Source organism: Pandoraea sp. ISTKB (assembly GCF_001721285.1).
GTDB classification, from domain to species: Bacteria; Pseudomonadota; Gammaproteobacteria; order Burkholderiales; family Burkholderiaceae; genus Pandoraea; species Pandoraea capi.
In genome coordinates this window covers 1-114951 of sequence record NZ_MAOS01000020.1, presented here as the reverse complement: position 1 = coordinate 114951, position 114951 = coordinate 1, and the positions used below count along the sequence as shown (strand labels likewise).

General features: G+C 57.1%; 117 protein-coding genes. 53 read left to right on the top strand and 64 right to left on the bottom strand.

Going from position 1 to position 114951, the window contains the following annotated elements:
• Window positions 1-275: 275 nt before the first annotated feature.
• The 35 genes from A9762_RS04545 to A9762_RS04370 form a co-directional block, all read right to left on the bottom strand.
• Window positions 276-794 carry a hypothetical protein gene (locus A9762_RS04545; RefSeq protein WP_139133079.1) on the bottom strand — a complete coding sequence of 173 codons (519 nt, stop codon included), beginning with the start codon at window positions 792-794 and terminating at the stop codon, window positions 276-278.
• A 234-nt stretch (window positions 795-1028) separates the two neighbouring features.
• The gene (locus A9762_RS04540) at window positions 1029-3023 is read right to left on the bottom strand and encodes a zincin-like metallopeptidase domain-containing protein (protein ID WP_069340860.1); all 1995 of its coding nucleotides are present in this window, start codon (window positions 3021-3023) and stop codon (window positions 1029-1031) included.
• Between the two features lie 3 nt (window positions 3024-3026).
• Window positions 3027-3206 carry a hypothetical protein gene (locus A9762_RS04535; RefSeq protein WP_069340859.1) on the bottom strand — a complete coding sequence of 60 codons (180 nt, stop codon included), beginning with the start codon at window positions 3204-3206 and terminating at the stop codon, window positions 3027-3029.
• Between the two features lie 1262 nt (window positions 3207-4468).
• The gene (locus tag A9762_RS04530) at window positions 4469-5878 is read right to left on the bottom strand and encodes a hypothetical protein (RefSeq protein WP_139133078.1); all 1410 of its coding nucleotides are present in this window, start codon (window positions 5876-5878) and stop codon (window positions 4469-4471) included.
• 416 nt (window positions 5879-6294) lie between these two features.
• Entirely contained in the window at window positions 6295-7620 is a 1326-nt protein-coding gene (locus A9762_RS04525; RefSeq protein WP_240493446.1) for a hypothetical protein, read from the bottom strand.
• A gap of 20 nt (window positions 7621-7640) precedes the next feature.
• Window positions 7641-8744, bottom strand: coding sequence for a M23 family metallopeptidase (locus A9762_RS04520; RefSeq protein ID WP_069340856.1), 1104 nt, complete (start codon window positions 8742-8744; stop codon window positions 7641-7643).
• Entirely contained in the window at window positions 8741-9880 is a 1140-nt protein-coding gene (locus tag A9762_RS04515) for a hypothetical protein (protein ID WP_069340855.1), read from the bottom strand. Before A9762_RS04515 ends, A9762_RS04520 begins: the two co-directional genes overlap by 4 nt.
• Window positions 9877-10992 (bottom strand): hypothetical protein, encoded by a 1116-nt coding sequence (locus A9762_RS04510; RefSeq protein ID WP_240493445.1) that lies wholly within the window; start codon window positions 10990-10992, stop codon window positions 9877-9879. The genes A9762_RS04515 and A9762_RS04510 overlap by 4 nt, the downstream gene beginning before the upstream one ends.
• Window positions 10989-11789, bottom strand: a complete 801-nt coding sequence (locus A9762_RS04505) for a hypothetical protein (RefSeq protein WP_069340853.1) — start codon at window positions 11787-11789, stop codon at window positions 10989-10991. Before A9762_RS04505 ends, A9762_RS04510 begins: the two co-directional genes overlap by 4 nt.
• A gap of 1 nt (window position 11790) precedes the next feature.
• Window positions 11791-12543 (bottom strand): hypothetical protein, encoded by a 753-nt coding sequence (locus A9762_RS04500; RefSeq protein WP_069340852.1) that lies wholly within the window; start codon window positions 12541-12543, stop codon window positions 11791-11793.
• Window positions 12540-12974, bottom strand: coding sequence for a hypothetical protein (locus A9762_RS04495; RefSeq protein ID WP_069340851.1), 435 nt, complete (start codon window positions 12972-12974; stop codon window positions 12540-12542). The genes A9762_RS04500 and A9762_RS04495 overlap by 4 nt, the downstream gene beginning before the upstream one ends.
• 455 nt (window positions 12975-13429) lie before the next feature.
• Window positions 13430-14770, bottom strand: coding sequence for a hypothetical protein (locus A9762_RS04490; protein ID WP_069340850.1), 1341 nt, complete (start codon window positions 14768-14770; stop codon window positions 13430-13432).
• A 200-nt stretch (window positions 14771-14970) separates the two neighbouring features.
• Window positions 14971-15423, bottom strand: a complete 453-nt coding sequence (locus A9762_RS04485) for a hypothetical protein (protein WP_069340849.1) — start codon at window positions 15421-15423, stop codon at window positions 14971-14973.
• Between the two features lie 118 nt (window positions 15424-15541).
• The gene (locus A9762_RS04480; RefSeq protein WP_069340848.1) at window positions 15542-15943 is read right to left on the bottom strand and encodes a hypothetical protein; all 402 of its coding nucleotides are present in this window, start codon (window positions 15941-15943) and stop codon (window positions 15542-15544) included.
• Window positions 15944-15956: 13 nt separating this feature from the next.
• Entirely contained in the window at window positions 15957-17513 is a 1557-nt protein-coding gene (locus A9762_RS04475) for a toprim domain-containing protein (RefSeq protein WP_069340847.1), read from the bottom strand.
• Between the two features lie 13 nt (window positions 17514-17526).
• Window positions 17527-18399: a hypothetical protein gene (locus A9762_RS04470; protein WP_069340846.1), complete on the bottom strand. Its 873-nt coding sequence runs from the start codon at window positions 18397-18399 to the stop codon at window positions 17527-17529.
• 344 nt (window positions 18400-18743) lie between these two features.
• Window positions 18744-19385 (bottom strand): hypothetical protein, encoded by a 642-nt coding sequence (locus A9762_RS04460; protein WP_069340844.1) that lies wholly within the window; start codon window positions 19383-19385, stop codon window positions 18744-18746.
• Window positions 19382-20068, bottom strand: a complete 687-nt coding sequence (locus A9762_RS04455; protein WP_139133077.1) for a DsbC family protein — start codon at window positions 20066-20068, stop codon at window positions 19382-19384. The genes A9762_RS04460 and A9762_RS04455 overlap by 4 nt, the downstream gene beginning before the upstream one ends.
• A 224-nt stretch (window positions 20069-20292) precedes the next feature.
• Window positions 20293-20748, bottom strand: a complete 456-nt coding sequence (locus tag A9762_RS04450) for a transglycosylase SLT domain-containing protein (RefSeq protein ID WP_069340842.1) — start codon at window positions 20746-20748, stop codon at window positions 20293-20295.
• Complete coding sequence (locus A9762_RS29375) at window positions 20745-20936, bottom strand: DUF3717 domain-containing protein (RefSeq protein ID WP_371442437.1); 192 nt, start codon at window positions 20934-20936, stop codon at window positions 20745-20747. Before A9762_RS29375 ends, A9762_RS04450 begins: the two co-directional genes overlap by 4 nt.
• 267 nt (window positions 20937-21203) lie before the next feature.
• Window positions 21204-21701 carry a hypothetical protein gene (locus tag A9762_RS04435; protein WP_139133076.1) on the bottom strand — a complete coding sequence of 166 codons (498 nt, stop codon included), beginning with the start codon at window positions 21699-21701 and terminating at the stop codon, window positions 21204-21206.
• A 62-nt stretch (window positions 21702-21763) separates the two neighbouring features.
• Window positions 21764-22123: a hypothetical protein gene (locus A9762_RS28425; RefSeq protein WP_139133075.1), complete on the bottom strand. Its 360-nt coding sequence runs from the start codon at window positions 22121-22123 to the stop codon at window positions 21764-21766.
• 82 nt (window positions 22124-22205) lie between these two features.
• On the bottom strand, window positions 22206-25559 hold the full coding sequence (locus A9762_RS29070; RefSeq protein ID WP_069340838.1) for a hypothetical protein: 3354 nt from the start codon (window positions 25557-25559) through the stop codon (window positions 22206-22208).
• A gap of 12 nt (window positions 25560-25571) precedes the next feature.
• Window positions 25572-28661 carry an IcmB protein gene (locus A9762_RS04425; protein WP_083253623.1) on the bottom strand — a complete coding sequence of 1030 codons (3090 nt, stop codon included), beginning with the start codon at window positions 28659-28661 and terminating at the stop codon, window positions 25572-25574.
• Between the two features lie 9 nt (window positions 28662-28670).
• Entirely contained in the window at window positions 28671-28874 is a 204-nt protein-coding gene (locus A9762_RS04420; protein WP_069340837.1) for a hypothetical protein, read from the bottom strand.
• Window positions 28861-30063 (bottom strand): hypothetical protein, encoded by a 1203-nt coding sequence (locus A9762_RS04415; RefSeq protein ID WP_240493444.1) that lies wholly within the window; start codon window positions 30061-30063, stop codon window positions 28861-28863. Before A9762_RS04415 ends, A9762_RS04420 begins: the two co-directional genes overlap by 14 nt.
• 27 nt (window positions 30064-30090) lie before the next feature.
• The gene (locus tag A9762_RS04410) at window positions 30091-30888 is read right to left on the bottom strand and encodes an HNH endonuclease (protein WP_240493443.1); all 798 of its coding nucleotides are present in this window, start codon (window positions 30886-30888) and stop codon (window positions 30091-30093) included.
• 39 nt (window positions 30889-30927) lie between these two features.
• Window positions 30928-31314 (bottom strand): hypothetical protein, encoded by a 387-nt coding sequence (locus tag A9762_RS04405; protein WP_069340834.1) that lies wholly within the window; start codon window positions 31312-31314, stop codon window positions 30928-30930.
• A gap of 24 nt (window positions 31315-31338) precedes the next feature.
• A complete protein-coding gene (locus A9762_RS04400) occupies window positions 31339-31905 on the bottom strand; it encodes a hypothetical protein (RefSeq protein ID WP_069340833.1) in 567 nt (188 codons plus the stop codon).
• Window positions 31906-31922: 17 nt separating this feature from the next.
• Complete coding sequence (locus A9762_RS28420) at window positions 31923-33053, bottom strand: hypothetical protein (RefSeq protein ID WP_139133074.1); 1131 nt, start codon at window positions 33051-33053, stop codon at window positions 31923-31925.
• A 48-nt stretch (window positions 33054-33101) separates the two neighbouring features.
• Window positions 33102-34505: a DotG/IcmE/VirB10 family protein gene (locus A9762_RS04390; RefSeq protein ID WP_069340831.1), complete on the bottom strand. Its 1404-nt coding sequence runs from the start codon at window positions 34503-34505 to the stop codon at window positions 33102-33104.
• A 2-nt stretch (window positions 34506-34507) separates the two neighbouring features.
• Window positions 34508-35500, bottom strand: coding sequence for a DotH/IcmK family type IV secretion protein (locus A9762_RS27965; protein ID WP_083253621.1), 993 nt, complete (start codon window positions 35498-35500; stop codon window positions 34508-34510).
• A 10-nt stretch (window positions 35501-35510) separates the two neighbouring features.
• The gene (locus tag A9762_RS04380) at window positions 35511-36239 is read right to left on the bottom strand and encodes a DotI/IcmL family type IV secretion protein (protein ID WP_069340829.1); all 729 of its coding nucleotides are present in this window, start codon (window positions 36237-36239) and stop codon (window positions 35511-35513) included.
• On the bottom strand, window positions 36236-36529 hold the full coding sequence (locus tag A9762_RS28415) for a hypothetical protein (RefSeq protein WP_139133073.1): 294 nt from the start codon (window positions 36527-36529) through the stop codon (window positions 36236-36238). The genes A9762_RS04380 and A9762_RS28415 overlap by 4 nt, the downstream gene beginning before the upstream one ends.
• Window positions 36526-37137 carry a hypothetical protein gene (locus A9762_RS04370; RefSeq protein WP_069340827.1) on the bottom strand — a complete coding sequence of 204 codons (612 nt, stop codon included), beginning with the start codon at window positions 37135-37137 and terminating at the stop codon, window positions 36526-36528. Before A9762_RS04370 ends, A9762_RS28415 begins: the two co-directional genes overlap by 4 nt.
• Window positions 37138-38218: 1081 nt before the next feature.
• Between A9762_RS04370 and A9762_RS04365 the strand changes: the two genes are divergently transcribed.
• From A9762_RS04365 to A9762_RS04355, 3 genes are all read left to right on the top strand, one after another.
• A complete protein-coding gene (locus tag A9762_RS04365; protein WP_170836181.1) occupies window positions 38219-39445 on the top strand; it encodes a ParA family protein in 1227 nt (408 codons plus the stop codon).
• The gene (locus A9762_RS04360) at window positions 39442-40464 is read left to right on the top strand and encodes a ParB N-terminal domain-containing protein (protein ID WP_069340826.1); all 1023 of its coding nucleotides are present in this window, start codon (window positions 39442-39444) and stop codon (window positions 40462-40464) included. Before A9762_RS04365 ends, A9762_RS04360 begins: the two co-directional genes overlap by 4 nt.
• A 313-nt stretch (window positions 40465-40777) precedes the next feature.
• Window positions 40778-42100 (top strand): hypothetical protein, encoded by a 1323-nt coding sequence (locus tag A9762_RS04355; RefSeq protein WP_069340825.1) that lies wholly within the window; start codon window positions 40778-40780, stop codon window positions 42098-42100.
• Between the two features lie 129 nt (window positions 42101-42229).
• Here the strand turns inward: A9762_RS04355 and A9762_RS04350 are convergent, their stop codons facing one another.
• The gene (locus tag A9762_RS04350) at window positions 42230-42802 is read right to left on the bottom strand and encodes a DUF882 domain-containing protein (protein ID WP_240493442.1); all 573 of its coding nucleotides are present in this window, start codon (window positions 42800-42802) and stop codon (window positions 42230-42232) included.
• Window positions 42799-44199, bottom strand: coding sequence for a hypothetical protein (locus A9762_RS04345; protein WP_069340824.1), 1401 nt, complete (start codon window positions 44197-44199; stop codon window positions 42799-42801). The genes A9762_RS04350 and A9762_RS04345 overlap by 4 nt, the downstream gene beginning before the upstream one ends.
• Window positions 44200-44310: 111 nt before the next feature.
• Between A9762_RS04345 and A9762_RS04340 the strand changes: the two genes are divergently transcribed.
• Together A9762_RS04340 and A9762_RS04335 are read left to right on the top strand one after the other, a co-directional pair.
• The gene (locus A9762_RS04340; protein WP_083253620.1) at window positions 44311-45129 is read left to right on the top strand and encodes a hypothetical protein; all 819 of its coding nucleotides are present in this window, start codon (window positions 44311-44313) and stop codon (window positions 45127-45129) included.
• 121 nt (window positions 45130-45250) lie between these two features.
• The gene (locus A9762_RS04335) at window positions 45251-45895 is read left to right on the top strand and encodes a hypothetical protein (protein ID WP_069340822.1); all 645 of its coding nucleotides are present in this window, start codon (window positions 45251-45253) and stop codon (window positions 45893-45895) included.
• A gap of 137 nt (window positions 45896-46032) precedes the next feature.
• On the opposite strand, the gene A9762_RS04330 is transcribed toward A9762_RS04335, so the two are convergent.
• Both A9762_RS04330 and A9762_RS04325 read right to left on the bottom strand, forming a co-directional pair.
• Window positions 46033-46299, bottom strand: a complete 267-nt coding sequence (locus tag A9762_RS04330) for a hypothetical protein (RefSeq protein WP_069340821.1) — start codon at window positions 46297-46299, stop codon at window positions 46033-46035.
• Between the two features lie 2 nt (window positions 46300-46301).
• A complete protein-coding gene (locus A9762_RS04325) occupies window positions 46302-47294 on the bottom strand; it encodes a hypothetical protein (protein WP_083253619.1) in 993 nt (330 codons plus the stop codon).
• Window positions 47295-48171: 877 nt separating this feature from the next.
• Here A9762_RS04325 and A9762_RS04320 point away from each other — a divergent pair.
• The 15 genes from A9762_RS04320 (at window position 48172) to pilV (ending at window position 62688) form a co-directional block, all read left to right on the top strand.
• The gene (locus A9762_RS04320; protein ID WP_240493441.1) at window positions 48172-48540 is read left to right on the top strand and encodes a DotD/TraH family lipoprotein; all 369 of its coding nucleotides are present in this window, start codon (window positions 48172-48174) and stop codon (window positions 48538-48540) included.
• Between the two features lie 9 nt (window positions 48541-48549).
• Window positions 48550-49392, top strand: a complete 843-nt coding sequence (locus A9762_RS04315; RefSeq protein ID WP_083253618.1) for a type IV secretory system conjugative DNA transfer family protein — start codon at window positions 48550-48552, stop codon at window positions 49390-49392.
• A 59-nt stretch (window positions 49393-49451) separates the two neighbouring features.
• Window positions 49452-50579 (top strand): ATPase, T2SS/T4P/T4SS family, encoded by a 1128-nt coding sequence (locus A9762_RS04310; RefSeq protein WP_240493440.1) that lies wholly within the window; start codon window positions 49452-49454, stop codon window positions 50577-50579.
• Window positions 50470-50814, top strand: coding sequence for an IcmT/TraK family protein (icmT, locus tag A9762_RS29370; protein ID WP_371442417.1), 345 nt, complete (start codon window positions 50470-50472; stop codon window positions 50812-50814). Before A9762_RS04310 ends, icmT begins: the two co-directional genes overlap by 110 nt.
• Before the next feature lie 28 nt (window positions 50815-50842).
• Window positions 50843-51892 carry a ParM/StbA family protein gene (gene parM, locus A9762_RS04305; RefSeq protein WP_240493439.1) on the top strand — a complete coding sequence of 350 codons (1050 nt, stop codon included), beginning with the start codon at window positions 50843-50845 and terminating at the stop codon, window positions 51890-51892.
• Window positions 51893-51905: 13 nt separating this feature from the next.
• Window positions 51906-52415 (top strand): hypothetical protein, encoded by a 510-nt coding sequence (locus A9762_RS04300; protein WP_069340816.1) that lies wholly within the window; start codon window positions 51906-51908, stop codon window positions 52413-52415.
• Window positions 52416-52456: 41 nt separating this feature from the next.
• Window positions 52457-53344, top strand: a complete 888-nt coding sequence (locus A9762_RS04295; protein ID WP_069340815.1) for a TcpQ domain-containing protein — start codon at window positions 52457-52459, stop codon at window positions 53342-53344.
• Window positions 53341-55050: a PilN family type IVB pilus formation outer membrane protein gene (locus tag A9762_RS27960; protein ID WP_240493438.1), complete on the top strand. Its 1710-nt coding sequence runs from the start codon at window positions 53341-53343 to the stop codon at window positions 55048-55050. The genes A9762_RS04295 and A9762_RS27960 overlap by 4 nt, the downstream gene beginning before the upstream one ends.
• 4 nt (window positions 55051-55054) lie before the next feature.
• A complete protein-coding gene (gene pilO2, locus A9762_RS04285; RefSeq protein ID WP_069340813.1) occupies window positions 55055-56527 on the top strand; it encodes a type 4b pilus protein PilO2 in 1473 nt (490 codons plus the stop codon).
• Window positions 56514-57035 (top strand): type IV pilus biogenesis protein PilP, encoded by a 522-nt coding sequence (gene pilP, locus A9762_RS04280; RefSeq protein WP_069340812.1) that lies wholly within the window; start codon window positions 56514-56516, stop codon window positions 57033-57035. The genes pilO2 and pilP overlap by 14 nt, the downstream gene beginning before the upstream one ends.
• A 9-nt stretch (window positions 57036-57044) precedes the next feature.
• Window positions 57045-58589 carry a GspE/PulE family protein gene (locus A9762_RS04275; RefSeq protein WP_069340811.1) on the top strand — a complete coding sequence of 515 codons (1545 nt, stop codon included), beginning with the start codon at window positions 57045-57047 and terminating at the stop codon, window positions 58587-58589.
• 2 nt (window positions 58590-58591) lie between these two features.
• Window positions 58592-59686: a type II secretion system F family protein gene (locus A9762_RS04270; protein ID WP_069340810.1), complete on the top strand. Its 1095-nt coding sequence runs from the start codon at window positions 58592-58594 to the stop codon at window positions 59684-59686.
• A gap of 33 nt (window positions 59687-59719) precedes the next feature.
• Window positions 59720-60310 (top strand): type 4 pilus major pilin, encoded by a 591-nt coding sequence (locus A9762_RS04265; RefSeq protein WP_069340809.1) that lies wholly within the window; start codon window positions 59720-59722, stop codon window positions 60308-60310.
• Window positions 60311-60427: 117 nt separating this feature from the next.
• Window positions 60428-61282, top strand: coding sequence for an ATPase, T2SS/T4P/T4SS family (locus A9762_RS04260; RefSeq protein WP_139133072.1), 855 nt, complete (start codon window positions 60428-60430; stop codon window positions 61280-61282).
• A 2-nt stretch (window positions 61283-61284) separates the two neighbouring features.
• The gene (gene pilV, locus A9762_RS04255; protein WP_069340807.1) at window positions 61285-62688 is read left to right on the top strand and encodes a shufflon system plasmid conjugative transfer pilus tip adhesin PilV; all 1404 of its coding nucleotides are present in this window, start codon (window positions 61285-61287) and stop codon (window positions 62686-62688) included.
• Between the two features lie 12 nt (window positions 62689-62700).
• Here the strand turns inward: pilV and pilM are convergent, their stop codons facing one another.
• The 3 genes from pilM to A9762_RS04240 are packed head-to-tail and all read right to left on the bottom strand — an operon-like array spanning window position 62701 to window position 64365.
• A complete protein-coding gene (gene pilM / locus A9762_RS04250; protein ID WP_069340806.1) occupies window positions 62701-63153 on the bottom strand; it encodes a type IV pilus biogenesis protein PilM in 453 nt (150 codons plus the stop codon).
• Window positions 63154-63846: a lytic transglycosylase domain-containing protein gene (locus tag A9762_RS04245; protein ID WP_069340805.1), complete on the bottom strand. Its 693-nt coding sequence runs from the start codon at window positions 63844-63846 to the stop codon at window positions 63154-63156.
• Between the two features lie 6 nt (window positions 63847-63852).
• Window positions 63853-64365 carry a hypothetical protein gene (locus A9762_RS04240; RefSeq protein WP_069340804.1) on the bottom strand — a complete coding sequence of 171 codons (513 nt, stop codon included), beginning with the start codon at window positions 64363-64365 and terminating at the stop codon, window positions 63853-63855.
• Window positions 64366-64456: 91 nt separating this feature from the next.
• Between A9762_RS04240 and A9762_RS04235 the strand changes: the two genes are divergently transcribed.
• From A9762_RS04235 to A9762_RS04220, 4 genes are all read left to right on the top strand, one after another.
• A complete protein-coding gene (locus tag A9762_RS04235) occupies window positions 64457-65473 on the top strand; it encodes a hypothetical protein (RefSeq protein ID WP_069340803.1) in 1017 nt (338 codons plus the stop codon).
• A complete protein-coding gene (locus A9762_RS04230) occupies window positions 65470-65817 on the top strand; it encodes a hypothetical protein (RefSeq protein WP_069340802.1) in 348 nt (115 codons plus the stop codon). The genes A9762_RS04235 and A9762_RS04230 overlap by 4 nt, the downstream gene beginning before the upstream one ends.
• Window positions 65818-65827: 10 nt before the next feature.
• Complete coding sequence (locus A9762_RS04225) at window positions 65828-67438, top strand: helicase HerA domain-containing protein (RefSeq protein WP_069340801.1); 1611 nt, start codon at window positions 65828-65830, stop codon at window positions 67436-67438.
• 89 nt (window positions 67439-67527) lie between these two features.
• The gene (locus A9762_RS04220) at window positions 67528-67971 is read left to right on the top strand and encodes a hypothetical protein (RefSeq protein WP_139133071.1); all 444 of its coding nucleotides are present in this window, start codon (window positions 67528-67530) and stop codon (window positions 67969-67971) included.
• Window positions 67972-68013: 42 nt separating this feature from the next.
• Here A9762_RS04220 and A9762_RS04215 read toward each other — a convergent pair whose 3' ends face one another.
• Both A9762_RS04215 and A9762_RS04210 read right to left on the bottom strand, forming a co-directional pair.
• Window positions 68014-69081, bottom strand: a complete 1068-nt coding sequence (locus A9762_RS04215; RefSeq protein WP_069340799.1) for a hypothetical protein — start codon at window positions 69079-69081, stop codon at window positions 68014-68016.
• 560 nt (window positions 69082-69641) lie between these two features.
• Complete coding sequence (locus A9762_RS04210) at window positions 69642-71963, bottom strand: DotA/TraY family protein (RefSeq protein WP_069340798.1); 2322 nt, start codon at window positions 71961-71963, stop codon at window positions 69642-69644.
• Window positions 71964-72143: 180 nt separating this feature from the next.
• Between A9762_RS04210 and A9762_RS04205 the strand changes: the two genes are divergently transcribed.
• The 4 genes from A9762_RS04205 (at window position 72144) to A9762_RS04190 (ending at window position 76082) form a co-directional block, all read left to right on the top strand.
• Window positions 72144-72674, top strand: a complete 531-nt coding sequence (locus tag A9762_RS04205; RefSeq protein WP_069340797.1) for a hypothetical protein — start codon at window positions 72144-72146, stop codon at window positions 72672-72674.
• 2 nt (window positions 72675-72676) lie between these two features.
• A complete protein-coding gene (locus A9762_RS04200) occupies window positions 72677-73585 on the top strand; it encodes a hypothetical protein (RefSeq protein ID WP_069340796.1) in 909 nt (302 codons plus the stop codon).
• 33 nt (window positions 73586-73618) lie between these two features.
• Window positions 73619-74317, top strand: coding sequence for a hypothetical protein (locus tag A9762_RS04195; protein ID WP_069340795.1), 699 nt, complete (start codon window positions 73619-73621; stop codon window positions 74315-74317).
• A gap of 235 nt (window positions 74318-74552) precedes the next feature.
• A complete protein-coding gene (locus tag A9762_RS04190; RefSeq protein WP_069340794.1) occupies window positions 74553-76082 on the top strand; it encodes a hypothetical protein in 1530 nt (509 codons plus the stop codon).
• Window positions 76083-76109: 27 nt separating this feature from the next.
• Here the strand turns inward: A9762_RS04190 and A9762_RS04185 are convergent, their stop codons facing one another.
• The 10 genes from A9762_RS04185 to A9762_RS04140 form a co-directional block, all read right to left on the bottom strand.
• Window positions 76110-76913 carry a hypothetical protein gene (locus tag A9762_RS04185; RefSeq protein WP_069340793.1) on the bottom strand — a complete coding sequence of 268 codons (804 nt, stop codon included), beginning with the start codon at window positions 76911-76913 and terminating at the stop codon, window positions 76110-76112.
• Window positions 76914-76958: 45 nt separating this feature from the next.
• Complete coding sequence (locus A9762_RS04180) at window positions 76959-78224, bottom strand: site-specific integrase (RefSeq protein ID WP_069340792.1); 1266 nt, start codon at window positions 78222-78224, stop codon at window positions 76959-76961.
• A 119-nt stretch (window positions 78225-78343) separates the two neighbouring features.
• Window positions 78344-80350 (bottom strand): acyltransferase family protein, encoded by a 2007-nt coding sequence (locus A9762_RS04175; protein WP_069340791.1) that lies wholly within the window; start codon window positions 80348-80350, stop codon window positions 78344-78346.
• A gap of 117 nt (window positions 80351-80467) precedes the next feature.
• The gene (locus tag A9762_RS04170; protein WP_069340790.1) at window positions 80468-80749 is read right to left on the bottom strand and encodes an H-NS family nucleoid-associated regulatory protein; all 282 of its coding nucleotides are present in this window, start codon (window positions 80747-80749) and stop codon (window positions 80468-80470) included.
• A 436-nt stretch (window positions 80750-81185) separates the two neighbouring features.
• A complete protein-coding gene (locus A9762_RS28410) occupies window positions 81186-81887 on the bottom strand; it encodes a hypothetical protein (RefSeq protein ID WP_139133070.1) in 702 nt (233 codons plus the stop codon).
• A 199-nt stretch (window positions 81888-82086) separates the two neighbouring features.
• Window positions 82087-82845, bottom strand: coding sequence for a class I SAM-dependent methyltransferase (locus A9762_RS04160; protein WP_069340788.1), 759 nt, complete (start codon window positions 82843-82845; stop codon window positions 82087-82089).
• Window positions 82846-82889: 44 nt separating this feature from the next.
• Entirely contained in the window at window positions 82890-84194 is a 1305-nt protein-coding gene (locus tag A9762_RS04155) for an O-antigen ligase (RefSeq protein ID WP_083253613.1), read from the bottom strand.
• Window positions 84195-84473: 279 nt separating this feature from the next.
• Entirely contained in the window at window positions 84474-84989 is a 516-nt protein-coding gene (locus A9762_RS04150) for a DUF5615 family PIN-like protein (RefSeq protein WP_069340787.1), read from the bottom strand.
• A gap of 63 nt (window positions 84990-85052) precedes the next feature.
• Window positions 85053-91385, bottom strand: coding sequence for an Eco57I restriction-modification methylase domain-containing protein (locus tag A9762_RS04145; protein WP_069340786.1), 6333 nt, complete (start codon window positions 91383-91385; stop codon window positions 85053-85055).
• 95 nt (window positions 91386-91480) lie between these two features.
• The gene (locus A9762_RS04140) at window positions 91481-91798 is read right to left on the bottom strand and encodes a hypothetical protein (protein ID WP_139133069.1); all 318 of its coding nucleotides are present in this window, start codon (window positions 91796-91798) and stop codon (window positions 91481-91483) included.
• A 321-nt stretch (window positions 91799-92119) separates the two neighbouring features.
• On the opposite strand from A9762_RS04140, the gene A9762_RS04135 reads away from it, so the two are divergent.
• The 6 genes from A9762_RS04135 (at window position 92120) to A9762_RS04105 (ending at window position 96590) form a co-directional block, all read left to right on the top strand.
• Window positions 92120-92470: a hypothetical protein gene (locus A9762_RS04135; protein WP_069340784.1), complete on the top strand. Its 351-nt coding sequence runs from the start codon at window positions 92120-92122 to the stop codon at window positions 92468-92470.
• Between the two features lie 16 nt (window positions 92471-92486).
• A complete protein-coding gene (locus tag A9762_RS04130; protein WP_170836180.1) occupies window positions 92487-92954 on the top strand; it encodes a hypothetical protein in 468 nt (155 codons plus the stop codon).
• An 821-nt stretch (window positions 92955-93775) separates the two neighbouring features.
• Window positions 93776-94015 carry a hypothetical protein gene (locus A9762_RS04120; RefSeq protein WP_069340781.1) on the top strand — a complete coding sequence of 80 codons (240 nt, stop codon included), beginning with the start codon at window positions 93776-93778 and terminating at the stop codon, window positions 94013-94015.
• Window positions 94016-94027: 12 nt separating this feature from the next.
• Window positions 94028-94897, top strand: coding sequence for a hypothetical protein (locus A9762_RS04115; RefSeq protein ID WP_139133068.1), 870 nt, complete (start codon window positions 94028-94030; stop codon window positions 94895-94897).
• 30 nt (window positions 94898-94927) lie between these two features.
• Window positions 94928-95482 (top strand): hypothetical protein, encoded by a 555-nt coding sequence (locus A9762_RS04110; RefSeq protein WP_139133067.1) that lies wholly within the window; start codon window positions 94928-94930, stop codon window positions 95480-95482.
• 781 nt (window positions 95483-96263) lie between these two features.
• Window positions 96264-96590: a hypothetical protein gene (locus A9762_RS04105; protein ID WP_069340778.1), complete on the top strand. Its 327-nt coding sequence runs from the start codon at window positions 96264-96266 to the stop codon at window positions 96588-96590.
• 366 nt (window positions 96591-96956) lie between these two features.
• Here the strand turns inward: A9762_RS04105 and A9762_RS04100 are convergent, their stop codons facing one another.
• The gene (locus A9762_RS04100; RefSeq protein ID WP_069340777.1) at window positions 96957-98180 is read right to left on the bottom strand and encodes a hypothetical protein; all 1224 of its coding nucleotides are present in this window, start codon (window positions 98178-98180) and stop codon (window positions 96957-96959) included.
• Between the two features lie 257 nt (window positions 98181-98437).
• Between A9762_RS04100 and A9762_RS04095 the strand changes: the two genes are divergently transcribed.
• From A9762_RS04095 to A9762_RS04085, 3 genes are all read left to right on the top strand, one after another.
• A complete protein-coding gene (locus A9762_RS04095) occupies window positions 98438-99613 on the top strand; it encodes a DNA cytosine methyltransferase (protein ID WP_206093551.1) in 1176 nt (391 codons plus the stop codon).
• A gap of 118 nt (window positions 99614-99731) precedes the next feature.
• Complete coding sequence (locus A9762_RS04090) at window positions 99732-99959, top strand: hypothetical protein (protein WP_069340776.1); 228 nt, start codon at window positions 99732-99734, stop codon at window positions 99957-99959.
• Between the two features lie 95 nt (window positions 99960-100054).
• Window positions 100055-100288: a hypothetical protein gene (locus A9762_RS04085; RefSeq protein ID WP_139133066.1), complete on the top strand. Its 234-nt coding sequence runs from the start codon at window positions 100055-100057 to the stop codon at window positions 100286-100288.
• A 70-nt stretch (window positions 100289-100358) separates the two neighbouring features.
• On the opposite strand, the gene A9762_RS04080 is transcribed toward A9762_RS04085, so the two are convergent.
• Both A9762_RS04080 and A9762_RS29060 read right to left on the bottom strand, forming a co-directional pair.
• Window positions 100359-101069, bottom strand: a complete 711-nt coding sequence (locus A9762_RS04080) for a hypothetical protein (RefSeq protein WP_069340774.1) — start codon at window positions 101067-101069, stop codon at window positions 100359-100361.
• A 25-nt stretch (window positions 101070-101094) separates the two neighbouring features.
• Window positions 101095-101376: a hypothetical protein gene (locus A9762_RS29060; RefSeq protein WP_206093550.1), complete on the bottom strand. Its 282-nt coding sequence runs from the start codon at window positions 101374-101376 to the stop codon at window positions 101095-101097.
• Between the two features lie 274 nt (window positions 101377-101650).
• Between A9762_RS29060 and A9762_RS04070 the strand changes: the two genes are divergently transcribed.
• The 3 genes from A9762_RS04070 to A9762_RS04060 are packed head-to-tail and all read left to right on the top strand — an operon-like array spanning window position 101651 to window position 104038.
• On the top strand, window positions 101651-102049 hold the full coding sequence (locus A9762_RS04070) for a transposase (protein ID WP_083253612.1): 399 nt from the start codon (window positions 101651-101653) through the stop codon (window positions 102047-102049).
• Window positions 102046-102393 carry an IS66 family insertion sequence element accessory protein TnpB gene (gene tnpB / locus A9762_RS04065; RefSeq protein WP_069340772.1) on the top strand — a complete coding sequence of 116 codons (348 nt, stop codon included), beginning with the start codon at window positions 102046-102048 and terminating at the stop codon, window positions 102391-102393. Before A9762_RS04070 ends, tnpB begins: the two co-directional genes overlap by 4 nt.
• Window positions 102394-102451: 58 nt before the next feature.
• Window positions 102452-104038 carry an IS66 family transposase gene (locus tag A9762_RS04060; RefSeq protein ID WP_069340771.1) on the top strand — a complete coding sequence of 529 codons (1587 nt, stop codon included), beginning with the start codon at window positions 102452-102454 and terminating at the stop codon, window positions 104036-104038.
• Here A9762_RS04060 and A9762_RS04055 read toward each other — a convergent pair.
• The 7 genes from A9762_RS04055 to A9762_RS04030 all read right to left on the bottom strand — a co-directional run bounded on the left by A9762_RS04055 (window position 104035) and on the right by A9762_RS04030 (window position 109170).
• Window positions 104035-104412: a hypothetical protein gene (locus tag A9762_RS04055; RefSeq protein WP_206093549.1), complete on the bottom strand. Its 378-nt coding sequence runs from the start codon at window positions 104410-104412 to the stop codon at window positions 104035-104037. The genes A9762_RS04060 and A9762_RS04055 overlap by 4 nt on opposite strands.
• 13 nt (window positions 104413-104425) lie before the next feature.
• Complete coding sequence (locus A9762_RS04050; protein ID WP_069340770.1) at window positions 104426-104869, bottom strand: hypothetical protein; 444 nt, start codon at window positions 104867-104869, stop codon at window positions 104426-104428.
• A 21-nt stretch (window positions 104870-104890) separates the two neighbouring features.
• Entirely contained in the window at window positions 104891-105250 is a 360-nt protein-coding gene (locus tag A9762_RS04045) for a hypothetical protein (RefSeq protein ID WP_139133065.1), read from the bottom strand.
• Window positions 105247-105627, bottom strand: coding sequence for a DUF746 domain-containing protein (locus tag A9762_RS29365; RefSeq protein ID WP_069340768.1), 381 nt, complete (start codon window positions 105625-105627; stop codon window positions 105247-105249). The genes A9762_RS04045 and A9762_RS29365 overlap by 4 nt, the downstream gene beginning before the upstream one ends.
• 734 nt (window positions 105628-106361) lie before the next feature.
• On the bottom strand, window positions 106362-106544 hold the full coding sequence (locus A9762_RS28405; RefSeq protein WP_139133064.1) for a hypothetical protein: 183 nt from the start codon (window positions 106542-106544) through the stop codon (window positions 106362-106364).
• A 46-nt stretch (window positions 106545-106590) separates the two neighbouring features.
• Window positions 106591-107142 carry a hypothetical protein gene (locus A9762_RS04035; RefSeq protein ID WP_139133063.1) on the bottom strand — a complete coding sequence of 184 codons (552 nt, stop codon included), beginning with the start codon at window positions 107140-107142 and terminating at the stop codon, window positions 106591-106593.
• Between the two features lie 48 nt (window positions 107143-107190).
• On the bottom strand, window positions 107191-109170 hold the full coding sequence (locus A9762_RS04030; protein WP_069340766.1) for a hypothetical protein: 1980 nt from the start codon (window positions 109168-109170) through the stop codon (window positions 107191-107193).
• 643 nt (window positions 109171-109813) lie between these two features.
• Here A9762_RS04030 and A9762_RS04020 point away from each other — a divergent pair.
• The 13 genes from A9762_RS04020 to A9762_RS03965 all read left to right on the top strand — a co-directional run.
• Window positions 109814-110134: a hypothetical protein gene (locus A9762_RS04020; protein WP_069340764.1), complete on the top strand. Its 321-nt coding sequence runs from the start codon at window positions 109814-109816 to the stop codon at window positions 110132-110134.
• Window positions 110135-110597: 463 nt separating this feature from the next.
• On the top strand, window positions 110598-110825 hold the full coding sequence (locus A9762_RS04005; protein WP_069340761.1) for a hypothetical protein: 228 nt from the start codon (window positions 110598-110600) through the stop codon (window positions 110823-110825).
• A gap of 132 nt (window positions 110826-110957) precedes the next feature.
• Window positions 110958-111188, top strand: coding sequence for a hypothetical protein (locus A9762_RS04000; RefSeq protein ID WP_069340760.1), 231 nt, complete (start codon window positions 110958-110960; stop codon window positions 111186-111188).
• A gap of 75 nt (window positions 111189-111263) precedes the next feature.
• Entirely contained in the window at window positions 111264-111413 is a 150-nt protein-coding gene (locus tag A9762_RS28825) for a hypothetical protein (protein WP_170836179.1), read from the top strand.
• A 45-nt stretch (window positions 111414-111458) separates the two neighbouring features.
• On the top strand, window positions 111459-111806 hold the full coding sequence (locus A9762_RS03995; protein WP_139133062.1) for a hypothetical protein: 348 nt from the start codon (window positions 111459-111461) through the stop codon (window positions 111804-111806).
• Between the two features lie 24 nt (window positions 111807-111830).
• Window positions 111831-111998, top strand: coding sequence for a hypothetical protein (locus A9762_RS28820; RefSeq protein ID WP_170836178.1), 168 nt, complete (start codon window positions 111831-111833; stop codon window positions 111996-111998).
• Between the two features lie 13 nt (window positions 111999-112011).
• The gene (locus A9762_RS28815) at window positions 112012-112149 is read left to right on the top strand and encodes a hypothetical protein (protein ID WP_170836177.1); all 138 of its coding nucleotides are present in this window, start codon (window positions 112012-112014) and stop codon (window positions 112147-112149) included.
• Between the two features lie 48 nt (window positions 112150-112197).
• A complete protein-coding gene (locus tag A9762_RS03990) occupies window positions 112198-112473 on the top strand; it encodes a hypothetical protein (RefSeq protein WP_240493437.1) in 276 nt (91 codons plus the stop codon).
• Between the two features lie 26 nt (window positions 112474-112499).
• Window positions 112500-113123, top strand: coding sequence for a DUF262 domain-containing protein (locus tag A9762_RS03985; RefSeq protein WP_069340758.1), 624 nt, complete (start codon window positions 112500-112502; stop codon window positions 113121-113123).
• A 32-nt stretch (window positions 113124-113155) separates the two neighbouring features.
• Window positions 113156-113470, top strand: coding sequence for a hypothetical protein (locus A9762_RS03980; RefSeq protein ID WP_069340757.1), 315 nt, complete (start codon window positions 113156-113158; stop codon window positions 113468-113470).
• Between the two features lie 17 nt (window positions 113471-113487).
• The gene (locus tag A9762_RS03975) at window positions 113488-113892 is read left to right on the top strand and encodes a hypothetical protein (RefSeq protein ID WP_069340756.1); all 405 of its coding nucleotides are present in this window, start codon (window positions 113488-113490) and stop codon (window positions 113890-113892) included.
• Window positions 113893-113916: 24 nt separating this feature from the next.
• A complete protein-coding gene (locus A9762_RS03970; RefSeq protein WP_069340755.1) occupies window positions 113917-114279 on the top strand; it encodes a hypothetical protein in 363 nt (120 codons plus the stop codon).
• Between the two features lie 152 nt (window positions 114280-114431).
• On the top strand, window positions 114432-114951 hold a 520-nt coding region (locus tag A9762_RS03965; RefSeq protein ID WP_139133060.1), incomplete at its 3' end, for a hypothetical protein.

Here is a 114951-nt window from a genome sequence, read left to right as displayed (position 1 = left end):
CGCCCGTTTCACACAGGACAAACGCGATCAATATCATGACCGGTGTCGCCCAAAGAAGCGTTACCGCGACACCTTGAGCAGCTGCCAGTAGTACGCCGTTCCCATTGGTTCCCATTCGCGTCATAAATCACCCCCATCAGTTCTCAACCTATCGGCGCGGCCGGTGGTACAGGGGCGCAGCAGTGCGTAGGATAACCCCCGTTTGCGTCTTCGAGCCGCGCGCCACTCGCGTATACCACTCCACACCATCCCCCCCACAACCGCCACGACTGGTGTCAAGCCGCCCAGGGAACATTGTCTGCAAGTAACGACTGAACATCCGGCTGGTGAATAACGGAGGTAAGTTCGGCATACACGTCGACACGATTCCGGTCACTACCTAGCTTGACCGAGCTCGCCTGCTGCGGGTCGACACCTTCGAGCACTACCTTAGCCGCTATCCGCAGTAGGCCTCGCCGTTCAAGTTCCCACACACTCCGCTTCAGATGACGCTCGACCGTCACGCTCAGTGCTTGAGTGAGTTCACTCACTCGAACAATCATCGGAAGTACTGTTTGAATTGGCTCGCGCATACCCGGCTCCAAGCTTAGTTCGAAGCCGAGGCGAAAGCTTGGCATTTCCGCATACGGAACACGGTGTGCGCACATCACCTCTTTACCATCACGAGTCTCAAACGACACGTCCGCAAGTCGGAACCATTGTCGCACCTCGTGTCTTCTAAGGCCCGTCCAATATTCTCCCCACGCATCCGCGCGACCCTCCAGGCGAATTTCAACATTCTGTTCGTCAGACATGGGGGCAACGTCGGCCCTCGGCTGCAGGTTGACCGCAAGTTGCCGTCCAACGATTCGCACACCTCCATCCCATGTGTGTTCAATCTCAATTCGGCCCATATCGTATCCTCTGACTGACGCGTGACAATTATATATCCCCAATGGGGATGCTCACGTTATTTTCATCGCAGGCTGTGGAAACGGCGGGCGCTCATTTGCTTAAAGAGCGTCCGCCATAAGGTAAATCAAGCGCATTTACAAGCTTAATTCCGCTTGACGCGCCTCTTCGCGGGACACATCAGCCGCTGAGCGCACCCAATGATGCTGGTCACGTCGCAGCGCATTCCGCGCATCCTCGTCGCACAGTGGAAAATGCGTAGCGGCCAACGCGGTACGTGCTCCTTTATCCAAGCTTGCCAAATCACTTGCATGGATGACGTCGCGTTCGCCAAGGATCTTCACTTCGACGGCACGCAATTCGTATAGCTGTTCGACAAGCTCGCCTGGCATCGCACCCTTTGTTGAGTACGAGCTGGCCATCAGCTCCGACGACAACACTCCCCGAGTGACAGCCTCATGAAGCGCCTCCGCATAGCGCTGTGCGGCAAGTCGCGTGTAAGACCGCTCATCGCCGTCGCGCCCGATCGCCCAAAACGCGTTCACGTCTGCCCCATCCACGAATATCCCAACGGCTCTTTCGTCGAATGTCCTCTCTCCATCATTCGTCAGGAGGGAGCACTCACCCTTGAGCGAGAGCAGGAACGGTAGCTCAGCTCCAGTACGCGTCGTGATCGGCGCGTCGTCGATTGTCGAGGACACTTCTGCGGGCGGTTGTTCGGCGAGGTCTCGTCGACGCGCCGCTACCATTTCCGCCGTTGGATCCTGCCCTTCCTCAACCAATGTCACCGCGATCTCTTCGTCAGATAGTTCTCGCGCAGGGTGTGCCACGCGAAGGGCGTCACTGGTTTCAGACACCGCCTGCTCGGCAGCATTCATCAAGCGATAATCGAGCGCCAAATCCACCAGGTAATCCGCAATCCCCTCCGCGTCCTTGGCAGCGCGGAAGATTTCGTTTTTATCCTCCCGCAACGATTTGACCCATGAGCCTTGATAAGCAGCGTGTCTCTCCGGATTAAAGGGCACACCGAGTTCGGCTGAAAGAAACAGGCTGGCCATCTGAGCTCGGAGCTCCTCTCGCGCATAGGAAGCGCTACCGAAGGACCCCGTCAGGTCTCTGTTCAGACGGCTCGAGTGACCGGTCCAATGCCCAAGCTCATGAAGCGCAACCTCGTAGTAGTCCAGCGGTGTGGGAAAAGCCTCGCGCGGCGGGAGATGAATACGATCCGCGCCAACCAGGTAGTAGGCCGAATCCACCTGGTCATGGTGGATACGCGCGCCGCTTCCAGCGATAATCCGCTCCGCCTCTAACACCGTGTCCCATCCGCTGCTGCGCGCCTGCGGCACATATTCCGGTATTCCATCCAACTGGGACGCGTGGAACACCGTCGCATAAAAGACCTTCGGTTTCTCCAAGCGAACAACGACCGTCTTTTCCTCCCGCGTTTCCGGGTCGACGACCTTGTCCTTGCGCTCGAACTGCCAGTATTCCACAGACGTCCCCCGCGAGCCCTTGCGCACCCGCCAACCCTTGTCGTTCGCCTGCTTAAGGGTGCACCAACGCGGGTCAGCAGAGCCCATCGCCTGTGCACGCACCATCAGGTATATTGCGTTCCCGCCGCGATACGCACGTCCGGTCGTGGCGTTGTGCGGCATTTGAAGAAACCTCCCCGCCGCGTCACCGCTCCACGGCTTCTGCCAGGGCGCCGCGCCTTGCTCAATCAAGGCTACGATTTCGTCAGTCAGATCTCGGCGAAAGTCTCTTTTTTCTTTCGCCGTATCGCCTTTTTTCGAGCCCTCGCGCGCCGGACGTTCAGCCCCTTGATGGTCGGCCCTCATAGCGCGTTCGCTCTCGTACGCCCTACGGAGTCGCTCATCGTCGAAGGGATTCTCCGGCGCCAAATCAACCGCAGCCAACGCTCGCGCAACCGCCATCGCAGCGCGCTGCTGGGGACCGAGAGTTCTTCCTGACAGGTCACCTTGACGGTCCATCCCGGAGTTCGCGAGCGCAATGACAGCCTGCAGGGCCATCTCATCGAGCGCACCAGGATCTGTCGTCAATACTTGAGTGACGGCATCCAGTCGCTCACCGAGTGCCAGCGCCTCGTTCGCCAGAATCGATTGGATGTCCATCTCTCACCTCGAAGCATGGTCGGCGCGCCCTTCCGACACCGATTGTTCACCCGCCCCAACCGGCTCGTAGTCCGCCGAGAGCTCATCGAGCGGCATATCCGCCTCATCCACGCTCACCTCACCGCCAACGCCCAACGAAAGCTTGGAAGCCCCGCTCGCGCGTTCCGTCCGAATGGTACTCATCTTGGATTCTCCTCATGGTTCTAGACGCGACAATCCCGCGCCATAGAGATCATGTTATAGAAACCGCAATATTTCGCAAAAATATCTAAATATTTGCTTAAACGCCTACAAACGGAGCAATCGCATATATGTTTTTCTTCTTTTTGTCGCCATTTTATTCAGATCATCCGAGGCCTTGTAGGTCAATACAATAAACTCCGTAACCAGTCCCGAGCACGGCCTTCTGCCAAACAGCATTGAAGGTCGGGGAACTTCTCGGTCTGGCCTTCCGCCGATGAGACTGCCTCACGCCAGGAAACACGAAATCTCCCGTTACGGAGTTCATTGTCCCGTAGTAACTGTTTGGAACCTGTGGAAGTGGTTAAATCGGCTCTCGATATCCGCAAATCGGACCGGCCAAGGCATTCGACCAAGACGTTGGAGGTGATGCCCCGAGTCGTGTTACTGGCGGCCGTCGACGTCGCCCCGACCTATCCGAGGGAGAAGATCCGAAATCGCTAGACGATGTAGCCGATGCGTGTCGTCGAGGACTAGAGCTCGATTCGGCAACACACTTCGACGCCGGGGTTCAAAAAAGAGGGAGAAAGAGAAAAAGAGCCCGAGCCTTATACGACTCCGAAACACGCCTACCCGAGACCAGACACTCCGCCCTGAACGGTACCAGCGGCATTAGGCCAAAAAATTCAAAAAGAGAAAAAAATGAGCCTTACCCGCCCTTTTCGGCTCCGCAGTTAACGCCGGTACGGATATCAGGACTCATCAGGACTAGACAGCGCGATTCCTCGGCCAGTCGGGATGTCGGGATGTCGGGAACACTTGCAGCCATGCTCATACGACGCTATGGCACGCACGTCAGACTCTTCGGCAGGCACGCGAATAAGCACTCCGTCACGAATGCACAGACAGCCGCTTTCATAGTACTCGCGCAGCCAGGCGAGCCGCTCGATGTCCTCTGCCGTGATCGCTTGACACCTATACATACGAACCTCGATGAGTGCACGCCACACGTCCAACTTGGCCGAAGCGGCATTGAGAAAAAATCGCGAAGCACAGAAACAGAGCCCTTCAAAGCCCTTCACGAGACCTGGCACAGCAGCCACGTGAACGACAATGACGTTGCACCGGCACCATCCATCAGCCTCTATTCGCGCGGCGCGCCGTCTCACACGTTGAGGTACTGCTTTCCACGCCACCCGCTGATTGCCCCCCTGAAAAATCCAAAAATCGAAAAAATGAGCTTTTCAGTCGAGCGCTGCGTGGAATCAGACGGCTCGGGGTGGTGGATCACCGATAAACTTGCGGCCTGGCTGCGTCTGCCCTCCGACGGGACGCTTCCACGATTGATCACGCGTAAATTTCTGCATGCCATCCAACATCGATTTATGTGCGATCAGCTCATCCATCCGCCGCGATGCCGCGTTATAAAGACGTGTTCGGAATGCGTCAACGAAATCTAGAAATCCTGGAGGAAAGTGATCATCAAACCTTGCTGCTCGTTGCCCGCCGAGCTCTGCCAGTATTGGTACCGTGAAGAAACCTTGATGCGGCACATACGGAGCAAGCGCAGCCTTCATCTGCTGGAACAGTCGGTTGAACCGCTCCAAGACCCGGGCCAAAATCTCCAAAGTGCACCACGCTTTCGGATCCAATAAAGATTCGTCCTTAAGGCGCTCGTACTCATAGACGACACGTTGGACGTGAGCAAGAAAGTCCTTGTGAGTCTGCACGTTGTAAACCTTGCTGGGCTCGAAATCCGGCAGGAGGCCAAAGTTGTATTCGAGATAACGTGCGTCGCTCAAAATCAGAAGACGCGTGCCGCGCGACGCGAAGCCGATCGGAATGCCGAAGGGCAGGCGCATTTCCTCAATGCCCGAGCATTCACCATTGTTGGCCTCGATGGCGGCTTCGCGCGTCGCGTGACCTACGACCGTGCATTGAACCGATGGAGCGCGCAGCGGAAGGCCATCGATGCCGATGGTCTGGCGGCGCACCGCATGCTCCACCCCTCGAACCGCGTCGAACATGTGACGATTGGCGAGAGCGCGAATACGCTCCACCTCTGCGGCAGAGAACGGGGGAAGGTCCCGATATTCTAAGAGGGTGTTGACCGAATCAGAAAACTGGGCGTGCATGGCCGCCGTCAGCGACCGATCCGACGGAGTCGAGTAATACACCCCTGGAGAGCCATCCGCAAAACGCTGCTGTTCTCGGATGAACGCCAACACAACCGGCATGTCGGCGAATGAGAAATCGCCCGAATGCACATCCGCCTCGGAAGCAGCAGCATAATCGGCCGTCTCAAGATTCGGAATGACTCGGCGCATGCGAGCCAACGAGGTGTCTAGATCGAGGCCATAAAAATGGAGCGCCTCCTGCGCACTGCGCTGTGCACGCAGCGCTCGCTCATACCCATCCCCGTCGGCAAGCGCGGCGTCGTACGCTCGAACCGCAGATATGGACGTTTCGTTGGGACAAAACGAGAAGCCTGCGCTTCTCATGACTGCATTTAGGTCACCGACGAGACCACTTCTTTCACTGAAAGCATTGCGATCGACAATCGAGATCTTCAGGAACCGCTTACCGACTGAGACGTTATCGACCAGCTGTACCGTGGCACCGAATCTAGAACAATCTGGCCACGTCAAATCCCCCCGCACCGACTTTGATGCCATGCTGCTTCACCCCGACAGAACATGCTGCAATCGTCATCAAACGGCCGTGGCTCCCCAAGCTCCCCGAATCTTTGTCCGGTAGAGAGAAAGTGCTTCCACGGCCCCTGTTTCATCGATGGGGATGCCATTGTGCACACCTGATATATAGTCCCCGCCCCGCGTCATTACAACCGACAGGCACGGCTCGGCTTCTGAACTCCGCCTAATTCGCACATAAAGGCAATCAGCCCCATCGACTCTTTCACTTTGAACTACGACGAGCACGTGTCTCTGATCGTCTTGCACATCGTGCTCGCCCGTACCGCTTAGAACCACCTCTCTCACCTTACTCAACGAATAAGGGAAAGACCATGCATTAACGACAGTACTCCAGAAAACTTTACCTCTAGATAGCTCGTCTATCGCTTTATACATGGTTATCCAGAGACATTCTCCGGTGAAGAGTCGGCGTTCTCCCGGCCCAGTAGCTTCGACAAAAGCGCTGAGATGATCTCCTTGAAGACTTCCGCCATAGCGCGCACTCGTTCGGCCAGCGTCTGCATGTACTCGCCCTCGTCCTTGCCCAACCCCGGCAAATCAGCAGTACCCGATTCAACGGCCTTCATCGATCCGACGACACGCTCACGGATGCTCTCGTCGCTATTCGCGAACTTCTCGCGCACGTCCTTGATCCGCTTTTCGAACGTGTCAGACTCGCGACGATATGCTTCGAATTCGTCAGGCCGCTCTTTCCACAGCGCAGTCATGACCTCGCGCAGCGGAGCCAGATCCGCGTCGTTGCGCATGCTGGTCACGATCTCCCCAACGGAGCAGCCTCGCTTCGATGCCTCCTTAGCGACGCCCTCTTCCCACAGCACGAAGCCATCCAAGCTGCGAAGGTCCGTTGCTGCCGCAAGGACCCCCTCGGCCGCCTTCTCGATTTGTTCGCATTTCCAATTACTGATCTTCTCGAGTGTGGCAACAGGAGCTCGCAAGCCCTCACCTCGCGTCGACGGCAAGTCGTTTCGCACCGTCGGTTCAGGAGCGCTCCGAAAACGCTGTTTCAGATGGCGGTGAGCCGAGGTGAGTCCCAGCAACGGGGCCGCGATAACGCCTGCAGCGGCCTGCCCGATAAGCTCGCCAACCGTTTGCGACACTGCTGGCACAGCAGCAGGACCTACCGCACGTGGCGCGGCCTGCCCCGACGCTGCGGCGTCGGCGGAAGCCGCCGTCACAACCGGTTGCGTGAGGCCTTTTACAAGATCGGCCATATCCTCGCTGGTAGCGATGCTGCCTTCGGGCGCGGACTGCATTACGCGGGCCGCCGCATCCGAGATCGGCAGTGCCACCGGTTCCGTCGTGTCTTCACGCGCGGCGCGCGGTGTCTGCACCTTACCGGCGGCAATATCGGCCAGCCCCTTCAACCCCTTGCGAGCTCGCTTACGCGCAGCGGGAGCCTTGGCGTCATCTTCCTCATCATCTTCGACCTCGGGTGGCTCGCGCTTCTCGTCAAGCACCTCCGAGCCTTCAGACGCGGCGAGATCTTCCGTCTTGTCGACCGGGACCGCAGACTCCCCCGTTTCGACAGGGGTACTGTCAGACGATTCTTTCGCAGTAGGCTTTGCGCTCCCGCCGCCGCCCGCTAGCGGTCGGTGCATTCTTTTCCCGCGATTAGCAGCTTCGAGCACCATCTCAGTTTCGGCCAGCTGATGCTCAATGAACTCGTCTCCAGCAGGGGCGGATGACAATGCTTTAAGTTTCATTCTGACCTCTTCTATTCCCATCAATTGGACACTTTCGATCCCGCCGCATTTCTCGACGCATCGCTATACGCTCTCGCCACGCGCGGAGCCAAATACTTGTTCGTTTTGTGAGCCGCAATCATCGCCTGAATTACCCCGATGCGGGCCTCACGTTCCGCCATTTGCTGCTGCAGCCAAAACTTCGCAGCACGGATTCTGGCAATTTCCACCAACAGGCCACGCTGGCTCAAATCCGTAAGCTTCTGCTCCCACTCGGTATCGAGTGAGCGGCGAAGCATTTCTGCATCGACAATCTGCGACTCGCTCATACCCTCGTAGGACTGATACGGCGGCAAATCGGGAAATCCGTAACGCTCCCGGTCCGAGACACTCGGCTGTGTTTTCGACGCCTCATAGATCTGATCGCCAGAACTCGGAACGGTTTCACTCGCTGCCGCCCCGCTATTGCTCACCGGCGCTGGCGCTGCACCACCGGTACCCTGAGTTACAGGCCCAGCTCCGGGTGCGAACGGGTACGTTTTGCACATGTATTCCAGCGCATTACGCATGTAGCGGCTGCGTGTCTTGTCAGTGCCGTCGTTCGTCTCACGCAGCTTGGTGCCGCCATAGTTCGTCACGTACTCAAGATGCAGGTGAATAGGCAGGTCGAAACGGTCCATATGACTTCCCGTCCCTCCCGCGACACCGACGATGTCACCTACGGCAACTTCAGTACCGCCAACCGCCGCGCCGCTCGACTCCCTAAAGCCGACCGCCGCCCCGGATTTCAAGGCTGGCGTGACAGAGGCTAAGTGATTATACGTAACGATGTCGCCATTAGAGCGACGCAACGCCACCCGATTCCCATACCCACTACCCCAGAAACCTGCACCTATAACGGTCCCATTGTCGACCGCCTTTAATTCGGCACCAACCCCCGGTTTCTGAGGGTTCCTTGCCTGAAAATCCACCCCCCAATGCACACGGGGACTGGAATACTGCTCCAGCATCCGGGTCTTCCCGAACGTACTGGTGACCATATTCGACGGGATATTCACCGGATCCGCCAAGCACTGCGCCGCAGCATGCCCCGGCAGTATCACGGCAGCAACGGCCATTATCGCGAGGCGAGAATGGCGGATCATTGCCCCACCTTTGCGCGCGCATCAGCATTGCGTACGGCTGCGTCGGCCGAACCGCTTCCGTCGCTTGCCAGCAGCGCCAGGCGGCTCGCAATCAGGGCTTCCTCGCGTTCTCCCGCCTGATATCGCAGATACTGAACGTACAGGTCCGTCGCCCCCATCTTGGCCAGCTCAACCAGCAGTCCTCGCTGGCTCTGCGATGCAAGCGTCTGGGCCCAACCATCATAGTTGGCGCCCCCGGCATACGTGCCGATTTTACTCGACAGTGCATCCATGACACTCTGCGTGTCACCCCCATGGCCACCGCGACTGGCAGTCCAAGACTGGATCGTTTTCAACGAAGCCTGCGAGACGGACGCGATCGCATCTTTGCTCCGCTTTTGCTCCATGTAGGCTTGGCCGACCGGAGTCCTCGCCGTCGCCGCACTGATCGCGACATCCGGCAGTCCGTACAGGTGATTCAGTAGTTGTGACTTCGCAGCGTCCTCGGCCGACCCGGAGGCGTACGACGTGAAGAAGTTCGTCGCATCAACATCCTTGCCTGCCATCGTCCCCGGTGCCTGGCAAAGGCCCGCCTTCGCTTCATCTGCCGTGCAATACGTGCCGCTCGCCGAGCGCAGACGATCAGCAATCGTACTGCCCTGGTTTGCGACGAAGCGCCCCGGCGCAGCATCGACTTCGCGAATGACCTTGTCTTGCATGTCGCTGGCAGCTTCTCCAATAGCCACGGCGATATTCTTGCTCCGGGTGAGCTCGCCACATGGGTCATAGCCTTGCCCAGTGGCGGGGTCGTAATCCGCAAGGGTCTTCATCAATGCCTTTCGACTGGATATCTCGACGGCCAAGTTGGCACTGGCTTGCTTTGCGCTGCGCACCATTGCATTCGAGTTTTCCGCCGACGTCTTAATCTGCGACGTGGCGACCTTGATAGCGCTGACCATCGTTTCGAGGTTAATCGTACGCGCTATGCCGACGGCCGTCGTCATGGCCGCGATTGACGCCCCCACGGTAGTGCCCGCAGCCGTCATCCCTGCCTGCCATACGGAGTCGGCAACTGCAGGACAGCCCGCCGCAACGGTGACGCCCGTCACCGAAAACAAGGTCGTGCACACCACTGCCTTTCGCAAACGTGTCGTCATTGCGTCACCAGCCCAGCAGATTGGGACGCCAGCGCCTTTGCAGCCGCGTCCCGCGTCTTCTTACCGTTGATGCGGTCGTTCTCAAGCGCCAGCTCCACCGCCTCATTGGCCTCACGGCGAAGATCTTGGCGCAATTGCCGCTCCGCGACCTTCAGGGTGAGACCCTGGATCTTCACCATATCAACCAAGACACCACGCTCGGACTGCGATGCTTGATCCCGTGCCCAGTTTTCTGCTTCCTTGGTGCCGAAGTACTGCCCCACACGCTCGCGCATGAACGAATCGAACCCTTCCGCGTCGGCCTGTGCTGCCTTAAGCGAATACGCAGGAAATGCGAGGTATGCGTCGCGCTGCTTCTTCTGCAGCACATACGCAGCCCCCGTCGCCGTAGCTGCTTGCCCAGCGGGAATCGGCGCGTCGGGCAGACCGATGATGTTGTTGATCACCGCGTTCTTCGCTGCCACCACATTGGCACTCGTGTCAGTGCTGAAGATCAACGATGCGTTCGTGTCCCCGCCTGGGATCGCCCCAACGCTCGTACAAATGCCCGCATCAACGTCTGCCTGAGTGCAAAAGAGTGCCTTGTGTACCTTGTCGCGCTGCACGAGCACGTCTCCCGGCAACGCATACTTCCCACCTCCCGCCTGAATCTCAGTCGCGACACGACTCCCGATCGTGCGGCGTGCGGTGATTTCCGCCAAAGCAAACTGCTTCGTCGCGGTCAACTGCTTGCACGGGTCATACCCCTGCGAGGTGTAGTCCTCGATCGTCTTGTCGATCAATTCTTTGTTGGCGATATCGGTTGCCACAGAGGCACCTGCTTGCTCGGCCTGGAGCATCTGAGCATCTTGTTCATCAGCCGAAACCTTCACCTGCTTTGTCAACGCAGCGATCGAGCTGATGATGTATCGTGTTTCGATCGTGTCCTGCGCAATAAGCGTCGCGCCTGCCGCAGCCACGGATGCCGTGAGTGTTGCGGCCATCGCTCCAGCCGCACTGGTAACCAGCGCCTCGGTTCCACCGCACGACGCCCATGCTACCCCTGCACTCAAGGACACCAACGTCGCGCCGACGCAGGTCTTCTTTAACGCGCTTTTCAGTCGCTCACTCATTGCGTTGATCCTTCACCGGATTTCTGCGCGGAACGCGCTTCTGTGAACCGCATGAATGAGAATCGGGACATCGACATAAGCGCCTCTTGCTCACGAAGCGCATGACGAGCGCCGTTGCACGCTGCGGAGTCGCAGGCCACCGATTTTTCGGGCACGACCATGGGCGCCACTCGCTTTGAGAAGTCCGTCGCCGCTTCGACCTGGTCCCAGCCGTAGGTCCGCCCAGGCTGAAGGTGCATCGAAAAGTCCTGGTCACCCGCCTGCATTCCGTTCGCATTCAACGTGCAATAGCCCAGCTGCGCCTCCGAAACACTGCAGTACCTCGCCGAATGACGGCTCGCTCGCTGCTCGACAGTCGCAGCAAACGGAAACTGCGTGACTTGCGTCTTTCCACCAAGAGCCCCAGACACCCCGCCTGCGCTTGCTGTGCCATCCGCCGAAACGATATAGAGACGCGACAGCGCGGTTTGTGCATGCTTGCCCGTAGCCAAGACCGTCCCCCCCATAATCGACGCCATGCCGACCTGATAGCAGCCGTCGACGAGTTGTCCGGTCGCGCCATACTGGTCCACTGCGTCGCTAAGCTTTTCACGCATGAATGCGTCGATTGAGCTCGAAGAGAACGCCTGCTGAGACTGCATCGCGGACTGCCCGCGTTGATCTGCGGCCAACCTCACTTGCGCGGTCAGCACCTTAAAAGACGAGACAACGTGCTGCGTCGCGAGCGCTTCCGTCAGTTGCGCCTTAGCGACGCACGGCGCGCAGACCAAGAGGGCAAGAAACAGTCTTTTCCACACGTCAGTTACTCCCGAACAGCTTGCTGCCCATCGAGGAAACTTCGCTTACGGCACTCTTTGCCGGGGCAGTGACGGCCTGCGTCGCGTTGCTCACAGCAGTGTCCGCCGCACTTGTCGCGGTGTTCACGGCTTGGGTCGCCCCGGAGACTGTCGTTCCGACCGTGTTGTTTGCTGCATTCGTCAGGCCCGCCAACGGATCAATCACGGTTTTTGTACCCGGGGGGGCCGCGTAACTCGTGCCGTAGGTATTCAGCGAGACTCCCACGGCTTTGCCGAGTGAACTGTCCAGATAATTCACGGCGGAGGCACCTCCGCCGTTGATGAGACCTGCGGCGTAGTTGTACTTGCCGATAAAGTCGGACAGCGAATTTCGCGCTGCCGTACAGGCCGCTTGCACCGCCATCTGCGTGACCTGCTTGACCGCCGACGAAATCCAATTCATCGGATCGGGAATCAAGTTCGACAAGTCGATGCTCGATAGCGCACCAATACAGCTTGATACGCCGCCCACGGTGAAGTACTTCGAGGGATCCGGCTGAGTTACACCGACCATCTGAATCCGCCGATTCAAGGCGTCCTGCGCCGCTTGCGCAATGACGCAGTCCGTCGTTGTTGATGTGCCGCTTGTGCTTTGCTGCGCCCATACGGCAATACCAGTGGAAATTGCCGCGCCAGCGCTCATAAGCAGCACACCCTTGACGAGTGGCCGCGCCTTCTGGCGCACAAGGCGCCCTCCGAGAGTGGTGATGTTCATGATGTCGGTTGAAGAATAGAAAGCACGTACTCGACGTTTTCCTTACTGCAGATGCGGTTGAGCAATGTCGTGCGCATCAGTACTTCAAGCCGCTTCAAAAACAAATCGGCGTTCGGATCGTTGAGTCGCTGCGAATGACAAAACGCTACCAACTGCTGAAAGAAGCCTGGCTGACACGATTGCAGGAATTCAACGGTGTACGTCTGCTGTGCGATGTCAAGCCATGACAAGATCTGCACAAAGGCAGGGTTATCCGGCGGAATCGAGTTACGGTGATTGTCGATAACGGCATCAAGCCGCTCTAAACGCGCCTTCACCTCGTCCGCCATCTTCTGCCCTTCCGCCTCCAGACGCCTCAACACCCAGTACTCGACCTTCGTGAAGAACGCCATTTGGTGGAGAGTCGTGCCGGTCTTATCCTTCGCGTTCATGTGCGCGGCGACATGCCCAGGATCGGACACTCGAAACGCAGGCCCTCGCCGAGCCTTACCATGATCCTCGGGGGGATTATTCGACAAAATTGCCTCGCACAATCACAGAATTAAGTGTATTTTATTCTAAAAGGAACGAAGAAAAAACATTTTATTGGTACATATATGATCGTTTTAAGCTGGCAAAACAAGCGTGTGCGGCTACTCGGCATGTTGGGGGCGATTGACTCTCAAATTGCACCTCGTACGCGTGATCTGGCGCAAAGCTGGATGGACAGATATCGCCTCTCTCCGCACACAGTTTCCGAACAACGCCCGACGAATGGTACGTCGGCTGCGCCCGCGCCAGCGACAGCCGACGTACCCGATTACCTCCGCTAAGCTCCCAGAAAAAAGGGCCGTCCGAGTCTTTGCACCGGATGGCCCTTTTCCATGCACGCCGTGCTACCGCAGGGTTAGAACGGTTCCGGCGACATCTCGGAGGCCACGTTCGCCGCCTGTTGAGCGCCGAGCAGTTCGTCCGCAGGATCTTGCGCCGCTTCGCTCGTGGCGGCGACTTCGGCTACCACCGTCTTGGCAAAGCCGTTGCTGTTCGCGGTCACCAGGCTGAAGACGGACTGCTTCGGCTGCTCCTGCTCAGCCTCGTTTGCCTTGATGAAATACTGGTAGCCGTTCTGACCTTCCTTCCTGGTCACGTAGATATCCTTGTACCAGTGCACCTTCTGTTCTTCGCGCGTGCCGTCAGGTTGCGGAAACCACTGCGACCCGGTGTAAAAGTTGATCGGGCTCTTGGGGTTGGCCGCCGACGCAATCAGACTGGCGCGCGTTGCCGGACCGGCGTTGATGCGCTCGCCCGGAATAACTTCGGCACGAATCGAGCCGTCCTTGATCGCATCCACGATCGAATGCAGGTCCTGACGCATGTCCGGCGAGGCCGTCGAATAATCCGGATACCCTTCGTCGCCATTCAAACCGGCGATGACAGCGCGCATGATCATCGAGTGACGGTCTTCGGTCGCCGGATCCACAATGCGCTCCAGCGTCTGTTGCGCATTGCCGATCGTATATACGTCTCTCACCGTGCCGGTGTCCGGATCTTTGACCGAATCCTTGATCGTCGCGGCGGACACGCGCGTTTCCGGTAGGCCGGTGACAACGTTGTTGTTCGCGTCGAGCAAGCGCAGGAGAACGAAAGGCTTACGCTGAACGCCATCCTTCTCGTTTTCAAACGCTGCGTGCAACGTATCGACCGCGTTGTCCGGTGTGAGCACAGTCGCCGCTTTCGGATCGATGGCATCGACGTAAGCGTACGACGATCCCTGCACCGTACCGGCGCTCAGGTGCCCTCGCACCTTTTCACACGCAGCACCGGGCTCCGCAGCCAGCGTTTCGACCCAGTGCGCCATGTGCAGGCCATCGTCGCCCGGGGACGGAAGCACCTTGGTGAACATAAGCAAACCACCGACATCGCAGAACACTTTCTGCCCCTTGGTGGCAACTTCCTGCGGGCGCGGGCGGTGAGCTGCGTCGGTACCCACATAGGCCTGATGGACGCGTTTGCGAGCGTCGTCGAGCGACTCGTTGGCTCGCACGTTCACCACGGTACCTTCGTCGACCGTCATCATGCGAACGCGAACCGGCTCATTGGTTTCGATGTTCACGCCCTCGAAAATCCCCGGCTTGTTGTGCTCGATGACGACCTCGTTCAAGCGCATGACGAGCGTTTTCGGTTCGACTTTCTTGGCGCCCGCGCTCTGCTTACGCGCGCCCCCGCCATTGAGACTATTGAATTGCATAGCTGGCTCCTGAGAGTGTTTGATCGCATATTCGATCGCCAAATAGTGCTTTTGCATCAAGTGAGTCAGCGATCTAAATGTCTTTTTAGCACCAGCCATGACGCCAATCAAATTTATTTGCCTTATATTGGCTTATTTATGTGGTTTTGCTCTTTTATGGTGTCATTTTCATAACTTATTTTGGCACCATATGAGAACAATCAATCGGGTTCAGTTTGAGGAGGAACACGTTTCGCGGCGCGCGATGGCTTGGCCGTTGGAGCGTTCGCTTCGCACCACGCTTGAAAATTCGCAACCAGCGGTCCGACATCTACGTCCGCGACGTGCTCGCCAAAAACTTCCTTGCGAAGGAAGTCACTGAAAGCAAGAGCCGCTAGACCGTCGCGCCCCGCTTTACGCTCTTTCACACCGTTCACGCGATAGCCAATGCTCGCGCGCTCATCCGCTACCACTTGAATGTCCACAAAGGGGACCGCAAACTCCCTAAGAAATTCGTGCGCCATCCATATGAGTGCCCCAAGGTAGCCATCCGGCGCCGCCAGGTCGCGCGGCCCAATGAATGTGCCGTCCATTTGGAGGGCTCCACCACGGGTAACGTATGCGGCACTCGCCGCATACGTGAGCTTCGACAGGCTATTGATGAAGTCGTCCATGGGGCGCCTCGGAGTGAATTTTCTATTTTTATTTTACATCACCACGAATCAAAACCGCCTCATATTCGGCAATTTCGGTCAAATATCAGGACTTTGTTACATCGCGAGACTATTTTTCTTACCCTCGCAACGCCCGCGCCGCGAGTTCTCGCCCACGCTTTACGCGCTCCGTTGCCGCAATCCCATGGCGCTCCAACTCAAGCGGATCTGCGACTTCCTGCGTCAGACCAACATGCAGGGCGCGCGCGATCGTCAAAACGTCCAGGTTACGGGCATTCAACGCTACCCATGCCTGCACCAGGCCACGGCGCTGCGACTCCGGAGCGGTGCCGAGCCATGACTCGAGCGGCCCCAGGGAGCGCGCATTCAACTCCGCATAGATCGGCTTCGGCAGCTCTGTATCCGAGATGAGATCGAAATAGCCGACGCCGGTATCATCAACGAGCACAATTTTCCGCCCCCCCAAGGCAACGTCGTCTACTTCAATGATTTCTCCCGGCGTGCACCGCTCGATTGCCATGATCGTCCCCTAGTCAAAAGTTATGTTCACTCGATGGCGCCGCGTCATGTCGATCTTCATGCCGTTTCGCCGATGCCATTCGCAATACAGGTCCTATCAAGCCGTGATCAGTGAGGATTGCCTTCGCGCGAACATGCGGCAGTGACTCGCCAGCAGCAAAACCCAACTCCATCCGACGCGAAGTTTCGGCAGTGAACCCGATTTGTTTTGCCCTATCGGCGCAAGCCAGCCCTTTCGGGGTGAGGCCCATCTCATAACCTTCTCGAGCAATCATTCCGCGCGATAAAAGCTTGTCGACATGCGTGACGATGGTACTCGGTCGCCCCATTCCCTTCTCTGCCAGATACGCGAGTAAAGCGACGTCGGTTGGAAGCGGATGATACCCGGGTTCGCTTCGGCTCCGGCGCCACGGCGCTCGTGCGCAGGACACCTCATTCTCAAGCACGACGTCACGCCCGAGCGCGGACACCTCGACTCTGCGAAGCGTGCGCTCCTGGCCCGATTCGAGAAGGTTCCGACCAATCAAAACCGCCACACCTTCGCTTCGCCCCATCATCGACAGCGGCCGTCCCAGCAGTAAATCATCCAAGCCCGGACGTGGACTCTCGTGCGCACCATCCTCGCCCCCGGAATCATCGCGGGCCTTTAGCAACGCTGGCGAAAACCCACATCGATTTCTTTCGGCCAGTCGATACGCCAGCTCCACAGCATCCTGAGACACGCTCCTGGAACGCACACGCGGATAGCTTACGTAGCCTTCTTCGTAGGCGGTCTGAAACGCATCAGCTGCTTGACGTATCTCGAGATGCATGCGAAGTGCGATTTCTGCCACTACATCCTCGTAGTTCCAACGTTGAGCAACGGGAACCACCACTTCCTGCATTCCCGTAAATTCCACTTCGCCCTTGGCTAGAGCGTCAACTAGGCGCCCACCAAACTCGAAATCCTCGTTGCTGCGCACGGGCAGATCGCACCGATAGATACCGCCGTCGGAACCCTCCAGTTCAACGCCGAACGAGCCCACCGTCGGAGGCGACTCTGCAATCGAAATCAGCGCACTGCTCTGCACTCTTCCGACCGGCAGAGCATGCACCGCTCCTACGGACGCAAATGTCGCGCCAATTGCGCGATCAACGATTCGTCGGCACTCACCGGCGCACGCGTTAGCGGCGAAGCCGTCGCGTGTCGCTTCAAGAAAAGACTGTTTTATCTCTTGGGAGGTGATGGCGCGAAGCCGCACGCGCTGTAAGCGATCATTCCGGGACTCGAGCAATCTCGCCACGTCGTGAGCAATGACGTCGCCTTCTTGGTCGTCGTCAGTCGCGACAAAAATCCGGTCCGCGCGAGCCGCCGACGACCGGATCTTGTCGAGTAACTCCCGTCGATCGGTGCGGAAACGATAGTCAGTTTCTCGGAGATCCGATGTCAGCGCGATCGGGGATAGCTTTGCGGGATTGTCAGCGATGTGACCGGCAGTTGCGATCACATCAGCGTTGATACCTGCCTCGCGCAGCAAGGCCTCCATGCGACGCACCTTGCCAGTTGCTTCCACAATTACAAGGTCGCGCATAGCAGGCCATTCACTACGCGTCTTTCTTCACGACCTTACCAGCTCGAACTTTAGTGCTCGCAGCAGGAGGCAGCGGACGCTTGTTCATCGCGTAGTAAAAGTCCCGAATCATCTGATTGACCATCTGGCTCGTCGTGCGCGCGTGCATCCTCGGTCCTTGCGAGCGACGCGACTCGGCTTCAACGTACTCCATAACATCGGAGTCCAGAGTCACCCGACCCGTAGTGGTCTGACGCTTACGAGCCTGATCGAAGATCCCAAGTTCGCGCGCCCGCTGGCGAATCCGCGTGTACTCGTGGTCCTTCACCTTGTGCTCGTCGCGCAGCACGTCACGCGCTTCACCGATCGTCATTTCGCGCCCGTTGACGAGGTCAACAAACAAGTATGCGAGTTCCGTATCTCGATAAATGCGACTCAACCGATTCTCGGCCGCGTCAATGCGACGCGAATGTACCTTGCGCGGCTTGTATGCGGCCGAAAGCTGATACTCAATATGCTTAGCCGATTCGAGATCGTTGATATAGACCTCAACCGGCTGGGCTTCCCCGACTTCGACTCCAGCCCACTCATTCCCGGGAAGGAATTCAAGCAGCCCTCCCTTGTCGCGGATCCGCAAGCTGAACATCTTGATCAAGAAAACAAAATCGCGTTCCGGGATCTTGAAGCCCTGTTCAGCCGCGCGCGCGCGCAAGAACGCCAAAGAGCCCATCACTGGCGTGGGCATGCGGTCGACCACGTAGTCGACGTCGATCATCAGGCGCGCAACCCGCCTCACCGACTCAGCCGATGAATGCTCAAGAAACGGGAAATTCCTCTCGGCATGCGTGATCATCCCGCTCAAGTGGAGGTCGTCGAGATCCTTGTACTTACTGATAGGGGTCGGCATCCTGAGTCGCAAGAGAAATGAGATTATTTTTTTGTATTCTACATGAACTGAAAACAAGAGGAAATTGTTGTCAATCCAAGATCTAAGGGATCTTATACTCCGGAATCAACAACTGAATCTCGGAATCGAGCCGAAATAGTGCATTTCTGGGGGAAGCCCCCTGCCAAATTAACGTCTCAAAAATACGACGAAGCGCCTTCGCGGTTTGGGGCAATTTCCACTCCGGGAGCCCCTCAATCCGATGAATCTCAACGGCACGCGCCAATAGCGGAGTCCGCCGCCAGCTCAGCTCCTGCGACGTGCTGACGTATGAGAGCCTCACTTCAAGCGGCCCCGGCATTTCCCTATCGCACACCGACCAGACAACCCGTATTAGCCTTCCCCGGATCCAGACCCATCGCGCGCATCGTAGACATCGTCACGCTGTTACCCTGCAAAAGGCCTTGCGACGGGTCTCCCTTCGCCACAGCTTCTTTGATCTGTTGCTCGATGCGTGCCGTCAAATTCGGGTCTCCCGCCATCGACAAGGCCGGGTCTGCCGGTTTGTGAAGCATTCCGTATCCGGCCATCGCCAGCGCTGCCGTGCACACAATTGTGCCGAATGCAATCTTTCCGGGCGTGAGAAATTGCTTCGACTTCTCGTCGCCGGAGGCCGTCTGGAGCATCGCCTGAAATAGTGCCGCCTCGAAGGCTTCGGAGTACTCTGCCTCTGCCCCCTCCCTAGGCTTTTCGATCCGCGCGATCTGCAGGTCCTTCGAGTCCCGTGTGCCAGTCACGCAGAGAGAAACGTTCGAAGGTCCTTCCACCGGCTTGACGAAGATCAACCGGAGATCCTCCGCGTTGGCCGCTTCCGCCTTAACAATCTGGCGCGCTGTTACGCGGTCGCCTTGATCCGCTGTCGCCAAGCGCACGGTGAGCACTACGCCACGACGCTTGCGGACCAACAGGCAATCAAACTCGATCTTCGAGCTGCTATTCGTGCTCATTTCGACATGTCCTTCAAAATGCGAGAGAGAAGTTCGCGGTCATCGATGCTACCGACCATCTGAGGCGCACCATCCGGCGTCTGGAAGAACGCGACGGGAACGCCAGCAGGCCCCGCCGCAGAATTCCGATCGAATGCGGCCCAAAAATAGCCTTCGTTTTGAGCAATGGCATCTGTCGTCTTCTTATCGACTCGCGACGGGGACCTGAAGCCACCCGTCTCGATCCGAGCCATCGCGGCAACCGGGTTTGAATCCTGCATAATGTCGGCCACCATCAGCTTGCCGTCCGCCCCCGGTCCCAAGACCGTTACCGGCAACCACTTGATCGTGCCGCCCTTCTTCACAAACTCACGCGTCATCGAATAGACGTTCTTGCAGTGCGGACAACGCGGATCGAAGAAGATATAGAGCGTGCCAGCGGGCCCAGCTGTGCCTTCCTTCACACCAGGCAAGACATCGATGCCGCGAATCGCGTCTGATACCTTCCCCACCTTTGCTCGAACGGGTCCGTCCATTGGAATGACCCCCGACGGATTCGGTTTGACGACGGCGGCGACTTGCTGCGGCACCTGCGCCGACTTGAGGACCTCGTCGGTCATGAACTGATCAGACAAGTTTTTCCCCGACTTCGCGTCCCAGAGCACGCCCGAAATCATGACGTCGTCGCGAGGTGTGGTGTACATGACGGTTTGCACACCGTTGCGAGAAATGGTCCAAGCGGTGAGCCCCCCTGGCCCACTCTGCCTCTTAAGAACCTGAATCCCATTTGCGGCAAAGTATGCCGGGGCGACGGGCTCCAACTGCTTAGCAACGGGGCGCGACTCTAACGTGGGCTCGGCACGTGCCACAGGCACGCACGCAAAGGGCACCAGCCCGCACAACACCACGAACGCAAAAAAGCGATTGTTCAAAATTGATACCCCTCAATACGATAGTGAAGTCGAAGAAATGACGCCCATTGTTCTGCGAGCGGGCGAATCTTTTCCTGATAAATTTGATTTAATCGCGGCGTCTTAGAGTGGTAGTTCGCCACGCATGTCCAGTAGTCCGCGCGACACTCCTGCAGACGTCGACGCAATAGATACGCGGCGAACGCATAGTTGTAGCAACCGTCAAACATCAACGCTTGCACGAACTGCCCCGCCTCGACACCGGTTTTCGCCGCCTCCCGCACGTGTACGGTGTTTATGCCGGTTCGACCAAGGTCATACGATCCATCCTTGTTCTTAAGCGCCGTGCCTTCCGTTCCGGCTTCGTGTTGGCCTATCGCAAGCAGTACGTCTGCAGGAACATGTTCGCGCACTGCCGCTTGAATGACACATTCGAGCGTCGCGGGTCGATACATCTCCACTTCGAAGTTCATGCCTCGGCCCAGTGCTCGTACAAGCTTCGCTCGCGCTCACTGCACGTCGCCAGATCCAGTAGCGACTTCCGCTCGAAGATTAGAAGGGCGTAAACTTCGGCCATTACGCTCAGGTCCGGTCCCAGCGAGTACTCCACAGGGGGACTTGCCTCGCGACATCGGCGAATAGCCGCCTCAACGTCTTCCATCGTGAGCACATTGGTCATGTCACTCTCCAAGTTCCCCGAAAAAGAACTTGCGCATGAGAAGGCCCCGATACTGATCGCAGACCTTCGCCGTGGGTACTGCGACGCTCTCCATACGAGAGACCATCGTGCGCGAAATCCCCCACTCAATAGCGAGGTCGGACTGGGTCATGCCAACGAGCGAGCGAATTTCGGTAAGCTCCTTGCCCGAAAATGCCACCCCTCCGAACCGACGAAGAACCGCTTCAGCCTTATCGCTCAGCTCCCGACTCATACAATCCAAGCCCCCTTCTTGAACCACTCCTTGAAAGCCCCCGGCGCAAATAGGCGGTCCTCGCGGATCTGCCAAAACCGATAGCTGGCCAAAAATGCACGGACGAGGACAAACATTCCTAACAACGCCGCAGAGCCGAAATACCGGTTGCCATTGAACAAAAGCGCGAGCGACAAGAGGACGCACAGGAGCGAAGCGAACAGGTATATCCGGCTCCACCACTTGTATCGGCGAAGCAACTTCTCACGCACGCCCTGCTCATTAAGCGCGCTCAACGTCTGCCTACGGCGAACGCTGAGCGTCTCGCTCACGGCTTCGCTATCGGTGAATTCGTAGAAGTCGCACATGTTGCAGCCTTGCGCGAAGTAAGTCGTTCCCTCGACCACCTCGGAAAACTCGTAAAGGCGTCCGCGCCCGCAACGAGGGCAGCTGCGTGAGCGCAGTGCGTTCCAATTCCCGCGCACCACGGCAAAACCAGCCTTGATGGGCGTCATGCCCACGACTCCGGCGGCCACCCAAGCCATGCCCCTTCCAGTTGCGCTGAAGAACCCCATGGTCAGCTGCGTGCCGCGAACTGCTTGATCGAAGCGAGAAGCACTTCGTCGTCCGATCGCAATTGCACGCCGTCGACGAAAATCTCCTGAATCGCAAAGTCGACGATCACCTCATAGACGAGGACCGAATCGGTAGATTCCATGCTCGTGAGCCGATCCGTTTCGATGATCGACAAACGCAGTTGCTCCTTTGAAAGTTGCACCTGCGCGACCGCCTCGACAAGCGTTCCATATGCAATCGGCCACTCCGCGCTAAGTCCTGCGGCATCCGAAGCGCAGTCCCAAACCCAAGCGCGCACCTCCTCATTAGGGATGTGCGATGCGTAGTTGCGGATGAACTCCTCAGGGTTAGCAAACGGCATGGACTCTCCTCTATGACGCTCTGATTATATTGATTTTGCAATTTTGATCAAGAAATAACGCAAAAACATACTTTTTTTTGATCTACAAGTAATTTGGCGGATTTGCGGCTGCAGCGCTCTCCAAGTCCTCAATCGTTGCGTCCCAGTCCTCGAGCGTCGCAGGTTCTGGTATCGCCCCGTCTGCATAGGCGGTACGTCGCTCAAGCTCACGCACTGTCTCACGTGCACCAGCTTTAACGCTCAAAGTGTCCTTGCTCGCGCCCAACGCCAGCTCAGCGCTCTCGATCGCTTCCGCGATCAGATCCTCCTCTTCCGTAGGCGCGTCCAATGCAGCACTACCCAAGACCCGGAACGTCAGCGCGCTGACCTGCTGCTTACCGACCAACGCGCCACTGTTATCCCCAGCACTTTGTCCGCCTTCAAATGGCGCGGGTTCAGCGGGTCTGCCAAAATCGTAACCGTCGAGGAAGTCGGTAACCATGGCCTTTGGTGTGGCCATCGCGTCCGCTTGCTGCTCAACCACGGGACTCTGGAACACCTTTGCGTCTGTTTCCGCTGGTTCTTCAACGCCTACGACATCAAGCGCTACTACGGTTTCGATAAGATCGACGGCATCCACCATGACATCGAGCTCGAGCTCCGCCCCCCCAACGCCAACGGCGACATCCGCCACCGGTGACGCCGATTGTGGAGCCGGAACAGCTGCCGAGTCAGCCGTTAAGTCGATCGGGATATCCACGCTCAACGAAAAGTCGTCGTCGCTCGCACCCGGAATTTCTGTCGTCTGCGCTACGTCTTCGACGCGCTCCCCGCTTGGCACTTCCGGGCTGCTTACGGGCGATGCGGTCGGCGCCACGCCCGCCGACACTTGACCTCCGCCCGCTTCCTTGAGTACCTGCCCCTCTCTTTCGCGTGACACAAACGCGGCACGCCAGGCTTCAAATAGGCTCACACCGTGAGCCTTGCGGGCGGCCCGCACGTACACCGCCAGCTTCCTGAATATGTCGTTCGCTGGGAGAGGCTCCAGGGCGTTATTCGGGTAGATCTTTGCAAGCGATCCGTCGACCATCATCTGTGTGACGATCTTCTCCAGCGCTTCGATACGCTCGCTGTCCTCTTCACCGCCTGCCGACATCGGCGGCTTCACCTTCAGGAAGTGATTCAGTCGAATCTCGGTCGGTGCGTCCTTCGGATCGACACCCGTGTAGAACGACATGCCACGGATAATGCGAATGCCGCCGCCGCGCTCCGACTTCTTCCCGATAAGGAACGTGAACTCACCGTTCTCCTGTGCACTCAGATCGTCGAACTCAAGACGACTCACACGCGTGGCCTTCACGTCGAGCTTGGCGGACCACTCGAACATCCCTGATTCGTTGTGTTCCTTAGCCCCGTTCTCATAGACCACCGTCTCACCGGCCACCCCTCGCAGGCGGCGCCACGTCTCCGATTCCGAGCCCGACGTAATGCGTCCCACGGCACGCACGTTGGTGTTTTCCCAAGTCGCGTCGGCCTCCTCCTTAGAACTCTTCTGCAAGCTCGAAAAGTCTTGTGCCGCAAAGGTAATGCAGTTGTGCGTAACAATGCCGTGATCGGTCACGTAGCAATGCATGGGATGGTCTACGACAAAGCACCGAGCCTCTTCGACCCCGGCATACGTGACCGACTCCACTGCCGCCCACGTAACGACTCCATCGAGCATGCGTGCGACCTCGACACGGATCCCAGTCTTCACAAGGTGCTCGATCTCACGTGTCGTTAGTACACGATCTTGCTGATGCATGATCCGCACTGGCCAGTGGTGCGTGTATGCAGCACGCACTGACAATCCCGCCTCGACGTTGATCCTTGCCAGCGGCAGAGACGCAAACTCCTTCACCTCCGACACGCGCGCTGCGCGCCCGTCGGGCGAATACACCATCTCACCGACCTGAATGTCGCCCATCCGCTTCTCGCGGCCGTCCGCCATTCTCACCATGGCGTCCAATGGTTGCGGGAAGCCCAAGCTCCGAGCCTGGGCGGGGGCCACAGCGAAACCCAGTACAGCGTAATAACCATACTCATCAAGCACCACGTAGAACGGCACAGATGCATTCGTCGGGCGCGCCTCGACAATCTCACGTACGGAGCCCTCCACGCGGTTGCCAAGGCAACCGGCCATCATCTGCTTGATGGAGCCCACGATCAGCTTGCCGAGCATCCGAAGTGAGTCTGGCGCCCGCTCCAGGGCGGGAAGCAGTACCGCCAAGATTCGCCGGTTGATCACCACGTCGTACATATCAACCTCCCCGAGGGAGGTCTTGAAGATGTATCCGTACGTGAAACTCAAATCGCCGAAGAGGCGCGTGAGCTGCATGGTGATGAAGCCGTGCTGCTCAAGCGTCTTTTGCTCCTGAGCACCTTTCTTGTCTTTCGAATAACCGGGTAGGGTCAGGATGAACGCTTTAAGCGGTTCAAGTACTTCGCCGAACAGCTCGTCTTGGATCACAACCTCTTTGTCGTCGATCACAATCTTTCTGTCCCACACCACGCGCTCGACGACTGGCAGCTCGAAGAACTCGATAAACGTTGTGGAGTCTAGAAGGATGTAGCCGCGATCTCGTAAGAAGCAAAGGACACGCGTGAGGCCTGCGACGAACGCGATCGCACGCCCCTTCCACATGTCTCCCCCGCCGCCCGAGTCATCCATCAGCGAGACAATCAGCTCGATGAGCATCCCCGACGAACCGAGTGCGAACGGGTTCATCGTGTTCGTCGTGCGATCTACCTGCTTGTCCAGGAAGTCTCGGCCGGAAGTCAGGAAGTTGATAAGCAACAGGTCGTATTCACGTCCAAGGTACCGGGCAAGCCGGAACACGTTGTTCCAAAGCGATACGTCACCCTTACCATCGGTATAGATGAAGCCGGAATTCTGAACAAGCGCGTTGTAGACGAGGCCAAGCAGAAGCTCAGTCTTACCGCTGCCGGTTGTCCCCAGCACCAGCATGTGAGTGCGCAGATCTGAATCCGAGCTCCAGATCTCCAGCTTCGTGCTTCGCTCCTTTCCCAGGAAGGTAATCCCTGCGCCCAATTTGGGAGTAACGTACGACGCGTCGAAGCGTTTCGCCGCCTTTGGGACGCGAAACGGAAAGCTGTACGCCCGGAATTTGCCCTTGATTTGGTTAGTGCCCGCGTAAGTCCGCTTCGGGTCGGTATGTCCCGGGTCGACAAAAAGCCAATAGAAGCCCCAGATCCCCAGAAGGACGATTTCTCCGGAGAACGGCAGGAACACCGTGATTACACCGATCGCCTGCATCCACAGCATCGCCGTAACAACGCCGTCCGTCGTGCGAAACGCCGTCCCCAAGCGCGACAGAGTCGGCCGTGTGTCCGGCCGGATCTCGTTACTGTGAAGCTCCTGCGTCTGCTCAACGCCTCGATATTTGACCTCAGCCATGCGACGACCCGATCAGCACGTCAGCGCGCTACGCGCGGCGGCATCGTGCTTCCACTCCGCAATGAGCTTTTTCGCCAGCTCCTCAATGATCGACGCTTCAGCGTCCTCTTTGAGGAAACCCTCGCCGCGTTCGTGCTTCGACTTTTCTGTCTCGGCCCGCACGTACTGTCGACACGTCCCTCCCGGAAAGGCCTTCTTGAGCACCGCACGAGCTGCTCTGCCAGGCATCGCGTCGTAAAGCAGAGACCGCAAGCGCCGGTCTTCTCCTGTCGTGGACAATGCCCAAAGCTCGATCCCACCGCTCGATGCGGTGAATAGTTGGGACATATCGCCTTCTTTGGTTTTGATTTTTCCAAGGAATGTGGCGCCCACCCCCGGCACTGGTCCACTCACGTAAGCTTTGAGAGCGGCAACTTCGACTCCAGTGAGCCCAAACACTTCCGTGATCGTCTTGCGCGTTGTCTCATTGCCCTGATCCATAATGAGGATCGTCGTCGCGATGCTTGCGAGCTCCCGGAAGTCCTCGGGAAGCTGGCTCGCCAGCATGATTTCCAACACCCACTTTCGGGACTCCCGCCCGTAGATGAGAAAGGATTCGCGAAGATTGGGGTTGTCGCCCGTCCTGTGGTACTCGTCGACGAACAACCGCTTTTTATCCTCAGCCAGCTCGTCAACGCGGCGGGCATGGTACTTCCGATAGCGACTCGGCATGTTCTCGTCTTCAAGATCCTCCTTGATGATCGAGATCTTTCGCATGATGCAGTTCAGCGCCACCATATACATCAATGCGGCCTTCTTCTTCGCACCTTCCGTGCCTTGAGGCACAACGTCTTGAAGATCAAGCGCCATGATGCGTGACTCTCGAACGTCGAAGCGCGTAATACCCTTGCAGATCGGGTAGTCCGCCATCGCCGCGCTCACCATCAGCTTGAACTCTTCGATCACGTTCATGCCGTTGTCCTGCGCGGGCGCAAATTCCGACTCCAAGTTGCGGTCCGACGCCGCCGCCAACATCGTTGAAAGATCGGGCACGGCGTAGCGTTGAGCAACGGATGCTTCGTAGATCAGGCCCTTGTCAAAGAGCGCGTCCACGACCTCCCACCAAGTCGTGGCCTCACTGCATTCAATTGCGGCGTCATTGACGGCCTTCGTGACCAGGGGATCGATGTTCGGGACGTACTTCTTCGGTTGTGCTCGATCGTCCTTGTCCGCGCATTTGCGAAACGCGACGTCAATTACCCGACCCGCAAATTCATGCATGAAAGCATGCGCTTTCTTGCGCGTCGCGGGTGTCGCGAGCTCGACGAGGAAGTTCACCATCGCCTCGCGTGCGCGAGGAATCGGGAAGCGCATGCCCAGCTCGGTGTCAAACTGGTTAATGCCGTCACTTTCCCGGTTCTGCAAGCGCTTATAAACCACCAAGTGCTTCAAGTGATCCGGGAGAGAATCCTGCACGAGCGCCGTGTACCCGGACGACGAGACACCGATGTCGATGATGCCGATATATGGCAGACGCATCGCTCCGGGCATCAGGGACATCTCGAGATTCAGGCGGTTCATCGTGACCGATTTGCCTGATCCCGGACCGCCAAAGGCCAACGTGATCCACGTTGCCTGGTCAGGCGAGAAGATCTCGAAGTTCAATGCCTTCCCGTCAAGTGACCGAAAGATCGTCCATCCTCCCGAAAACGGACTCGCGGGCCGAGTGAGCGGGAACATGTATAGCGCGTCGTGAAGCGGGGGAGCCGCTTCAGGCGCGGGGTTCTCAAGGCGGAGCCCCGGTACTGCGCCGAGTAGCACATCCAGCCCGTCGCCTCGCTCCTCTTCTGGCACGATATTTCCCCAACCCTCGAAGGCGCGAACCATCTTTGATCGGCGCATCATGAGCTTTCGCTCTTCACCGTAACCCGCCCAGGTCATCATCGTGACCTGCAGCTTGGCGACCGATTGATTGCTGCCGTCGCGGTAACGTTCAAGCGATCGAACCGCGTCCGCAAAGCGACGGTTATGCTGCGAAAGGCGGCCGATGAGCGTCGCGAAGACTTTGCGTAGTTGCAGGCTTGTCAGGCCATCGCCGCATACGTCATAGGTGATCGCCCAAGGAATCTGCGATTCACTGCCGTCGTCGTTTTTCACCGTTGCACGATTCATTGATCGAAACAGGTCCGAAAACGGCTTCGGACGGTTCGGTCCCAGCTTCATGACCACAGGCGCAAATATCCGGTCCCCGATCCGAACGGCTTTCGTGTCAGAGATACCGCCTTCATTCTTCTTGTTCCCAAGATTGGCGCCGCAGTTGAATAACTGATCATCGAGACGCGGGTACATCAGTTCGCTCGCATCTCCGGTCTTGGTATTGTTCTTCCAGCGCACGAGTACGGGATCGCCGCGAAGCACCGGCCGCCAATTCGGCGGAGTCGTGCGATACAGGAACCGCTTCTGATCGCACAGAGCTTGGTGGATTGGGACACGCTCGACGGAACACTTGAGCTGCGTGAGGATTTCGATAACCTTTGAAACGAACGATTCGTGACGATCGACCAAGAATCGATTCGGCCTGGTCACGTCCTGCGCGCTACGCAGACCTGGCATCGGATTGCGCGACAAGAACTCCCGCACCTCCTCCCGAGCGATGTGGACCTCCGTCGGATCCAACAACGACGGACGGGTCCACAGAACGAAGTAAACGCGTTCATCCATACACAGCACACGATGCACATCCCGCTTCTCATCCAGGATGTCGGTGATATCCATCTGCATCGTCTCTGCGGCCTCGTACATCGGCTGAAGCCGACGCATAATGTCGTCAATCGAATCATCATCGCGCATGAACACCGCCTGCATGCGGTGACCGCGACCTGAAAAGAAGTGCTCCAGGTTATCGCCGAGGTCGTTCACCAGCCTGTCGAAGTCGGCTTTTCCGAGCAAACTGCGAAAGCCCTTGTAGCTCACGATCGTCGCCATGGAGGCGTCTTTGAAGACAATGGAGTCGTCCACCGTCGTCTCCATATCGCAGTAATCGTTGATATGCCCCTTCAATGCACTGAGAAGCAGAGTAGCGACCGAGTCGACCGTGTTCGCGATTGCAGCTGTGAAGCCCATTGAACCACCTCAGGAATTTTCTAGATCTTTCTTGAGCTTTTGCAGCGCCTGCATCTGCAGAGGCCGCTCTCGCACAAACGTGATTTCGTCCAGTCGCATAAGCAACGCTGCGGATCCACGGCGCCGAATCGCCACCTCTGCACGCTTGAGCTTTAATTGATTCTCCGTCGGAGCATTCGGATCGATGTCGAGCTCCACGTCATTCATCTGCATTTAGGCGAACCTCCGTCCTGATCTCTGCATACGTCGCTGCCGGAACGTCAAGCCCGCGCTCGTTGGCGCACTCGACCATGCTCTGCGTGGCACCGGGCGGGTAGTACGCTGTGACGCACCCGAATCCATACGAAAAGACGTCGAAACCAAGGCGCTGAAGCGTGACTGCCTCTACGAACATCGCCAGCCGATCCATCGCTCGATACCAAACGGCGCGAGGTGGAAAGAACTTTTTATTGGTCGCTGTGGTACGGGGGCTAGCCATAGCCACCCAGAAATTTTCAGCAACCAATCCCAGCGAATATGACGAGAGCGAGAAATCGCCGTAGTCAGGAAACTCGTCGAGTTCCTTTTGATGCTCGAACCCCGCTTCACAGACGAACGCCCCGATGACTTCCACATCGCAGAACTGCGACAGCATTAGGAGCTCGGGCTGGCACACCCAGGAGCGCTCCATCGAGGTTCCACTGTTGTAGCTGAGTAGCGCCCCAACCTCGCCGCGACGCGGCTTGACGATCACATTCGCCAGAACTGGCAGCTCGCTTCCGAGGCACCACTCAATACGTGCGGCGTTCGAATCCGGCAGCTTTGCTCCATGGACATAGACCCACTGAAACTCGCTGGGCACCGGCGTCGTCAGAATCTCCAATGCGTGCGTGTAACGAGGTTTTCTGAGCACGACCTTTTTCAGATCCCGGGGAAACTTCTTAAGCACGGTCGTGTAGGTCTGGTACGCATGCCCAAGCGCCGTATTGATGTCGTCGGGGATCACATTCTTGTTCGTTGTCCTGGCCGCAATAAGGTCGGCCAGGCCCTTTGTCGAAATACCGTTCGTTCGTAGATCGACGCGAAGCGTACGTGTGGCCACGTGCATGACGCGACCGAATAGCGCCGAGAGAAGCTCGGCACTCTTATCCGTCGACATCTGCTCGGCACCCGCGCCGATCTCTTCAGCGATTGCCTTAAGCTCTGTGCGCAAGAACCCCGAGAAGTAAAAGTTCGGATTGCGCCCCAAGCCGTTCTCGTTAAAATCCACAAACCCGAAGTTGGTCAGCCATTTCACGTTCGATTCGAGCTCCGTGACGGAGGCAATTCTTCGTGCCGGTCCGCCATCTATGGACACAAACGCCCCCGAGGCCGAGCGCTTCTTCTTTTGTGACGACAGCCCGCGCACCTCATCGTCAAACAAGACAACTCCGTATCTCATTTACCCCTCCTAGGCGCCTATCCGCTTCTCGACTTCGCCCAGCGACTGTCCGACCGATACGATTAAGTCGCGGAACACCTCCTCAGGCAGGATCTTTGTCCACGATGGCACCGGCAAGACCGCATTTGCCTCGTCACGCCAGTGCGCAACACGACTTTCGAACCGCACCTTGCTCGGCATCAGCCTCAATCCACCGAGGGCCTCTTCTCGCTTTGCGTACGCGTCATCTGATACCGCCATCAACGCATTGGCGAACAGCGCGGGGCTGAAATCGCTGTTCTTCGGCTCGATCCCGCCAAATCGGTCCTTGTTGGCCTTGATATAGGCGCTCATGCGCAGCAGAAGCGGCGTTCGCCGCAGCTGGATCTTCCCTTTCACTTCGACAACCAATTCCCGAATGCGCAGGAAATACTCTTTCTCTGCGTCATCCGCGAACACATGCTTCTTTGATTCGTACAAGTCGTACGTCGACTCGATTACCCAAATCAACAAAGCGAGCTGGTTAATTTCCGCCTGCTGGAGCTCCGGCAGGTACACCATCTCGCCGCCGTCACGCATCGACGCCATGCCCAGATGAAACACCTGGTGGCACAGCGGACAAGCGCAGAAGAGGTTGTCCCGAGCATTGTTGGTGTGGTCGTCGTCGCCGTGGTGAACCTCTTGGAATTTGGAGGAGACGAAGGTGCAGAACTCGCACGCGTTACCCGACGCTTCAAGCACCGGTTGACGCAGTGCTTGGAACTGCTTGTCTGCATCGTCTCCCGCGTGGTCATTCATCCGCCAAACCGTGCGTTTGGCGGACAACACGAGCTTTGGTACGAGCCTCTTAAGCATGTGTGAGCCGACTTACGCGGATTGAGCCGTGACGCTATTGCGCAGCACGCCGACGATGAACGGCACAGCGGTCAGGCATGAGCCCACGACGATGCCGATAATCGCGGTTTTCGGCGGTTCCCGATTGCCCTTGTTGGCGTCGTAGATACCCTTGATGCTCAACGCAAGCGTCACGATGCCAATGAGGGCCACCGCGATCAGGAAGAGGTTCAGGCCCGATTGAAAGTAGGTGGAAAGTTTGTTGAACCAGCCGGTGATGTCCATCGAACCGGCACCGCTGGTGCCGGAAATGTTGTTCAGTTGCAGGCTCGAGTCCGCCCGTGCTTCTACCTGGCTCAGTGCGAGCGTAGCAAGCAGCACCTTGTTGACGATGGACGATTTCAATTTTTTCAAGTTCATAGGTTCGACTCCTCGTGAAGCGATTTAAAACAGCAAGAAATTCATGACGTTTAGCCCAGTCAGCTTGGCCATGACGTCAAGGACCTGCGGCAAGTAGATGAGGCAAACTCCGGCGATCATCCACACGGCCGGGGCACGCCACGTCATTTGGTTTTGGCCGGACTTCGCCGCATTGAGCGATATCCACCCGTGTCCGAAAGAGATGTACCCAGCGATGGCGAACAGATTGAAGATCGCCTCGAGAATGGCCTTTTGCAGCGCGCTCGCGCCACCTGGCGCATACGTAAGCGGACCGTTTTGCTCGCCAGTTCCGAAAAGCGAGTTCCCGAACACGCCGAGCGTGAACGGCAATGCCGTGAGAATCGCTCCGATGCCAATACGCCAGATCAGCCCACCCGACGACTTGTGCGCGTAACCGCCACTGGAGTACGTCCCGTACTGATTGAGGTCGTAGAAGCCCTTGATCCCGGACGAAATGAACACGACGCCTACGAAAACAAAGATGACGTTGATCAGTGAAACGATTGCGGGGGACGCATTGCCCAAGATCAGGACGATGCGAATCAGCCCTGCATCGGTGTTCGAGTCCATCTATGCTCCCTGTCCGATTACTCGTTGCCGGAGGCTTCGCCACCGATGAACTCGGCGCCACGTTTGCCCTTCAGCCATACGCGCTTCTGTTTGGCGTCGACCATTACGACTTGACGGCCATCGTCCAACACGTCACCGGCGACAACGGACGCGCCCCCATTTACATCACTGGCTCCCCTCTTAGTGATAAATGCGCGATCCCCGATCATTCCGGACAAGACATAGCCCGTGTCTTCGGTCGCGGCATCGCGCTTGGTCTGCACGCCGGTCGCTTTCGGACGCTGTGCGGACGCAACGTGCTTCTGCGCAGGGGCTTTCACTTTCGACTGACTTGCTTGCGCATCGCCAGCGTCCGCTGCCTTCGGCTTTTCAGCAGCCACAGCGTGTGTCTGCGCCTGCGGCGCCGCACTCTTGTCTTCGAGCTTGGCTCGCAGACTCTGCACCTGCACGGTCAGTTGAGCGAGCTTGTCGAGCACTTCCTGGTTCGTCGGGCCTGCGCTCGGCGTGGCAACCGTCGATGCAGCCATCGGTTGATTCGGGTTCTGTGCCGCCACCACCGCGTTCGACGAGTCCGTTGCGCCCGTCGCTTGCTGGCTTCGTGCCGTTTGTGTAACCGTAGTCAGAGCACCAGCGCCCGCTTGCATCATTGGCCCCGGCACCATTGCACCGGCTTGCTGAACGACACCTACCGGCGTCGCCATTCCCGCTGGTGTTGCAGGCGTGGCCGCCGCCGCCCCCGCTTGGCCGCTAACCATCTGCGGTTGCAGTTGCAGTTGCGGTTGCGGTTGCGGTACCGGCATCGGTTGCAGCTGCGGCTGTGCCATCTGTTGAGCGCCAGTCTGTTGCGGCGTCATCCCCTGCCCGTGTGGAGAAACCATTACCGGCGCAGGTTGCGGGACAGCCGCAATCGCAGGCTGCGGAATGGCACTGTCGAACTGATTTGTCGGTGCTGGGGTTGCCGTCATCCGCAGACCGAAATACGCCACTACCGTGATGACCACCATGCCGCCCAGCGTCCCGCCCACGACCTTGAGAATCGGGAATGGCTTCCGAACGCTCTCGCGCGCGGCACCCGTCATCGGCTCTGGACGATCGTCCTCCTCAAAGTCGAGGGTCGGAATTGGGTCCATCGGCTTGTTATCGCTCACCGTTCTTCTCCAGAATTTTGAAAATTGATAGTGTTTGTGTCACAAACATTAATTTTTTTGCACCGTCACATCCTGAAGTAAAACGATGCCCACTTCTTTGCCCGGATAAATCTTGATCGTGGTCTTCAATGAGTCGGAGCGCTTTTGAATGTAGTCTCCCAGCGCCTGACCAACACCGCCTGCGGCGTTGCCGCCAATCTGTGCGAGATCCGGTCGCGTCACGGAAATGCTTGTCGTGCTGACGTTCCCGACCGTCTGCGTGTTGGATGTACCGGGAACAATCTGCATCGCGTTACCGACACCCTTCAGTAAGCCCGCAAGAAGCGTTCCTCCAAACTTCGTGAAACCATGCGTAGAGACCTCATCTTGAATCCCCGCCTCCAGCGTCTCGTTGTCGAACGCTATCGCGTCTACGGGTAGCGTTCCGTACTTGGGGAAATTTGCGGCCGAGAATGTCACCGTGAATCCCGGATCCGCCACGCCCTCTGCAGACGGCTCCGCTTTACCCTTGAATACAGCCTGATCAGCCGCGCCTCCATAGCAAGTCGCAAAGACGTCTTTTCTGACCAGATCCGAATTGGAGCCGAACTTCAACTTGCAGTAAAAACCAACGCCCATTTCGAGGCCCTTGATCTTCACGTCGTTCCTATTGGGGCTCGTATCAGACGCGACGGTGCTTTGCACACCGTTCGGCATGGCCGGAGCGGCTCCAGCTTGAACGCCCTTCGCTCCGACGGTCGCCTCCTGCTTAGGCGTGGAGGGGTAGTAGCCTGTCGTAAACGCCTTAGCGGAGGCCGATGTTTGCCCCTGTCCCTTGTCCCCGCGATCCCCGCGAACGCCGAGGATGTAATCAAGCTGGCTTGACACGTCTCCGTTGTCTTTTTTCAGTCCGTCAGCGATAGCCTTTACGTTCACGGCGGGTTTCGGTTCCACAACGGCCGCCGTCGCCGCGCTCGCGAGCACATTGATTTGAGCTTGCTGAGCGGCTTGCAATTGGTCCTGGGGCGTGGGCGCCTTTGCGGGTTGGCCCGCACCGAAGCCTCCCCATGCCGAGTCGTTACTCGGCGCCGTGGGCTTGCTTGCCATCAAGACCGGTGGCGCAGTGTACGGCTGACCGCTTTTGGCGGCTTGCTGCGCTTCTTGTGCGCTACGCTGTCGCCTGAGTTCGGCCTCTTGCTCTGAGGTGACCATCTGATCACCTTGCATTCCGCCGACATTGGTGGGTGCAGCATTGGGCAATGCGGTGGGTTGTTGCACCGGGCTACTGACGAAGAACCCCTTCAATCCGAGCACCGCCAGTCCCAAAAGTACTGAGCCAACCACGATGGCCGAAACACGACCCTTTCCTTGGCCAAACACAGCCGACAGGTTCGCGCGCTTTATGGCCTTAAGCTGCTGGTCCTGCTCAGCCTTTCGATCCGGATCGAACTCAGTGGTGTTGTCTGCAGACATAGTCAATTGCCGGTGATAAGAAGCGAAGTGGGCGTGCCGTTCACGCTTGCGAGCAACGAAGGGACGAAATGCGGGTACTTGTAGACCGCCACGCCCTCGGCACTTCCGACGCGATCCGTGAACGCGGGCGACAGAATCGGCAACCGAGTGCGCACGTACAGCGCGCCGTTGAGCGTCCAGCCTTCGGCGGCACCACCTGCAATCTTCACGGCTATAGAGCCCTTCGGCGGAATGCCACTTAGAAAGTCCCCCATCGAATTATCGAAAGCAGGCAAGCTCTGCATCGCGATCAGTTGCGGCGGCGCCGACGGATTCCGGCCCTCCACACGTAGATCCGTAGCCATATCAATTGCATTCCCGATACCGGTCTTCAAGACGAAAATTACCGGAGTCGGCAAGCCTTCAAGTCGAATCACTACGTTGCCCGACGCAAAGGGGTCTTTTGCCTGCAAGGTGACGATGTTCGTCGCTTCGGCCGCACCTGAGGTGCCACCGCCAGTTCCGCCGCCGCATGACCGGCCATCATCGAACAGATTGCAATCGAGCGAGACCGATTTCACGTTCCACGCATTACCGTGGGTATCGGCAAAGATGATGGTCGAGAGCATTCCCTGCCACATCTGAATCGTCTCGGGCTTCTTTGCAACTTCGGGTCGCCAGACGATGGAGCGAGATCTCGGCTCGGCCACCATGTTCGCTGGGTACGGCGAACTGGCGGCTTTACGGCTAGCCGCAGCAGTACGCTTTACCGACTCGATCTGACCCGGCGTGAGAATTCGAGCTCGTTTGTCTTCAACGAGACGATCGACGATTTCTTTTGTTATCGGAATCGGTGGCGCGGCGTCGTCCATGTCGGGAGGAATAACGGGCGGAGGCACGGGCGCTTTTGCTTGCGGTGCCGCCTGAGTCCCGTTTTGCGGTGCCTGCTGCGCGAAGCTCGTGGCACTCACAATTCCGAAGGCCATGATCAAACCGATATGAAAGAGTCTTTTCATGTTGCTTCCCTCAGCGTCCAGCGCTCACAAGATCCATCCACTGAACGCCAATGCCACGCGTTGCGCTCGGCACCTTTGCCGGGTCCGCTTGGCTGACAGTCACAACGGCCATAGCGTGATCCTCGTGGGTTTGACGTCCCGACGAATAGGTGAACGTGATCGGAACGCGCACCTTCCACGAGTAGACCCCGCCGATTAGCCCTCGCTGCGCGATGGCCGGTGGATAGCTTGGAGTTCCAGTGGCGACTACTACGAAACGGCTATCGATCACCTGGCTCAAGAACGATGACTTGTTGAACGACTCGACAAACTTCGGCGTGAACTCAGGAAGCAGATACGCGTTCGCTGCAATCGCGAGTGTCTTATTGAAGTTCGCGTAGTCCATCGAATAGATGTTGACCACAGCCTCCTTCGCAAAGTCCTTCACAGTCGCGTCCGTCACCATCGGCTTGTCGAGGGTCCCAATACCGCAGATGGCGGCCGCGTTCTGAGTCGCCGTGAATTTCGCCTGAGGGAAATGTTTGAATTGAAGCCAAAGCAGGAACAAGATGATCGTCGACAACACCGAGATGACGATGAGATATCGAGCAGCGTGAACCCCCTCGCGTGTCTTAGCGACTTTTCGCATCTCATTGTTCTCGTGCGCGAGATTGACGATGCTCTCAGCGGAGATCCCTGTCTTTTGGGCGCCCCTCTGCTTGTCTGCCTCAAGGGACGGTGCCTGCTTCGTATCACTCATTTGCGCGACTCGTTATACGTATGGACTTCACAGGAAAATGCGGTGCCGTTCGACGCGAAGAGACGTACGAACGTCGTGTTGAATGCCAGCAGTAAGGCGAGCACAACGATTGCGACCAGCTGGGCGTAGATCACATAGCTGCACCAATCCGCGCTTTTTCGCATCACCCGACCGAGAATCTTCACAACGCGAGGTGAGACGTTCTTTCGCGGGCGGCCCCACGTTGTAGGTTGCTTCGGTTTGGCGCGAGGAGAAAGCGGGGCGCCCGGATTTTTGACCGGCTCGCTCATCGGGCACCTCGGAGGAGTGCACGGAAGTCACGCTGGATTGGCTCGGCCTTGATCACCGCCTTGACGTGATACGCGAGCAATTCGGATTCGTCGGCAAAGACGACGTCGGCAACAACACACCTCCACTCCGCCGGATCCAAACTCAAGAAACGCTCGTGCCCCACGCGGCGCGTCGCAGTGTAGAGGACACGTTGCAGCCAACCGTCTGCGATCTTCTGATCGGAGGGTGGTGCGGCGAGGAAGATGCGTGCGAGTTGAGCAATCGCGGCAAACACATCCCCGGATGCCTGCATTTCCGCTCGTAACGCAGCTGCGGCCAGGAGCATCCGCACGTCACTCGGCGCGGGGCACTCAACATGCTCCGCCACCAGCGTTTCGGCGGCAGACCGTGCCGCGTCTTCCCGGAGCGCTTCTGGCAGCTTCGCAAGCAACCCCCCCAAGTACAACGACGCCGCAAGTTGCGGTTTGATCGGACTGTCGGAAGAGTCGAACAAGGCGGATACCTGCTCCAGAAACCTGTGCTTGTAGAACGCCTTGCACTGCAACACGCGCAACACGGTATGTGCGCCCGCAGTGGTTGACGCAACACCGGGAGCATTGCCTTTCATATCACCCCCTATCGAATATCGCGTATTTTCGATTCGAGTTGCGGGGAAGTCAACTTAAAACGAATAAAAACATATATTTTTTTACCACCGTTTGCGATTTGTTTCGTTCTCCGTGCGGGTATTCCACGCTCTAAGGTGGAAATTCAGAGACTGCCTATGAATGCCCTCCGCCACTGCCAAAACGGGCAGAAGGTTCCATCCATTTCCGAGTTCGTTTTCACTTATCCAAAGTGGCTGGTTTGGAGAGGTTTTCATACTCGAAAACGAACCCAGGCACACACAAGCGGGCGTTTTAAGAATCTGGTGAAAGCTAGTGTTTACGTTGTGTAAACCTATTGTTCCGGATGGCCATCTTTCAAAAATCGCGGTAAATCATGGGGTTAGTAGCATGCCAAAGCTTCCCTATTCCGACTTGGGCACTTACCGAATCCGAGTCAAGCACTTAGTGTTTCCGAGTTCAGCACTTACCCCGTCCGAGTTCAGCACTTAGCCTTTCCGAGCCAAGCACTTAGCGTTTCCGAGTTCAGCACTTAAGTTTCCGAGTCAAGCACTTCCCCGATTCCGAGTTCGGCACTTACTCGGGTCTCAAGTAACCGCATTCATTCTCGCCAAGCGGTTTGGGGTCCGTAAATCTCGCGGCCCGGGTCCAAGCTTTGCTCGGTAGGAAGTTCACGGCACAAGCGATCACAGCGGCGGAGCTCAACCTCGACACCAGACGCGCTATGTGTATGGGGATATGTGGCAGACATATCGCTATGGCCGCCGAGCACTTCCGAGTTCAGCACTTAAATAGTGAGGATCCGCTGCGTGTTGGATTTGGCGTTTGCGAGTGGCTAGATGGGTGCGCCGAATGTTGGCGGAGATGCCTTCCGGGAGGCTGGTGCTCGATTTTGCTGCTTACAGAGCATCCTTACCTTGAAGGAGATTCTAGTTTTCGGCCGAAATCACCCGCCGTGACTGGATTGCAACGAACGAAAGAGGTGAAAAGTTAACTTGCTGTTTACCGGATCGACCATTATTCTCCGGGTTAGCTAGATATTTCCGGAAAACCCGGAAAATTTCAAACAACTTGGATGACCCCGTGACCGCAAACGACCTGCTGATCTCCAAGGTACCTGAGATTGATCAATCGGTGTCCATTGCGGACATCCGAGATGACATCGCAGCACGTGCCTTGAATATGCTTGAGCTCGTACGTTCGACAATGCTGGAGCCGTACCCGCGCAAGCACCCCCCCACCTTTACTGCTTCGAACATCGCGACGATGTGCGGATTCGATAAGCAGCGCATGAAGTACCTGACGACTAAGCACAATCTGCCGACGGGTACGCAAACTGGCGTTGGTCGGGCGAAACTCTTTTCGCTGGAAGAAGCGCTTACGTGGATCAAGGCCACCACAAACCGGGCGCAGCGTCGTGCAGGCGTGCGCGGACGCGTCGTCGCTTTCGCCAATTTCAAGGGCGGGGTCGCTAAGACGTCCACGTCGGTGAGCGTAGCACAGAAATTGACCCTTTTCGGGCGCAAGGTTCTATTGATCGATGGCGATCCGCAGGGCTCTGCTACCCAGCTGTGTGGGTACGCCCCGGACGCGGAGATCTCCGACAGCGACACGCTGCTACCGCTCATCTACGGTGACGAGTCAGATCTTCGTTACGCGGTACGCGAGACATACTGGAAGAACCTCGATCTCATACCAGCGTGTAATGCACTTCAGGACGCCGAGTATGCGATTCCTTCGCACATCCTCGGCGATACTCGTTTCGAATTCTGGAACATTATCAAGTACGGGCTTGAGCCTTTGCTCGAAGAGTATGACGTCGTCGTGATCGACACCCCCCCGGCCCTTTCCTACCTGACGACCAACGTACTGATGGCTGCCGATGCAATCATCATGCCTTTGCCGCCAGAAGCCCTAGACTTCGCAAGCTCCACCCAGTTCTGGCAAATGTTTGCCGAGGTCGCCGGTCGGTTGCCGCACGCCGAAGACAAGCGGTACGACTTCGTCAACATCTTCATGACAAAGGTCCGTCCGTTCGAAGCCTCGAAGGGTGTACAAGGCTGGATTCGTAAAGCTTACGGAGATCGGGTGTTCCCACTGCATGTCCCTGACTCGAAGGTCCAGCACGCAGCATTGGGCGCGCTCTCGACTGTCTACGATCAAAGGCGTCTAGACGTCGACGCCGACGGCGAGACACGGATGACAGGGGAGCAATACGAACGTCTGAAGGCACCGTTGGATGCGCTCTCAGAATTTATTGATGACCAGTTTTCCCGCGTCTGGTCCAGAGAACTGGAGGTTGAAGCATGAGTAAATTACTTGACCGGATGTCGGAGATCGATCCGGATAAGGACAACGACCGCGCAAGCCGTCCGGGTACCGTAGCGCGTAGCGCGCCGGGTCGGATGTTTGAGTTGACGAACCGAATCAACCAAGCCGAGGACAAGGCGATCGCTGCAGAAGCTGAGACCGCTAAAGTAAGGTCCGAACTCGAGGCAGCGTTGCGCCAACTCGAGACGCTGCAGCAAAACAGTAGCGCTGCGGGCGCACTGTGGGTCGAGATCGACACGCTCGTTGAGGTACCCGGTCGTCGTCGCAAGCTCTCGCCTTCCGAGTATCAGGAACTGACCGCCAACCTCGAAAAAAACGAGTTGATCCACCCGATCGTTTACCGGCCCATTGGTGATGGTCGCAACGAAATCGTCTCGGGCAACAACCGTGTGGCGATTTACCGCGACGAGCTTGGACGCACCAAGATACTCGGAATTCCATACACCGGTACAGCGAAGAGCGCGGAACTTGGCGCCGCGTTTTCAAATTTGCTGGCCCCGTCTCTGCCCGACTACGAGAAATATCGTCAATTCGTCCGCTTGCAAACGGAATCCGGGTATACCCGCGCCGACATCCTTGAAGCTTCCGGCTTGAGCTCATCGCACGTTGCTCGGATTCTGGCATTTGAGAAGCTCCCACAAGAGGCGCTCGAAGCCGTTGCGGACCGTCCGGACCGCATCGGTGGTAACGCAGCAGAGGAATTTGCATCGCTCGCAAACGCAGGTAATGCCGAAGCAGTCATCAAAGCGATCAAGGCGCTGTGCCAGAACGAAGCGCTCACGCAAAAACGCGCTCTTGAAATGGCCCGACCGAAGGCGGCCAAACCGGCATCGCCTGTAGTCCGTTCAGTGATGGTCGGCAAACGCAAACTGTGCGATCTGTCCGTCCGTAGTGGTGTGATTGGCGTGCGCTTCCCTGGCAAGGGCGGTGACGCTGCAGCAGAAGAATGGGTTGCAAAGATCGAGGCGTTTATGCGCTCACAGATAGACGCCGACTGAATCCCGGCTCACACTGCAATTCAACAAAATCAATGACTTAGCACAGGCGCAATCGAAATCAGTGCTTTCTCCCTAATAGGGAAGTCTTTGAAATCAGTCACTTACAGATAAGGCTCGCAATGAGACCATAGCGACTAGAAAGACAAAAGCCTCCGGCGGCAACCGAAGGCTTTTGCGTAAAAGGGCTTGGCTATCCACCTCGCCCGCTACACTCACCGGCTAGAAACCGGATGAGATCCACAACTCGGAGTGTAGCGGATCACAGGTGTCAGTCAAGTAATTCCAATCCATTTTCTAAAAATGGACGGCTGATATGTGCATCGCGCAACACTTTGTTGCTGGCGAGGGTTCTTCGTTCGCCTGCGAAAAAGAAATCCTCCTTGAGTCCGACAATACGAACCTGCCGTGGGCGATTCTGCGCGCCGTTCATCGGGCGAGTCGCCTCGATGGTGTCCCGGCCCGCGCACGCGCGGTCCTTGCGGCACTCGCCCGCACCGTCGATGCCAAGAAACCTACCGCTGAGATATTTGCCCGCCGTGAGCTGCTCAGCGAGCGCTCTATGCAGTCTGAGCGAACCTTCTATCGCAGCCTCTCAGACCTCGAAGCCGCAGGCCTTATTGAGCGCCCTGCCCAACGTCGCTATGTCTCGCATGGCCTGTTTGGTCGTGCGTATCTCCACCTCACCGCACGCGCGGCAATCCTTCTGGGGCTTATCGAAGTGATCGTCGAAGAAGACAACAGCGACGAAGCCGATGCAGGGCCTGATGTGCAAGGCCACCAGGCTCAATCCCAAGCTGCTAAAGGGTTTAACACCCGGAATGCCAATGTGGCAGACGGTGCTATATATAAGGGTCTTTCCCCTACTACTCTTCAAAAGAGACAACCAGGCCAGCTCCCTGCGGATCTTGAGCGTCTTCGCACTCTGGGTTTTCATAAATATTTTATTTTTAAACTCATGGGCGAAGCGCGGGAGCACGGTAAGCGTCTGTCAGACGTGGTGGAGGTCACGTGGAACAATCTCGCCAAGGCCGATAACCCGATCAACTATTTGCGTAAGCTCCTCACCTCACCCGTCGATTTCGGCTACTCGTTGCGAGTCAAGGCCGAAGAAAAAGCCCGTGTTGACGCCCTGCAAGCACAAAAGCGTAAGGCGGAGAAGGTCGTTCGTGCCTCAATGGGCAAGGTTTTTGTTGACCTACTTGGAACTCATCAATACGTCGTGGACGACGGCGGCCGCACGCTGGCTGTTACCGATCTGGCTGAGGGTGTTGTGCGCCGTAGCGTAGGCGAGTGGCAGGTGGAGTTCATGCTTATGCTTAAGGAGGGGTGCTGGCGTGCCGTCACTGCGGACGAACTCGAACAACTTCGTGCCACGGCTATTGCGCAGCGTGAGCAGGCACTTGAATTGCAGCGAGCGTCGGAGCTGGAGGATGGGGCACCGAATCACTACGTGATCCGGGAGAAAACCGGCTCGTACTACACCATAGGTCATCCGTCCCAAGTCGCCCGTGAGGAAGCCCATAAGGTTCATCCACTTCTCAAGAAAAACGAGAAGCCGCGTGCACTCACGACGACAGCGGCTGAAGCGCTCGCGGGCCTGCGCGCGCTTCTGAAGATCAAGCCGGTAACGGCATGATTTTGTGTTCACGACAAATTCGTGTGTATCTAGCAAATATTGGCAAATATTTGAGGTAAAAAAACCGCCTAGCCGAAGCCAGGCGGCAAGGGTGATCCACCTACGGGGGCGTAGGTGGAGGCATGAAACTCACTGTGAAGCGCGCTTGGGCAGCTTGCCAACAAATTCCCGGACTCGCCCGACGTCAACGTGAGTGAAGCTCGGGTAGACGCCGACGCCGCCCATTTGGAAGTACTTCGCCCGCCGCGCTGTTATGGATGGAGCGACAGACGGGAATCGGATGTCACCAGCGTTTCCTCGCGGGTGCTCACTGTTGCTAGCGGCATTTTCCAAACTGCGGTTGTGACTTATCGTTCTGTATCCGCTGAGCAAATCAATCGGTAAGAGCACCCCGGCCTCGAGCTCGGTCCAACGCTGCATTCCATACATCAGATCCAGAAGCCGCGCGTTAATAGCCGCCACATCCTCGGTCAGCGAGTCTCTGAAGAGGTAGCACAAACGGATATAGTTGTTGTAGTCGTATTGCCCGTTTGCCCAGTAGATGACGCGGAATTCCTCACGAGCTCTGCCAGGCCGATCGCGACGGATCCACAACTGTCGCTCCCGAGTCCAGAAACCAGGATCGATAGCGCGGGCAACTGGCGGCACCAACAGGGCGCCCCCCGCAACAAAAGCCGAAAGAAATTGGCGGCGTGTAATCACTCGCCACCGCCACTTTGATCGCGCGACTGATCGAAATCGCGCTTCACCACGACCTTGTCCGTCACCTCGTCAATCTCATAGCTGCTGATGATCCCGAGCTCCTTGACTACTGCCAGTCCTGCGGGAAGGTTCTTTCGACGGAAGTCCGACAGTTTTTTGCTCATCGCGATGCCCACCGCAGAGTCAGACTTCGACGGGTTCATCTCGCGATAATGGCGCTCGATCGTCTCCAAAGTCCCGTAACACAACTCGAACAGACTCATCACCTTGATCGGATGCACCTGCGGCACGTTTCCCGGAATGGTTGACAGGTACTTCAGCAACTGCCTCGCGATACCACGTGTTGCGAATAGCTGCGTCGAATCCATCGACGTGAAGCTGGAGAACAGCAAGACGATGAGGGGGTTTATCCACACCTCGTGGTTTGATTGATGCCCCCCCAAGCCTGCAATCAAGTTGAGCGTCACATACGATTTTCTCTGCCCATAAAGGGCGAGATGCCCACCACGGAGCCGGTGGAGGCAATTCAATACGTTGTCGGTGTCCTTGCCTGACAGAACCCGAGACACGCCGTTTCTGGTCCCACGGAAGAACGGGAGGTTGCTGATTTCGAACTGTTCGTACGGATATCGGCCATTGGCAACGTGGATGAGCTGCATGAAAACCTGCTCGTCATCATGGCGCAGCTCTTCCCCCCAATACAGCGCCGTGACCCCTCCGATACGACCCAACAGCTCGCCACGGCACATGCGCCGTGGGCTGTTGTTGCTCCCGACGTGGAATAGCGACGTCTTGTTCAGATCGGTCGGCATGATTCGCCGCCCCGTCTCACCGAAGGGAAACCGATATTGCTTCTGCTGAATGATGTCGACTGCGTTTCTCTGGTCGGGCGTAAGAAGCTGCGGGTACGCCATGAGCTCGGGAGTTACCGAACGCAGAAGCTGCGCATCAGGATCCTCGTCCGCCAGGCGGAGCATGCCTGCCGAAAGCGCCTCAATGACACTGGCCCCGGGCTTCAGGCGCAATGCCTCCAACACGTCTGTGGACAAATGGTTGAGGGCATCAAGTCCGGCTCCGTTCAGATGCAAGACTGGTATGAGACCTTCATGCGAGACGCTTGGCGGAACGTGAGGCTTGCGTGTCGGCGATTTTCCCTGAGTTAGGGGGGAGAGGGCTAAACCTGAGACCGAATGCTTCGCAGGAAGCCTTTTCCCGGTTGATCCGCTCGCGGGCTCAACCAGCGGCAACTCCTCAAGATGAGTTCGCACAATTTGCCATGCTTCCTCATGCGTCAACTTCAGATCCTTGGCCGTCCGGTCAATCGCATTCGAATGCTCCGACCGATCGACAGGGGTGATAACCCCGTTGATCGTGATGAAGTCCTCGTCAGATTGCACGTTGATGTCCCCTGGTTCTGCGCATGTATGGCGGGGATTATACAAGAAGAGATAAAAACATAAATTTTTTTGCTACCATTGTGAGTGACATGACAATTTATGGGGTGAAAAATGCAGAGAAATCCGTTGTCTCGCAAACAGTTGCACCAAATTCAGGTCGCGAGAGGTATTCCGCGACAGGAACTGATCTACCGCAGCGGAATTCCAGCGGCGTCATACGACGCGCTGATGGGCATGGCGACGGCCGACGATGGTAAGCAAGCTGACAAGTTGGTTTCACGCGCGACATTCAATCGACTCGTGACGATCTTGGGCATCAACACGGAATTCGATGGACTTCGCCGCACAGGTGTCATCGAATGGCGTGCCGACGTAGGAGGGGAGGTCTCGGGAAAGGCATGGACAGACGCCGTTGTCGGCCTGGTGAACGATAGCGACTTGTTCAGCACCGAATTGCTCATGGTCGAGATTCGCGCGAAGGCGGCGCCGCGCAAGCGCTGGCAGCGAGGCGGGGCCGTCGAACAGATGCTTCTCTTGTATGACGCGCAAAACGAGTATCGGATTGCGATTCAGGGCGCGAATGCCCAAACGACATCGATCTTGGCCAGTGCCTTCGGCATTCAATGTGAGCGGCAAGTCGAGATTTCGCGAGCGGAGTACCGCGAGGCGCGTGAGATGATTCGTCACGAAGTATTTCGAGCGATCCAGTTCGACGCTCTGTCGGGTAAGGTCGTCCCCAAATACAACTGGAACGATGTCATGGCGGCGGCCCGGGAGTTCGGCTTCCTGCCCGACAATGTGATTGATCTCATGCACAAACGCGCCAGCGAGCGGGCTGAAGAGGCGGCAGACCCCCAAGCACCCGACGAAGACGGGACCAAATTTGATATGGAGGACGTCGGTGTTCAGCGTCTGCAAATCGTGCGATGAAACAGACTTCGGCCGCGCAAGGAAATCCCGCCCCAGAGGCGGGATTTTTTATGACTCTGACATCAGAGGCGAGCCGTCAGATGTGCTATAAATAAAACTATAGTTTTATTTAAATGCACCCATGCACCGACTGTCACCCGATGAGTTGCGCGCAGTACTTAAGGCCAAGGGCTGGACGCACGCAGCCTTGGCGGCCCATTGGGAGGTTTCTGCCGTCTACCTCAGTCGCATCGTGAACGATGCGGTGCGTGCCCCCCACTGGGAGGATGCGTTTGCAGGCCTTCCGGTTGCGAGTGGCATCGATGGGGCGGCGGCCGACCGGCGCAGGCACGCAGCCGAGTGCCTGGAAAGTTTCAACGGTCGTAAGCGCGGTCCGAAGCCCAAGCCGTCCCGGGTTGACTCCCGCTCCGATCGCGAAGCAGAGCGAGTCGAGGCACTCTCAGAAGGAGATGAGCCAATCCTAAGCAACGGGTACCGCTATCGAAACTACCTGGTGCAGGGGGCGGTGGTAACCGCGATGCGCGATATCGGTGATGCCGTGGTGGAAGGAGAGCGCGGCATCGTATTCGGCATCGAGCCGGTACCGTTGGGTGAACGGTACGGCGTGGTTTTCGAAAGCGGCTACATCGAGTGGTATCTGCCACACGAAATTGACAGCCTTCTTGCTGAGACAGGACTCGTGCGCCATGGCGTTGCATCAGCGCGCCTTACGAGTGAACGTGACGCCAGGGCGCATTTCGATGCGGGATTCTTCGAGTTTTGGTAATTCTTTCCGCTAACGCAAATTTGTTATCGCGGCGCAAAATATTGGAAATATTTGCGCTGTGCCAATGTGTCAGCGAGGGAGCCGACAAAACGGTGCGCGGCGCGCCGAACAGAACGGAATGGGTAGCGCGGCGCGCCTTAACCCTTCGTGCGAGATCTCATGTAAGCATCGAACTGAGGCCAAAAATCCTCGATCGACTTCGAGAAGTGCGCGGCCCAACGATTCCGCTTCTCCACCACGGCAAGAATTCGCTCCCGATCAGCCATGAATCCGGCGTACCAGGATTGAAATTCAGCTCGCGTTCCGCGCTCTTCCGGTGAAAGCGCGCCCAGTTGGGCGTCCATTTCTTGTCGTAGGGCTTCGGCGAAGCACTTGAGCGTTTCCGACTTCATTTCAGGCGTCATATTCAGTCGCTCCCCAGGGATGGTGTGTTACGTGGCCCGCGCTTCGCGACGAAGTCGCGATACGTTTCGAGGTGTCGGCTTTGTACTGCTTGCACCGATGCCTCTGTAGGGTAGACGCGCACACTGGCGCGACCCTGCGTGCGACGACCGTAATGGCGGTGTGCCGTTTTCGTGCTGACGTGACCACAGAGAGCGGCGGTAAGCACGGGATCATCAAACGACCGCTTACAGTCGGCAACGAACTGATGGCGAAACGAATACAGCGTCAGGCTCGACTTCGGCTTTCGCTGGCCGACAACTGAAAGGGCGCGAGCGGCTTCGAGCTCGTGTTTGAGCGCGAGTTGTAGCTTCTCCGCGTCCTGCTCCGTCTCGCATCGGCACGTCGCGAGCGCATCTGTAATGTGCCGCAGTTGCTCGGGCATGAGCTCGTCTACATACATCTCGCGGAACTCGCCGTTCGCGCGGCCGTTGCTGAACTTCGAATTGCGCACACGCAGCACCGCGCGGCCCGAACCCTGATCGGTCGATATCTCGGAAAACGACCACTCGTTCGGGCGCAGACCGACAATCAGGGTTGCTTCCAACACGGCGAGTAGCCGCCCAGCGTGCTTATAGCCATCGGCTATGCGTTGCCGGATGGCGTGTCTGAGCTCGTCCCATTGCGCGCTGGGAACGTCTTTGCGCTTGCGCGCGCTTGTGTTCGCACCGCCCGAGCGCAATCCCGCTGAGGATTGAAGTCGCAACTCCTCTACAGCGAGCGACAACTCCGGGTGATAGGTCTCGAGGTAGTAAATGGCTGACGCCTTGTAGAACCGCCAAGTTCGAGCCGCATAGTCCTCGCGAGACACTATTAGATGCGCTACCACCTCTTCCGGCGTCAATTCCGGTCGGCCTAGCTTCAGCCCAAACTTTGTGCGGTTTCGTTCAAAGCAGCGTACGTAATCGCGTTGGACCTTTGGGGAGACAGTTGGGGCGGTTTGGTTGAATGGTTCCATGGGGTGTTCTGGTGTCGATCCATGAATTGTGGTGCCAAACATCGAATGTCGGAACCAAAAAAACATACTTTTCTGATTTCATATCGTTTCATTGGGCCCATGTCAAGCACGTATGAGCCCGACAACGGCATGTTTGATGTCTCCCCCCGTTACAAACAGTCATCGCCGCGACACATAACGCCGTGTCTCAAACTGTCTGTAACGGGGCGCGATAACGCGCATGTGTTGGCATCAATTAGCGCATACGATCGACGGGCTCAAGTACGACGAATGCGGCGGGCGCGAATCAGGCCGGTTGTGCGGCTACCACAAATCAGCAAAATTTTTCGGAGCCGACAAATATTTGCGTTCGGTGGGCGGGCCCGCAGCTTAAGGCTTGGAAGGCGTATCAGCGCGGCGCGCCAGATAGGGCGTGAGGAAGTGGGGACGCGGGGCATTTGAGGCCACTGCGCAAAATTTTGCGGTGAACGCAAGAATAAGTGCGGCGCGATCCGTGATGTCAAAAGGCGGGCGACTGCCCTCTACTGCTATGACGACGATGCGAATGTCATAACGCGACGCGGAGGCGTGCACTGGCCACGAGAGCGTCGTCGTTGCGATTTCGTGCGCGAAGACGAAAATCAGCTAAAATTCCAAAAAACCAACTCCATTGGAAACGTATGACTCCAATGTGTGCGAAAAAAATATTTGTTCTTAGCACGTATGCCGGTACATAATCACGCCGAGGTCAATCAAAGTCAGGATTTGGTGGCGTATGACAACTCAGGCGTACAAAGCAAGCCTCCGGGTGTGCTGTCTCCTAACGGTCGTGGCGGGCGCCTTGGCGGGCTGCGCGCTTCAAAAGAATGAGCCTTTGACGTCCGTAGAAGCCCGACGGGTGGACATTCTGAATCGTCTTGACGCGGCTTCGTCGCTTGCTGTCAACGCGCAGCGCGAGTTCGCGATGACCAATGACGCGCGAGTGCAGCGACAGATGGCTGAACGCAAGCGACTTCTAACCGACGAGGTCTCGTACGACTTCTACGGGGATGTCGAGGAAATCCTGCGAGACATCTCCACAAAATACGGATACGAGCTGAAGGTGTATGGTCGGCGGCCTGCCGAGCGCGTCAACGTAAACGTCTATGTGAAGAAGATGCCGGTGCTTGAGGTGCTTCGGTTCATCGGCATGACCGCTGGGGACTGGTTGGACGTCTCGGTGAAGCAGGGTGTGATTGCGCTGACCTACAAATCGGCCCAAGCCTGAGGTTGACGCATGCCCATCGACAACACCGTCACCCTTGAATCGCTGCAGAGCCTATCCCAACCCGCCTTCGAGCAAAGATCGGCGCCAGGGGCTGCGGGCGGCGACCTCGGAAACTTCAGACTAAACGCACTTCGCGACGCCGCCATTGGTGTTGGCGCGCGAGGTGGTTTGATCTCCGAGACAGCGTTGATCAACGAGACGTTGTTGTCGCAACAGCGGAAGAACGACGTCGACTTCAACTTCTCCCTGTTCATGATTCAGGGACGCGTGGTGCCGCCGGTGTTGAATCGAGTGGATGACATCTACGCTCAACGCGGCGACCAGACGATCCGGATCGCGAAAACTGAGTGGGCGTTTCAAGCGCAAGCTCGCTTCACCTCCCGCGCACCGTCGTGGCGGGAGTACCTCCTCTACGACGCTGGGCAGCTGTCACCGCCCAGCGCGGTCCTGTATCCGCAAAATTCCGCAGAGCGCCAGATTTGGCAGCAAGCCGTTGCTGAAGGATGGGCGAACGGCGTGAAACAAGCGGACGAGATCTATCAGCTGAACCTGAACCGGCTCACTCGCGACTATGAGGGAATGAAGAACTACCACGTGCTCGCGCTGAAGGGGGTGGTCACGATGCCGATCGTCGCGCGCATGCAGATGCCGTTGAACACCACCGGTGAGCGAATGAGCGTGGACGAGTCGCTCTTGCGTTTGACTGTCCTTCCGTCGTTCAACACCGACATGAAGAACTGGAAAGCGCTCGGCAACGAAGAAGGGCGTCTGCAGCAGCCTGGCGAGGATCGAGTCGATCCGCCGAACGCGCGCGAGGTCGAACCGGTTGACGTGACTGGGGGTGTGAAATGACGTTCATCTTGGACCGAAGTGAACCGATACGGTACGAGACGGACTTCACGGAACCGAACATGTTTCGAGATGAGACTGATTTTCAGCGACTCATGCTGGAGATCACGAAGCGCAATGCAAGCGAAACCATCCTTCAGCCTTATGAGCCGGTACTCATCGAGATTGATGGCATCTTGCGTCCGCTCACCCATCGTCGGCTCACGCCCGACGAAGTGGAGATGATGGTCAACTGGGCGGCAGGCAACGACAAGGCCAAGGCCGAGCTCATCCAGCGTCGCGAAGTGAAAGCCAGCTACGTGGTAAAGGATCCGGTCGAGCGCGACGCGCGCGGCGAAAAAGTATCTACGCGATATCGCGTTGCTGCCGGTCGAGGTGAGCTGCGCGGCTCGATGGCATTCCAAATTTTGCTCCGGCGTATCAATTCGGTACCGGCCTATCTGAAGGATGCCGATCTTCCCGACTACGTCATTGACGCAATGACAATGGGGCATGGCGTCACATGGGTCTCGGGCAGAACCGGTAGCGGCAAGACGACGTTTTTCTCCTCCATCATTCGCTACATCCTTGAAAACGCGACGGCCATCAAGGGAAACATCATTTTGCTTGAGGAGCCGATCGAGCAGGTCTACGACACCATCGATTCAAGTCACAGCGTTGTATTCCAGATCGAAGTGGGCCGTGATGTCGATTCGTGGGAGCAGGGCATCGAGCAACTGATGCGCCGACTGCCCGCGATGATTCTCGTCGGTGAGACACGCAGCCGTATCACCGCCGAGGCCGTGTTACAGGCCGCGAACACCGGGCACCCTGTTGGGAGCACGCTCCATGCGAACGACGTTGCCGGGATTATCCCGCGACTCATGACATTCTTCGCGGACGACCTCAAAGAGCAGATGCTGTTTGATGCGCTCGACACCGCGCGCGTCATGTTCAATCAAGTGCGCGTTCCGAAAGTCGGCGGGGGGATGACGGTGCTTCGAGAGTACCTCGTCGTCACCGACAGTCTTCGCCGCGAGCTGCAGGCGCGCTCCGATCCAACCAAGATCGCTATGCATATGCGTGAGGCGCTGGAGGCACATGGCAAGCCGATGTGGCAGACAGCGCAGGAAGCATTCGACGCTGGGATCATCGATCGGCAGACGTTACGCATTCATGGCAAACGGAGCGGCGACCATGTCCGTCACTGATAACCACTGGCGCTATACGTCTAACACGCCCAAGGTTGCTTCGTTGGATGCGCGTGCATTTTCACCATTTCCACTATTGTTAATCTGGAAAAGTTGGAGTCCAGTCACAATCGGATTCATTTTCATATCTTTTTTTGCTATCATCCAGCGCAAGGGATACGACTTTCCGAATTTCTGTCGATCCTTGCGGACAAAATTGTCCGGACACAACAAAACCGTGCGACGTATGCGTTAGCAACGGACAACTTTTAGGGTGAATGCAAATGGCGAAAGCAGAACAGGTGGAAGCGATGGACGGCGTGAACGCACGGGTGTATCGCGTCGGTGTGGACGACGGCCATAACGGAATCAAGATCGTCACCGAGGAAGGGAAGGCGATTCATTTGCCCTCGCGTGTTGTCAGCGCAGGGGAACTGATCGCTTTGGGAGATTCGGGCGAGAACATCTACGAAGTCGCCAGCGGCGCCAAGTTTGCTGTGTCTGCTTCGTTGCCCTACGTAGATACCACGTTCGCGGACTACGCGACGTCGGACATCAATCGAGTGCTGGTCCACCATGGCCTGGTGCTGGCAGGTTTGGGCGGCAAGCGCGTCAGTATCGTCACGGGCCTTCCGGTGGAGGACTACTACGTCGCGAACAAGCCGAACCGGATCTTCATCGATCGCAAGGTGGCAAACCTCGTCGGCGGTGGTGCCGCAGTTTCGAACGCCAATCCGGCGATTCAGTGTGCGCACATCGAATCGCATCGAGTTGTTTCGGAAGGCATCGCTGCATTTTTTGATTTGCTTTTCGATGACGACGGAAACGAACGAGAGTCTGTGGTCGGGCAAGTCGAGCGCGGGTCGATCGCCATTGTGGATATCGGTGGCAAAACGACCGACACGGCGGTCCTGATTAACGGCGGGTCAAGCATCGATGCTCGTCGCTCTGGGACTGATCGCCTTGGGGCGCTCTCCTTGCATAGCGCGGTCCTGAACGCGCTTAAGGCAAAGCACAGTCTCTCGTCGCTTCTCCCGTCGCAGGTCGACGTAGCAGTGAACACGGGGAAGGTGCGCTTCTTTGGGCAGGAGGTGGACTGCGCAGACGTTGTCGACGCCGAGAAGGCGGTCCTCGCCGCGCAAATCATCGAAGCGATGAATCGAAAACTTCGGGACGGCTCGGATCTCGAGGCAGTTTATTTCGTTGGTGGTGGTTCGGCTCTGCTGCGTAAGCAACTCGAAGGTCTGTACCCGCACGCGATCTTTGTCGAGGATCCCCAATTCGCCAATGCACGGGGAATGTTGAAAGCAGCGAAGTTCGTGCATACCAGCTGATTGAGGAGGCGCGATGAGCGACACCGAATACAGCTCACTGCGCTTTGTGGTCCCCGTCGACCCCAGCAGAGCGGATGACGCCGCTCTATTGGAAGCGTTCGCCGGGGTCCCCAATGGGCTTATTGGAACCTTTGCTCGGATGCTGCTATTGCGTGCCTTGCCTCGCACAAAGGACGAGTTGGACGCGCTGATGCTCAACGCGCTCGCAGACCAGTCCGCTCGCAAGCGTGTGCGCGGTCGGCCAAGTGCAAAGAGTGGAAAGACGGCAGCACGAGCGGCATTCGACCCGTCTCGCGCGAAGCCGGTTGGCATCAAATCGAATGAAGGGGAGGCGATGGCTCCGACGTCCAGTGCAAGTTCGCGGGACGCCATGGCGCATGAGTCCCATGACGCACCGGTTGGGACGTCGATTGAATCGATGTCGGCCTCGCCTGGCGACGCAGGATCAGGTGCGCGCGCCGCAGAACCGGCGACCGCACCAGCGAGGAAAGTATCAGCGCGAGTCGCCAACCTCGTTGGTTGACGCGGTATTTGAGATTACGGGAAACACTGGGAGTAGGGTGAATGAAGAAAAACAGGTTCGTCGCCGCCGCGTTGTTATTCGGACTGGTGGCCGCAAAAGCATACGCGGGATTCGAGTTGGATCCTGCATTGCAGGCTTCTTTGCATCCGCAGCAGCGCAACGGCGATGCAGTTCTGACACAAGCCCTATCTCCCACAACTGCACCCGCCCCGGCGGCAAGCGCTGTGTTACCCGAGGCCGACAAGAGCCGTCAGCGTGCCGCGAGCGAAACGGCGATCATCGCCCCGGTTGCCTTGCCCCCGGCGCCGCAAGGGCAGGCGCAAGCCGTCACGCAAGCGGCCGGGGTGCCGGACGCGGCCTGGCAAGACAAGATTGATGGATTCGGAAAGAACCAGGGAGCAGAAATAGCGCTGCGCGCGCTTCTGCCCACTGGCGGACGCCTCGTTATCAATTCGGCCATTGACCCGAAGGCGCGTGTGACGTGGACGGGCAACGATAGTCGCATGTCGATCGCAAAAAAGATCCTTTCCGACATTCACGCATACGGTCAATTCGACGGACGGAACCTGGTCATCGGCGAGCCCCCACAGGCGGCAGATCCTTCATCGCTAGCGCAAGCGACGAACGCACCTCGACTGTGGACGATGCCCAAGGGCGTGATGTTGAGTGATGGGTTGATGGACTGGATGGAGCAGACCGGTGCCAAAGGGGAGCGCTACCGATGGTACCTCGAATGGGATGCCTACGATGGCCCGTCGCACGAGCAGCGCGTCGACTACCGCATTGTGGCGCCTCTACGCTTTAACGGAACCATTGATGAAGCGGTCGCCCAGCTCATCATGCTTTATCGAAAGTCTAGCAAGCCGCTCAACGTCCAGATCAGCAAAGAGCAGCGCCTGATTCACATCAAACTGCGGGGTAGCAATTGATCGCCAATCTTCGAACCGGAGCGCTCATTCTCTCGGCGCTATCGTCGCTGGTGCTGTCAGGCTGCGAGACGTACTCACACGCAACCAAAACCGAGGGTGACGTGAGCGGGCGCGCCGCGATGATTGAGCAACGTCTATCGGATTCGGTGCGCAATGCCAAGCCTGATTCCGACATCGTTCAGTATCTCGATCAACAGTATGTTTCCCTCAAGCCCGTGGAGCGGACGTCGCCCAACGCCGGTAAGCCGCGTCGCTTGGGGTGTCAGATCGTCGCTGTGCCGTCCACAGCAATTTCGTTTCTCGAAGCTGCGCAGATCGTCTCGTCTCAGTGCAAGGTGCCGGTGCGAGTAACGCCCGACGCGCTGGAGCAGATTGTGAGCAATCAGCGAGGAGGGGCTGGTGCGGGAACTACCAGCACCCTGCCAACGCCTGGGACGCAAATCGTAGGCGCGATAGGCGCACCGCCGCCGATGTATCCAGGGAGTGGAAATCAAGGCCGTGCAGAGCCCCTAACGCTTGACGTCACCTACGACGGCGATGGCGATGGATTTCTGGACATGATTACGGCGCGGGCAGGAGGGCTGTCATGGAAGCTGGACGCGAATGGTGGTGTTCGCATCTACGCAATGGACACGCGCACGTTCTCGATCGCCACGATCGCAACTGCTACCAACATGCAGTCGAACTTCCAGAGCGGCACGACGAGCACGAATGGCACGTCGACGACATCTGGTGGTGGAACTAGCGGATCCGCTGGCGCGGCAGGTGGAGCAGGTGGGCAGGGCCAAAGTACCACGATGCAGAACACCATGATCAGCATGAACACCAATTTCTGGGAGGACATGGGAAAAGCACTTGATCCCATTGTCGGGAAAGGAAACTGGTCCGTGTCTCCTTCGCTTAACACCGTGACTGTGCGCGGGACAGTCGATCAGCTCGATGCAGTGAAAGACTACGTCGACTATCAGAACAAGCGGCTGTCCAAATTCGTCCAGTTCAATGTGCGCGTGTACTCGGTCACCCTCAGCAATACGGACGGTGCCGGGATTAACTGGAATGCGATGTACAAGACCCTTTCGGGTAAGTATGGCTTCAAGCTGAATGGGACACCGTATACCCCTGCGGCTGCAGCGGTAAACGCAGGGTTCTCGGTGATCAGCGGCAACTGGGCGGGCACGGATGCCGTCGTCAGCGCTTTGAATGAACAGGGCCGCACTCACCTTGAGCGTGAAACGGCCTTGCCGACGCTGAATCTGCAGTCAGTTGCCACGCAAGTCGGTCAGCAGAAGGGGTATGTTCCGAGCACCCAAACCAACTCGACTGCCAATGTGGGAAGCACCACGTCGATCCAGACGGGAACGATCAATGTGGGCTTCAACGTCTCGCTGTTCCCCTATGTGCAGGACAACAACGAGATCATGGTGCAGTTCAATATCAACCTGTCCAGTCTCGATGATATCCGCAAGATCAACATCGGAGACAGCAGTGCAGAAGCACCGAACATCAGCATGCCGCTCAATACGGTGCAGAAGGTCAAGATGCGCCCGGGTGAGACCCTAATGCTCACCGGCATCAACCAGAACGATGATTCCTCGAATCGAACTGGTACCGGTACGCACTGGAACTGGGTATTCGGTGGGGGTATCAATGCGCAGTCGAACCGCACGATGCTGGTCGTCCTGATCACGCCGACGTTGCTGGATTAAATCAATGGGCAAGCTGCTCGATACGTTCCGGCGCGGCGCGACTGCGCGCGCTCAAGAGACGAGGCATGTCGTTGACTTGAACCTTGAAATCATCAAGGTCAACGGCAATGCCTACGTCAGCGGTCTTCATTGGAAGTTGCTCAACAGCCCTCTTAAGTTCCGCAAGGAGGCGAAAGAATACGCCGCGAGAAACGGCTGGGATATTGTCGCGTACCGCAAAAGCAGTGGGCGAATTGAAGCGGGGTTCGGCCCCTCGAAGTTTCAGGGATACAAGCGCATGTACAGCGTTGCATCGGCGCTCGCGGGGGAAATGCTAAAGCAGCACGGCGATAACTGGATCGGGCTGTTCGATGTGGGAGGGGATCGCTATCTTCTGGTGGCGGTGGTCAAGGGAATGATTCATCCCGCAACCGACCGCATCTTTGATCGCGTCGAAGCAATTGCTGAGTACAACCAAATCATCGCAGACCACGGCAATAGCGATGATCGGTTCGACGATCGCCATTGCATTGCACCGGCAAAGCTTGAGCTCGCGTTACATGAGGTCGAGCTAGAGAAGGTCCTTCTGTCTTCGAGCCTTCGAAGGGAATATCGACTCAGGTCGTTGAAATTCACGATCACCAAGTCCGAGCTCCGCTTCTTAGGAATCATCGCCGTCGGCGCGATCGCTGCATGGCAGACGTTCGCGTACATCGACGGCATCGAAGCGGAAAAGAAGCGGGTCCTGCAAGAACAAATCCGTAAGCAACAGGAAGATCTTCTGCGCGCGGCAAACGTACGCGCGCGGGAGAAGTTGCTCGCCGAAGCGTTGAAGCACCCGTGGGCAACTCAACCGTCTGCGCATGAATTCGTAAATGCTTGCGAATCACTCGTGGACCAGTTTCCCCCTTCGGTTGCTGGTTGGCTGTTTCTGCGCGCGACGTGTGATTTGAAGTCCGCAACGGTGACGTTCAAGCGCGAGATCGGTACGACACAGGGGGAGTTTGCCCGCGTTCTACCGACGGTGCTTGCGGCGCTCGATACGAGCGGAAAGAAGCCGCAAATCAAGTTCGAAGACAAAGGCGATTCGGTCGACATCGAGTACGCGTTGCTCCCGCAGATCGTCGGCGACGAGCGTCTCGCCGATCAGTTCGAGGCCACGAATCAGTTCCTTGGTCCTTTGCAGACGTCCGAGAGCGAGGATCTAAAGCCCATCGAAGGCTTGAGCTTTAAGGAGGTGAGCGCGGTGATTTCAGTACCAACTACCTCCTCCACAGCAGTGGCTTCCGGTGCGTCGGCCGAGTCGGAGGTGACACCGAACTGGCGCCATCTGACGTTCTCCTTCAAAAGCAAGATTCAGCCGAAGCGCGTTTTCGATTCCATTGAGATTCGCAAGGGCCTTCGAGTAACGAGCCTCACTTATACCCTGGCGAAGGGGGAAGACGGGGCGGGACTGATCACATGGGATGTTGAAGGAGATTTGTATGTTAATCGGTAAATGGAAGGCCGTTGCTGTGGTTGTCGCCTTGGGCGCGATGCGCACCGCACTAGCGGCAGGCGGAGATCAAGCGACAATTGGTGAGATCGGCGCCACACAAAGTCGCGCGATGCTAAAGCAAGCGCAGCTTAAAGAGCAGCTGCTCGACAATCAGCTGCGCAAAGAGGTGACAGACGCGAGCGGGGCTATCGCTCCTGCAAAGACCGCTGCAGACAGTGTGCTGCCCAACGTCAAGATGATCCTAGGCGGAACAGCAGGGTTGTCTGCGACACTCGTGTATGCGGGTGGTTCGCAGGCGGGCGGGCATGTCGGGTCGTCGGTCCCCGGTGGCTACACCATCACGGCGATTAACCCCGCTCAAAAGACGGTGGAGGTAAAGGATGCCTTCGGGAAGAGGTACGTCCTGGCATCCGGCTCCGCGCCACAGGCGCTCGAGACCGTTGCAGCGCCGAACGTCGTCGGACCCCGTCCGATGTCCATGCCTGGAAGCATTCTTTCTCCGCGCTGAAGGACGATCATGGGCACAAACGATAACAACCAGATCCGGCTTTCCTTGGCTGTGATTGATGGTCCGTTCGCACCGCCGCCGGAGCTGAAGGACAAGGTGTTGCTACTGGACGACGGCACGCTCCATGTCGCGGATCCGTATCGAAATGAGCACTCGGTCGCCTCGTATTGGAATCTGTTGCGCAACGGCTATAAATCCAATTCGGGGCAGAGTCTCTCGCGTCGCTACGCCACGTTAGATGAGCTGCAGCAGTTGCGAGACGTGCACAAGGAGGTGTCTGTTGTCCATCGCGGTAGTAACTCGCAAGATGAGGTGAAATCAATTCTGCGAAAGGCCGTTGATCGCCGAGCCTCGGATGTTCACTTCGTAAATGGAGAGAAGTGGACCCGGGTTCGGTTTCGCATTGATGGGCGACTTGTCGATGTCGATGAAATGGTAGTTGACGATGGCGTGCGAATTTGCAGCACGATGTACACGACCATGACCGATATTTCGGCCTCTGACTATCGACCGACGGCCAGCCAGGATGGACGAATCGCACGGAAGTGGGTGCAGGAGTTCGGTTTGAACGGCTCCCGCATCGCTACACGCCCGATGGAGGCGAACAATTTGTTCGTACTCCGATTGATGTACCCGGGCGCATTGGGCGGACTGTCGCTTGAAGGACTGGGCTACGAAAAAGAGCAGATCTTTGAATACAAGCGGATGATGCGCCGCGATGGCGTAAACATTCTTTCCGGCGTTACAGGTTCTGGCAAGTCGACGACATTGAAGATCATCTGCGACATGCTGCTCGGCATGTATGACGGGGAGATTAACCTGTTGACGCTCGAAGATCCGCCCGAATTTGTGATCCCGGGCTCAGTCCAGACGCCAGTCAAAAGAAGGGAAGGGCAGTCGACTGCAGACGCATGGGCCGAGGCAATCGCAAATGCCATGCGTCTAGATCCCGACTTCATGATGGTCGGCGAGTTACGGGACAAGGCGTCGGTTATGGGGGCTGTGCACGCATCCATGACTGGGCACGGCCTGTGGACAACAACCCACGCGAAGAACGCGCTCGCAACCCTCGACCGGCTGCTTCACCTGGACGTACCAAAGCAACTGCTCTGCGACGCATCGCTTATTACGGGGCTTGTGAATCAAAGCCTTGTTCCCCAACTGTGCACGCAAGAAGGCTGCTCGACCGAATTCCACACGGCGGTCAAGCAGGGCTTGGTTGACGAAGAAGTCGCGGAGCGAGTGAAGAAGTACTGCGATGTCGCCAAGGTTCGTGTCCGTACTCGAGCCAATCTCGAATGCCCCGTTTGTGGTGGCCTTGGGATCCACAAGCGGACGGTAGCGGCGGAGGTTATGACGCCTACGCAGAAGCTCTTAAACGTCTATCAGGATGACGGCAGTAGCGCCGCTCGTTCCTATTGGGTGCGGGAGATGAAGGGTATGACTTCGCTGGCGCATATGGTCACCAAGGTCAATAAGGGCATCGTCGATCCTGTGATTGGTGAGGAAGCAATGCGGCGTGGCCTTGATGAGGACGAGCTCACGCTCGCATAACAATGATCGAAGAACTGCTGATTCCCGTCGCAGACCAGCTCCGTCGAAATCGATTCGATGTGCGAAGCCGGACATCCTTCTATCGCGCGCTTGCGCTTTTGCTAAAGAACGGAGCGAAGCTGCGCGAGTCGCTGGAAAAGTTTCATCACGTCAAGAGCCACGGAGGCCGAAAGCTTGGACGTATTGAGGCCGTCGTATCTGACGAGTGTTTGATTGGTCTGCGCGCTGGAAATTCCATCTCGCAGACTCTTGCCGACTGGATTCCCTACGAGGAAGCGGCAACGATCGCGGCCGGGGAGCGCGGTGAAGGCGGCCTGCATGCTGCTTTCAAACAAGCGCAGGAAATCGCTGAACGTAAGGCCGCAATGAAAGGCGTCATCGTGAAGGCAAGTGCCTACCCGGGGTTTCTGATGATTGCGCTAGGTGGGGTGCTCTACTTTATCGCGAGCTCAGTCATGCCGATGCTCTCGAAGATGACGAAGCGCGAGGACTGGGATTTCTCGATGTACGTCATGGCGTTTCTGGCTTCTATGGTCAAAGACCACTATGTGGCATTACTTGTGACGGTAATGGTGACAGTGGTGTTCATGACCTGGAGCATTAATAACCTAACGGGGCCGCTGCGGGTAAGGCTGGATCGGTTGCCTCCATGGTCGGTGTTCCGAATCATGCGGGGCGCCGCGTTTGTTTACAACTTCTCTACGATGCAGGTCGCTGGAGATACGGCGCAGAAGATTCTGGAGCGCGAGTGGCAATTGGCGAACCCGTATATGCGCGAGCGGATCGATGGTGCACTCATGGGGGTACGAAACGGGAAGAACATCGGCGTGGCGCTCCGGGACTCGGGATACGAGTTTCCGGGGCGCGAGTCGGTGGAATATCTGCAGCTCATCGCCTCACTGGAAGGTGGCCCAGAGCAACTCAAGAAGTACGCGGAAGAGTGCATGAATGATGCAGTCAAAGAGGTTGAAGCGATTGGGGCAGTGATCACTTCGGTGGTGCTGTTGTTGATGTATTCGGTGATGGGAATTGTGGTGTCGGCGGCAGGCAGCATGGGGTTGCAGGCAGCGAATATGGTGAATGCCATTGGGCATTGACTAACACAGGTAACAAAATCTGGGAGGTGAATTTTGAAATCGAATTCGATTGGTTCCGAGCAACGCGATACCAAGAACAAGCGTCATGGGAATGCGGAGCACAAGGTAAAGTCGCAGCGAGGCGTACTCTCGCTCGAAATGATCGGCGTAATCGCGGTTGTCGCAATTATTCTCGTCGGCGTTCTCGTACGTCTTGCGATGATGTATTTGTCCAGCTCGACGACAAACGAGTCTTCGGCAATCACTTCGCTCTTCACTTCGACACGATCGGCCAAGGCAGGCACGGGCTACGGAGCAAACGGTACCAACCTGATTCCGACGCTCGCCGCGATGAACGCGCTGCCGGGAAACCTCTCGTACACGGGGGGGGTCTTGTTGAACAGCTTCGGATCGGCCTACACGCTTGTCGCGAGTAACAACGGGTATGGCTTCACGCTCACCAGCCCTGGGATTCCGACGGCGGATTGCATCAAGCTCTCGGTGCAACAGTCGCAAAGCAGTAACTGGACCGGTGGGATCACGGTGGGCGCCACGGCGTTCCCGGCAGGCGCAATCAGCAGTGCGCAGGCCACGACGGCGTGCTCTGCTGCGACGAACACACTCGCGTTCGCTTCGAATACCTAACGCTCGGACCGCATTCGGCTGACTACCGTGAAATCAATCACCGATGAGCGATTCCGAGACTTATACATCGGACCTGACTACGCCGATGTAAAGAACCTAAACGAATCGCGCGAGCTCATGCCCGTTCCTTCTGAATTCTCGGAGGACGTTGATGCGCTTCGTCAGCTATGTGACGAGATCCGCGTTCAAAGCAACCGACCGCGATTCTCGATCCGGCGAAACGAGTCTCTCTACCGGGTCACATGTTTTGACACAACCGGTGGCCGCCCCACGTTCGTTATCCGACAACCACGCAGCGAGGTGATGCCGTGGGAGAAGGTCGAGCTTGGTGTTAAAGACAAAGAGTTCCTGATGCAAAAGGACCTTCGTGGCGCGGTCATTATTTGTGGCGAGATGGGGTCCGGCAAGACTACGCTCGCCTCATCACTTGTTGTTGCCCGACTGGTGACTTACGGGGACATCGCCGTCGCTATCGAGGACCCTCCGGAAACCGCGCTGGACGGCCGCCATGGTAACGGGCGATGTATCCATGTGGACCCCCGGGGGAATGTCAGCGGGGAGCTCGAGAACGCTGTACGTAGCGGTGCCTCGATCATCTATCTCGGCGAAGCTCGCGATCAGGACAGCACAATCCCGGTCATCTCAGCCGCCAACAACGGTCACTTCATTCTCTCCACCACGCATGCCTCGTCCGAGGCCGACGCGGTGATGCGATTGGTGAACATGTGCGACGGGCGGTACGAAAACGCGGCCCACGCGCTTGCAAGTGGATTGGCAGCCGTCATTCACGTTCGTCTGGTCGCCAAGAAGGTGAACACACCCGTTGGCGAGAAGATCATTGACAAGCTTGAGTACTCGATGCTGAAAGTGTGGAAGGACACCACGGTTAAGGGCCACATCCGGGCCCAGAACTACCATTTGCTTGGCCAAGCGGGTGAGCAACAAAAGACCGTTTCCAGGGCCGGAGAATGATAATGAGCGAAAAACCAATCCAGTCTGCGCCTGCTAAGTGCCACGCGCGCAGTCGCTTGACAGCGCAACGGGGTGTTATTGGTCTCGAAGTCGCGGGCGCGATTACGATCGTGTTGGCGCTGATTGTGTTGGCTGCGTCATGGGCAACGGTGAACGCGGACAATCAAGAAAATGCCCTGATTGCGGGCCAGCTCAAGCTCGCTATGACCGGAGCTGACAAGTTCGTTAAGGACAATGCCGCATCAATCGCTGCCGGAGCGACGCCCGTCGTCTACAACTGGGCGCAAATCGCCCCGTCCATGCCTCAAGGATTGTCGAGCACAAACTCATACGGCCAGACGTACCAATTAGCGATTCAGCGCACGGGTACCGCGCCGAATTACACGCTCAATCCTTTGCTGCAAACGGTTGGTGGAAACCCCATTCCTGAAAAGCAAATGAGGGCGATTGCGAAGATGGCGGGGACGTCGGGCGGATTTGTCTCGGCTCTGTCGCCAGGCAACGCCACGGGCGCCGGAGGGGGCTGGACTGCTGTGCTCAGCGACTACGGTGCGAACCCGGCGACGGGGCACTTGGCCGCTGGGCTGTTCTATCAGAACGCGGCCCAGGCAAATCAATATCTCTATCGGGTATCTGTTCCGGGAAAACCGGAGGTGAACCGGATGGAGACGAATATCGACCTGAACTCGCATGACATCAATAATGGAGGGACTGTCAATGCGACGAAGGTGAATCTGCCCACAGGAATGTCGGTACAGATCGGCAAGACCTACCTCTATGGCGATGACACGAACAGTGCGATTTACCAGGCGGGAACACTGTACGTCCGTCACACAGATGGGTCCGCTGCGCCGGTGTGGATGGGGGATGCGAACGTCAACGGAAACACCTACACGAGTGGTGAAACCTACACGGGAGGGTGGTACCGCAGCACGGGTGCTAACGGCTGGTATAACCAGACATATAACGGTGGTTGGTACATGGCCGACCCAACATGGGTGCGCAGCTATGCTGACAAGAACGTTTACACGGGCGGGCAGATGCTTGCCGGCTCGCTTCGTTCTTACGGCGGATTGACAATGGACGGGATTGGCTACGTTGGCGGAAGCTGCACCGTCGGGACATTCGTTCGTGATCCCTCAGGACGGCATCTGTCGTGCGTAAATGGGTACTGGTCCGCAGGCGGAATCAGCAGCGTCTCTACGGTGTCATCAGGCTGGGCGCAGTACGGGGCCAGTGTTCAGTGTCCAGCCGGTACGACCGTAGTTGGTGGCAGCTGCGGAATGGAACGCGGCGGTGACGGCCGCGTCGTGGGTGCGCAGATTTGCTACCCGAGCGGTAACGGCTGGGCCTGCTCTGAAGGAAATACCGGCAATTGCATTGCTTACGCCCAGTGCGCCAGCTAATGCCCTGGCGAGCTACGGCATAACGACTGTTGCCCCGTTGGGGACCTGATTGGGGATGGTCAGGAGGGATGTGTCACTCGGCGCCGCGTTAGGTGAGAGCAATGTTCCCCCATTGTTCTTGCCGCTTCCGTAGGGGTCTTCCGTCTGGCTATAGATGTAGCTTGCGACGCCAGTTTCCGGGCCGGTGTAATACACGAAGGACGAACCGGCATTCAGGTAGACGCCGACGCCTGCGGGTCTCACGAACCAGCTCGGCATGGAGATGGCGGTGTCCGTGGCGCTGCCCGTCACAGAGGGATTCGATCGAGCGTACTCAGCTGCTTTTGCATGAAGCGCGAGCATGCTATCGCCGACTTGAGCGGATGCCATGTTGTCCCCGTGAATGCGGGCCTCATCCGTGCCCGCCGATCCCAGCATTAGCCTCAAGACAACTGCGATCAACGCGATCGGTATAAGCGCATACATTTAGTGATCCTCGGTAACTTCCAATTTGTAGAATTTCTGACTGAGTAACTGCTGTGGCTGCACAGCTGGCGATGGCGATGGCGCTGGAGCGCCAGCGGAGCGTGGGGTTGGAGATGGAGTTACGGCGCTGCCTGGTACCAGGAACGGTTGTGCAGCAAGCACCTTGCGCACGTAACCGTTCGAGAATCCGGCTGTGAAGCTTCCGCTGTTGTATGCCGATACGGCGGACAGGATCGCCGCGTCTTGCCGGTCGCCTGCACGAACTGCCCGCAGGTAAAACTCGGCGAGGATGGTCGAGCCCGTTTTGAGGTTGGTGCAAGGGTCGAGAACTTGTCGCACCGACAGGCCGAACCGCGCGAGGTTCTCGCTAGAGACCTGAGATATCCCGATCGCGACGATGTGACGTTTGCGAATTAGCTGAGTGGCGATTTCCTCAGCTTCGTCTACCGTCTTCGGAAAGAACGACCGAACCATCTTTTCGCGTACGCCCTTCCATGGCAATCCTTTGGGCCCAGCGTCAGCGATCGCGTAGAGGTTGCCTTCGGACTCCGTTCGCACGATCTTGCCCATCGTGATGGGATGAACTAGCGGAGCGCAGGTGGCAATCAAATCACCTATCGGCTCGGCAATGGCGTAAGAGGATCCACACCCGCCCAACAGAGCGCACACGCTAGCGTAAATGACTCGTCGCATCGGCGTTTATCCCGAGAACAGGCTACTCGCCCGTGTGCGCTCCGTGATGGAAACGCGCTCTTCCCTATAGCGCTCTGGTGTGTACAGCGGAACCAGACGGTTGACCGTTTCCACGCGGTCCTTGGCGACGAATGCAAAGCCGATCATTCGTGCCTGCTGTAGGTCTGCGTGAAGCTTCAACGGCACATGGACGGAGATCCCGAATGGGGAAAATGCCTGATCGAATACGCTGAATCCCTCGGTTACCAGAATCAGTCCTCGGTCGTACCCGACCAAAGCGAAGTCCACAGGCAGGTGTCGAAGCCACGATGCTTCCCCCGGATGCATGGCAAGCATGGGGTACGGCCCTCCTTTCACCATACCGAAAAGTCCGGACAGCGCGGGTGAAACACGCAATCCCGATACCGGTGACTCCATCTGCTCAATCATTTCGGTACCGAATGTGCTCGTCCACTTGATGAGATCAACAACAGACAGTAGTCTGTCGGCGATTGAAATACATATGTTTTTTTCGTTCATTTTCGGTCGATTATGCAAATTAATGACTTAAATTCTAACCTAATTTGCTAAAATACTTGGAAATTTGGCGCGACCTGGGAGGTTTGCCGTAATGACGATTTCCGAAGTGCAGGGGGCTGCCGACGCTCAAGTAAAAGGCTCTTTCTCCGACGTTGCGGAGCTCGGCAATATCCGTGGGTCGACTCACGTGTTCAACGATCGGCTCGATTGGATGGGTCGCAAAGTGTGTTCGGTCACGAAAGTTGTTTCAACCGTTATCACTGCGATCGCAATCGAACCAGGTTCAGGGGCATCGGCGGATGAGATTCGCATCGTGGCGAAAGAGCTTCTCTGCCAGGCCAAGGATTTGGCAGACGCAGCTGCCGTGCTGATTCCGGTCGACACTTCGGATCCACAGTTTCCCGCCTACATGAGCGCCTTGCGCGAAGACGCAGCTGAATCCATATCCCTTCAATGGCGTCTTGCGCATGCGTTCGGCAGGCGGCCATTGACTCCCGGGCAGATCAGCGCAATTTACGCGGAAGTGCCACAGGGGGCCTTGAGCAGGCTTCATTCGGATAGGCCGTCAGCTGACGTTGACGCCGACCTAACTGTCGTTATGGTGGAGCGCATAGCGCTGTTCTCGGTGGCTGCTGAAGTGCATGCAGCCGTCACCGCGTTCGACTACTTTCACCCCCGCCCCGCTGACATTGTCGCCACCGGCGTGCGCACAATCCGAGCCACCGCTGATCGCGCATTTCGAGAGCTTGTGCAGACGCAGGTGCTTTCGGCCATGAAGCCGGAGTCCGAACTTGCAATTCGGCAAACGCTCATCGAGCAAGTCGGGACTCTCTATGCACAGTCATACCGTGCTTGCGCGCGCAACGATGTGCTTGCGCTCGAAGCAATGAACGGCGACGAGCGTTTGGTGATGCTGGAGACTGCTAAAGGCTCCGGTCTGCCTATGTCGCACGTGGACGAGGCATTTGAGCGGCTGATGGGTCATATGCTGTCGCTTATCTGTGAGGGGATTCCGGAGTTGCGTGCTTCTCAAGCAGAATGCGCTCCGCCGACCGACACGTTGACTTCTCCCGCAGACGACACAGAGATTGAGGCGCAACTGCGATGAAATTGACGGTTATCCCTTTTGATACCGAGATATCGATGCGTGCTCCCGAGGAGCGTATTGGTGAGGAGATCTACGCTAGTGTCCCTGCGCTCAATGAGTTGGCCAGCGCCTGTGCGGCGGTGGGCAACAAGCTATCGCAAGAAGGACGAAGGGCTCTCTTTTTTGGCCACTCTTCCCAGGACCCTCATCTTAGACGGGTTGCTGTTGAGCTTGGAGTCGAGTACCGATTGAAGATGGAGACGGCGGTGCCCGACGTCGAGTACATGTCGGGCATGCAAGCCCAGTCGGCAAAGTCGTTCGAGACGGCTGAGCCGGATCTCTGGATGAAGCCTACTACGGACTGAGAACAAATTGATGAGCGAACTTCCACAAGACATTCCCCGACGATACAAGCGCAAGACACAACGTATTGTGCTGCCGTTTGGCACACATGCGCGCTTCGCTGGTCAGGAATACTCCTTTGATAGCCATAAGGCAATCAACGGCCACTTTCTGGTCGCGGGCCCATCTGGGAGCGGCAAGAGCCACCAACTGAACCGGATGATCCTTGGGCTGGCCGAGCAAGGAGCAAAGCAGGTCTTCGTCATTGATGTGCATGGCGATCTGGGGGACTTCTCCGATATCGCGCCACATCGAGATCGGCCGATTCCTGAGGGGTTGGTGCACACCATCAATTTCGGTGAGCAGACGCAATATGGGTTACCCCCGCTGGACCTCCTTGACGACCCGGAAGGTGGTCCGCGTAAGCGCGCGAACGCGTTCATCAATCTGCTGCAGCGACAAGGTGCTCTTGGCCCGAAACAGAAGACGGCGCTGTATCGCCTCCTGATCGATCTCTACAAACAGCATGGTTTCATGGTGGATGACCCCAAAACGTGGTCGCTTTCCTATGATCCGCGACGCACGCGGAGTCGCAATGTGACCCCGCGCCCTGGCATGCTTGCGCTACCGAATCTGAATTGGTTCGACAAGAGCGAAGGCGAAAAGGATGAAATCCGTCAGGAGTACGGCGTCAAGTTCAATGGCGAGACGAAATGCTGGGAGATCTCGCAAGATCACCCGAAGGCGTCTGAAGCAGTCGAGCGATGGGGCGAAGCAGGGGGGAAGCGCTTTCCAACGCTGGCCGATGTTCGCCGTCATCTTTGGGACCGCTTGGTCATGATGAAAACCGGGCAGAGTGCGCCCGCAATCCGTTCGTTCGATAAAGTGATGTCGTTGGCAACGAAGCGCGCGAAGTTGCGGGCGCGGAAGTTTGATAGCGCTGGTGCCGAGGACCTCGACAAGCTGGAAGGCATGATCGGCAAGGCTCAAGCTGAAGCTGTCGACGCATTCAAGGACGGAATCGAAAAGGTAGACAGTGGCCAGGAGCTCGAGGAACTGCTCCTTTGGGATAGCGCGGACGCCGTAAAGGGATTGTTCGATCGGATCGAAGCGCTGGAGCGCAGCGGGATCTTTAAGGGTGTTGCGCCGCCGTTTGACGAGAACGTCCCTATATGGCGCTACAACATCAAATCGCTGAGCGACGACGAGCAGCAGCTATTCGTCGACGTGCTCTTGGAGCGCATATTCTTAGAGGCGAAATCGCGAGGTGAAGCTGACGGACCGGATACGTTCATCCTCTTCGATGAGGCACATAAATTCGTTGTGGACGATGGCGATCACATCATCAATCGCATTGTCAAAGAGGCGCGCAAGTTCGGTGTCGGCATGATCATGGGCTCTCAGGCTTTCATTCACTTTTCGGATGATCTGCTGATGTCAAGCGGGGTAAAGCTGGTGCTCGGTTGCCCGGAGATGTACCGGGAGTCAATGCGGCGCAAGCTGGGCCTTGACATGATTGACATGAGGAGCGGCAAGCGTGTCAACCCCCTGTCTTTGATCCGTCCAAAGGATACGGCGATGCTCAGCATGGCTACAGCAGGGGAAAATGCGCCGATGACGGATATAAAGATTTGTGCTGCTTGACCGTAACCCAAAGGGATGCGTATCGAACGGCAGTTGATGGTACGATTAAACGATGTTTTTGGAGTGCTACGTCATCTTGGAGGGGCGCTATGGGTACGAATCACTCGATGGGTGCGTTAGAAGATTTGGCGATGCTGCGACCAACGCTTCAGCACGGTGCGGAGGCGTCGGAGGCTGACCTCTGGGCGGCTGCAGGCCTGGCAAAACGCCAAACACGCGCCCTGAAAGCGCGAGATTCGCGCATCGAAGAGGCGAACGTCAGGCTCGGCACCCTTCACCAAGAGTACAACGATTTGGCGGCCGTCTCGGCTGCTTCGCGAAAGGTCATCGATAATCTTGCAGAGCAGCTCGCAGCAGCGCTGGGGTTGAGCGCGGAGATCGTGCGCAAGCAGGCTTACGAAGAGATGTCGATTCTGTATGATGCAGAAGTCGACGATTCCTTGGCCAAAGGCCATTTTCGAAGCGATCCGAGAAAGGACCCAGATGTGCTGGCTCGACCGTCTCGAGATTGGTATTCACCTGATCATCCATGAAAGAAAAGCCCGCAATCAGCGGGCTTTTCTTTTCTCTGAAATTCAGCTGAGTACGTTGACGTAATGATCAATCGACTTTGACCACTGTTCGCGTGAACTGTTGGGAGTAGGGTTACGGAAAAATCCGTGCCAGAGATCTCTGAGTCGGGCTTCCGCCAGTCGGACTTGATCGTCACCTATCAGGGCCATGGAGGCTTGCTTGAGGCCGGGGATCCCTACGAGCACGGGCCACGCTAACTGAGCAAATTCTTCCATATCGATTATTTTGCCGCGTCTATCGGTGTCGGTTTGCCCGAACTCGCTGGGATTACCTTCTATAAATCTTCGAAACCCGGGCCAATAAAACAGCGCTTCGAGAAGGTTGACTCGGAATGACTTTATGTCGCCATTTGCATAGGCGACGAACGCCCTTATCGGCGTCCCGATATACCCGCGTTCATGTGCGAATGCGCGAATGGACCGTGTGGCGCTCGCGATATTTCCCTTGATCAGAAGTAGAAGTGGCAGGTCATATCTAACCCCCTGATTATCATTCGGGCATAGCTTCAGCAGCTTTCGTGCGAGTTTGATGGAGCGGGCTATATCTGCGGTCTGGTAAGCCATTTCCATTCGCAAATACAACATTCTCAGATACGTGCGATTCCCGTCGTAAAGCCAGTCAATTTTGCCCCTGAATTCAGTTGGGATAAGGGCTTCCGAGCGCGCTATATAGTCGTCGAGGATCTTACTCGCCTCGGAAACATCATTGATCGCAACCAGCTCTGCGAGAAACAAGCCTGCGTCCAAAAAATCTGGGCGTCGAAGCGTTATCGATCTCGCCCATTCTTCTGCCTCCGCCAGCTCCTCAGGATGTGGTTCTCGCCCCATATCACTAAGGCTATTCAACTCGTCAGCCAAGGCATATCCCGGGAGTGATAGTTGAAAATGACCGGCTTTGTTACTGGGATCGACGAGGAATCGGTAGAACGGTTCGGATGCCTTTATCGGTGATCTGGCCAGTAACGCAGACCAAGAACGCTCGCCGATCATTTGTGCTCCCACGTCATTCAGAATTTGTGCGGACGGGACGGCAAGCTCATGGGCTACGCGCCGCCAAAACTGTTCGATCAACCGTGCAGCTTCCGGACCGGGAGCGGTTCCGGCGTGCTCCCGTACAAGCAGAGGAAGCAACGGTATTAACGCATCGGACCAGTTCGGTATCGATCCATTTTGGGATTTGGCTGGGAGCGAAATGTGTTCGCTCAAGTGATGCCAGTCGGCAAATGAGGCTGCACACGATATAGCATCGTATGCACGATTCCGAGGTACCTGGGTGGCTCGCGAGATATATTTTGTTGCTAATCGAAGGCGGCCCTGAAGCCCACTGGCCAATGATTGAGCATCAATGAGAAAAAGCGGACTTAGATCGAGACTGCCAATTACTTGCCGGAAGCTGAGCGAGCGTTCAACGGAGGAGGACATGGATATACCCCGAGCAGGCACTATGACCGGCCCGCTCGGCCTCGCCTGCTATAGGATAATCCAATGGCGTGGTGTTACATGAAGATGTCGCTGTGGCTGCTTCTCCGATGCGGGCGGACGGCGCGCGACAAGCACCTGTCGAAAGCATATGGCAAATCGCCCGACGACGCAAGCGGAGACGAGTTCGCGAGATTCTGCGCCGTGATGCGTCAGGAGAATCGCAGTGGGCCAGGCCCCGTATCGAGCGCAGGCGCATCCTGAGTCGGGTCTTTTCCGTCGCTTTCGCCTAGCGCTGCCTTCCTCGCCTCGTCTGCGTCCCTTGCTCTACGCGCCTTGTCCATTTCCGCACGTTTTGTCGCGCCCGCGATCATTGCGGTTCGGGCTTGTCCTCCCGCCTGGGATTCGATCTTGCCCATCGACTGATTTTCACCCAGGTCCCCGACCCCGGCGCCGATCCATCGAAGCACGCGATCCGGGAGCGCCTGAGGCAGTGCGAAGATCAACATGAACACTGAGTGCATGATCACGCAATAGAGCAGCATGTATCCTGCGATCGACAGAATCCCGGTTGTCGCCTCTTGCTGCAGCGCCTGCACTTTGGTGATGTAGCTAGAGTTGATAAATGCAACTGCGGGGTACAGCAGGGCGTTGCTGGCAACCAGACCTACGATCATGAGTGCAGGCCGGAAGAAGCCAGACATCAACAGCATGTAGCCCTGCATCTGGCTCCCAATGAAGCTGTTGTCGCGTGCAGGCGTCGTGTGTGCGGCGGCCCAGAGCACACCCGCCACCATCATCTCCACCACGAACACCAGCCATCCCACAACGCCGATCGCAAAGACATAGTAGGGCACCATTGGAATCCAGATCCCAAGGAAATACCCAATGTAGAGCAGCATCGTGAGCGACGGTGATACCAGCGCCCAAAGCTCCGCGAAGAAGACTGCAGCGGCCTTCGCAAAACCGGCCGCAACAGAGCTTCCGGGTATCAGCGAGGAGCTCGCAGTTGCGACCAGCCCTTCCAGCGTTGATCGAAGGGCCGTCTTGACGATGAATGCGCCTTCGGCGAATGTGGCGATCCAGTCGCCGAGGCTCTTTACCTGCATGACCGGATCGGATCCATCAGTAACCAGGTTGTTGATCATCCCCGCAATCAGCGAGACACCCAGGTGGCGCGTCCACTTGCCGAATGACGTTTTAGCGGCACTGTCGCCGTCGGCGAAGTCGTTGAGGCTGAAGTTGGTCTGTAGTGCTGGAAGCGCTGGTGTCGAGGTATCGGCTTTGTCGGATACGATCTCAAGCGCTTTGCGCGTGAGGATTTCAGTCACGCTCGTCATATTGGCCATGATGCCGTTGGCCGCTTGAAGAACGGTCCCCTGGGGCAATACGCTCTCAAGCGTCCCGCTGCCCGCCGTATAGACAATCTTCGTAGACGTGGACGACCTAACGGCGTCTTTGATGCGCGCCAAATCGGACCAGTATGACCCGGCGAAAATCCAACCTTGTCCGGTCATCTTGCCAACGAAGTCCGCATTCTGTCCTTGGATGGTTGTGGTGACCGATTGCTTGATCGTGTTGATAAAGATCGTTTTTTGATTTGCGATCGCGTTGCTCAACTCGGTTGCAGACAGGCTTGCGGGCGTTGCTGTAGCGACCGCATACGAGATCTGGTTGACGGCGATCGGGACAAACTGGGTGAAGATCGTTTGCAGGAATTGATTTCGTGCTTGGGCGACCCCTTTGCGCAAGAAGTCAGCGGTGTCGCCGTTGCCGGAAGTGTTAGAGCTGGAGTTGGTGGTAAAAATGGATTTACCGATGTTTGTCACCAGCGGATACGAATCGGTGATGCTGAAGGTGCCGCAAATGCCCTCACTTCCCGGAAATTCAGGTGAGGCATAGCTATACGTCGTGATATACGTTGTGTTGCCGAAGCTCTTTTCGGTTGTCTGCTTGGCCTGCATCTGCAGTTTCGCAGTGGAATCCGGCAGGAGTGTTGTGATCGCGTTATTCACGCCTTGCGCGCACGCGCCCATGCGTATAGCGGAGGCGAGGTTCGAATCGAAACTCGGGTCCTGCGCAATGCTACGAACGGCTTCGTCCGTAATGGCTTGAGCGATGGAAAAGTTCGCGACGTTTGTCCAAATGTTTGACGCGAATCCGATGGACATCGTCACGAGCAAAAGCATGATGACCTGCACCCCGGCGAAACCGCTCGACATGGGCACTAGCACTGCTGCAGCGGTGATCGACCGCAATGGCGTGTAGAACGTGGACCACTTGTTCCCCAGCACCTCGCCGTCGTTCGCGGAGTTGGCGATGCCGAAGACGGTAACCCACGTGAGAATGAAGCTGCCGAAGACCAGAACCCCGGAATTGAAGTAGCGGAACGCCTCTCCCAGCATGCTTGCCGCCGCATTGCCCGCCTGCTGCGGCGTGAGCCCGGAAACCAGCTTGGTGATCACGTCGCCGAAAACCATCTGCAGCAACTGTACGGCCGCATCGTTCGGACTCGGGATGAATGGGTTTGCCATGGCCGGGATCTCTGCGATTCAAAAAAATAAATGAAAATGCTACACATAATGCATTTATACCGCACATTTTACGCGGAATTCATTTGATGCGCATTTATTTGTCTAAATCCAGGCGATTCGTATAATCGGGAAATATAGCCATTTGTACGAATGACAACATTTATCGCAACGGAGGCCCCAATGTTGATTTCTGAGCGTCGCAATCTTGCAGACAGGATCGTCGCGTTTCTAGGTGAAATGTCCCCAGAGTTCGGCCCGAGTGTGTTGGGACCGTCCATAGCATCACGAATCCTGGCGCTCTTCAGCGGTTTCGATTCGGTGGTTCACGCCTCGTCGCAGCCAGTACTCTTCGCCGAACTTCTCCCGGGCGTGGACGTGATCGGGGTTCGCGACTATACGGTGGCGCCGAGGGGCGATGCGATGAGCCTGCATGAGCTCCATGAAACATGGGACCAGGCGACGTATGACTCGGCGTGGATGGAGCCGCTGTGCGAGCTGGCTCAGGCCTACTTGAAGCGTCAAGCTCAGGGCGTCAAGGGTGCTGGGGCTCTTTCCCACGGCGCAGCCGACGGCACGCACTACTTCGTGTTTCAGTCCGAGTTTCGCGCGATGGCTCTGCGCCAGCTGGGGCTGGATGAAGCTGAGATTCGCCTCAGCTGCACCGAGTCCACCTGGGTTCGCAGTCACCGTGGACTTACCTCGGAGGTCTGACCATGAAGCCGTCGATGATGGCGTCCTCGTATCAGGGCGCAACCCCGGTCGCGTACGTGTCCTTCGCTGAGATGGGCGAAATGGTTCGCACGCGCGGTTTGCACGCATCATCTGTCACTGTCGTTCGAGGTGCCGAGATTGTTCGAGCCGTCGCGAATGCCCAGAAGATCCAGGAGGTCGAAGACGGCATAAATAATTTGCTTGTAAGCGTTCGCAGCTCACAAGTGCCTGGTCAGCGTCCCGCTGCGCTGGAGCGGGCGATGGCGATTGCGCAGCAGTCCAGTGATGCTCATCAGCTGCAGTACCTGACGAGCATGTTTATCCACGAGCCGACGGTAATCTCGCAGCTAGCAAAAAACAAAGCTTTGCCAGTCGTCGCACAGCAGATCATCATCAATGACGCCGACCTGCAGCGAAATAGCAGTGTCATGAGAGGCTTGGCCGAAAACCCGGCCTTGCCTCCCGAATTGATGCGGCGAATGCTAAACGACACGGATGACGACCTGGTTCGTCATCTCCTGGTCCAGAAGGCGGCGGAGCGTTCCAGAAACGCCAAGGAGGCGAATGATCCTTACGTTAAAATATGCGATGAAGTGGCGGACACGACATTTGACAACTCTTTGCGGTTGACGGCGATTTCTGGGGCACGCAGTGCAGCTGTGTTGCGCAAGATCGCAAAGACGCGTGACGTGGTGCTCGGGGCGCGAGAGTTGGAGGCGGTAGCCGATAACATCTACACTCCCTCGGACGTACTGTCGTCAATGGCGTCAGTCCCCCCCACTCGACAAGCTATCTACGCAGCGTTTGGTGTTACGGTGGCACAAAAGGCCAGCCGGACGCTTCAGGTTCAGCGCGAGCGAAATTTCGCTGTGGAGCCAGTACCTGAAGGTAGTGTGGGCGGCCCAAGCTAAATCCGTCGATCGGCATTTTTTTCGAGCAAAACCATGTATTACTCGCTCTCGCAAAGCAACACCCCAAGCAATCAAGCGTTGCTGGGTTTGGCACCACGCGAGTTCGTCGCTCATTTGGTCGACGAACCCTTGGTCCACATTCCGTTCGAGTCTGTGGTCGTGGCCATCACGCGCGAGAAGCCGATGGTGCCCGAGGTGGCTGCTCGCGAGATCGTGGCGCACGACGCCGGTTACCGCTCCAAGGCCCTTCGTGTCGGTGCCGACGTGCTGATGAAGTCCCTGGGTGGCGAAGAGCCTGCGATGCGGTTTTTCCGATCGGTGCTTTCCGAGCGCTCCGGGCTTCGCTTCGAGAGCTACGCCGAGGGCGTGACCGACAACGTTGTCGCCCTCAAGAACCGCGTCGCTGCAGCGGCAGCGATGTGTTACGACGAGCGGCAGGAGGCGAGTCAACCGGGGCTACTGCCGATAGAGCGTAATTACGTGGACCTGATGAAATCGATCCGCTTGTGCCTGGAGCGGGGCGTTGAGGAGCACACGGTCACGCCGGAGCTCGCGCAGGACGTCATGGCAGAGGTCGAAGGTGCCGCACTCGGTGTGGGGTTCGACGGAATGAAGGAGGTCATCGGCCCTTTGCATGAAATGGCCGCAAATGAGCTTTTCGAAGCGCGTATGGCGGCCCTTCGAGAGCGCTATACGACGGCGCCCTCCCCGGACGAGCCTAGCGGCCCATGACCGGAAGATTGTCGCGACTCCAATGCAAAGCCACGGGATTCCCGTGGTTTTTTTTTGGCGCCCGCTTGCTGAGGTCGGTGTGAGTGCGACGTTATCAATTTGCAAATAAAAAATATATCTATGTCATCTGAAAATAAACGGAATCCCTAAATTTCGCATAGATTTGCCGGAATTTAAACGAATATATATCGTGTTGGATATTGAGGCAGGCAATAGACTATACGAGGAGTGTCAAATGAAAATGACCGTTGAGGACGCTGCCCTTGCGCTGATGGAGTTGGGGCTTGATGTGACCGAGTCGGAGGCTCAGCGAGTGCGCAACGATCTGGCATGCATTGTCACGAGCAACGAAAGATCGGTGCATGACGTGGTCAAATCTCGCTACGCATCGAAAGAAGGGCGTGCTGGCGGTCCGAATGGGAAGACGTGGTGGATCGTAGACACAGATAAGTATGAAGCGGTCGAGTTGCCGCAGCATCTGCATGAGATCGTGCCGAAGCTCTCAAACTTCGACCTACGGGTGCTGAACTGGGCGCGCAACACAGTGATTACGAATGAGGCGGACGCCCCCGCGATTGTGTACGCGGTTATGCGTAATCCAGGTGACGACAATGCATACGGCTATGAAGCACGGCGCGGTTCGGCGCTGCCATTGCTTTCTGATGATTACAGTGCGCGGGACATCTTGGCCGACCGGGTTCGTGAAGACCCGGACGGTACGTGGACAATCGCACCGCATTTCTTGAACGTTCAGAATGCCCTCCAGTTGTCGGAGCCGGGTGACCCGATGACGGAAGTGCGGCTGCTGCACGAACTTCTCAAATCACCCCAGCGAGAACGCGTACTGGAAGCGATGCAAGGTGCATGGGTGGACGTAGGAGGGTGGAGATTGAACGAGACCGTTGCGCCGAGTAGCGTAACCGACGTCGATAGCATGCTGAAGCATCCGCGTGCTGACGAGTTCTACATTCCTTCTCATGCACTGGCGGACCGTCGCGAGCTAAAGGAAGCGGCAATACAACTTGGGTACGATGCATTTTCGTATGGGGCCGCAAACGAAAGTCTCTTTTCACGACAGTTCCGGCCGTTCCATCGAGAGCAGGTTGTCCTATTGAGAGACGCCCCAGTGCTGGTCGCAGCACACAGTACAAAGTACCTTGAGGCTTACCGGCAGCGGGCTGATTCGAGCCCAGGAGAGCATCGTTTTTCACGGCATCAACTTGTGCAAGCAGGGTCGGCGGATAAGGCATGCGAAATCGGCTACAGGAAGGCCGCTCAGGCGCACCTTCAGCGTCTTGACCGCTTGAAGCAAGCACCATTGGCTTCGCACGTCGAAAATTGGCTTGAGACCGCAAGCAGGGACATTCGAGGCGCTGCCGAGGAGCAGGGCTTCGAACTGGATCGGTGGGAAGAGGGGGAAGAGGAGCGGGCCGCTCGAGCGAACCCGCAACTGATGCGTTGGTTGAAGTATCACGAGCCCCTGGTAGGCCAGCCTGGCCCAGAGGGATTTGCGTCGCGCGTTGACGTACTTCGTCGAATCTTCGATGCTGGTCTGACTCACGTCAACTATGAGTTTCACACGTTGACCGGCTTTGGACCGCGCCAATTCGACACGACTATGGAAATGGGCGATGCGGATGCGGTAAGAAGTGAGTTGGACAAGCGATATTTGAAGTCAAAGACGGTGGGCTTCAAAGAGGCTTATAACTATCACAACTGGGTCCATCCGCAGACCCCGGATACGAGTCTCAGCCTTCAGCTCTAATTCGAAAAAGGGGGGCGACGAGTGATCTCACATGAGCTCGAACGGGGACAAGACGCCAACAAGATGTTCGGCTTCGTCGACCACGAGCCAGAGCGTGAATTCGTGTGTGTCAGTGCCCCCTTGATCAAGAACTTGATCAATCGTCCAATCTTGTCGAATGGTCCGCGCGCCGGACAAGCGAAGTAACTCCTCATTAACAGCTTCATCAATAGACTTTGCCAACCGCTCGGCACGATTTGCTTTGTTGTAGAGGCAATCTACGATCGATCTTTCCGACACGAGCTTCCATTGGCCACCTTGGTGGATTGGAAGAAACGAGAAAGAGTGCATCAGCATCAGCTGCCGCGCCAAGCCAACCGGTTGCCAATCAGACACGGCAACCACCTGCTTGACCATATGATCTCGAACATAAACCCTTTCGTCCGGCCGATCATTGCGGCGCATAATCGCCTCCTCTAGCGCTATGCAAAGTTCGATGCCTCGACTCGCTGCATGGCGAGCAAAGGCACCGGTGTGCATGGCGTCATTTCTCGCCTGTAAGATTGATTCGTAAAGAGCATCAAAACTTGTAAAGAACGAGGGGAACCGCTCGACAAGTGATGACGTTGTCGGTACGCGGTCTGCGAACCATCGAATATGCTTCCGGTATTCTCCTAGCGCCCCTTGGCGTCCAGACAGACGGCGTCCTAACTCCTCGATCGCGTAGCATATCTCCCGAAAATCTTCAGCCGAGCTTTGCGCGGCATAACGGGCCACACGCAATCTATCTCTGTAATAAACGGCTTCGTTCAGCGCAAGCGGCTTGCGCGGCGCCTGGGCAGGCTCTTGCATGCATATCCCCGGGGAAAGTCGGAATGAATTAATCGTGCGGTCGCATCAGATCTTGAGCGTAGAGAGGATCTCGTATTGCTTCTCGCGATCCTGATCGATGTACCTGGCGGTGGTAGTGATGCTCTTGTGGCCGAGTTGCTTTTGAAGGTGCGCTAAGGGGGCGCCGAGGTCCGACTGGAACGTCGTGAACGCGTGGCGGAACCAGTGCGGGCTGGCATCTAGCAACGTATGGTAGTCCTCGTCCGTCGGTTGAAGATTTAGTGCCTTCGAAGCGTAGGTGAGTGCCTCACGTACAATCGTGTAGATCGTGTTCGCGGACACATGGCGATCGGCCTCACGTGACGCGCCAAGCGGGCGCACTAGCGGAGCCTCGTTGCCATAAGTGCTTACAGGCTCGCCGAGTGCGCGCTTGTAACGCTCAAGTGCGGCGCGAGCTGGTTCGATAAGTGAGATGTCCCGCTCCTTGCTGCCCTTACCGAATACTCTCAGCGTCCAAATAGGTACTCTCGAGCGACTGTTTGCCGATTGCTGGATATCCGACATCTTCCCCAGAGCGATCTCGTCGCGGCGTAATCCCGTAGTCATTAAGAACCTGACGACAAATAGTGCACGCTCCGCCGATTCCCGACTGGCAGACCCATCAATGATGGCTTGATTCGCCCTAGCTTCAAGGACATCTAGGACATCAGTGGCCAACGCAAAGCGAAACGATTTTTCGACAGATCGCCTCGCCGCTTTGCGCGCGCGCACGTGTTCGGCCTCATCATGAAGAGCAGTCCGAACGTCCGCCGATGATTGACGTTGTGACTGACGAGCTTTGACCTCCTCACGCTCATAGAGGGTCTCGATTCGAACGAGAACGAACGCGTTGACCTTGATCCAGTGCGCCGAGTGCAGCCATCCGAAGAGCGAGGCGACAACGGTCAGGGCGTGCTGCGCAGAACGGCGGGATAGACCGGAGCTCGAAAATGGACGGAACTCGCCGGGAACACGCCGTTTGCCCTTGTCACGCCTCAATTCGAGCGGGGGCGATTCAAGAAAGGACGCATACTCAAAGATATCGTTCAGCCGGAATTGGGTGAGCGAGATCTCGCGGATCTGGGAAAGCCAGAAGTAAAACCGCTCCGCCTCTTTCTGATAGGTGCGGAGTGTTTGAGGCCTAGCCTGGAACACACGTAACCACTCGCGGATAGCTTCGATGTCGGTCGCGGCCGTAATGCCGCGCTCGCTGTCAGGCTGACGGTGTAGCGTGTCAGTCACCGGCGCGGGACTGGCAAGCGAAGGGATAACGTGCTGGCTATGGTTGGGCATAAACGGACTGCCGGAACTGGATAAGTATGTCGATCGCAAGCGGATTAACCATACTATAGAAAACGAATGACGCTAGCTCAACCACGCCCCGCACCAGCGCATGCGGAGGCGTGGACAGTTTACCCGGGGTGGGCTGTGATCTCGCGGCGGTTTCCCGCCTCGACAACGTTTGCACCCAATGCCTTGTCGATTTCCCCTTGGCGCTTAGTCTGGTACAGCTTGTAATACGCGATTCCCCCGGTCAGATTTAGGTGCGTCGCGTCGTTGTTCCGGTAGAGCGGGACACCCTCCGAAGAAACCTCGCACGTCTCACCGGCACATGTGACCCCGAATGTGTGCAGCACCTTGATACTCGGGATTGCTTTCACAACAGGGTCAATAATCGCGTAATTAGCGTCTCGAAGCGCATACGTTGATGTCGCTGGAAAGCCGCAATCCCGTTGTTCTGCGCCGAACGGAAGACGGTTGTACAGCTGGCAATTGATGCGATTTTCCGGGATAGCGGGTACGTCATCCAGGAGAACAATCTTTTTTCCACTCTCGATCAATTTGCGGAACGTAGATTCCATGTCGGACACCATCTGCCCCGGTTTAAACCGAGCATCGGGGCTATCGGAGCCCAAGTAGGAAGCCCAGGTCGCAGCAACAAACACCGTGTCGATCGTTTGGGATTCAAGCAAATACTGCATCACCTTCGCGTTGTAAGCCCTGCAGTCGCTATCAAGTTGCTTACCCGGGGATACGCCAGGGTTTGCGACGGGCGGGCAGGCTGGGCGAGTCAGATCGTGCACCGAGTAGCGGTAGTCTTTGCCCAGCATGTCAAAGAAATAGACAAACTGGTATGCGTGTGAGTCTCCCCACAGAACGGCGCGCTTTCCGTCGGCCGCCCCTACAGAGCACACATCTGACGACGTCACATCCGTCTGTCCCCAGCAGCTTAACCCGCGCCCTCCAACCCAGTCGGCGTCGGTAGCTTGCGCATATACGCTGCGAAACTCTGCTGGGAAGAGCGGTAGAAAATTGCTGGTTAACCGACCAATGCCGACGAGGCTCCCCGCCAGAACCATCGGCATGGCGACGAACGTCGTAGCAGCAGCGCGCTTGCTCATCTGCGCGTACCGGAACCGTGTTTCCACGAAGCGGTAGGAAACCTCCGCGAGTGCCAAAGAAGCACCGATGCCAATGATCGCGGCAAAATGAGATGTGAACCCGAATCTGTTTGCAGCGAAGAATACGGGCCAGTGCCACAGGTAGAGGCTGTATGAGCGCCTGCCGAGCCACACCACAACGTTATTCGATAGGACCCAATTACCCCGCGCACGCGCGCCACAGGCAATGACAAGAGCGGTTCCGCCGCAGGGGACGAGCGCCCAGACGCCTGGAAATGGCGCGCCTCCCATAGTGGCGCCGCACGCGATGACGACGAGCAGCCCAGTCCAAAACGCCGTCGTTCGAATGGAGTTGCTGAGTCGCAGGCGGTCGTAGCTCGCTGCGAGCAATACACCAATTAGGAACTCGAAGGCCCTGTACTGTGCGAGGAAGTACGCGCTCTGCTCACCCTTGGCTCGTGCAATTTCGGCCCAGGCAAAAGATAAGAGTGCGAGGAGAGCAATGACGAAGAGACGGCGCGCGATGTCGACGCGTCGCAAGGCGAAGAGGACTATCGGAAGGACCAGGTAGAACTGCTCCTCCACGGACAATGACCACGTGTGAAGCAGAGGTTGATGGTTCGCGTCCGCGTCAAAGTACCCAGTTTGCTTGGCGAGGTAGATGTTAGAGGCAAAGCCCGTCGCATAAGCAATGTTCTTCGCCACCTCCATTGCGTCGTCGGGAATGAGAAAGAGGACGCTAAAGGCAAACGTTGCAAGGAGAACGGTGAACAGTGCAGGTACCAGCCGCTTTGCGCGGCGGACGTAAAAATCGGAGAAGCTAAACGATCCTTGCGAAATGTCGCGTAGCAAGCCTTTCGCGACGACGAATCCCGAAATCGTGAAGAACACGTCCACGCCGATGAATCCTCCCGAGAAGGAGGCAAATTTGGCGTGACAAAAGACGACAAGTGCTACTGCGATGGCTCGAAGGCCATCTATGTCGGGACGATACGCCCCAAGTTGTTGTTTTGACATTCCCAGTTTGTCGGAGGGGTTGCCCCCCCCGACTGCCCCCGGCAAGCGCGCCCCCGAATCATCTGGTCGCCTGCAATTTGTTCAAAGAATTATGTCCAAGTCGATGCTTGGGCGTTCCTACTTAATGAGAAATCGGTTGCGGTCTTTCCCTTTGATCCAACCCGGTTCGCGCCCGCGTCCACTCCAAACAGCACCAGATTTCGGGTCTTGGTATACCGCCTCGGGCTTTGGTTTGTTGCGACGGCGGATCGCAATGCCGAGATCTCGGGCGGTTAAATCGAATGCTTCGATCTTCTCGCGTACTTCGGCGATAACCTTCGCGCGTTCGGTTGCTAGCGCTTTTTCGATCTGCGCGTCGAGTTGGTCTCTCTGCGCAACAAGTTCTTTGTAAGTCGCCATTGTGAAACTCTTAAGGTACGTTGAATTATAAGTTAGGGCGTGTCGAGCCAACGTAGGAGAACTGATCAACCCCGTGGCAGTGAGGAAGTATATCTGCTAATGTGCGGATTGAAAAAAATATATGAATATTTTCTTTTCTGGTGCGAAAAGTCATTGAGTTCGCGTTAGATTGCACTCATGACATTTTTTGTCAACGCGGAGGACGAAGTGATGAAGCAGAATTTGGGAAAAGCGGACAGCCCGATGGCGTCAACTGGTGCACGGGCAAGTGGGCTCGCTCGCGTCGGGGACATAATCGAGGCAAGTGTTCGGTATCCAACGGCGGGTCTTCTACGAGTGCGATTGGCTACTCCGGGGGCGTGCGCAGAGGCAAATGTGCTCTTGAGGAATGGCAGCAGTGGGTGGCGCTTACTCCATGAGGGAGGCCATTAATCCACTAACTCTTTGGAATCCCGTTCAATACAACGTCAAAGGGCTCATATCGCCAGGCACCCTCCTCTGTGTAGAGTTTGTCAACATATTGGAAGAAATCGCTGGGGATTTCCGGGATTTTGTCCCATTCTTCGTTCCACGCGAAGGACATCGAATTCGATGCGATACGCGAAGTTGCTGCAGATAGCGTTTGGACCGCCCATAAGGTGGCCTGTCGCCCGTGGAACGGGATCAAAGACTGAACTCGGGACTCAAGCGCTTTAACGGCGTGAATGCCAACGGAAAATCCACCTTGGAGATATCCAACTTCGAACGTGGCACGGCTAGAGAGATCCATCACATCATCGGTTGCTGCACCATCAAGCGATTTAGGAATGTTGAGAAGTCGTGGAAAGCCACGCATAGGGTGGTCTGGCTTCTTGTGCCATGCTCGTGCGAGAAATCCAACTACGTCAACGTCGTCGCTCGCAAGATGGTACTCACCGTAGAGCACTCCCGTATCGACGTCGAGGACGACGTAGCGGCGCAGCAGCTGCTTTTGTCCGGGCAGTCGTGGATCGATCACCTTGCGCTGATAGCGGAGCGACCCATCGCTTACCGCGTATAGGTGTTTTGATAAGCTAACGAATAGATTCTGCTCACGCGTAGGATAACGTCGTCCGCTATCGCGGCCACGGAGGTAGTTGTTGGCGATCAGATTGTTCACGCTGGCTCCGCACCTTTAGACTCGAGGTTAAGGCCTTGCCCCATAGTGAAGGCACGGAGTCAAATACGTGCTTCACGCACTTACTGTCGCGTTCGTCCATTTCTGTCCGTGGGCGCGAATCTACACATTTTCGATCTAGCTGCGGATGCTGGGGCAGGACGCGAATAGTGTGTCTGCCTGGGCTTCTCATTGAGCACAGCTACTTCTTCAGGGAGGCTATCAGAAACTTATTCGTGAGAATGCGGCCGTCGACATTGAGCTTGAGCTGCTCGTTTTTCTCGCGGGCATAGATTGCGCAGGTTGATTTACGAAGCGCGCGTCGATACGCGCGGTAACTCATTGCATAGACGATGGGATAGAAGGGCACCATCAGCCACTGCGAGGTTCGACTCTTATCGGACCGGTGGACGTGCATTGAGGTGAATCCGGCGAGCATAGAGAGCGTACGAAGTTGCTGTGCTCCCATTAGAAACAGGTGCCCGTAGTATTTACGCTCACCGGCGTCTCCCCACACGCTTTCCATCGCACTCGGTGGAGTCCCTCGGATGATCTCGCTTTCGAAGCATAGATACGCAAATTTAGACGCCATCGAGCTCCGGTTTGGAGTCGTCAGGAATAGCTCTCCACCAGGCTTAAGAATTCGATTGATCTCTTGCAGTGCGGCAAGGTGATTTGGAAGGTGCTCGATCACCTCTTGCAACACGACTACGTCAACGGATGCACTCTCTATGGGGAGCCCGTCCATAATGTTTGCGTACTCGGCGCCGCCGTCAAGTTTGCAGTACTCCGGCATGATGTCGTACGGTTTGACGGTGGCGCCTAAACTTCTGAGGACGTATGTGGTTCGTCCATCACCGCAGGCAAGATCCACAACGGTCTTGTTGGACCAGTCGGCGCGCTCTCTCAAGATCCTATCAACGTTCTGTCCAATTCCCAGGGCAAGCTGCTGTTCGAACATATGGCTGTGGGGTAGTCTGTCGTGTGGAAATTTCGCCCAAGCAATTAGGCGCTAGCGCGAGAATCGGCGATGCACTGATCGCTAGCGGAGCGCGATGCTGACGCTGCGGCCAGAATAACGAGTAGTGCTACGTACAATGATACCGTTGCTTTGAGATTGAATGTTTCTACGGTCAAGCCAAACACCCCAAAACACACACATACCGCAAGCCCGAGCAGGCCTGCTTCATGTCGCAGTGCGCAAGCATGGACGTCGCGCGCGGCTCGCCAGAACAATAGTGAAGGCGCGAGGTATGCGGCGAGCATCGCGAGAAGACCCAGCAAGCCGTAGTCGGCACCATATGCCAGCAGTTGGTTGTGAACCTCTCCTTCGCCCGCTTCGCCCGCGAGCTCAGTCACGGTGCCCCGCTCGATTTCGTTGGGCATCAACCGCTTGAAGCCGTCGGCGCCGAGTCCGATTATCGGGGCTCGCTCGATGCCTCGAATTGCGGCCTCATATAGCTGGAGTCGGACACCGACGGACGTGTCACGCTGACCAGCTGCGTATTCGGAGAGGTCTGTGTAGATTTGATCCACGCGACCACGTAAAAATGGCGAGACGAGAAAGACCAACAAGAGCACAGCACCGATACCGCTGACGATCGAAGATTTCACTTGCACCGAAAGGTTTCGGCGTGGCACCGCCATGTACACCAAGCCAACAATGGGGATGGCGATCCATCCGCCGCGCGATCCGGTAAGAAAGGAGGCGAAAAGCGCGCATCCCACTGCTAAGACTCGAAGAATGGTGGCAACCTTACGATGCTTCCACTTGAGCGAGATCAGCGTCATGATCGCAAAAAGCAATGCGACGTCTCCAAAGTGGATGGCGTTCATATAGTAGCTCTCCATTCGCATCTTGCCCCATTCGTTCGAGTGGGGTAAAAGAACGACCAAGCACGACAGGCCTCCACAAGCAATTGCCCAATCAAAGTGGCGAAACACGCACGGATTGGCGCGCCGTAAGACAAGAAAAACGGGGATTCCAATAAGGAACCGTGACGGCGAGTCCAACGTCCGCCAGATGATCTCGCCGTGAATCGCCTCTGAAACCAAGGTGGCAGTCAGTGGAGCAGCGAGAGCTAAGCAAAATCCCAGTTCGGCGTATGTCAAGCGGCCAGCGGGTTCGCGGTGAACCATAACTAGTGCGAATGAGCTCATGACGGCTGCTAAGAGCAATAGGGCGCTTGTTCCACCCTCAAGCAAGGCATACGCCGTTGGGGTGACAAGGACAAAGACGTGCATCAGCCGCCAGTAGGAGGTAGACAACCAGAGTGGCATGCCAAGGGCTTTGGCCGGAATATGGTTCATTGGTAGGTCGAGAGCATGGCACCCCGTCGGCGGGGCCCGTGTCCCGCAACGGAGATACAAATTCAGTATGTTTAGCCACGGATTATCTCCTGAATCCGCGTTGCAAATCCGGTTCGGGTGTTCTCAAGAAACAGCAGCGAGTCGCCCTCCGGCGGCGTCGAGCAGGGAGATAGTTCTCCGGCCCTTTTAATTAGCGTGTTGAGCCTTGTAGCCCCGAGGGATTGATGCCTATTCAACTGCGCCCGGTGCCTGCGATGGCACCCTGACGCTCCATCAAAGTTATTGGTCGTCGACAAGTTGCTCTGCCCCGGAAGATCCAGTAAGTCGGACCCGCCAAGTGACGTGCTTGCCGATATCACGATCAAACCGCCGTAGTGTCCACACACGGTCCACGGATACGGAGATTTTTTCTCCTGCATCTGATTTACCGTATGGCGCTACGAGACGTATGACGTCCGCCAATGCCGGTTCCAGTTTTCCGTCGCCTTCTGCGCCGGGTAGCACGATCACGCCAGGATTCCGGTGGAATGGAAATGCTTGGTCATCAAGGAAGTCGCTGTCGTGGGTCAGAATAATGAGACGCTTCTTCCAAGCGTACGAAAATACGGTTTCGTCCGATTTGCCGGACAAGCCGACGTCAGCGACGAAGATAGCACTGTAGCCAAACGATCTGAGAAGCTTGGCAACTTCCTCGCCCATATTCTCGTCGACAAGGAATCGCGCCTTCTGCCGAAACTGTTTGGTGAAGAGCTTGATCTCCCCATCCGTCGAAACGATTGGTACCCAGCGCGCCACTGAAGCCTCCAGGAGTGAGGTCGCAACGAAGGAGATGCGGGAGGGCGTGCCCCCCGCATGGGCTTACAACTCTACCGTATCTGCGGGCATATCGGACGTTGATCGCTTATGAGTAGGATCGCTCGCGGGAACGATCAGCTGTTGAGGTGTCGCGACAGTTCCTTTATGACCAGCAGCCAGACGAGCAAGTGAGGCTAGGCTCGGCTTTGTTTGCGGTACGCGATGCGTGCAAAGCTCGGTGAGATACGATGATATTGCCGCCTTGGATTCCTCCGCATTCCAAAAGCCATCCTCGACCGAGACGTGCGTCATGAAATGACACCATGCGATCTCTGCCATCACGGAGCGGCCCCTTTGTGAACGTCCGTCCGGTCCAACGAGCGTCCGGTCACGAACGTACATGTGCTCCAAGCGGCTGGGCTGCACGTCGGAAGTGACACCCTCCGAAATGGCGGCGTAGAAAGAGCTCACCTCCAGGTTGTAGTGTCCGAGAACGAATCCTTGATCCACGAGCGCTTGCCTGTCGCCAATTTCAGCTTCGACCATGCCATAGCGGTAGTCGTGCTTGCCGGGATCGAGGCTAGGAAGGGACCGCAGCACGCCGGGGTGTACTTGGCCAATATTGCTTGGCCCCGAACTAAGGCGTGCTTCTAGCGCGGATATCGCTGGTCCTTCGACGATATCTGAAGGCGCAGAGGAGGGGGCATCGGATTTCTCCGATTGCACTTGTTCCGCTTTATCAGTCTTCGCTCTAGACGAGCGCACGCGTGTGCTTTCGTCGCTGCGCTGTGTGGGGCTGGCAGTAAGCCCGCTATCCAACACCCCTGATACCAAGCTTGTGACATCCCCCGCGAGTGCCGGATCCGCCGGAACCTTCTCGACCATCTCGCGGACTTCCTCGACGCGCCTCACGTCTGGATCCTCGCCGCGCTTCACCAGCTCGGCAAGAATCTCATCCGCGCTAGGCACCGACGCAGACGTGTCATCCGTCGCCAGTGGGGCGGTGGGGACTTCGGTGCTATCGGAAACGAATTCGGGCGGGGAAAATGAGTCCTCCCAGACGTTCTCGATCAACGAGGTCATGTCGACGTCGTGCTCAACATCAAGGTCCGCTGCAGTTTTCTTGGCCAAGAGTGCCGTTACCTCGGTGAGCCTGCTTCGCTTCACTTGGAGCTCAAGCTCTTGCGGGAAGACCTTCGTCGCCTGTTCTCGCAGGTCGGGAAGATCGCGCAGAGCGACGTTTCTGCGCTTCTGCAGTGAACTTGCGTTGCCTTGCACGTCGATAGCGAGTGCATTAAACAAGCGGATCAAGTCAGTCTCGTAGACTTTGCCGTCTCGATAGAGAGCTTCTGCGGAGTATGTTGTCGCTGCGCCATTCAACCCCAATCCGCACCCTCGGGCGTCGGCGAACGCGACAAGCGGGAATCCTAGGTATTCGCCAATAGTGCGCTCATCGCTGCCAGCAGTGCTCCGACGCATCGCGTTGAAGTGTCCGAGAACGGCGTCAGCTGCCGCTTTTCGATGGATGTACTGTGTTTCGCCAATGCGCACCAGAAACGGCGAGGAATCCCCGAAACGCGTAAAGACTGCGGACGCTAGGTTCTCTCGGTTCGTCAGCGGGGCATCGTCAACAAACACTCTGTACTTTGCCTTGGGATTGTCCCCCTGCTGGGCGTTGATAGACCGTTCGATCGCCTCAAATGCGGCTGATGCTGTTCCGAATGGCGAACCATCTACGACCAGGCTTCGCGCATCGGCATGCTCCTGCATCGCGGAGATACCGGCAAGTGCGCGCGTTTCGTCCGCCACATACTGGGCGATGCGCTCCGGGGTGATCGTCTCCATGTCGCGCTCTGCGGATCTGATCTGGTCCTGAATGCCGTATTGGCGACGTGTAAACGCGCGCCGAAGCCCTTCGATCTTTGTAATCTCTGCCTCAAGCCGTACGCGCTCAAGCATGAGAGGGTCGCCCGAGGCGATCGCGGCCATTTCCGCCATGTTATCGGCCGCGTCGTCTTCAACCTCGATTTCGCGCTCGCCGGTGTAATGACGGATAGCGTTGATGAACCGCATCTTCGTCTCAATAAGACCCCACATCTTGGCGTCGTACGTTCGTTCGGTGGCGTAGGCGTTGATCGCGACTTCAAAGTCATCGCCGTACTTTGCCTGTAGCAGGTTTCCGAACCTTTCGGCCCGACCCTCGCGCTGCTCGATGTCGGATGGATTGAATGTGACGTCTACGTGATGCAGGCCGACGATTCGCTGCTGAACGTTGGTCCCGGCACCCATGCGCGGGGAAGAGCCAAAGAAGAACCGGATGTCCCCGGCGTTGACGGCATCGAAGAGATCCTGCTTCTGCAAATCGGTGTTGGCTTCTTGGACATACCGGATCTGGTGTGCTGGGACGCCCTGCTCCATGAGAAGCCGCTTCATCTCGTCGTATGCGTTCCACGAGGCTCCGTTCGATTCGCGGAGAGCCTCAATTTCGCTCATGTCGAATCTTGAGAGCTTTTCGATGATGTCGTCGCGCGCCAGTTCGTTCGTCGTGGTGCGCAGCTTGTCCTGAAGCGAATCGAATTCGGCGAGAAGCTTCTGTCCGCCTTTCGAGCTCGGTACGGAACGGTCAAGGAACAGGAGCTGGGTGCCGCGATCTGCGTCCCAGCGCTTATACAGACGCATTGCCTCGCGCACGACAGTACCAAGCTTGCCCGATTCGCCTTCGCGAATCGACTTGTCCACCGCTCGGGCGTCGAGCGCCACTTTACGCGCACGGTCCATTAATCGTAAGCGTTGCCGATTGCGCTCAATGGGATTGTTGATCCGTTTGAGGCCTTCAAAGTCGGTTACCACTTCCTTCAAAATGCGGCGTTGCTCGCTCGTGGGCTTGACCACAATGTTACGTCGCTTGCCTCCGGCAATTCTTGGTACCGGATATCGAGCCCCGTCATTGTCCTGCGAGTACCAGAGTTTGATGTCGTCTAACGTCACTGCATCGGCGAATTGGTAGTACATCGCCATCAGCTCGGGCATGTTGGTGAACTTCGCGAGACGCGTTTTCTCTTCGAGGCCTCCGGCTTCAGTCATTTCCATCGCCGTACGCGCTTCGGCGAATTGCTTGTGCCACGCGTCAAAGTTCTCGATGCCCGCCGCCTTCAACTGGTCTCGCGCCAGATATCGCTTGAGCGTGTACATCTCTACCAAGCTGTTCGAGATTGGTGTGCCGGTCATGAGCGTTAAACCGCCACGGCCGTTTGTTCCTGACTGGAGCACCTGAATTTTCATGAACAGGTCGAGTGCCCGCTTTGAGCCTTCTTTGTTGCCGAGGCCCAAAACTCGCGTCAGTCGGGTGTGATACCAGAGATTCTTGTAGAGGTGCGCTTCGTCTATCCCAAGGTGGTCGACGCCCATTTCTTCGAACGTTATCATCTCGTCCTTGGGATTGTCCGTGAGCCGTTCAAGACGCGCTTCCAAGCTTACTTTCGTCCGTTCAACATCCTTAACTGAGCGCGATCGTGCGCCCTCAGCCTCGATCGCTTCATTGATCGCTTGTTGAACTTGGCGGATCTCTTCCTCAATGAACTTGATTTCGCTCGCCTTTGAGATCGGGATGAAGCCGAAGGAAGAATGAGGAACGATTACGATGTCCCAATCGCCCGTTGCGATGCGACCGAATAGGCGGCGACGGCGTGAGCGTTCGAAGTCCTTCTTGCCTGCGGCGAGGACTTTGGCGCCAGGGTAAAGGCGATACGCGTCCGTCGCGAATTGCTGAACCATGTGGTTCGGCACCGCGATCATCGGTTTGCGTGCAAGGCGCATGCGGCGCAGTTCCATCGCCGCAGAAATCATCGTGAACGTCTTCCCGGCCCCGACTGCATGATCGAGCAGGGTATTACGGCTTTGTACGATACGCCATACGCCATTTTTTTGATGGCGTCGCATCTTGATCACTGAGTCCGGCACCTTCCCAGGGAACGTAAGGTGCTGGCCGTCGTACTGACGAACCAGGAGCGTGTTGTATTCGTCGTTGTAGATGCGCGCCAGTCGCTCGCGGCGCTCTGGGTCTGCGAAAACCCAGTCCTCGAATTCTGCGGTCACTTCGCGGGCCTTTGCGTTTGCTTCCGCTGAGGCCTCTTCATTGAACACGCGGCGAGGCCGATTCGCTTCGTCATACACGGTGTCGTGGACAGCCAGGCTTTGACTGTTGAGCAGCGATTCGATGATATCGCTGGCGGGGCGGCGCGATGTACCCCAAGTCTGTCGTGACTTTGCCGTTGAGTTGGCCGTCGCTGATACGTCAACAGAGAATTTGGCGTCGTAGGCGCGGAAAAGAACCTTTGCCGGTTCGCCGATTAGGTGAGTAATGAATGCGGCATATACGTCGGCGGGAACCCAGACTGAGCCAAGACGCACACCGATGTTGGATGCGGGGATATCCTCCGGCTGAACCTGCTCTAAAGCTGCGACGTTCTTGGATAGTCCCGCATCGATCGCGTGGCGAAGTTTCACCTTGACGGGACCAGAGAGATAGGCCTCCCGTGCGACCCATTGATCGTCCTGAGGATCGCGGAAGATGAGGGGATCCTCCACTGAGTCGTGAAGCTCGCGGATGACGTCGTCTTGACTGCGTCCCACGAGCTCGGCCATATGGGCTAAATCAACGCGGCCATGCTCTGCGAGAGATATGACCAATGCGTCTTTCGCAGTCTCAGCTGACTCCGGCGATACGTATGCTGCGATAACCCGCTCACGCAGGATGGGAGCGGGCGTAGCCGAAGGCGGGCGTTGCGGGCGCCCTTGCTTCTTCGCGGCTGCTGCACTGACGCCGTCGTCATAGCTCACTTCCAACGCGCAAAGTAAAGGTGAGTCTGGGTCGGTCTCAAACAGGCGAACGTTGGCATCGGAGTTGAGAAAACCGTGGAGACTGACGAATCGCTCATAGGAGGCTCTCAGCTGACGACGATTGCCTTCCATCTCGCCGACATCTCCATTGCTGGTCTCGAGAGAGATCTGCTTGCGCAGCAGATCACGCATGCGCACCATCGCAACCAGGCGCTCGTAACGGGATTCGCCCAGCCGGAGCCGATCGGGAATGTCTGCCAGAGTGGCAAATGTTTCGACGCTCGATTTTCCGTCTACGCGGATTGGTCTGGAATACCCTCCTTTGCCGTCGGGTACGAGGCTTGACGACCAGGCGGAAGAGGGGGTGAGCTCAACTACCTGGTTGAGACCTGTCTCGGGGGCCTCGTCGACAAGCATCAGGCGCTCCCCTTCGAGGAAGAACGCACCAAGCTCCCTATCGAAAGCGGAAGATTCCACCTCCTCACGCATTTGCCTGAAGCGTTCGGCGGATTCGGCAAGGTCGTCGGGGCCTCGCGCCACCACTTGGGAGGGCAGATTGGTGATCGCCTTGCGAAGGGCATCCTCGATTCGAACGTCCGGCAACGGAGCGAGCGTCGCCGAGTCGCCCTGATAGGTCCCGCCGGAACGCTCCATACGTCCCAGCATCATCTCGGGATGGTCGGCGAAGTATGCATTGATCGTGATCGGATCGCCGCCCAGAGGGTCCGGGATCTCACGTGTGTGAATCCATTCAGTTTCGGAGCCCTTCTGAGGATTGGAATCTGAATGTCTCTGCAGGAGGATGATGTCAGTGACGACGTCGGTGTTGGCGTTTGCCTGGAAGGCCGTGTTCGGCAGGCGTATCGCGCCAATCAGGCGCGCCCGCTCAGCTAAGTATTCACGCGCGGTTGAGTCACGTGCGTCGAGCAAATAGCGCGACACGACCATCGCCAAGACGCCTCCGGGGCGCAAAGTGTCGAGACTCTTGGCGAAGAAGTAGTTGTGAATTGAGAAACCGCTCAGCTCCCGGTATGCGTGATCGTAGAGGCGTTCCTGACCGAACGGCGGATTGCCGATCACAAGGTCGGCGAATCCGCCATCGGGGACTTCAAAGTCCTGGTATCCAGTTTCGGCGTGAATGATGGCGCCCGGGTAGAGGGCCTTCGCCATTGCCGACGTAAGCCCGTCGAGCTCAACGGCCACAAAATTTGTAGACTCGCGTAGGCGCTCCGGAACCAACCCAAGAAAATTGCCGATGCCTACCGATGGCTCGTGGGCGATGCCGCCGGTGAAGCCCAGGCGCTCCACGATCTCCCACACTGCGCCGACGACAGCGGTTGGTGTGAAATGTGCGTTTCGTGTTGAAGCAGATGCGGCTTCGTATTCCTCGGAAGACAGTGCGGCACGGAGTTCCCTGCCGAGTCGCTCCCAGCCCTTGGAATAGGTGCCGTCCGCGCGGGGAAACGCAGCCTGCAGTCCGCCCCATCCCACATAGCGAGCAAGGAACGCCTGCTCGTTTGTGGTAGCGGCCCGCTTCTCAATGGCGAGGCGCTTCACGAGGCGAATAGCCTCGAGGTTCTGTGCGAACTTTCTGCGTAAGCCGCCCTCTCCAATTCCGAGGGAATCCTCGATTCGGAAATCGGACGACTCGATTACTGATCCGTCTGCACTCGCGTCGCGCGGATCGTCTCGGCGTAGCCCGCCTGCCGTTGTCGATCCTCCTCCGTCTCCAACATCTCCCAGTCCTGATCGTCCGTCGGCGGTGTCGTGATGTACTGGTTCATTGCGATTTCCTCCGCTTCGTGGCGCTGAAGCCCGCTCGCCATCAGGGAGTCGATCTCCACCGTCGCTTGATCCGCCGCCGATTGCGCGACTTCCTCCAGTCTTCCCGCCTCCTTCAATTCCTCCACCCATTGCGGACGATGCTCCGTCCAATGCCGGATCGCTCTCAGGGCCATTTCGCTGATCATTTGCTTCTCCACGTTCAAATTCGGGTGCGTCGACACGCTGTGTTGCAAGGTCATCTTGCGGCAGAACTTCACGGTCCATTTTCGTCCTTTTCTTGTTCATCGGGTCTCGCGATGCCAAGGAAAGATACGAATTACCTAAAATATACGCAAATTTATGCGTAGTTTATTAAATTTTGTCATTATGGAAAACAAAAAGAATCTTTTTGTGAGCGTAAATGTCACCATGTCAGACGGCCGCCGGGGTTGCTGTGGCAGGGTTTCTCTCATAACCTGCTAGGGGTCCGCGATTGGCGCGGCCTACAGACGAAAGCGGAGAATCGAATGAACCTTGGCTTTAATGAGTCGAACCTCAGCGCGGCGGTTAGTGTTGTGATGAAAGCTGCTGCCGAGCTGGGGCAAACTGACATGGCGTTTGGCGAGACAGTCGTTACAAACTTTGACCTGACCGATCCTGCCGCTGTTCGGGCGTACATGGAAGCGAAGACGAAGGCGACCTTCGAAAAGGCACTTGCATCCCCCGCAGGCGTACCCGTTGGACAAATCATGGGCTTGATTTACGAACCCGTCGGCTTTGTGTTCGAGGAATGCATGGGCAACGCAAATCCGCCTGCTGTTGGGTCCGACGGTGAGTGCGACGTCGCATACGAAGTTAACTTTTGGGCGAATCTCTAAGAGCATGGGGGGCACATTGATCGCACCTAACGTTCCAGTCGACGACCTTGATGACACTGTCGAGTTTGCCGAGCGCCAGCTCGCGTTTGTCGACGCACTAACTGATGCCGACGCGCACGCCTTTTGCCGTGCGTTGTTTGCCGACGGACTTCACTCTGTCGCGACAGTCTTCGATCAGGTGGACCGAAATTACGCACTCAAGCTGCGCGCGTACCCTTTGCATTTCGAAGAGCAGTTGATCTCGGCGGCTATAGGCGTCGGCGGGGCCCCTGAGGGTGCTCGCAGAGAGGCCGAGAGGCTCGTGACACTTCTCGCCGCCGCGAACGTGACGAAGCCCGGGGTCGTGAAGAGCGTAATTCGAGGTGCCGCGTATGTGCAGGATGGTGGTGACGATGTTATTCAGGCGCTACTGTTTCGAGCTGCGGCCGCGCTCGGGCGGCAGGAGGCGTCAGGGTGGAGCGGTCCAAAAGGATGTGCGAGGTGATCGGTCGTTACTCGGGGTGACCTCGGTAGCACCCAGCAAGCGTGAATATGCCGGTGAATTCGTGCTGACACACCTCGCACGTGTATTCCTGATGAATTGTCTTCGAGCCGATCTTACAGGCGCCCATGGTCACTTCGTCGGACTCGCATGAGGGGCATATCGCAAGCCCCTCGGCGATTACACGTGATCGCCACTTTTCCGAATCGAGCATTCTGTCCTCCTCGCTAAATCGCGAACGTGAGGATGCTGCCGACGGGAGCATGCGCGATCTGTATCCCGGTCTTCCACGCCGTTCAGACAGCATCCACAGCACGCCTGCGAGCAGAGCCCAGACGACGCCGACGCACATAATCAGAATAGTCAATAGTCCGACCGTCGCCAACGCTTCTTGAGATGGATTGGGCTCGCCGACGATTCGCAGCGCGGCCCTGGGAATGTGGTCAAGCCAGGTCGGATTTTGCCGAACGTATGGCGACTCAGCCACGACGCGTGCTAGATACTGCCCCCCGACTATGGCTGTGATTACGCTCAAAAAGAGGGGGGCGGGTTGCCATGGGCGCGCGTCGATTGTGGGGAGCCTATTCCGCTCTTCCTGATTGCGGGACAATCCCTCGGGAGCTTGGTGTGACATCTCATCTTCCTTCGACTATTCGTTGGAAACAGCTATACCAAACGCTGCGTGAAGTCGATATAGGATTAGTCGCAAATGCGCTTGGGGCGCTCTGATCCTTCGATGTTGATAATGTCCCCATTGGGGATATATAATTGCCTGCGACGATAGCGGTCTGAACAATCGATTTCGAAGGGAATTGAAAACGCCTATGGGGCTGAACAACACCGGATATGCGAGTTGCCGTCATTGCGGAGCTGAGTACCGGCTATTCACGATCTTCAATCGCGACATGCAGGGGCTTTGCAAGGCCTGGAAAAAGCGGCACGAGCGCTCGTGCGCCACTCGCAGTCCAGCGCAGCGCAGAAAATGGGCGCAGGCCTACAAAGGAAAGACTGCGGCAGATAGCAGCCTTGTGGTCGATCTCGCCCATCAGGGCTTCGACGAATAATTGGAGGCAGACTTGGATTCTACCGCGCCGATTCCCGTGGATATGCCTGTGGGCATGACCCTGTACATGTTGAACTGGGGTGACTCATACGAGCGTCAGAGCGGCGGGCCATACCTTGGTGAAATCGGACTCGACTTTCACCAACTGTCGGAAGAGTACAGGCGGGAAACATTTGCGGAGCGCGAAGCTGCGCGAGAGGACTGGTGCTTCCTGTCAGAGACTGATTTTGCGAGCTGGCTCGCAAAAAAGGGTATTTTGCGTCCCGTCGCGACTACTGCCGTGGAACTGGAAGTTCGCAAAGATCCCGAAGCAGCTTATGTCCCCAAGCACTGGCCTGAATGTCCAGTGTGCAAACAGGGGCGCGGGGAAAAGGAGTACGGTGAGCTGCGGCGCAGTTTGAACCGGATCCGCGTCTTTTACCGTTGCACCGCGTGCCGGAATGAATGGGGGCATCGAGAGGAGCCCAATGACGAGAGTTCTCCCATGTTGGAGGACGACGGGCGAGATACTGAAGGCGGATGCGTTCCATTTGCCATTGCTAAAGCATGTGGTTTGGATTTCATGCGTGTTGCAGAAATTTGCCGGAAGCATGGCTGGCACGAATCAAAGGGGATGCATCAGAGCCACGCTGTCGAAGCTGCTCGAGAAATGGGCTTCGAGCTGGTGCAGATCCAAGTCAACGGAGTGGGAGGCAAGTCGCCGCCTACAATCAAGCAGCTGTTGCAATGTCTGCCCAACAGCCGAAGCTACGTTCTGGGTGTACGCGGTCATTGGCTCGCCGTTGTTGGCGGGACGGTGGTCGACAACGACACGAACGGCGGCATGGGACGTCGGGTTGTCGAACTGTACGAGGTCTTGCAAAGCCGTCAGGCGGTCGCGTGACTAATCGATCGAAAGCTGGGAGTAATGACAATGGTAAAGAAATTCGGCAATAAAACTGCGGACGATTACCTCCGCGAACGCGCTGCCGCTCTGGGGGACGGGGACTATTGGCTCTCCCGAAGTGATGCGACTGTGGTGTGCCAAGCCATTAGCCTGACGCTCCCTATTCATTCGTGGCAAGGTGTTAAGTCTCGAATCTGTAGTGTGCTGTGTCGTTTCAGTCGCCTGGGTGATCGCTGGATGATTGCCTCGGACCTTGATCCGTGCGAAAAACCTGGAGACGTGCTCGTCTCCATCAAGGCGCTTAAGCTACTTCGAGCACGCGTTTCTGGCGCGGTATTCGAGCAGATGCGATCTGAAGCAGAAATTTCGAAGAGCATGCGCAAAGAGGCGTCGGGCGAGGCGCCTGAGATTGTCGTGGAGGCGCTTTATAGCGTCCTAGCGCGGGGTCGTAACGCGGATAAGCTTAGAGATAGGATTCGCCGCGAGGAGCGGGTGCGCGCTGATGAGCAGCGGGTGCGCGCCGATCAAGTCAGTCTAGCGCGTGAGCAGCGTAAGGTGCTTGACAACCATGCACTGGACTGAGGAAGAATCGTATTTTATGCAGCGTAATTTCGAGAGGGACAGCGTATGCAGGGCGTGAACGCCGGAGAAGGATCGCAAAAAAGCCGAAATGTAATTGCCGGGTTTGGCACAGGTTCCGGTAAGTCAACGTTCTGGCCCGATGTGCGCGCGCACACGAAGTTGCGTCGCATCCAACGCTATGGCTCGCGGACGGCCAAAGTTGAAGTGCGCCAGGCGATGTCTTACGAGTTGAGCTCTTCGCGAGCATTGGAGGCAGCTCTTGAGAAAAGAGCGAGGAGACGTCGTGCGAAATTCGTGGCGTCACTGGGGGCTATGCTGACGGGAGTGATGGACGGATTGCAGGTCAGATATGACGGCCTGCGCCTCGTTCGCCGTGGTTCCCCGTCCTTGAACAAATGATAACCAAGCGCTTTGGCATAACAATGGTGAGTCCTGTCGTGCGTAATCCAGGCAATGAACGGTTGGTCGCGCGACGTGGGATAGCCATATGCGAGGCCAACGGATATGAGCATTACACGCTATTCCCAGGTGGACAGGATGCGTGCGTCCAGCGCCTTGCGTTTACGGTAGCTATTCTGGCGAATTTGACCGAATGCGGATATGGTGATCGCTGGTGTTACGAGACGCATGAAAAAGCTATACGAGCGCTAGCCGAATGGGCGTCGCGGGACGGGGCCGGGGAGCCGAACGGTTGGCATCGTCACCCGACTACAGGGCGACGACGCCCCAACGGAGATCCCAACCTCGAATTCATTCACCGATAGGCACGAGACATTGCGTCATGGACAAGTCAAACAAACCACGTGTGAAAGAATGGGGCGGTTGCGCCATCCTAGACCCCGAAGATCCCACGCTCTGGATCATTCACGAGTCGGATGTCACAAATGCGAATCGATTCAACCTGGTTGACATAATTGCGGAAGGACTCCGTCAGAAGATTGTCGGACTTCCCGAGGGGGAGCGCGACGGCGCCATTGCCGAGTGCATCGCCGACGTTCTCGGCCAGCTCCGCTCTGACAAGCGTCAGTTGAACCAACTCCTACAACAGTTGAATGACGTCGCTTCGCGTGAGGCATCGCAGGCGGCAACGTTGAAAGCTGGAGCGTAGCAATGCTCAAGCGTCTACTGTGCCGCGTTTTCGGACACGCAAAGCCAGTCACGTACAAAGCGCACCCCGGTGCCTATTACTGGGGGGCCGATGGCCACGGCTGGGCTGAGCACATCGTATGGGACTGCCCGCGCTGCGGGCGGTCTACCAATGCTATCGCGCTAAGTCGGGATCGGCATCGGTCTCGATAACGGCTGGCGCTGTTAGCTCTGTGTGATAACGACCGTGTACCCGAAAAGCCCTTCATAGTGGCTCCAAGCTGCACGTGGGGACGCTGCCGAAGGGCAGCATGCTTGATAATCCGTGTCAGCGCACCCCTTCTCATGCTGAACCTGAGGCCTTAAACGAGCTTATATCTCGTGTAAGTCAAACCTCCGATATTCTTCCCGGTAGCCCCTCTGCCGCTGAAAGCTTTTCTGCGTTGACGAGTACCTGTCGGATAAGGACCATTCGGCTTTCTTGCCGACCCTCACCGAAATGCTGCAATCTCCAATGCGCACGTCTCCAATGCGGCCGAACTTCTCTCCCATGATCAGCCTCGTGAGCGCAACGGGTGTAGTCGAAGCGAGTACCGACGAAATTCACCTTGTAATAACCATTGGAGATAAGTTGTCGCTTTGCTGCCTGACGCAGCTTAGGTTTGGTTGACGGGTCTTCGGCGACTCGAGTTAAGCTCGGGGGAGTGTTGTCGCCCCACGCCGGTACGACGTGCTCTCGATACGCTGAGACAAAGAGAAGTGAATTGACCACGAGGCGCATCGCATCGTCGATATTTTCAACGCCGAGACGATAGGCCGCGAGATCTTCGGCCGAGCCCTCCCGGCGCATATCAACGAAGCCAGGGGGAAGTTCATCCGGATCCGAAGGTAGCTCGCTTCGCAGTTTCAGTTCGGAAATTTCAGATGCCACCGTCCTGCTAATAATGTCGCCGAGCGGTGTGTCAGCGGCTTCTTTGCTTGTGTTGATGGCCAGATATTGATACTTCGGTGGATCCGTGAACCTAGTTCCGCGAGAGTACTCTCGATCTTGCGAGGTGCACAGAAGTATCTCAATAGCTCCTGCGCCCTCGGATACATAGGCCCCCTCAAACTTAGCCCCCTTGATTGTGAAGCCCTGTGGGCCAAAGTGAAGGTAGACGCTTTGGAATGGGAGGGTTAGGGCCGATAGCGGAATGTCTCGATGGTCCGCCCCGACGAGGGCATCTCGAATTTCTGGCCCAAACTCGTATATCTGACGTCCCGCGACGAAGAACTTTGCGTATGAAAACGCCAAGGAAACCGCCTGCGCAAGCAAAGGTGTTGGCCTCATAGGGCGCTGAGCAAACGGAAGCGCAAGTATGTCCGCGTTATAAGCATGAAGTAGCGACGTGCTCATTTCGTTAAGAATTGAGGACGTTAATAAGTTCTTCGGGGATCCGTTAATTAGCTGAGTGGCCTTCACGCTCTCGGCTGGGAACGCTACCCGGAACCGCTCGGGGAAAAAACGTAAGGAGAATTTTTCGTCTAGCATTTTGGTAAGCTCCGAACCATCTCTGCGCTTCAGTTTAACAGCCAGCGCTGTGCGAAAACGAACGTGTGCCGGAAAGCCCATCGTAGCGGCTCCAAGCTGCTCTTCATCCTAAGCGCGTTGGAATTGCTCTTTGGCCCGCCTCTTTCCGTCGCATAGCGCCGTCGGGCGCCACGCCAAGGATTTGCTTCGCCACGTTCTCACCCGTTCGGTGCTCGCCTATGGCTGTGCTCCGCTGCGGCTTCCGAGCGTGCCCTTGGCGTGGCGCCCGACGGCACTTACCATGCGCCGAGGCGGCTCCAGAGAGCAATTCCAACAGGACGAAAGGCAAAGGGCAGACCATGAGCGCAGCGATCATCCATCACACTGAATTCACTGAAAACGCGGGCGTTCCCCCCGCACCCCCCGAGGCTCACCAAAGAGCAATGACGATAGACACGAGTACCGACGCGGAGCATTGCCCAACCGGCGTCGACGATCTTGCGTTTTCGGACATCGTTGGTGAATTCAGCAGAGCACAACGAAACATGATGCAGGGGTCGCACCCGGTGTCGAACATCTTCCAACTGCCTGAGGATGATGCGATCGTTCGCCTTAACGATAAGGTGCGCACGTACCACCGTGAGCACGGATGGATGCCGGTGTTCGAGGCGAAAACACGAATTGCCGAATGGAAGGCGCACGCCGAAGCGCAAGGTCAGGGGCCTGAAACACGCAGAGTGAATGGCGACAAGGTGGTTCTTTCGCTTTTTGACCTGTCTGGCGAGTGGTCGAAGCCATGGGAGGAGGCTGGCTACCAGGTGTACCGCTTCGACATTCAGGAAAACAACGAAACCGGCGACGTGGGCAAGTTCTCCGTAGGGTTCTTTGGTGACTGGTTCGGGGATTTTGATGGCTTGGACATTTACGCGGTGTTGGCCGCATGCCCGTGCACGGATTTCGCATCCAGTGGGGCGAGACACTTTGCCGCCAAGGACGCGGACGGACGGACGATCGATAGCGTCAGGCTGGTTCACCAGACCTTGCGTGTGATTGAGTACTTCAAACCCGCAATCTGGGCGATCGAGAACCCTGTGGGGCGCATCGAACGGCTATGCGGACTCCCGCCGTGGAGACTGTCCTTTGACCCGTACCATCTGGGCGACCCTTACACAAAAAAGACTCTTCTTTGGGGGCGATTCAATGCGGATTTGCCGATCGCTCCCGTCGAGCCTACGGAGGGTTCGAAAATGTGGGCGAAATACGGCGGCAAGAGCGTTGCGACGAAGAACGCGCGCAGCGAAACGCCACAGGGCTTTTCGTACGGCTTCTTCATGGCCAACAACGCGTACGATCACACGGAGATGGCTGTTGGCAACAAATACGATCGGCTGAGCCGTGACATAATCCGCCAAGCGATTGAGGCGGGTGTCGCAGGCGAGCAGATTGACGCGGCCGTCGAGGATCTCTACTACATGGACCTAGATGACGAAGCGGCAAATGCGGTTCTTTACGATTTGGCTACTGGGCGGTCCTAAGAACTACCAAGACGGACCGATGTGAGGGGGCGCACAGCGTTCAAGGCATTGTGCACCGATGACCTGTTGGTTTGGTTGTGTAGGACCAGCAGAACGACATTTGGAAGAGGAAGCAAACATGGACTTGGAATATTTGGACGAGATTGCTCGCGCTGCATGGAGTGGCGAATATGAGCGGGTGGGTCCGTTGTCCACAGGGGAACGTCTTTATGTCGCATTGGCGTCAGGCAGGATGAGAGAAATCGCTCCGGACGACTCGATCGCCTACGCGGTTGACCGCGTCGGGCCGGAAGCGATGGCCCATATGCTGAACGCCTGGCGCTCAAGCACCCAACCAAAGACTTGATTAGCGCGATAACCTGACTGTTAAGGAGAGTAGGACCAATCATGAGTGAGACGTGCCGGTGCGTCGTGTGCGGTGATGCTGCGAGCAAAGATTGCATGAAGGAAGCCCCGGGGTGGCTGTATGTCTGTTCCCGCTGCGGGGGCTTTTTCGAAGTTGGCGAGGCTGCGCAGCGAAGGATTGAGAAAGGCCATTTGCACCCGGACATCGAGCGCGTCGTTCGCGGCAAAATAAGCTCGGGCGTTGTGCCACGGATAGAGTTCGATGCGAGCGGATTTAGCGTGAAGGTGGTGCCGGATCGTTATCAGGAGCATGCAGACCCGGACGAGTAGGGCGCGGCGACAGCGCGCAAAATTGTCAGCGACGCTGATGCGAGGGCGAGCAATTCGGGCCCGATGTCCATCAAGAAGAAGGTGGTGCGAGGGAGTCTTTGAAGATCATGCCTCGCGTTGATGTGTACTCGATTGGCATCAGATCGTGCAACTTCTCGACGTAGCTGATCATCTCTTGCAGCCAAGTGGCGATTTGCGCAAAGCTAACTTCTGAATCATAGACACGGAGACGATCAATCGTCATGAGTGTCTGGCTTTGATTTATGCCGTCTTCGAAGGGGACCTCGGTTCCGGTCGGGTAAATCATTGTGGCCAAGTCTCCGTCGAGCCTTCCGGTGGCGAGTTCTTCCTCAACGTGTTGGATTCGGTTCCGCAAATTGCCAATCACCTGGGCGCCTGCTCCTAGGAAACCAGGTTTCGGTCTGCTCGCGCAAAGCGCCTCTCGCTCGCGCGGCACGAGATCCGGACACTTTCGAAGCGCTTGCATTGAGCGCACTGCCAGATACATGGCGGTAATGCACGCCTCAAACCTTGTGACGCACCGATAGAGCTCACTCAGTTGGATTGGCTGATGCCCCGACTTTCCGTAGTAGTTTCGCAGGTGCGCGATCGCTGCGAGATAGTCCTCGCGGGCTCCGAACACGCAACGGACAAACGTGGCGGAAAGGGACGCCACGACAGGAACCTTTGAGAAATCCCCAAGAAAGGCCCGCTTTCCCCAATAACCGACGAACGGGTTTGTAGGAGCTGGGATATCAGGAGTACTCAGGGTAATGATCATGAGCGAGTCGCTGGCGGGGCTCTATTCAGCGCCGATGGTTCTTCAGTAGAAACCAACACATGTTAAGCGCGAAGGAGCGCCCGAGTCGGGTCATCTGATCTTCCGGGATGCCGATAGGTCTATGCGCGCCGGGGCTAAGAAATCCAAAAACTCCGGTAAGGCCTTTCTCCTCCTCCGGGGTGATTTCGCCGCTGCTGCGCAGAAACGAAATGACTTCTCCCCACTTCGCTGGGTTATAGCTCTGCGTAAGGGATTGCTGATATGCCACATCGAGTGCGACGTCCTTAGCAAGCGTTTCGAGAGCCACGCGAGCATTCGTGAGCGATGCGTTGTAATCAGGTGGACTGGACCGGAATGCAGAGGAGGAGTCGTTGATTCTGGCGATAATGTCGTCGGCGCTGGGTGCGCCTGATTCTCGCAACGCAGCTATCAGGTCATCCTCAACAGGAGCCCCGTCTCCAATTGACGGATCCACTTGAACTGTAAGCACTCGATGTGTACCGTGTAGCGCAAAGTCGACGGTGATGTGAGGATAGCGCTTTCGGGACACGAATGACTGACTGTGTCCATAACAGTAGAGCGTGGACACAGTGACTCAGACAGTCGAATTGCCAGCCGGAAGGAAAAATCGTCGATATCCGTTGGAATGGAAGCGCTGGATCGTGGAGCGGACACTTGAGTCGGGAGCATCGGTGGCCCGGGTTTCGCGCGAAAACGATGTGAATGCCAATCAGGTGTGGGCGTGGCGCAAGCTGTATTTGCAGGGCCTTCTCGGTGCACAGCCCGGGCCAGCGGTACAAATGCTGCCGGTCGTATTGAGCGAGTCGACCGCATGCGAAGAAGAGCTGTCGATGAAGTCTGTTGGTGCCGTTGCGCCGCATGGAAGTATTCAGATCGAACATGGCAAGACAATCATCAGGATCGACGGCGCGCCAGTCCCTACGGTCTTGGGGCAGATACTGGATCGGGTGCTGCGATGATCGGCGTGCCATCGAACGCGCGTGTGTGGATCGCCGCGGGTGTGACCGACATGCGCTGTGGCTTCAACGGTCTGGCGGCCAAGGTCGAGTCGGTTCTGCAAAAGGACCCGTTCTCGGGGCACATCTTTCTGTTTCGTGGCCGGCGCGGTGATTTGCTCAAAGCGTTGTACTGGAGCGATGGCGGGCTGTGCCTGCTGGCAAAGCGGCTGGAGAAAGGCCGGTTTGCATGGCCACGGGCCGAGGGTGGTGTGGTGGCACTCACCACCGCGCAGCTCTCACTTTTGCTTGAAGGGTTCGATTGGCGCGAGCCCATCGACGCGGCTCGCCCACGCAGTGCGAGATAACGTATTTTTTGGGAGATATCCGATAGGCAGCGGTTGCTCTGGGCGATAGGCTTACGTCATGAGCTTCTCCCGCGCCAATCTGCCTGACGACATCGATGCCCTCAAGGCGTTGGTGTTGGCTAGCCAGCAGGTTTTGCACGAGCGCGAAATACAGCTCACCGCGCTGCAAACGCGCCTCACATCGCGCGAGCAAGAAATTGTGCACTTGAAGCTGCTCATCGACAAGCTCAAGCGCATGCAGTTTGGACGCAAGTCCGAGAAGCTCGCACGCCAGATCGAACAACTCGAGCTGCGTCTGGAGGATCTGCAAGCCGACGAAGGGGCCACCGAGGCTGCCACGCCGATTAAGTCCCAAGTAAAAGTCCGATCCGAGCGGCAGGCGCTGCCAGAACACCTCGCGCGTGAAGAGCGCGTCTACCTACCCGAGGCCGAAGATTGCCCTGCCTGCGGCGGTAATCTCAAGCCGCTGGGCGAAGACGTCTCGGAGCAGCTCGAATACGTGCGAGCGCACTTCCGTGTGATTCGCCACCGCCGCCCCAAGCTCGCCTGTGCGTGCTGTGACACGATTGTGCAGCAGCCGGCACCGAGTCGCCCGATTGAGCGTGGCATGGCTGGCCCGAATCTGCTTGCGCACATCATTACCAGCAAATTCCTCGATCACCAACCGCTGTACCGCCAGCAGGCGATCTATGCCCGTGACGGCGTGGAACTCGATGCTGGGCAGATGGGGCATTGGCTGGGGCGCGTGAGCTGGCTGTTAAATCCGCTGGTGGAAGCTGTGCGTGTCTACGCGCTGGGCGGCACCAAGGTCCACGGCGATGACACACCATTGCCGGTGTTAGAGCCCGGGCGAGGTAGCGCCAAGACCGGGCGACTCTGGGTGTACGTGCGAGATGACCGGCCGTGCGGCTCCGATGAGGCACCTGCCGTTTGGTTTGCTTACACGCCTGATCGACGGGGCGAGCACCCACGGCGACATCTGGCAAGCTTTAGCGGGGTGCTGCAAGCCGATGCGTTTGCCGGTTACGCGCCACTTTATGAAAACGACAGCATCCGCGAAGCGGCGTGCATGGCGCACGCGCGACGCAAGATCTACGACCTGCATGCGGTACGCCCCAACGCCATTACAGAAGAAGCTCTGCACCGCATCGGCGAGCTATATCGCATAGAAGCCGAAATCCGGGGCAAACCACCGGACGAGCGACGGCAAGTGCGACAGGCACAGGCTGTGCCTCGGCTCGAAGCGTTACGGCAGTGGTACGAATCAGTGCTGCCAACGCTCTCTGCGAAGTCCGACACCACCCGCGCGATTCAGTACTCCCTGAACCGCTGGCCCGCGCTCGCCTATTACTGCGAGGACGGGCAGGCGGAGATCGATAACCTGATTGCCGAGCGTGCGCTGCGCGGCGTGGCGATTGGCCGCCGCAATTATCTGTTTGCCGGCGCCGACTCGGGCGGTGAGCGTGCTGCGGCGATGTACAGCCTGATCGGCACGGCACGCTTGAACGGAATCAACCCCGAAGCCTACCTCGCCTACGTGCTCGAGCGCATCGCCGATCACCCGGTCAATCGGATCGACGAGTTGCTGCCATGGAACGTGGCGCAGCAACTGCCTGACACCGCCAAGATCGAACCCATTCGCTAACCGCCAAGCACCGGCGCGTCAACAACCCGATCTACGGTACACATCGAGTGCTTACCTTGAACTAGTTTCTTGTCTTGGATGATGTAACCGTCTAGTAGCAGGGACTGCTGCAAATCGGCAATCCGTTCATCGAACCGGTACTTTGGATTGACTCTTGAGCGCAAATCACCGGTTGTCGCCACGACTTCTGCTAGAACGTGCATGAGTGTGCGGTCATCGAGACCCCGTATCGTGTCAAGCAGTCGGTAAAGCAATTGCGTCGTCGACAACGCCAAGTGCTGCGCGCCGTGCTTGCTTAAGAGCACAACGGAAACCATAGGCTCTTGGAGCTCGAGAAACTGCGCAAGCGAATGTCTAGATCTGGCACTGATCATGTCCAAACTCCTGCTAGTGCGAAAGTGCGCTGGTAATTCGCTTGTAGGCGGAGATAACTCGACTGAGGTCCAAGGCCGAATAGAGTGCCGGATATTTCCCTTGGCCATCCATCCATCGCTGAAACGTACTTAGAACATCGTGCCCGGTAAGGAGGAGCACGCCTCCGCTCCACAGGGCTGCGATATCGGCCAGCGTAAGGCCGCGCTCAACGTCAGCGAGCACGCCCATGATATTTTCGTCGAAGAGATCCATCACCTCCTGTGCTCGCTTTCCATGGAAGTGGGACCAGTAAGCATCTTCTCCCAATTGCGTAATTCTCAGCAGCTCGTCGTCACCCCTTGCGACGAGGCCCCGCATGAGCCACGTCTCGAGCTGACTCCGCTCGGCTTCAGAAAGAAGCTCGGGATCGCCGCAGAGCGCCAGAAGGGCGGGGAGGGATGCTATCTTGGCTTCCATGGGTGCCTCTGTCGTTGTTGATCAGGATAGCGGCTGGGGGAGATGCTGGACAGGGAGTTGGATTAGGAATGCTTGAGCGACTTCTTCGGGATTTGGAACTGCACCGTTAGGGGCATCGGCATAGAGCACGGCGATACACTCGCCGGTACGGTCGAAAACCTCCGCCTCGACTTTGCGATCGATGCCCGTGCCCGCAAACCATGCATTAAACGCCAGGCCCAAGCCTGTGCACGAATAGAGTCGGGTGTTCGAATCATAGGCGACGTTCAATCCGCCGACAGTCACATTGCTAAAGTTCATAGCAGATCTTCCTAAATTTTCTTCAATCACTCGCGCTTGAATTGCCTCGTCTGCCAATCCAATAATGCGGCGCGGAATCACCGATCATCATACCTCGACGGCTGCAGGCGTCCAGAAGCGATCGCCGGATCGTATGCTTCAACGAGCTCAAGGGCGTCTGCCACAACACGCAACTGAAAGACCGCGTTGCAAATTGAACAGCTCAGACGTCTTTCGCCGGACTGCGAGTCAAAACCGTGGAACCGAACCTCACGGACGCCGCATCGGGGACACGGCACATCGGGTTTCGGCTTTACACCAATGCGTACGCGGCTCTCCCAAGCACCCGTTGGATCCAGCTGCAGGAGCCACTGGCGAAACCTGGCCGTCCAGTTCGCGATCGCGGAATAATCGACTTCTAGTCGCTCCGCTGCTTGAGCGTACGAGATCTGCTGCGAGAGGAGCCGTGCGAATTCCATCAGCTTCTGTTCGTGACGGAGGCGCGCGAGCGGAGTCCCCGTGAGCCGATTGTAACGACGGCGGCATTGGCGGCAAAGGAATGTTGGCCGGGGCAATCTCGCATGGACGCGAACGGCGAGGAGCGTCTCCCGACTACCGCAGTGCGGGCACTGGGGCGGTGATTCACTCGTCGAGCGGGCTTCATGCAAGGCGCGCAAGACGAATGCAGTCAGAGCGCGATCTTCGGTCTCAGGGATGGGGCGTCGGCCCTTTGTGTACAGAGGAACGCGTGGATCGAATTTGCGACGAGACGATGCCATTGGTTCTCCGGTCAGAGCCCTCTTAGCCGGAGGACGTGGATAAGCGCGGTGGCACCGCCGATGCATACGAATGTCGCCCCCGCTAAAATCACCGCGAATGCTGCTGGCGTGCCTCCTGGTTCGCCTCGGCTACGTGCACCGAAAGCGGCCCCAAAGCTCATAATGCAGACGCCACAGAGAGCCGCGAGTATAGGCCCCAAGTACGTGGCGGAAAGAAACGCGTACGCTACTACGACGCACAGGAGGACTATCGCGACCACAAACTTCGAAGCGGCTGCGTAGACACCCGGGACATATGCGATCGCAGAAAGCGCACTCGGATCGTTCTCCGACGTGTCATCTCTTGTTTCGGATTTGCCATTCATGATGTTGCGCCCCCTTAATGGAAACGAATTGTGTGTTCGTAGGCTGGGTCGGTCCGGCCGATGTCCTTCTCAGCACTCGCCTCGCAGCTTATTGCTGCGGGAAAGCCAATAGTTGCCCTTGCGGCAACATTCCTCCGCGCGCCTATTATCCCCGCGTTCTTCTGCGGCCCGCGCCTTCGCAAGCCACTGATTGCCGCGAAGATCGGCATCGGCGATTTTTTCACTGATTTCTTTGGGGAGGGTCGGACGCATGGTTTCTGTTATGGTTGGAGCCTACTACCTATCCTCGCATCGGTTTTCAGGTTCGGTCGAGACAATTGGGGGTAGTCGCAACCCAGCCCGTCGGCCGCGTGGCGGGCTCGCTGTTCTGCGCACGTCTGACCGTGACAGTGCAGCGAGCTTCATTCACCTTCAAGGGAACGATGTAACCGCCGTCGGTGGGCTGCGCATCGCCAGCTTCACTAGCGTTTGGCGTCTGTGATTTGGCGGCGATGGTTGCTGCAACTGCGACCGCAATGTGGTCGGTTTGAACTCGCTGCACCTGTGAGCCAACAAAGATCAATGCGATCAGACCTGTGAACATTGCTCCGAGCGACTTGAGCTCCACGTAATTGATGTCCGTGTGCACTGATGCCACGTTTAGCGCGGACACGAGGACGAAGAAGGGAAGGGAGGCCAGCGCCATGGCCAAGAAGGCCATGGCGTCCGCGCGCATAATTGCGCCTACAGCTAGCGGAATGAGACTGGACATCAAGAGAGTCGATACTAAGGCAAGTCGCTCACGAAACAGGCCCATGTCGCGCAAGGCCACTCCAATAGCCCGAGCTTGCGCGCGCCAGCTGTGTTCCATCCTTGAGCTCCCCACTTCAGTCATTTTCATATTTTGCCTCTTTGCACGTTAATAGTTTTTTCGCATGGAGTTGTGTCGCGTGGAGTCTCTTACGATTCCCGCATGCCAATCCTCGGCCGCCAACAGCAGCGGTGCCCATTCCAAGTATTCCGCCCGCGTTCGCGGATCTGAAAAGAACCGGAGAAAGTCCCCCGGGCGGTAGGCGGACACATTGAGAAGGTCAGCAGCGGACACTGACACCGATTTTCGGACACGCGGCTTACCGTATTGACGAGACTCCTTCTCCCAGTAGAACACTGCCGTTCGAGCACGTGGGCGCCACTCGGCAATCTGCGTCACTCGACCAGGGCCCGAATCGTCGTAAGGCCGGTAAAGCTCGTATCGGTATTCCGGAGCGCCGGTACGACGATCGCGATCTCGTCTGGCGTTCTCCTTCTCTGCTTCTCGCATCATCCAAACTCTTTCCTGGCCGACTACAACACTGCCTTCGTCCAAGGTCGCGTTAAGCTCCGCGCGGAATTTCTCGAAATCGGGCTTTTCCCCATCATACAAGGCAGCTGTTCCGTCATTCACCAATACGACTGCGCGGGCGAAACTTTCTGGGACCCAAGTTTGAACTACCGGATGCGGGTGCAAAACCTCGGAGCGGTCAAATAACCCCTGAATAATAACGGCCACTCGATTGAATTCCTTGATGTCGGCGTTGACCAGCGCCATTCCGTCGTCGAAGAAAACACTGTTTTTGTCGAATGGCTCCCATTCGTAGGCATGAAAATAGCCGACGCCGGGAATGTGCGCCGATTCTCGGAACGGGCTTCGAAATCTATGTTCATCAGGGTTTGCGCTCAACCAAGCGGCGTGTTTTGCCTCATTTTCATCATGCTCTCGGACAAGAGCATCATATTCCCTCGTAGTGATGAACGCCGTGATAGAACCGGCGGATCGTTTCATCATCAACGGCTCGCCCGTGAGGTAAATTGAGCTGTCGGGGAAAATGATCTCTCCGAAATCGAGCTCCGTCGTGATCCGCCATACGGCGTCGCCGTTGCGGACGTAGAGGTAGGTGAACTTATCAGCCTGCTCTTGCTGGAATTTAATGAATTCAGCAAGCGGCCGCCCATGCGTTTCACGTTCCTTTGCGAGTCTGCGAACGCGCATCGCAACGAGAGTGCGAGGATGGGGAAGGATCCGATCCCGATTCTCGGGCTTACACATCCAACGATCGAACTCGCCCAAGTTGGCGAATTCCATGCCGCCCGCCTCATATTTCAGCAAGCATTCTTCGTCCATGTATAGGCGCCGCTGCATGACGTGCAAGCGGGCGTCCGCCGGGGCGGGCTGCCCTTCGCAGCAGCGCACCGCACTCTCGGCCAAACCGGCGTACAGACCTAGGCTGAACAGCCGGTCATCGATTGTCGCGATCGTTTCCTTCATCGGAGTGATGGCGGCTTCCAAAGGGAGTGTCGCCGCTTTCATCCAGCAGGCGAGCTCCTCATGAGCGAGCTTGAGCTGTTCGTGAAGCGCCGGAAGTGTCTTCTGCTTAGCTGTGACCAAGGCCTGCTCGTAGACCTTTGGCTCTACTTGTGCACTCATCACCACCAATGCGTTACCCGGGGATCCAGGGAGGGCTGTATTCGTATTCCCGGCTGGCTGTGAGACCCCAAGGCGCCGGGTCACATCGTGAATCTCCTCGATCAGGTGTTTGGCCGTCTGTTGCCACTTCGAAACTTCCGCATCAAGGACCGACTGGGGGTGCAACTCGCGCCGGAGCGTTTCCCAGAAATGATCGAAGTGCACGCGCGCCGCGCCTCCAGCAACACTTTTCAGCAAGACGTAGTTGCTGCCCAACTTTACGGCGCAACCCAGCCATTCGTAATGGTCGCCTTTCTTCCTGCCAGTCTTTGCGTCGTCCCATGAGGCGACGGATTTAACCCAGTACCAGTCTCCGAGCTTGACCTGGCTATCGTCCCCTTCAACGACGAACGCATCGGCAGTGGTGTTGATAAGTGTGTTTTCAGGCGTGGTCATGTGTCGTCTACTCCGCTTTGAATTCAGCGCGGTAATTTTGGTTGATTGGGCTCGGGAGGTCAGGTCAACCCTTATGGTGTGTCAGTAAATAATATATCCCCATTGGGGATATGTCTACATCGAAAATCCGTTTATAATTTCCTCAATATCGCTGGCTTCGTTGCCGTTAATGGATCGGGTAATCGAAATGAACACTACGCCGAAAACTGCATATGACTTGTTGCTTAGCGCTCCGGACGCGCAAGTGAAGCGTTGCCAGCTCGCGTGGCGCAGCATCGCGGAGGGCGAATGGGCAGATGCGGCCCATTTTCTGAGGAACGCGGCTGATGAGGAAGGGGACACGGACTGGGGCCGGAATGCGCGAGCAACATCGGAGGTCTTGGAGAAGCGCGCGACCATTGGTGGCCTGTTGACATGAAGGTCGATCGCCATTGCCCACGTTGTAGAGCACATGCCTACCACTGGGTAAACACGCCAGAGGTAGATAACGAGGATCTCATGGACGTGCCGCTTGAGCGCTGGCCTACCGGCGCCATTCCGTACCGAGTGACGATTTGCTGTGCTTCGTGCTCACACTCGTGGCTCGGCAAGCTTACTCGACTCGAACGCGGTTTCGACGTCTAACAATCGGATTGTAAAGAAAATGCGCATCAGCGACAAAAAGCGTGCAATCTCTGAGTTGGTCGCGAAGTTTGTCGAAGTGACTTTGCACGATGGTGACGGTGTTCGTTGGGTTGTTGGACCCGGCGACAAGCGTGCGGGGCAGAGCGGTACGGTCATCGCCACGATCGGACTCCGACATTCATCCGGATACGAGATCGTGCTGAAGCTGGACAGCGGCAAGATCGACTGTTTCGCGCCTATGCAGCTTTATCCGGCGCCTCAGCAACGTGCTGTCGAGCGTAGCGCACCGATAACCAACAACTTGGCAAAGGAAAACGAGGTCATCAATGGGGAAGCGTAGCTATACCGCAGATCAGAAGCGATGGTGCGAGACGTACCGCCACGAGACTGGGTTCACGCCGATGATGGATTCGTTCGAATCCGGCATGGAAACTTTCCATGAGGCCGCTATACGGTCGATTCGTTGGTACGAGGCGCACAGCAGCGATGCGCATTTGCGCATCCAGCGCGCCTTACCGCCAAAAGACTAGGAAAAACTAATGAAACGCATCGCGGGGTACAAGCTGCGAAATCGGGAGACGAGACGTAGTGAATCGGAGACTACGTCGCGGGCACGGGGCGAAATGCATAGCATTAAGCCGAGGTTCGTTAAGGGGGGCCTGATCGCCACCGTGGCGTTGTTTTTTGTAATGGGAATAACGGATCCGGCGACGTATTCCTGGTTGAAGTCGCTCGCTAGCGCTGCTTTCAGCTCCGCGATTCACGCTTGGCACTTGTGACAGATCCGAAGAGGAAAGGAGAAAATGTCGATTCCGGAGATTGAAGAGCAGAAGCGTCGCGAGAGTGCCCTTGCGGAGCGAATCGAAGCGCTAGATGCGCGCAGCAGGCTGGGACTGGTTTATTTCGTTGCGGCCGAGTCTGCCCTCGAAGCAGCGAAAGGGAGCTGGCCGATCGGGAGCACTGTAGACGAGATGATTCGAGACTTTCTCGAGCTGCCCGACGTCGACAAACTTCGCCACTTAACGAAGTAGCAACGCGGCCGTCATTCGTGGAGTTCCGTTCTTGCGGAAAACACGATGCGGTTCTAATTCACGTCGGCGCGCTAGGTGTCAAGGGGTGGCCGACTTAGGCTGCATCTGCGGCCTTCATTGCAGGTATGAGGGATGGTTGCGAAGAAACAAGTTCCGGCGAACTACGACTACACGGGCGCGGATCGCGTAGAGCGTCAGCGCAGGGCTCTCGCGGACGCGGGCGGTGGCCGGGTTGAAGCATATCTTGATGCGGGCGAACTGGCGAAGCTAGACGCGCTCGCAAAGGTCGCCTTCAAAGGCTCGCGGCGCGCAGCACTGAAATCCTTGGTGCAGCAGCTCCCTGCACCAGAAGAAAAGATTTGATACCGTAGCCGGTTACGGTATAATCTGACTTATGGTCGGCTCGGATGTGCCGAAAATCCAACTACTTGGGGCGCGATGATGGAGTTCGAGGCAAACGGCAAGGTGTATCAGACGGACGAAGAGACGCTTGCGCTGATGCGTGCCTTCCGCGAGGCGGGTAATGCGGAAATGGTCGGTGCAGTATTCGAACTTGGCTTGCGTTTCGGCCGCATTGTTGCTCGTTGACGCGGGAAGAAGGAAAACATGCTCGTGAAACCAGAGTCCCTGCGCATGCTGAAGCGCTCCAAGGGTTCAGACGGTAAAGCGCTCCCCGGCTTGTGGGAGAGCGACATTGTCCGAATGGAGTGGGTCGACGGTGCTTGGCATTGCGAGGTACCGATGCGGGAGATTGGCAAGACGCACTTCTACGAATTCCGCCCGCTGGAACTGGGTGGAAAATGGCGCTCAATCGGAGCCCTGCGCACCCGCGCCGCAGCCTGTATGTACGCAGAAAGGCTCAGGGACGGCACGCACGTTTATCAGGGCGAGACTCGTGACGATGTCGGCAAGATTCCCGGTTACCTCGTCGCATGGTCCGAAGTGTCTGCCGAAATCGCGGCGCACCCATCCGTAAGCTGATCGGATCGGAATACAGCCAAGACAATGGACGAAGTTTCGGAGAACGAGGCGGTCAAAGAGGCACTGAAGGCGCTCCAGCGCGCGAAAGAGTTGAGTGAGCGTGCGGGCTATGGGGGCATGGTGCTGGGGCCACTCGCCGACGCGCACCGTGAGGCGCAAAGCGCCCTTGATACGGCACTCGGACGAAACTAGAGGAAAAACATCTATGACTCAGAAAGAGAAAGCTGAACTGGCCCGACTCGGACGGGCATGGGCATGCGGTCGCGCTACCAAAGCGCAAATGCTGCGCCATACGGAGTTGGCCCGCAAAGACGACTTCGAACGCGCGAAGCAGGGCCGCTAAGCCACGGAAAAACGCGGGTTGTGCCTGCACTAAGAATGGAGGGAACAGATGGCAATTTATGTATTCCAGGCGATGGTCCAGGTGGCGATTGGGCTGCTCCCGCTTCAGTTGATGCTGTTCGTCATGTCTCCGGCCCCCTCGCTGAGGACGGCATACGTCGACAGTTGGCGAAAGATGGCACGGGGAACCGGTTGGGTGTTCACTCGCCTGTTCCAACTCCAGCATGGTTCGGAGCAGTGGATTGGATTTGCCGCATTCGGGCTGGTCGGCTTCTACGTGGTGATTTTCTCGGTAATCGACACCGTGGCGCGCTTCGCGCACTGAAACGAGGGATAAAGAACGTGACTGCGATGCACAAGCCTTGGAGCCTGTCGGATTCATACTGGTCGTCGCTGAGCGGCGAGCACAAGGCGCTGTACGCGCTCGTGCGGCCCCAGCCCAAGGCGACATACGAAGTCGACGTCCAGTTGAGCCATGTGGAACGCTTCTTGCGCGGACAGGCCAAGGACATGATGTCGATGGGCGGCGTGTTGGAGTTGGAGCCCGACTTTCAGCGCGGCCATGTCTGGACCGACGAACAGCGCGTGAAATTCGTAGAGTCGTTGTTACGGGGCTGCGCGCCGCGATCCATCCTGTTCAATTGCCCGGGCTGGAACAGCGAGCAGGCATCCGGCGACATTGCACCTCACACATTTCAATGCATCGACGGATTGCAACGACTGACGGCAATTCGGAAATTCATTGGAGGGGAGTTTCGAGTGTTTGGCGATCTGAGTGCTGGGCAACTGAAGGGTTCGCCGTTCGATCCTTCGCATTATACGTTGAAGGTGTCCGTGTACGAATTCGCTAATCGGGTTGATCTCTTGCAGTTCTACCTCGACCTCAACTCCGGCGGTACCGTCCATGGCGCACAAGAGCTTGAGCGTGTTCGCCAACTGCGTGAGCTGGCGAATTCTTCCGTGCACGGCGATTGATATCTAGGGAAAAAGGAAAACGAGAGAGGGACATGGACCACACTGCACAAATCGACCGAGGACTGGAACTACTTGCGCTGTGCCAATCACTCCAGTCTGAAAAGGACGGCGTGGACCGACCTGCACCTTTCGCGATCGACAAGTCTAAGACGCTCGACCAATTCGCGAAGGACATCAACGCAGCCTGCACCAATATGGCTGCGCTGCGCAAGCTGATCCCCCAGATGCTTCGATTGGCCGAACTTGGCCGGAAGCTTGAATCCGACGGGAAACTTGACGTCGAATGCGGTGACGATTATTCGAGCGCTGCGCTCAATTTCGTGCTCCGAGAACACGGCCTCAAATAACCACGGGAAAATTTTCAATGACTGCACTGTTGATTCTTTCAGAAGCCCTTGGGTTGGGCGTCGACGAGCAACGATTCGTTGCTGCGATTTTGCGAGAGCGTCGAGAGGCGAAGCCCTACGCCCTAACTACGGTCTCTATGGCAGCACTCGCGAGCGTGATCGAGTCCGACCTTGAGCCAGAAGAGCGGCTAGCACCGAATGTTCAACAGATGCTTATGAATGGCGCGGAAGTGGTCCTCGCGGGCCTCCTCCGGCAGAGCCGCAGTTTGAAGATCGCCGGGGAGTCAGCAATCGCGACGTTCAGAGTGCTAGACGAGGTGCGGTATCGCAAGGGCGCTTCTGTCGTCGATGTGCGGATCGGGCAGGCATTCCTCCAGGTGCTCACCCGTGTCGCAAACGACGGTCGTGTGCCCCTCCACTGAGCAGGAAGAACTGAAGGAGTCAAAATGTTCAAAATGGTAGTGAAAGTGGCCCGCAATGGCGAACTGTTGGACGTGATGGAATCTGGGGTCACCGAGTCAGAAGGCAAACAGATGCTCGCTGCCGCGCTCGCAGATGATCGGTCGCTGCCGAACAACGGGCAAGACATGGAGGACGGCGAGGTTTGGGTAGACATGCACGACGCCGAGGGAGATATCGTCTCGAGCGAACCTGCATGTTTTCATCGTGCCGATGCTGCGGACGCGCTGCAGCTTCATTTCGGCGCGTCCTCAAGCATGGTCGCGAAGTGTCTGTCCATGCGTAACGTTGATGAGCATTACAAGGACCATCGTGCGGCTATTCGTGCCGTCCTCAAGGGTGCCCGGTAAGACAACGAAAAATGGTCATGAAAAATTTGAAGGTTGTCCCGACGAGCCTAGGCTCTAGTGCGAACTGGCTCGGATCGGGGGGCATGGCTGACAGCAACCTCGTGTGGATCTGAAGCAAGACGACTTTAAGGAGCAGTAAAAAGAGGACAACGATGGGACGTATATTGGGGCGCGTTGAGTATCGAGAGACAGAGCTGGTCCGGTACTTCATTCACGACGACACTTCTGGTTGGTCCATGCCTCCGCTTTTTATCAATTCGGCCGAAGCGTGGGACGCCTACGACAGTGGCGAGGGAAAGGCACTGCGTGAAACTGTGCCGAAACAAAGCACGCACGTCAGGGTGATTCGCAAAGTGCTTGCACACGGCCTCATTTTTGCCGTGTCCGGTGAGACTTACGGGGAGGCGGTGTTTGGGTTAGCGACGGACGATCGACTGTTGTACCCGCTCAGCACTGGAGGCGAAGAAGCTCCGATGTGCTTCTTGAAGTCTGCTGGCATTTTCCACGTTGCCGAAGAATTAGATGGCGGCTTCGATGGCTTCTACGACCATCCGCTGTGTGCGGACCGGTGGCAGTGGAGTGAGAACGATGAGCGCATTGCATTCGAGGAGCTTCATGGCAAGCCCCTTGACCTGTGTCCGCGCTGCGTCGAAGTGTTGATGACGAAGCGTA

Excerpts from the sequence above, each read along its gene's own strand:
- A9762_RS04545 (WP_139133079.1), bottom strand. The coding sequence starts at position 794 with ATGTCTGACGAACAGAATGTTGAAATTCGCCTGGAGGGTCGCGCGGAT.
- A9762_RS04540 (WP_069340860.1), bottom strand. The coding sequence starts at position 3,023 with ATGGACATCCAATCGATTCTGGCGAACGAGGCGCTGGCACTCGGTGAG.
- A9762_RS04535 (WP_069340859.1), bottom strand. The coding sequence starts at position 3,206 with ATGAGTACCATTCGGACGGAACGCGCGAGCGGGGCTTCCAAGCTTTCG.
- A9762_RS04530 (WP_139133078.1), bottom strand. The coding sequence starts at position 5,878 with ATGGCATCAAAGTCGGTGCGGGGGGATTTGACGTGGCCAGATTGTTCT.
- A9762_RS04525 (WP_240493446.1), bottom strand. The coding sequence starts at position 7,620 with ATGAAACTTAAAGCATTGTCATCCGCCCCTGCTGGAGACGAGTTCATT.
- A9762_RS04520 (WP_069340856.1), bottom strand. The coding sequence starts at position 8,744 with ATGATCCGCCATTCTCGCCTCGCGATAATGGCCGTTGCTGCCGTGATA.
- A9762_RS04515 (WP_069340855.1), bottom strand. The coding sequence starts at position 9,880 with ATGACGACACGTTTGCGAAAGGCAGTGGTGTGCACGACCTTGTTTTCG.
- A9762_RS04510 (WP_240493445.1), bottom strand. The coding sequence starts at position 10,992 with ATGAGTGAGCGACTGAAAAGCGCGTTAAAGAAGACCTGCGTCGGCGCG.
- A9762_RS04500 (WP_069340852.1), bottom strand. The coding sequence starts at position 12,543 with ATGAACATCACCACTCTCGGAGGGCGCCTTGTGCGCCAGAAGGCGCGG.
- A9762_RS04495 (WP_069340851.1), bottom strand. The coding sequence starts at position 12,974 with ATGAACGCGAAGGATAAGACCGGCACGACTCTCCACCAAATGGCGTTC.
- A9762_RS04490 (WP_069340850.1), bottom strand. The coding sequence starts at position 14,770 with ATGCAATTCAATAGTCTCAATGGCGGGGGCGCGCGTAAGCAGAGCGCG.
- A9762_RS04485 (WP_069340849.1), bottom strand. The coding sequence starts at position 15,423 with ATGGACGACTTCATCAATAGCCTGTCGAAGCTCACGTATGCGGCGAGT.
- A9762_RS04480 (WP_069340848.1), bottom strand. The coding sequence starts at position 15,943 with ATGGCAATCGAGCGGTGCACGCCGGGAGAAATCATTGAAGTAGACGAC.
- A9762_RS04475 (WP_069340847.1), bottom strand. The coding sequence starts at position 17,513 with ATGCGCGACCTTGTAATTGTGGAAGCAACTGGCAAGGTGCGTCGCATG.
- A9762_RS04470 (WP_069340846.1), bottom strand. The coding sequence starts at position 18,399 with ATGCCGACCCCTATCAGTAAGTACAAGGATCTCGACGACCTCCACTTG.
- A9762_RS04460 (WP_069340844.1), bottom strand. The coding sequence starts at position 19,385 with ATGAGCACGAATAGCAGCTCGAAGATCGAGTTTGATTGCCTGTTGGTC.
- A9762_RS04455 (WP_139133077.1), bottom strand. The coding sequence starts at position 20,068 with ATGTACACCACACCTCGCGACGACGTCATGATTTCGGGCGTGCTCTGG.
- A9762_RS04450 (WP_069340842.1), bottom strand. The coding sequence starts at position 20,748 with ATGAACTTCGAAGTGGAGATGTATCGACCCGCGACGCTCGAATGTGTC.
- A9762_RS29375 (WP_371442437.1), bottom strand. The coding sequence starts at position 20,936 with ATGGAAGACGTTGAGGCGGCTATTCGCCGATGTCGCGAGGCAAGTCCC.
- A9762_RS04435 (WP_139133076.1), bottom strand. The coding sequence starts at position 21,701 with ATGACGCCCATCAAGGCTGGTTTTGCCGTGGTGCGCGGGAATTGGAAC.
- A9762_RS28425 (WP_139133075.1), bottom strand. The coding sequence starts at position 22,123 with ATGCCGTTTGCTAACCCTGAGGAGTTCATCCGCAACTACGCATCGCAC.
- A9762_RS29070 (WP_069340838.1), bottom strand. The coding sequence starts at position 25,559 with ATGGCTGAGGTCAAATATCGAGGCGTTGAGCAGACGCAGGAGCTTCAC.
- A9762_RS04425 (WP_083253623.1), bottom strand. The coding sequence starts at position 28,661 with ATGGGCTTCACAGCTGCAATCGCGAACACGGTCGACTCGGTCGCTACT.
- A9762_RS04420 (WP_069340837.1), bottom strand. The coding sequence starts at position 28,874 with ATGCAGATGAATGACGTGGAGCTCGACATCGATCCGAATGCTCCGACG.
- A9762_RS04405 (WP_069340834.1), bottom strand. The coding sequence starts at position 31,314 with ATGAACTTGAAAAAATTGAAATCGTCCATCGTCAACAAGGTGCTGCTT.
- A9762_RS04400 (WP_069340833.1), bottom strand. The coding sequence starts at position 31,905 with ATGGACTCGAACACCGATGCAGGGCTGATTCGCATCGTCCTGATCTTG.
- A9762_RS04390 (WP_069340831.1), bottom strand. The coding sequence starts at position 34,505 with ATGTCTGCAGACAACACCACTGAGTTCGATCCGGATCGAAAGGCTGAG.
- A9762_RS27965 (WP_083253621.1), bottom strand. The coding sequence starts at position 35,500 with ATGAAAAGACTCTTTCATATCGGTTTGATCATGGCCTTCGGAATTGTG.
- A9762_RS04380 (WP_069340829.1), bottom strand. The coding sequence starts at position 36,239 with ATGAGTGATACGAAGCAGGCACCGTCCCTTGAGGCAGACAAGCAGAGG.
- A9762_RS28415 (WP_139133073.1), bottom strand. The coding sequence starts at position 36,529 with ATGAGCGAGCCGGTCAAAAATCCGGGCGCCCCGCTTTCTCCTCGCGCC.
- A9762_RS04370 (WP_069340827.1), bottom strand. The coding sequence starts at position 37,137 with ATGAAAGGCAATGCTCCCGGTGTTGCGTCAACCACTGCGGGCGCACAT.
- A9762_RS04360 (WP_069340826.1), top strand. The coding sequence starts at position 39,442 with ATGAGTAAATTACTTGACCGGATGTCGGAGATCGATCCGGATAAGGAC.
- A9762_RS04355 (WP_069340825.1), top strand. The coding sequence starts at position 40,778 with ATGTGCATCGCGCAACACTTTGTTGCTGGCGAGGGTTCTTCGTTCGCC.
- A9762_RS04340 (WP_083253620.1), top strand. The coding sequence starts at position 44,311 with ATGCAGAGAAATCCGTTGTCTCGCAAACAGTTGCACCAAATTCAGGTC.
- A9762_RS04335 (WP_069340822.1), top strand. The coding sequence starts at position 45,251 with ATGCACCGACTGTCACCCGATGAGTTGCGCGCAGTACTTAAGGCCAAG.
- A9762_RS04330 (WP_069340821.1), bottom strand. The coding sequence starts at position 46,299 with ATGACGCCTGAAATGAAGTCGGAAACGCTCAAGTGCTTCGCCGAAGCC.
- A9762_RS04325 (WP_083253619.1), bottom strand. The coding sequence starts at position 47,294 with ATGGAACCATTCAACCAAACCGCCCCAACTGTCTCCCCAAAGGTCCAA.
- A9762_RS04315 (WP_083253618.1), top strand. The coding sequence starts at position 48,550 with ATGCCCATCGACAACACCGTCACCCTTGAATCGCTGCAGAGCCTATCC.
- A9762_RS04310 (WP_240493440.1), top strand. The coding sequence starts at position 49,452 with ATGTTTCGAGATGAGACTGATTTTCAGCGACTCATGCTGGAGATCACG.
- icmT (WP_371442417.1), top strand. The coding sequence starts at position 50,470 with ATGGCAAGCCGATGTGGCAGACAGCGCAGGAAGCATTCGACGCTGGGA.
- parM (WP_240493439.1), top strand. The coding sequence starts at position 50,843 with ATGGCGAAAGCAGAACAGGTGGAAGCGATGGACGGCGTGAACGCACGG.
- A9762_RS04300 (WP_069340816.1), top strand. The coding sequence starts at position 51,906 with ATGAGCGACACCGAATACAGCTCACTGCGCTTTGTGGTCCCCGTCGAC.
- A9762_RS04295 (WP_069340815.1), top strand. The coding sequence starts at position 52,457 with ATGAAGAAAAACAGGTTCGTCGCCGCCGCGTTGTTATTCGGACTGGTG.
- pilO2 (WP_069340813.1), top strand. The coding sequence starts at position 55,055 with ATGGGCAAGCTGCTCGATACGTTCCGGCGCGGCGCGACTGCGCGCGCT.
- pilP (WP_069340812.1), top strand. The coding sequence starts at position 56,514 with ATGTTAATCGGTAAATGGAAGGCCGTTGCTGTGGTTGTCGCCTTGGGC.
- A9762_RS04275 (WP_069340811.1), top strand. The coding sequence starts at position 57,045 with ATGGGCACAAACGATAACAACCAGATCCGGCTTTCCTTGGCTGTGATT.
- A9762_RS04270 (WP_069340810.1), top strand. The coding sequence starts at position 58,592 with ATGATCGAAGAACTGCTGATTCCCGTCGCAGACCAGCTCCGTCGAAAT.
- A9762_RS04260 (WP_139133072.1), top strand. The coding sequence starts at position 60,428 with ATGCCCGTTCCTTCTGAATTCTCGGAGGACGTTGATGCGCTTCGTCAG.
- pilV (WP_069340807.1), top strand. The coding sequence starts at position 61,285 with ATGAGCGAAAAACCAATCCAGTCTGCGCCTGCTAAGTGCCACGCGCGC.
- pilM (WP_069340806.1), bottom strand. The coding sequence starts at position 63,153 with ATGTATGCGCTTATACCGATCGCGTTGATCGCAGTTGTCTTGAGGCTA.
- A9762_RS04245 (WP_069340805.1), bottom strand. The coding sequence starts at position 63,846 with ATGCGACGAGTCATTTACGCTAGCGTGTGCGCTCTGTTGGGCGGGTGT.
- A9762_RS04240 (WP_069340804.1), bottom strand. The coding sequence starts at position 64,365 with ATGAACGAAAAAAACATATGTATTTCAATCGCCGACAGACTACTGTCT.
- A9762_RS04235 (WP_069340803.1), top strand. The coding sequence starts at position 64,457 with ATGACGATTTCCGAAGTGCAGGGGGCTGCCGACGCTCAAGTAAAAGGC.
- A9762_RS04230 (WP_069340802.1), top strand. The coding sequence starts at position 65,470 with ATGAAATTGACGGTTATCCCTTTTGATACCGAGATATCGATGCGTGCT.
- A9762_RS04225 (WP_069340801.1), top strand. The coding sequence starts at position 65,828 with ATGAGCGAACTTCCACAAGACATTCCCCGACGATACAAGCGCAAGACA.
- A9762_RS04220 (WP_139133071.1), top strand. The coding sequence starts at position 67,528 with ATGGGTACGAATCACTCGATGGGTGCGTTAGAAGATTTGGCGATGCTG.
- A9762_RS04210 (WP_069340798.1), bottom strand. The coding sequence starts at position 71,963 with ATGGCAAACCCATTCATCCCGAGTCCGAACGATGCGGCCGTACAGTTG.
- A9762_RS04205 (WP_069340797.1), top strand. The coding sequence starts at position 72,144 with ATGTTGATTTCTGAGCGTCGCAATCTTGCAGACAGGATCGTCGCGTTT.
- A9762_RS04200 (WP_069340796.1), top strand. The coding sequence starts at position 72,677 with ATGAAGCCGTCGATGATGGCGTCCTCGTATCAGGGCGCAACCCCGGTC.
- A9762_RS04195 (WP_069340795.1), top strand. The coding sequence starts at position 73,619 with ATGTATTACTCGCTCTCGCAAAGCAACACCCCAAGCAATCAAGCGTTG.
- A9762_RS04190 (WP_069340794.1), top strand. The coding sequence starts at position 74,553 with ATGAAAATGACCGTTGAGGACGCTGCCCTTGCGCTGATGGAGTTGGGG.
- A9762_RS04185 (WP_069340793.1), bottom strand. The coding sequence starts at position 76,913 with ATGCAAGAGCCTGCCCAGGCGCCGCGCAAGCCGCTTGCGCTGAACGAA.
- A9762_RS04180 (WP_069340792.1), bottom strand. The coding sequence starts at position 78,224 with ATGCCCAACCATAGCCAGCACGTTATCCCTTCGCTTGCCAGTCCCGCG.
- A9762_RS04175 (WP_069340791.1), bottom strand. The coding sequence starts at position 80,350 with ATGTCAAAACAACAACTTGGGGCGTATCGTCCCGACATAGATGGCCTT.
- A9762_RS04170 (WP_069340790.1), bottom strand. The coding sequence starts at position 80,749 with ATGGCGACTTACAAAGAACTTGTTGCGCAGAGAGACCAACTCGACGCG.
- A9762_RS04160 (WP_069340788.1), bottom strand. The coding sequence starts at position 82,845 with ATGTTCGAACAGCAGCTTGCCCTGGGAATTGGACAGAACGTTGATAGG.
- A9762_RS04155 (WP_083253613.1), bottom strand. The coding sequence starts at position 84,194 with ATGAACCATATTCCGGCCAAAGCCCTTGGCATGCCACTCTGGTTGTCT.
- A9762_RS04140 (WP_139133069.1), bottom strand. The coding sequence starts at position 91,798 with ATGATCAGCGAAATGGCCCTGAGAGCGATCCGGCATTGGACGGAGCAT.
- A9762_RS04135 (WP_069340784.1), top strand. The coding sequence starts at position 92,120 with ATGAACCTTGGCTTTAATGAGTCGAACCTCAGCGCGGCGGTTAGTGTT.
- A9762_RS04120 (WP_069340781.1), top strand. The coding sequence starts at position 93,776 with ATGGGGCTGAACAACACCGGATATGCGAGTTGCCGTCATTGCGGAGCT.
- A9762_RS04110 (WP_139133067.1), top strand. The coding sequence starts at position 94,928 with ATGGTAAAGAAATTCGGCAATAAAACTGCGGACGATTACCTCCGCGAA.
- A9762_RS04105 (WP_069340778.1), top strand. The coding sequence starts at position 96,264 with ATGGACAAGTCAAACAAACCACGTGTGAAAGAATGGGGCGGTTGCGCC.
- A9762_RS04100 (WP_069340777.1), bottom strand. The coding sequence starts at position 98,180 with ATGGGCTTTCCGGCACACGTTCGTTTTCGCACAGCGCTGGCTGTTAAA.
- A9762_RS04095 (WP_206093551.1), top strand. The coding sequence starts at position 98,438 with ATGAGCGCAGCGATCATCCATCACACTGAATTCACTGAAAACGCGGGC.
- A9762_RS04090 (WP_069340776.1), top strand. The coding sequence starts at position 99,732 with ATGGACTTGGAATATTTGGACGAGATTGCTCGCGCTGCATGGAGTGGC.
- A9762_RS04085 (WP_139133066.1), top strand. The coding sequence starts at position 100,055 with ATGAAGGAAGCCCCGGGGTGGCTGTATGTCTGTTCCCGCTGCGGGGGC.
- A9762_RS04080 (WP_069340774.1), bottom strand. The coding sequence starts at position 101,069 with ATGATCATTACCCTGAGTACTCCTGATATCCCAGCTCCTACAAACCCG.
- tnpB (WP_069340772.1), top strand. The coding sequence starts at position 102,046 with ATGATCGGCGTGCCATCGAACGCGCGTGTGTGGATCGCCGCGGGTGTG.
- A9762_RS04060 (WP_069340771.1), top strand. The coding sequence starts at position 102,452 with ATGAGCTTCTCCCGCGCCAATCTGCCTGACGACATCGATGCCCTCAAG.
- A9762_RS04055 (WP_206093549.1), bottom strand. The coding sequence starts at position 104,412 with ATGATCAGTGCCAGATCTAGACATTCGCTTGCGCAGTTTCTCGAGCTC.
- A9762_RS04050 (WP_069340770.1), bottom strand. The coding sequence starts at position 104,869 with ATGGAAGCCAAGATAGCATCCCTCCCCGCCCTTCTGGCGCTCTGCGGC.
- A9762_RS29365 (WP_069340768.1), bottom strand. The coding sequence starts at position 105,627 with ATGGAATTCGCACGGCTCCTCTCGCAGCAGATCTCGTACGCTCAAGCA.
- A9762_RS28405 (WP_139133064.1), bottom strand. The coding sequence starts at position 106,544 with ATGCGTCCGACCCTCCCCAAAGAAATCAGTGAAAAAATCGCCGATGCC.
- A9762_RS04035 (WP_139133063.1), bottom strand. The coding sequence starts at position 107,142 with ATGGAACACAGCTGGCGCGCGCAAGCTCGGGCTATTGGAGTGGCCTTG.
- A9762_RS04030 (WP_069340766.1), bottom strand. The coding sequence starts at position 109,170 with ATGACCACGCCTGAAAACACACTTATCAACACCACTGCCGATGCGTTC.
- A9762_RS04020 (WP_069340764.1), top strand. The coding sequence starts at position 109,814 with ATGCGCATCAGCGACAAAAAGCGTGCAATCTCTGAGTTGGTCGCGAAG.
- A9762_RS04005 (WP_069340761.1), top strand. The coding sequence starts at position 110,598 with ATGTCGATTCCGGAGATTGAAGAGCAGAAGCGTCGCGAGAGTGCCCTT.
- A9762_RS04000 (WP_069340760.1), top strand. The coding sequence starts at position 110,958 with ATGGTTGCGAAGAAACAAGTTCCGGCGAACTACGACTACACGGGCGCG.
- A9762_RS28825 (WP_170836179.1), top strand. The coding sequence starts at position 111,264 with ATGATGGAGTTCGAGGCAAACGGCAAGGTGTATCAGACGGACGAAGAG.
- A9762_RS03995 (WP_139133062.1), top strand. The coding sequence starts at position 111,459 with ATGCTGAAGCGCTCCAAGGGTTCAGACGGTAAAGCGCTCCCCGGCTTG.
- A9762_RS28820 (WP_170836178.1), top strand. The coding sequence starts at position 111,831 with ATGGACGAAGTTTCGGAGAACGAGGCGGTCAAAGAGGCACTGAAGGCG.
- A9762_RS28815 (WP_170836177.1), top strand. The coding sequence starts at position 112,012 with ATGACTCAGAAAGAGAAAGCTGAACTGGCCCGACTCGGACGGGCATGG.
- A9762_RS03990 (WP_240493437.1), top strand. The coding sequence starts at position 112,198 with ATGGCAATTTATGTATTCCAGGCGATGGTCCAGGTGGCGATTGGGCTG.
- A9762_RS03985 (WP_069340758.1), top strand. The coding sequence starts at position 112,500 with ATGCACAAGCCTTGGAGCCTGTCGGATTCATACTGGTCGTCGCTGAGC.
- A9762_RS03980 (WP_069340757.1), top strand. The coding sequence starts at position 113,156 with ATGGACCACACTGCACAAATCGACCGAGGACTGGAACTACTTGCGCTG.
- A9762_RS03975 (WP_069340756.1), top strand. The coding sequence starts at position 113,488 with ATGACTGCACTGTTGATTCTTTCAGAAGCCCTTGGGTTGGGCGTCGAC.
- A9762_RS03970 (WP_069340755.1), top strand. The coding sequence starts at position 113,917 with ATGTTCAAAATGGTAGTGAAAGTGGCCCGCAATGGCGAACTGTTGGAC.